At 40.6% G+C, this 89,331-nt stretch carries 87 protein-coding genes, 1 tRNA gene, 1 other RNA gene and 9 pseudogenes; 83 read left to right on the top strand and 15 right to left on the bottom strand.

Annotated elements, in window-relative coordinates; genetic code table 11:
* Window positions 1-81: 81 nt before the first annotated feature.
* Window positions 82-155, top strand: a tRNA-Asn gene (locus tag M1F37_RS06295).
* A 118-nt stretch (window positions 156-273) separates the two neighbouring features.
* On the opposite strand, the pseudogene M1F37_RS06290 reads toward M1F37_RS06295, so the two are convergent.
* From M1F37_RS06290 to M1F37_RS06280, 3 genes and pseudogenes are all read right to left on the bottom strand, one after another.
* Window positions 274-791: pseudogene (locus M1F37_RS06290) on the bottom strand (transposase); the annotation flags it as partial.
* A 172-nt stretch (window positions 792-963) separates the two neighbouring features.
* Window positions 964-2,011 (bottom strand): IS630 family transposase gene (locus M1F37_RS06285; RefSeq protein ID WP_247935157.1). Its coding sequence is split into 2 segments (ribosomal slippage): window positions 964-1,516 and window positions 1,515-2,011, totalling 1,050 coding nucleotides; the frame shifts between segments, so codons are not numbered across the junction.
* A gap of 40 nt (window positions 2,012-2,051) precedes the next feature.
* Window positions 2,052-2,565, bottom strand: a pseudogene (locus M1F37_RS06280) (helix-turn-helix domain-containing protein); the annotation flags it as partial.
* Window positions 2,566-2,947: 382 nt separating this feature from the next.
* Here M1F37_RS06280 and comW point away from each other — a divergent pair.
* The 17 genes and pseudogenes from comW to M1F37_RS10125 all read left to right on the top strand — a co-directional run.
* Window positions 2,948-3,184 (top strand): sigma(X)-activator ComW, encoded by a 237-nt coding sequence (gene comW / locus M1F37_RS06275; protein WP_247935156.1) that lies wholly within the window; start codon window positions 2,948-2,950, stop codon window positions 3,182-3,184.
* 229 nt (window positions 3,185-3,413) lie between these two features.
* Entirely contained in the window at window positions 3,414-4,700 is a 1,287-nt protein-coding gene (locus M1F37_RS06270; protein WP_084886348.1) for an adenylosuccinate synthase, read from the top strand.
* 187 nt (window positions 4,701-4,887) lie between these two features.
* Window positions 4,888-5,013, top strand: a complete 126-nt coding sequence (locus tag M1F37_RS10005; protein ID WP_282184482.1) for a hypothetical protein — start codon at window positions 4,888-4,890, stop codon at window positions 5,011-5,013.
* A gap of 40 nt (window positions 5,014-5,053) precedes the next feature.
* A complete protein-coding gene (gene tadA / locus M1F37_RS06265; protein WP_001110112.1) occupies window positions 5,054-5,521 on the top strand; it encodes a tRNA adenosine(34) deaminase TadA in 468 nt (155 codons plus the stop codon).
* 32 nt (window positions 5,522-5,553) lie between these two features.
* Window positions 5,554-5,651: signal recognition particle sRNA small type (gene ffs / locus M1F37_RS06260), an RNA gene on the top strand.
* A 56-nt stretch (window positions 5,652-5,707) separates the two neighbouring features.
* Window positions 5,708-6,151, top strand: coding sequence for a dUTP diphosphatase (locus tag M1F37_RS06255; RefSeq protein ID WP_000701981.1), 444 nt, complete (start codon window positions 5,708-5,710; stop codon window positions 6,149-6,151).
* Window position 6,152: 1 nt separating this feature from the next.
* The gene (locus M1F37_RS06250; RefSeq protein WP_247935160.1) at window positions 6,153-6,668 is read left to right on the top strand and encodes a histidine phosphatase family protein; all 516 of its coding nucleotides are present in this window, start codon (window positions 6,153-6,155) and stop codon (window positions 6,666-6,668) included.
* Window positions 6,669-6,681: 13 nt separating this feature from the next.
* On the top strand, window positions 6,682-8,043 hold the full coding sequence (gene radA, locus M1F37_RS06245; protein ID WP_247935159.1) for a DNA repair protein RadA: 1,362 nt from the start codon (window positions 6,682-6,684) through the stop codon (window positions 8,041-8,043).
* Window positions 8,044-8,113: 70 nt separating this feature from the next.
* Window positions 8,114-8,809 carry a TIGR00266 family protein gene (locus M1F37_RS06240; RefSeq protein WP_247935155.1) on the top strand — a complete coding sequence of 232 codons (696 nt, stop codon included), beginning with the start codon at window positions 8,114-8,116 and terminating at the stop codon, window positions 8,807-8,809.
* 143 nt (window positions 8,810-8,952) lie between these two features.
* Window positions 8,953-9,450 carry a beta-class carbonic anhydrase gene (locus M1F37_RS06235; RefSeq protein ID WP_004240973.1) on the top strand — a complete coding sequence of 166 codons (498 nt, stop codon included), beginning with the start codon at window positions 8,953-8,955 and terminating at the stop codon, window positions 9,448-9,450.
* Window positions 9,451-9,474: 24 nt separating this feature from the next.
* Window positions 9,475-10,290 carry a PrsW family intramembrane metalloprotease gene (locus M1F37_RS06230; RefSeq protein ID WP_247935154.1) on the top strand — a complete coding sequence of 272 codons (816 nt, stop codon included), beginning with the start codon at window positions 9,475-9,477 and terminating at the stop codon, window positions 10,288-10,290.
* 144 nt (window positions 10,291-10,434) lie between these two features.
* The gene (locus M1F37_RS06225; RefSeq protein ID WP_033682853.1) at window positions 10,435-11,403 is read left to right on the top strand and encodes a ribose-phosphate diphosphokinase; all 969 of its coding nucleotides are present in this window, start codon (window positions 10,435-10,437) and stop codon (window positions 11,401-11,403) included.
* Between the two features lie 115 nt (window positions 11,404-11,518).
* The gene (locus M1F37_RS06220) at window positions 11,519-12,406 is read left to right on the top strand and encodes an Rpn family recombination-promoting nuclease/putative transposase (protein ID WP_247935153.1); all 888 of its coding nucleotides are present in this window, start codon (window positions 11,519-11,521) and stop codon (window positions 12,404-12,406) included.
* Window positions 12,407-12,780: 374 nt separating this feature from the next.
* Entirely contained in the window at window positions 12,781-13,764 is a 984-nt protein-coding gene (locus M1F37_RS10000) for an N-acetylmuramoyl-L-alanine amidase family protein (protein WP_282184481.1), read from the top strand.
* Between the two features lie 143 nt (window positions 13,765-13,907).
* Window positions 13,908-15,233, top strand: a complete 1,326-nt coding sequence (locus tag M1F37_RS06210; protein WP_247935152.1) for a nucleoside triphosphate hydrolase — start codon at window positions 13,908-13,910, stop codon at window positions 15,231-15,233.
* A 410-nt stretch (window positions 15,234-15,643) separates the two neighbouring features.
* Window positions 15,644-16,780: pseudogene (locus M1F37_RS10085) on the top strand (PspC family transcriptional regulator); the annotation flags it as partial.
* 27 nt (window positions 16,781-16,807) lie between these two features.
* A pseudogene (locus M1F37_RS10125) lies at window positions 16,808-16,921 on the top strand (N-acetylmuramoyl-L-alanine amidase family protein); the annotation flags it as partial.
* Between the two features lie 136 nt (window positions 16,922-17,057).
* On the opposite strand, the pseudogene M1F37_RS06195 reads toward M1F37_RS10125, so the two are convergent.
* Window positions 17,058-17,522, bottom strand: a pseudogene (locus M1F37_RS06195) (hypothetical protein); the annotation flags it as partial.
* 1 nt (window position 17,523) lies between these two features.
* Window positions 17,524-18,399, bottom strand: a pseudogene (locus M1F37_RS06190) (Rpn family recombination-promoting nuclease/putative transposase).
* Window positions 18,400-18,546: 147 nt separating this feature from the next.
* Between M1F37_RS06190 and polA the strand changes: the two are divergent.
* Entirely contained in the window at window positions 18,547-21,180 is a 2,634-nt protein-coding gene (polA, locus tag M1F37_RS06185) for a DNA polymerase I (protein ID WP_247935151.1), read from the top strand.
* An 83-nt stretch (window positions 21,181-21,263) separates the two neighbouring features.
* The gene (locus M1F37_RS06180) at window positions 21,264-21,701 is read left to right on the top strand and encodes a CoA-binding protein (RefSeq protein ID WP_247935150.1); all 438 of its coding nucleotides are present in this window, start codon (window positions 21,264-21,266) and stop codon (window positions 21,699-21,701) included.
* A 221-nt stretch (window positions 21,702-21,922) separates the two neighbouring features.
* On the opposite strand, the gene M1F37_RS06175 is transcribed toward M1F37_RS06180, so the two are convergent.
* Window positions 21,923-22,933 (bottom strand): YeiH family protein, encoded by a 1,011-nt coding sequence (locus tag M1F37_RS06175; RefSeq protein WP_247935149.1) that lies wholly within the window; start codon window positions 22,931-22,933, stop codon window positions 21,923-21,925.
* A gap of 570 nt (window positions 22,934-23,503) precedes the next feature.
* Here M1F37_RS06175 and M1F37_RS06170 point away from each other — a divergent pair.
* The 19 genes from M1F37_RS06170 to M1F37_RS06080 all read left to right on the top strand — a co-directional run bounded on the left by M1F37_RS06170 (window position 23,504) and on the right by M1F37_RS06080 (window position 34,194).
* The gene (locus M1F37_RS06170; RefSeq protein ID WP_247935148.1) at window positions 23,504-24,673 is read left to right on the top strand and encodes a pyridoxal phosphate-dependent aminotransferase; all 1,170 of its coding nucleotides are present in this window, start codon (window positions 23,504-23,506) and stop codon (window positions 24,671-24,673) included.
* The gene (gene recO, locus M1F37_RS06165; RefSeq protein ID WP_049531279.1) at window positions 24,670-25,440 is read left to right on the top strand and encodes a DNA repair protein RecO; all 771 of its coding nucleotides are present in this window, start codon (window positions 24,670-24,672) and stop codon (window positions 25,438-25,440) included. Before M1F37_RS06170 ends, recO begins: the two co-directional genes overlap by 4 nt.
* A complete protein-coding gene (plsX, locus tag M1F37_RS06160) occupies window positions 25,437-26,429 on the top strand; it encodes a phosphate acyltransferase PlsX (RefSeq protein WP_247935147.1) in 993 nt (330 codons plus the stop codon). Before recO ends, plsX begins: the two co-directional genes overlap by 4 nt.
* Before the next feature lie 5 nt (window positions 26,430-26,434).
* Window positions 26,435-26,668 (top strand): acyl carrier protein, encoded by a 234-nt coding sequence (locus M1F37_RS06155; RefSeq protein WP_247935146.1) that lies wholly within the window; start codon window positions 26,435-26,437, stop codon window positions 26,666-26,668.
* Window positions 26,669-26,863: 195 nt separating this feature from the next.
* Window positions 26,864-27,691: a C40 family peptidase gene (locus tag M1F37_RS06150; protein WP_247935145.1), complete on the top strand. Its 828-nt coding sequence runs from the start codon at window positions 26,864-26,866 to the stop codon at window positions 27,689-27,691.
* Window positions 27,692-27,803: 112 nt separating this feature from the next.
* The gene (locus M1F37_RS06145) at window positions 27,804-28,973 is read left to right on the top strand and encodes an N-acetylmuramoyl-L-alanine amidase family protein (RefSeq protein ID WP_247935144.1); all 1,170 of its coding nucleotides are present in this window, start codon (window positions 27,804-27,806) and stop codon (window positions 28,971-28,973) included.
* 152 nt (window positions 28,974-29,125) lie between these two features.
* Window positions 29,126-29,287 carry a ComC/BlpC family leader-containing pheromone/bacteriocin gene (locus M1F37_RS06140; RefSeq protein WP_152906133.1) on the top strand — a complete coding sequence of 54 codons (162 nt, stop codon included), beginning with the start codon at window positions 29,126-29,128 and terminating at the stop codon, window positions 29,285-29,287.
* 313 nt (window positions 29,288-29,600) lie between these two features.
* Window positions 29,601-30,623, top strand: coding sequence for a GHKL domain-containing protein (locus M1F37_RS06135; RefSeq protein ID WP_247935143.1), 1,023 nt, complete (start codon window positions 29,601-29,603; stop codon window positions 30,621-30,623).
* Window positions 30,620-31,351, top strand: a complete 732-nt coding sequence (locus tag M1F37_RS06130) for a response regulator transcription factor (protein ID WP_001221869.1) — start codon at window positions 30,620-30,622, stop codon at window positions 31,349-31,351. The genes M1F37_RS06135 and M1F37_RS06130 overlap by 4 nt, the downstream gene beginning before the upstream one ends.
* A gap of 214 nt (window positions 31,352-31,565) precedes the next feature.
* Entirely contained in the window at window positions 31,566-31,745 is a 180-nt protein-coding gene (locus M1F37_RS06125; protein WP_077804535.1) for a class IIb bacteriocin, lactobin A/cerein 7B family, read from the top strand.
* Between the two features lie 16 nt (window positions 31,746-31,761).
* A complete protein-coding gene (locus tag M1F37_RS06120) occupies window positions 31,762-31,959 on the top strand; it encodes a class IIb bacteriocin, lactobin A/cerein 7B family (RefSeq protein WP_247935142.1) in 198 nt (65 codons plus the stop codon).
* A gap of 26 nt (window positions 31,960-31,985) precedes the next feature.
* Window positions 31,986-32,198 carry a hypothetical protein gene (locus M1F37_RS06115; protein ID WP_247935141.1) on the top strand — a complete coding sequence of 71 codons (213 nt, stop codon included), beginning with the start codon at window positions 31,986-31,988 and terminating at the stop codon, window positions 32,196-32,198.
* Window positions 32,199-32,657: 459 nt separating this feature from the next.
* Window positions 32,658-32,786 (top strand): Blp family class II bacteriocin, encoded by a 129-nt coding sequence (locus tag M1F37_RS06110; protein WP_247935140.1) that lies wholly within the window; start codon window positions 32,658-32,660, stop codon window positions 32,784-32,786.
* 11 nt (window positions 32,787-32,797) lie between these two features.
* Window positions 32,798-32,944 carry a hypothetical protein gene (locus tag M1F37_RS06105; protein ID WP_247935139.1) on the top strand — a complete coding sequence of 49 codons (147 nt, stop codon included), beginning with the start codon at window positions 32,798-32,800 and terminating at the stop codon, window positions 32,942-32,944.
* Window positions 32,945-33,117: 173 nt separating this feature from the next.
* Window positions 33,118-33,312 (top strand): class IIb bacteriocin, lactobin A/cerein 7B family, encoded by a 195-nt coding sequence (locus M1F37_RS06100; protein WP_247935138.1) that lies wholly within the window; start codon window positions 33,118-33,120, stop codon window positions 33,310-33,312.
* Window positions 33,313-33,339: 27 nt separating this feature from the next.
* The gene (locus tag M1F37_RS06095) at window positions 33,340-33,540 is read left to right on the top strand and encodes a hypothetical protein (protein ID WP_247935137.1); all 201 of its coding nucleotides are present in this window, start codon (window positions 33,340-33,342) and stop codon (window positions 33,538-33,540) included.
* Window positions 33,541-33,548: 8 nt separating this feature from the next.
* A complete protein-coding gene (locus M1F37_RS06090) occupies window positions 33,549-33,716 on the top strand; it encodes a class IIb bacteriocin, lactobin A/cerein 7B family (protein WP_001047583.1) in 168 nt (55 codons plus the stop codon).
* 3 nt (window positions 33,717-33,719) lie between these two features.
* Complete coding sequence (locus tag M1F37_RS06085; protein ID WP_247935136.1) at window positions 33,720-33,935, top strand: bacteriocin immunity protein; 216 nt, start codon at window positions 33,720-33,722, stop codon at window positions 33,933-33,935.
* Window positions 33,936-34,014: 79 nt separating this feature from the next.
* Window positions 34,015-34,194, top strand: a complete 180-nt coding sequence (locus tag M1F37_RS06080; protein WP_247935135.1) for a hypothetical protein — start codon at window positions 34,015-34,017, stop codon at window positions 34,192-34,194.
* A 49-nt stretch (window positions 34,195-34,243) separates the two neighbouring features.
* Here M1F37_RS06080 and M1F37_RS09995 read toward each other — a convergent pair whose 3' ends face one another.
* On the bottom strand, window positions 34,244-34,366 hold the full coding sequence (locus tag M1F37_RS09995) for a hypothetical protein (protein ID WP_282184483.1): 123 nt from the start codon (window positions 34,364-34,366) through the stop codon (window positions 34,244-34,246).
* A 305-nt stretch (window positions 34,367-34,671) separates the two neighbouring features.
* Here M1F37_RS09995 and M1F37_RS06075 point away from each other — a divergent pair, with 305 nt between their 5' ends.
* The 23 genes from M1F37_RS06075 (at window position 34,672) to purB (ending at window position 58,588) form a co-directional block, all read left to right on the top strand.
* Window positions 34,672-34,845: a class IIb bacteriocin, lactobin A/cerein 7B family gene (locus M1F37_RS06075; RefSeq protein WP_247935134.1), complete on the top strand. Its 174-nt coding sequence runs from the start codon at window positions 34,672-34,674 to the stop codon at window positions 34,843-34,845.
* A 124-nt stretch (window positions 34,846-34,969) separates the two neighbouring features.
* Window positions 34,970-35,122, top strand: a complete 153-nt coding sequence (locus M1F37_RS06070; protein WP_247935133.1) for a class IIb bacteriocin, lactobin A/cerein 7B family — start codon at window positions 34,970-34,972, stop codon at window positions 35,120-35,122.
* A 24-nt stretch (window positions 35,123-35,146) separates the two neighbouring features.
* The gene (locus M1F37_RS06065; RefSeq protein WP_247935132.1) at window positions 35,147-35,290 is read left to right on the top strand and encodes a hypothetical protein; all 144 of its coding nucleotides are present in this window, start codon (window positions 35,147-35,149) and stop codon (window positions 35,288-35,290) included.
* A gap of 445 nt (window positions 35,291-35,735) precedes the next feature.
* Window positions 35,736-35,930 carry a hypothetical protein gene (locus M1F37_RS10080; protein WP_247935158.1) on the top strand — a complete coding sequence of 65 codons (195 nt, stop codon included), beginning with the start codon at window positions 35,736-35,738 and terminating at the stop codon, window positions 35,928-35,930.
* A 20-nt stretch (window positions 35,931-35,950) separates the two neighbouring features.
* A complete protein-coding gene (locus M1F37_RS06055; protein ID WP_247935131.1) occupies window positions 35,951-36,844 on the top strand; it encodes a helix-turn-helix domain-containing protein in 894 nt (297 codons plus the stop codon).
* A 542-nt stretch (window positions 36,845-37,386) separates the two neighbouring features.
* On the top strand, window positions 37,387-37,683 hold the full coding sequence (locus M1F37_RS06050; RefSeq protein WP_247935130.1) for an uberolysin/carnocyclin family circular bacteriocin: 297 nt from the start codon (window positions 37,387-37,389) through the stop codon (window positions 37,681-37,683).
* A 6-nt stretch (window positions 37,684-37,689) separates the two neighbouring features.
* Complete coding sequence (locus M1F37_RS06045; RefSeq protein WP_247935129.1) at window positions 37,690-38,826, top strand: hypothetical protein; 1,137 nt, start codon at window positions 37,690-37,692, stop codon at window positions 38,824-38,826.
* Window positions 38,823-39,305, top strand: coding sequence for a stage II sporulation protein M (locus M1F37_RS06040; RefSeq protein WP_247935128.1), 483 nt, complete (start codon window positions 38,823-38,825; stop codon window positions 39,303-39,305). Before M1F37_RS06045 ends, M1F37_RS06040 begins: the two co-directional genes overlap by 4 nt.
* Window positions 39,302-39,898 carry an ATP-binding cassette domain-containing protein gene (locus M1F37_RS06035; protein WP_247935127.1) on the top strand — a complete coding sequence of 199 codons (597 nt, stop codon included), beginning with the start codon at window positions 39,302-39,304 and terminating at the stop codon, window positions 39,896-39,898. Before M1F37_RS06040 ends, M1F37_RS06035 begins: the two co-directional genes overlap by 4 nt.
* On the top strand, window positions 39,879-40,370 hold the full coding sequence (locus M1F37_RS06030) for a hypothetical protein (RefSeq protein WP_247935126.1): 492 nt from the start codon (window positions 39,879-39,881) through the stop codon (window positions 40,368-40,370). Before M1F37_RS06035 ends, M1F37_RS06030 begins: the two co-directional genes overlap by 20 nt.
* A 228-nt stretch (window positions 40,371-40,598) precedes the next feature.
* Window positions 40,599-42,752: a peptide cleavage/export ABC transporter gene (comA, locus tag M1F37_RS06025; protein WP_247935125.1), complete on the top strand. Its 2,154-nt coding sequence runs from the start codon at window positions 40,599-40,601 to the stop codon at window positions 42,750-42,752.
* 12 nt (window positions 42,753-42,764) lie between these two features.
* A complete protein-coding gene (gene comB / locus M1F37_RS06020; protein WP_247935124.1) occupies window positions 42,765-44,114 on the top strand; it encodes an HlyD family secretion protein in 1,350 nt (449 codons plus the stop codon).
* Window positions 44,115-44,283: 169 nt separating this feature from the next.
* Window positions 44,284-44,991 (top strand): phosphoribosylaminoimidazolesuccinocarboxamide synthase, encoded by a 708-nt coding sequence (purC, locus tag M1F37_RS06015; protein WP_247935123.1) that lies wholly within the window; start codon window positions 44,284-44,286, stop codon window positions 44,989-44,991.
* A gap of 54 nt (window positions 44,992-45,045) precedes the next feature.
* A complete protein-coding gene (locus M1F37_RS06010) occupies window positions 45,046-48,771 on the top strand; it encodes a phosphoribosylformylglycinamidine synthase (RefSeq protein WP_247935122.1) in 3,726 nt (1,241 codons plus the stop codon).
* Window positions 48,772-48,859: 88 nt separating this feature from the next.
* Window positions 48,860-50,302 carry an amidophosphoribosyltransferase gene (gene purF, locus M1F37_RS06005; protein ID WP_247935121.1) on the top strand — a complete coding sequence of 481 codons (1,443 nt, stop codon included), beginning with the start codon at window positions 48,860-48,862 and terminating at the stop codon, window positions 50,300-50,302.
* A gap of 219 nt (window positions 50,303-50,521) precedes the next feature.
* Window positions 50,522-51,544, top strand: a complete 1,023-nt coding sequence (gene purM / locus M1F37_RS06000; protein WP_247935120.1) for a phosphoribosylformylglycinamidine cyclo-ligase — start codon at window positions 50,522-50,524, stop codon at window positions 51,542-51,544.
* Entirely contained in the window at window positions 51,541-52,086 is a 546-nt protein-coding gene (purN, locus tag M1F37_RS05995; RefSeq protein ID WP_247935119.1) for a phosphoribosylglycinamide formyltransferase, read from the top strand. The genes purM and purN overlap by 4 nt, the downstream gene beginning before the upstream one ends.
* A gap of 200 nt (window positions 52,087-52,286) precedes the next feature.
* Window positions 52,287-53,834 carry a bifunctional phosphoribosylaminoimidazolecarboxamide formyltransferase/IMP cyclohydrolase gene (gene purH, locus M1F37_RS05990; RefSeq protein WP_247935118.1) on the top strand — a complete coding sequence of 516 codons (1,548 nt, stop codon included), beginning with the start codon at window positions 52,287-52,289 and terminating at the stop codon, window positions 53,832-53,834.
* A gap of 121 nt (window positions 53,835-53,955) precedes the next feature.
* A complete protein-coding gene (purD, locus tag M1F37_RS05985; protein ID WP_247935117.1) occupies window positions 53,956-55,221 on the top strand; it encodes a phosphoribosylamine--glycine ligase in 1,266 nt (421 codons plus the stop codon).
* A gap of 198 nt (window positions 55,222-55,419) precedes the next feature.
* Window positions 55,420-55,911: a 5-(carboxyamino)imidazole ribonucleotide mutase gene (purE, locus tag M1F37_RS05980; protein ID WP_247935116.1), complete on the top strand. Its 492-nt coding sequence runs from the start codon at window positions 55,420-55,422 to the stop codon at window positions 55,909-55,911.
* The gene (purK, locus tag M1F37_RS05975) at window positions 55,898-56,989 is read left to right on the top strand and encodes a 5-(carboxyamino)imidazole ribonucleotide synthase (protein ID WP_247935115.1); all 1,092 of its coding nucleotides are present in this window, start codon (window positions 55,898-55,900) and stop codon (window positions 56,987-56,989) included. The genes purE and purK overlap by 14 nt, the downstream gene beginning before the upstream one ends.
* Window positions 56,990-56,998: 9 nt before the next feature.
* A complete protein-coding gene (locus tag M1F37_RS05970) occupies window positions 56,999-57,226 on the top strand; it encodes a phosphoribosylaminoimidazole carboxylase (RefSeq protein ID WP_247935114.1) in 228 nt (75 codons plus the stop codon).
* A 63-nt stretch (window positions 57,227-57,289) separates the two neighbouring features.
* A complete protein-coding gene (purB, locus tag M1F37_RS05965) occupies window positions 57,290-58,588 on the top strand; it encodes an adenylosuccinate lyase (RefSeq protein WP_247935113.1) in 1,299 nt (432 codons plus the stop codon).
* 151 nt (window positions 58,589-58,739) lie between these two features.
* Here the strand turns inward: purB and strH are convergent.
* Window positions 58,740-62,707 (bottom strand): annotated as a pseudogene (gene strH / locus M1F37_RS05960) (LPXTG-anchored beta-N-acetylhexosaminidase StrH).
* Window positions 62,708-63,039: 332 nt separating this feature from the next.
* Window positions 63,040-63,756 (bottom strand): GntR family transcriptional regulator, encoded by a 717-nt coding sequence (locus M1F37_RS05955; protein WP_247935112.1) that lies wholly within the window; start codon window positions 63,754-63,756, stop codon window positions 63,040-63,042.
* Between the two features lie 319 nt (window positions 63,757-64,075).
* Here M1F37_RS05955 and M1F37_RS05950 point away from each other — a divergent pair, with 319 nt between their 5' ends.
* The 14 genes and pseudogenes from M1F37_RS05950 to M1F37_RS05885 all read left to right on the top strand — a co-directional run bounded on the left by M1F37_RS05950 (window position 64,076) and on the right by M1F37_RS05885 (window position 77,985).
* On the top strand, window positions 64,076-65,863 hold the full coding sequence (locus M1F37_RS05950) for a glycoside hydrolase family 35 protein (protein WP_247935111.1): 1,788 nt from the start codon (window positions 64,076-64,078) through the stop codon (window positions 65,861-65,863).
* Window positions 65,860-66,336: a PTS sugar transporter subunit IIB gene (locus tag M1F37_RS05945; RefSeq protein WP_000156975.1), complete on the top strand. Its 477-nt coding sequence runs from the start codon at window positions 65,860-65,862 to the stop codon at window positions 66,334-66,336. Before M1F37_RS05950 ends, M1F37_RS05945 begins: the two co-directional genes overlap by 4 nt.
* 26 nt (window positions 66,337-66,362) lie before the next feature.
* Window positions 66,363-67,268 (top strand): PTS mannose/fructose/sorbose/N-acetylgalactosamine transporter subunit IIC, encoded by a 906-nt coding sequence (locus M1F37_RS05940; protein ID WP_247935110.1) that lies wholly within the window; start codon window positions 66,363-66,365, stop codon window positions 67,266-67,268.
* Window positions 67,255-68,076: a PTS system mannose/fructose/sorbose family transporter subunit IID gene (locus tag M1F37_RS05935; RefSeq protein WP_247935109.1), complete on the top strand. Its 822-nt coding sequence runs from the start codon at window positions 67,255-67,257 to the stop codon at window positions 68,074-68,076. Before M1F37_RS05940 ends, M1F37_RS05935 begins: the two co-directional genes overlap by 14 nt.
* A gap of 3 nt (window positions 68,077-68,079) precedes the next feature.
* Window positions 68,080-68,484 (top strand): PTS sugar transporter subunit IIA, encoded by a 405-nt coding sequence (locus M1F37_RS05930; protein WP_020903318.1) that lies wholly within the window; start codon window positions 68,080-68,082, stop codon window positions 68,482-68,484.
* 99 nt (window positions 68,485-68,583) lie between these two features.
* Window positions 68,584-69,750, top strand: coding sequence for an SIS domain-containing protein (locus M1F37_RS05925; protein ID WP_247935108.1), 1,167 nt, complete (start codon window positions 68,584-68,586; stop codon window positions 69,748-69,750).
* 115 nt (window positions 69,751-69,865) lie between these two features.
* Window positions 69,866-70,903: an aldose epimerase family protein gene (locus tag M1F37_RS05920; RefSeq protein ID WP_247935107.1), complete on the top strand. Its 1,038-nt coding sequence runs from the start codon at window positions 69,866-69,868 to the stop codon at window positions 70,901-70,903.
* Between the two features lie 137 nt (window positions 70,904-71,040).
* The gene (locus tag M1F37_RS05915; RefSeq protein WP_247935106.1) at window positions 71,041-72,237 is read left to right on the top strand and encodes a CAP domain-containing protein; all 1,197 of its coding nucleotides are present in this window, start codon (window positions 71,041-71,043) and stop codon (window positions 72,235-72,237) included.
* Window positions 72,238-72,428: 191 nt separating this feature from the next.
* Window positions 72,429-73,282 (top strand): annotated as a pseudogene (locus M1F37_RS05910) (VOC family protein).
* A 106-nt stretch (window positions 73,283-73,388) separates the two neighbouring features.
* Complete coding sequence (locus tag M1F37_RS05905) at window positions 73,389-73,952, top strand: sugar O-acetyltransferase (protein WP_247935105.1); 564 nt, start codon at window positions 73,389-73,391, stop codon at window positions 73,950-73,952.
* 210 nt (window positions 73,953-74,162) lie between these two features.
* The gene (locus M1F37_RS05900; protein ID WP_247935104.1) at window positions 74,163-75,386 is read left to right on the top strand and encodes a carbohydrate-binding domain-containing protein; all 1,224 of its coding nucleotides are present in this window, start codon (window positions 74,163-74,165) and stop codon (window positions 75,384-75,386) included.
* Window positions 75,387-75,521: 135 nt separating this feature from the next.
* On the top strand, window positions 75,522-76,238 hold the full coding sequence (locus M1F37_RS05895; protein WP_021144116.1) for an ABC transporter ATP-binding protein: 717 nt from the start codon (window positions 75,522-75,524) through the stop codon (window positions 76,236-76,238).
* A 1-nt stretch (window position 76,239) separates the two neighbouring features.
* Window positions 76,240-77,322 carry an ABC transporter permease gene (locus tag M1F37_RS05890; protein ID WP_006154045.1) on the top strand — a complete coding sequence of 361 codons (1,083 nt, stop codon included), beginning with the start codon at window positions 76,240-76,242 and terminating at the stop codon, window positions 77,320-77,322.
* Window positions 77,323-77,361: 39 nt separating this feature from the next.
* Window positions 77,362-77,985 (top strand): TetR/AcrR family transcriptional regulator, encoded by a 624-nt coding sequence (locus M1F37_RS05885; RefSeq protein WP_049530157.1) that lies wholly within the window; start codon window positions 77,362-77,364, stop codon window positions 77,983-77,985.
* Between the two features lie 162 nt (window positions 77,986-78,147).
* Here M1F37_RS05885 and M1F37_RS05880 read toward each other — a convergent pair whose 3' ends face one another.
* From M1F37_RS05880 to M1F37_RS05870, 3 genes are all read right to left on the bottom strand, one after another.
* The gene (locus tag M1F37_RS05880; RefSeq protein WP_006153995.1) at window positions 78,148-78,351 is read right to left on the bottom strand and encodes a CsbD family protein; all 204 of its coding nucleotides are present in this window, start codon (window positions 78,349-78,351) and stop codon (window positions 78,148-78,150) included.
* Window positions 78,352-78,467: 116 nt separating this feature from the next.
* A complete protein-coding gene (locus M1F37_RS05875) occupies window positions 78,468-79,100 on the bottom strand; it encodes a DUF421 domain-containing protein (protein ID WP_247935103.1) in 633 nt (210 codons plus the stop codon).
* Entirely contained in the window at window positions 79,097-79,549 is a 453-nt protein-coding gene (locus M1F37_RS05870) for a DUF3290 family protein (RefSeq protein ID WP_060956251.1), read from the bottom strand. The genes M1F37_RS05875 and M1F37_RS05870 overlap by 4 nt, the downstream gene beginning before the upstream one ends.
* A 190-nt stretch (window positions 79,550-79,739) precedes the next feature.
* Here M1F37_RS05870 and M1F37_RS05865 point away from each other — a divergent pair, with 190 nt between their 5' ends.
* The 7 genes from M1F37_RS05865 to rpsD all read left to right on the top strand — a co-directional run bounded on the left by M1F37_RS05865 (window position 79,740) and on the right by rpsD (window position 88,021).
* The gene (locus M1F37_RS05865; protein WP_247935102.1) at window positions 79,740-80,504 is read left to right on the top strand and encodes a nucleoside phosphorylase; all 765 of its coding nucleotides are present in this window, start codon (window positions 79,740-79,742) and stop codon (window positions 80,502-80,504) included.
* 32 nt (window positions 80,505-80,536) lie between these two features.
* Window positions 80,537-81,913, top strand: a complete 1,377-nt coding sequence (locus M1F37_RS05860) for a TrkH family potassium uptake protein (protein ID WP_247935101.1) — start codon at window positions 80,537-80,539, stop codon at window positions 81,911-81,913.
* Window positions 81,914-81,926: 13 nt separating this feature from the next.
* The gene (locus M1F37_RS05855) at window positions 81,927-82,592 is read left to right on the top strand and encodes a potassium channel family protein (protein ID WP_004253989.1); all 666 of its coding nucleotides are present in this window, start codon (window positions 81,927-81,929) and stop codon (window positions 82,590-82,592) included.
* Window positions 82,593-82,750: 158 nt separating this feature from the next.
* Entirely contained in the window at window positions 82,751-85,345 is a 2,595-nt protein-coding gene (locus tag M1F37_RS05850; RefSeq protein ID WP_247935100.1) for an SSURE domain-containing protein, read from the top strand.
* A gap of 123 nt (window positions 85,346-85,468) precedes the next feature.
* Window positions 85,469-86,167, top strand: a complete 699-nt coding sequence (locus M1F37_RS05845) for a response regulator transcription factor (RefSeq protein ID WP_247935099.1) — start codon at window positions 85,469-85,471, stop codon at window positions 86,165-86,167.
* Window positions 86,164-87,216, top strand: a complete 1,053-nt coding sequence (locus M1F37_RS05840; RefSeq protein WP_247935098.1) for a sensor histidine kinase — start codon at window positions 86,164-86,166, stop codon at window positions 87,214-87,216. The genes M1F37_RS05845 and M1F37_RS05840 overlap by 4 nt, the downstream gene beginning before the upstream one ends.
* A 193-nt stretch (window positions 87,217-87,409) precedes the next feature.
* Window positions 87,410-88,021 carry a 30S ribosomal protein S4 gene (gene rpsD, locus M1F37_RS05835; RefSeq protein ID WP_247935097.1) on the top strand — a complete coding sequence of 204 codons (612 nt, stop codon included), beginning with the start codon at window positions 87,410-87,412 and terminating at the stop codon, window positions 88,019-88,021.
* Window positions 88,022-88,153: 132 nt separating this feature from the next.
* Here rpsD and M1F37_RS09990 read toward each other — a convergent pair.
* From M1F37_RS09990 to rpmF, 3 genes and pseudogenes are all read right to left on the bottom strand, one after another.
* Window positions 88,154-88,671 (bottom strand): annotated as a pseudogene (locus tag M1F37_RS09990) (HXXEE domain-containing protein).
* Between the two features lie 78 nt (window positions 88,672-88,749).
* Window positions 88,750-88,899, bottom strand: a complete 150-nt coding sequence (rpmG, locus tag M1F37_RS05825; protein WP_001265622.1) for a 50S ribosomal protein L33 — start codon at window positions 88,897-88,899, stop codon at window positions 88,750-88,752.
* Between the two features lie 15 nt (window positions 88,900-88,914).
* Complete coding sequence (gene rpmF / locus M1F37_RS05820; protein WP_000290416.1) at window positions 88,915-89,097, bottom strand: 50S ribosomal protein L32; 183 nt, start codon at window positions 89,095-89,097, stop codon at window positions 88,915-88,917.
* Between the last annotated feature and the right edge of the window lie 234 nt (window positions 89,098-89,331).

The following is an 89,331-nucleotide window of genomic DNA, read 5'->3' as shown; positions in this document are numbered from 1 at the left end:
CGAACACAGCAGTTAAGCCCTAGAACGCCGGAAGTAGTTGGGGGTTGCCCCCTGTGAGATATGGAAGTCGCTTAGCTTTATTCCGCCATAGCTCAGTTGGTAGTAGCGCATGACTGTTAATCATGATGTCGTAGGTTCGAGTCCTACTGGCGGAGTAATTAATTATAGGAGGTTTAGGCCTCTTTTTTTGTTGTGTAATTTATAATCTATTTAGTGTTATTTTGGGCGAGATATTTTTCGGCTCTTTGTTAACTGTAGTGGGGTGAAGAAAAGCTAAGATCTAGAAAGGACACATTTCGCCCTTTCTTTTTTGATGTTCAGAGCCATACAAATCCGTTTTTTGAAGTTTTCAAAGTTTCGAAATACAAATGCATTTCACTTTTGGCATTGGAATAGGGTAGTTGAAGAGCGTTGACGATTTTCTCTTTCTCCTTTAGAAAGGTTTTAAAAACAGTCTGAAAAAGGGGATGAACCTGCTTTAGATTGTCCTCAATGAGTCCAAAGAATTTCTCCTGTTCCTTATTCTAAAAGTGAAAAATCAAGAGTTGATAGAGCTGATAGTGGTGTTTCAAATCTTCTGAATAGCTCAAAAGCTTGTCTAGAATCTCTTTATTGATCAAGTGCAGACGAAAAGTAGGGGGATAAAAACGTTTGTCGCTGAGTTTCCGACTATCTTGTTGAATGAGTTTCCAGTATCGCTTAATAGCTTTGTATTCATGAGACTTTCGATCCAATTGATTCATTATTTGGACACGAACACGACTCATAGCATGGCTTAAGTGTTGGAGTAAAACAGTCCAGTGCACTGTTTTAGCCTGAGTTTAGAAGTATAATAACGAAGGGTGAGAGCGATCAAGTACAATTTTTGCATTCGGGAGTGAAACAGTCTGGGAGACTGTTTCAGCCTGAGCCTAGAAATTCGAAAGCGAAGCTGTTTATCTAAATCATAATAAGGACTAACACTCAATTGTTTTCAAAAAGCAACCTTGTCCATTGTTTACTGACAGTGGACTTTAAAACGCTTTTTTCCAGTCCTTGAATCATTTCTTGAAGCTTATCAATAACAGCTTCCAATGTTTGGAAAGCCTTATTTTTAAAACCTCGTTTTCGAATTTCTTTCCAGACTTGTTCGATAGGGTTCATTTCTGGTGTGTAAGGTGGGATAAAAGCCAACTCAATATTACTTGGAATCTCTAAGGTACTTGATTTATGCCATATAGCATTATCCATGACAAGTAAAATATAGTCATCTGGATAAGCTTGTGAGACTTGCCGTAGAAATTCATTTGTCCACTCAGTATTGCATCCTCCAGCAATAAGAAAGAAGGAATCTCCTGTCTGAGCATCTACTGCCCCATAACAATAGCGATACTCTCGCATATAATGACTAGGAATACTAGGTCTGATTCCTTGAGGAGCCCAACAAGAACTCATCTTACTGATTCTTCCGAAACCAGCTTCATCTTGGTACATCAAGCGTACTTTGTTATAAACCCCCTCTTCTTTAAAGCGCTTACTTAAGGTCTCGAATGTAGATTTTATTTTTAGACGTCTCAATTGTTTGAGCGTCTGCCTTCTTGGGATGTTCAGGTCGAGGAGTGACCGTTCGCCAACCATGGCGTTTCAGGAGATAGTAGAAACCATCACGTGTGGAAGTGCGACCAATCTCTTTTTGATAGGCTTCAAATAACTGATTGACAGTTACAAATTCCCCAGCTTGAGCAGCTTCTATATAACGTTTTAGAAATGCTTGTTCTTCTTCGTAAGTCATATATTCTCTATGACGTCCACCACAGGTTTCTTGAAGAAGAGCTTCTAAACCAAACTCCTTATATTTTTTCAAATTCCTCCAAACAGTTGTTTTATTGCAATCTAGCAAATCCATGATTTCCTTATAACTCTTTTCTTTTGAGCGAAAATAAATAATCTGTAGACGTTTGTGATATTTGGCGTACGATAAATCTCTTAGGAGTTTTTCAATTTTTTGTATTTCTTCGTTTGTAAGTTTCATAACTACTATTATCAGATGTTTTTTGATTTTAGGCTAGTATAAACATATCCATAGTAATGATTTTCACTTGACAGCGAATAGCTCTATCGTAGCGAAGAAAGTGATTTCGGATAACAGCTTGTGTCCTGTCCTCAAGAACAGTGATGATATTTAGCTTTTCAAAATCTTGAGCAATGAAACTCATATTCGTCTCCCGATTGAAACAGTCATTCCTCCGACTATTTCAACATCCCAGGACATAATCTCAGGAAGACGAGAAAAATCATGCTTAAAACGGAATTCATTGAGCTTGCAAATAACAGTTGAAGTTGAAATGGAAAGCTGATGGGCAATATCAGTCATAGAAGTCTTTTCAATCAGCTTCTGAGCAATCTTTTGGTTGATGATACGAGGGATTTGATGATTTTTCTTGACGAGTGAAGTCTCAGCGACTGCCATTTTTGAGAACTGATAGCACTTAAAACGACGCTTTCTAAGGAGGATTCTAGTAGGCATGCCAGTCGTTTCAAGGTAAGGAATTTTCGACGGTTTTGAAAGTCATACTTCTTCATGATTCTTTCTAATGATGGTTTGGTTGCTTTTCATTATAGATCTTATGGGACTTTTTTTCTACAACAAAATAGGTTCCATAATATCCATAGGGGATTTACCCACTACAAATATTATAGAGCCATCTATCTCGCGTCATTAGACTTCTATTCAATCACTTCATAGTTTAGACTGAGCAATATTCAAAGCTATGGAAATCGTACTGTATGATTTGCAGTGAGGGTAATAGTTTTTGTAAATTGCTTATAGGAAATTTATTTCTATTCTGTCAACTTTTCCTATTTTTTATCTTGTTGAGGTTTGTATTTTGACAATTCAGGAATTGATAGTGAATGTGTAAAATTTTTTGTTAGAATAAGGTCATAAAAAGAAAAGGAGTATATATTTATGCTACAAAAAATTTATGAGCAGATGGCAGATTTTTATAGAAATATTGAAGAAGAGTATGGTACTGTATTTGGTGATAATTTTGATTGGGAACATGTTCATTTTAAATTTTTGATTTATTATTTTGTCCGATATAGTATTAGGTATCGTAGGGATTTTATTGTTTACCATTATCGTGCTGCTTATCGTTTCTATCTGGAAAAGTTGATAATGAAGCAAGGTTTTATTTCTTGTTGAGTTTTTTGAGTAAATTTCCGAACAAATTTACTTTTTTATGGAAAGATAATAATAAATAGGGGGTAATTTTTCTAAATCATTTTTTAATAGTTGGAAATAGCAAATCTTTCTATTGTTTCTTCTTGATAAAAAGGCAATTTTTTCTTATAATAAATTGTAAGATATAATTGCAGGTGAGATTCCTGCCATGTATGTGAGAAAGGAAGAGCCTGAGGGCTCAGACAAGATTATGACTTCAGTTGTTGTTGTAGGTACCCAATGGGGTGATGAAGGTAAAGGGAAGATTACAGACTTTCTTTCAGCGAATGCGGAAGTGATTGCGCGTTACCAAGGTGGTGATAATGCTGGTCACACGATTGTGATTGATGGTAAGAAATTTAAGTTGCACTTGATTCCATCTGGGATTTTCTTCCCTGAAAAAATCTCTGTTATTGGGAATGGTATGGTTGTAAATCCTAAATCTCTTGTAAAAGAGTTGAACTATCTTCATGAGGAAGGCGTTACAACTGATAACTTGCGTATTTCTGATCGCGCGCATGTTATTTTGCCTTATCATATTGAGTTGGATCGTTTGCAAGAAGAAGCTAAGGGCGACAATAAGATTGGTACTACAATTAAGGGAATTGGTCCAGCTTATATGGACAAGGCTGCTCGTGTTGGGATTCGTATCGCAGATCTTTTGGATAAAGATATTTTCCGTGAGCGTTTAGAACGTAACCTTGCTGAGAAGAATCGTCTCTTTGAAAAATTGTATGACAGCAAAGCGATTGCTTTTGATGATATTTTTGAAGAGTATTACGAATATGGTCAACAAATCAAAAAATATGTAACAGATACATCTGTTATCTTGAATGATGCGCTTGATAATGGAAAGCGTGTGCTATTTGAGGGTGCACAAGGTGTCATGCTAGATATCGACCAAGGTACTTATCCATTTGTTACGTCATCAAACCCTGTGGCTGGTGGTGTTACGATTGGTTCTGGTGTTGGTCCAAGTAAGATTGACAAGGTTGTTGGTGTATGTAAAGCCTATACGAGTCGTGTAGGAGACGGTCCTTTCCCAACTGAGTTGTTTGATGAAGTGGGAGAACGTATCCGTGAAGTTGGTCATGAATATGGTACAACAACTGGTCGTCCACGTCGTGTAGGTTGGTTTGACTCAGTTGTGATGCGTCATAGCCGTCGTGTTTCTGGTATTACGAACCTTTCATTGAACTCTATCGATGTTTTGAGTGGTTTAGATACTGTGAAAATCTGTGTGGCCTATGATCTTGATGGTCAACGTATTGACTACTATCCAGCTAGTCTTGAGCAATTGAAACGTTGCAAACCTATCTATGAAGAGTTACCAGGTTGGTCAGAAGACATCACCGGTGTCCGTAATTTGGAAGATCTTCCTGAGAATGCGCGTAACTACGTTCGTCGTGTGAGCGAATTGGTTGGCGTTCGTATTTCTACTTTCTCAGTAGGTCCTGGTCGTGAACAAACAAATATTTTAGAAAGTGTTTGGTCCTAAGAGATTTTTAAGATTTGTTTAAGATAGGTCGGGTATACTATAGACAGTTACAAGAAGACCTCCTAACTTGTTGTAACAAATATCCTAAACTTTTCTTTTTCATAATAATCTCCCTATAGAGTCACCGCATTCGGTGGCTTTTTTTGTGTTGGGAATCATGATATAATAATAAAATCGATAATACTCAATGAAAATCAAAGAGCAAACTAGGAAGCTAGCCGTAGGTTGCTCAAAGAATTGCTTTGAGGTTATAGATAAGACTGACGAAGTCAGTTACATATATCTACGGCAAGGCGAAGCTGACGTGGTTTGAATTTGATTTTCGAAGAGTATAATTAGGAAAAGGGAAATTGATGAACTATACAGTTGAAGAAAAAGAAGTCTTTATGAGGGAAGCTTTGAGAGAGGCTGAGATTGCTCTGGAACACGATGAAATTCCAATTGGTTGTGTGATCGTCAAGGACGGAGAAATCATTGGCCGTGGGCATAATGCGCGTGAGGAGTTGCAAAGAGCGGTTATGCATGCGGAGATTATGGCCATAGAGAATGCGAACCTGAGTGAGGAGAGCTGGCGCTTGCTTGATTGCACGCTTTTTGTGACCATTGAGCCTTGTGTCATGTGTAGTGGGGCGATTGGACTCGCCCGTATTCCAAACGTGGTCTACGGGGCTAAAAACCAGAAATTTGGCGCTGCTGGGAGTTTGTACGATATCTTGACAGATGAGCGTCTTAATCATCGTGTAGAGGTTGAAACGGGAATTTTAGAAGATGAATGCGCAGCTATTATGCAGGACTTTTTTAGAAATAGACGGAAAAAATAATTTTGCTTTTAAAATGAATAGGAATGTGATATAATAAATAGTGGAGCAACAGTTCTGCGTGAAGCGGGTCAGGGGAGGAATCCAGCAGCCCTAAGCGATTTGAATTGTGTGCTCTTTTTTTCGTGCTTTTTCCGAATAAATAAGATAGAATAATCTAGAATAAATGATAATAGAAAAGAGAAGATGATGAAAATTCGTGGTTTTGAATTGGTTTCTAGTTTTACAGATGAAAATTTGCTACCAAAACGTGAGACAGCCCATGCAGCTGGGTACGACTTAAAGGTTGCGGAACGCACGGTGATTGCTCCGGGAGAGATTGTCCTCGTGCCAACAGGAGTTAAGGCTTATATGCAACCGACTGAGGTACTCTATCTTTATGATCGCTCTTCAAATCCTCGTAAGAAGGGTTTAGTCTTAATCAACTCGGTTGGTGTTATTGATGGGGATTACTATGGTAATCCAGGAAATGAAGGACATATCTTTGCTCAGATGAAAAATATTACTGATCAGGAAGTTGTTCTTGAAGTTGGGGAACGTGTAGTTCAGGCTGTCTTTGCACCATTTTTAATCGCTGATGGAGATGAAGCAGATGGAGTTCGTACTGGTGGATTTGGATCGACTGGGCACTAAGATGAAGATTATCTTTGTGCGTCACGGTGAGCCAGATTACCGTGAGTTAGAGGAGCGTTCTTATACGGGATTTGGGATAGATTTGGCACCCTTGTCTGAGAAGGGACGGCAACAAGCTCAGGAACTGAGCAAAAATCCTTTGTTTGACTCAGCTGATATACTGGTGTCTTCTGCAGTTACAAGAGCTTTAGAAACGGCTTCTTATGTGGTTTGTGCTACGGGACTTCCTTTGAGAGTGGAGCCATTATTACATGAATGGCAGGTCTATGAAAGTGGAATAGAAAACTTTGAAACAGCTAGAAGACTGTTTTTAGAAAATAAGGGGGAGTTGCTCCCAAATTCTCCTGTTCAATATGAGACAGCTACAGAGATGAAGACTCGTTTTCTAGAATGCATGACTAAGTATCGAGACCATCAAACTGTGGTAGTTGTAGCCCATCGAATGCTGATACGGCAGTTTGTAGCAAATGAGAAGATTGATTTTTGCCAAGTGATTGAGTGTGAGTTAGAGATATAGAAAGAGGTTTATCATCGCAAAGAAAAAAGCGACATTTGTATGTCAAAATTGTGGGTATAATTCCCCTAAATATCTGGGACGTTGCCCCAACTGTGGGTCTTGGTCTTCTTTTGTAGAAGAGGTTGAGGTTGCCGAGGTCAAGAATGCGCGTGTGTCCTTGACAGGTGAGAAAACCAAGCCCATGAAACTAGCTGAGGTGACTTCAATCAACGTCAATCGAACCAAGACGGAGATGGAGGAATTCAACCGTGTACTTGGAGGAGGAGTGGTACCGGGAAGTCTCGTCCTTATCGGTGGGGATCCTGGGATTGGGAAATCAACTCTTCTCCTACAAGTTTCAACCCAGTTGTCCCAAGTGGGGACGGTTCTCTACGTCAGTGGAGAGGAGTCTGCCCAGCAGATTAAGCTACGAGCAGAGCGCTTGGGTGATATTGATAGCGAGTTTTATCTCTATGCAGAGACCAATATGCAGAGTGTTCGCGCAGAGGTCGAGCGCATCCAACCAGACTTTCTCATTATCGACTCCATCCAGACTATTATGTCTCCTGAGATTTCAGGGGTGCAGGGGTCTGTTTCTCAAGTGCGTGAGGTGACGGCTGAACTTATGCAGCTGGCTAAGACAAATAGCATTGCCATCTTTATCGTGGGCCATGTGACCAAGGAGGGAACCTTGGCTGGTCCTCGGATGTTGGAGCATATGGTTGATACGGTGCTTTATTTTGAAGGGGAGCGTCATCATACCTTCCGTATCTTGAGAGCAGTTAAAAACCGTTTTGGTTCGACCAATGAGATTGGAATTTTTGAGATGCAGTCGGGCGGTTTGGTTGAGGTTCTCAATCCGAGTCAAGTTTTCTTAGAAGAGCGTTTGGATGGGGCGACTGGATCGTCAATCGTTGTGACCATGGAAGGGACGCGTCCAATTTTAGCGGAGGTTCAGGCCTTGGTGACACCGACCATGTTTGGAAATGCCAAGCGTACTACAACAGGACTTGATTTTAATCGTGCGAGTCTGATTATGGCTGTTTTGGAAAAGCGTGCAGGACTTCTCTTGCAAAATCAGGATGCTTATCTCAAATCTGCTGGCGGTGTCAAATTGGATGAACCTGCCATTGACTTGGCCGTGGCAGTTGCTATTGCTTCGAGTTACAAGGACAAGCCTACCAATCCTCAGGAATGTTTTGTGGGAGAACTGGGCTTGACAGGAGAGATTCGGCGCGTGAATCGTATCGAACAACGCATCAACGAAGCCGCTAAACTGGGATTTACTAAGATTTATGTACCTAAGAATTCCTTGACAGGAATCACTCCGCCCAAGGAAATTCAGGTCATTGGAGTGACAACGATTCAGGAAGTTTTGAAGAAGGTATTCTCTTAATAGTTATGGTCAGTTTTAGATGGCTAATTATTTTATTGCTAATATTTATTAAAACAAGGAGGAATTCCTGATGAAATTTTCTATGGATAGCCAAATGCAATTTCCTTTGGTAGAGTTGTCACTCAATCAAGGAGAAACCGTCTATATCCAGCGGGGTAGCATGGTCTACCACACACCCAATGTAAGTCTCAATACCCAGCTCAATGCTAGCGGTTCTGGTTTAGGACGATTTGTCAAAGCCGTGGGACGTTCCATGGTTTCTGGTGAAAGTACTTTTATTACTCAAGCTGTTGCTGAGTCTGACAACGGCAACCTTGCTCTAGCACCAGATACTCCTGGTCAAGTGATTGCTCTTGAGTTAGGTGAAAATCAGTACCGATTGAATGATGGGGCCTTTCTGGCTCTTGATGGTACGGCCTCCTATACGATGGAACATCAGTCTATTGGAAAAGCTCTGTTCGGAGGGCAAGGTGGTCTTTTTGTGATGACTACCCAAGGTCAGGGAACTCTTTTGGCCAATGCTTTTGGTTCTATTAAGAAAATTGAGCTGCAAAACCAAGAAATAACGATCGACAATGCCCATGTGGTGGCTTGGAGCCAGTTTTTGGACTATAACATCCACTTAGAAAATGGCTTCTGGCAGTCAATCGGTACGGGTGAAGGGGTTGTTAATACTTTCCGAGGTACTGGTGAAGTCTATGTACAAAGTCTCAATCTTCAGAGCTTTGCAGGCTCACTCAATAAGTATATCCAAAAAGGATCATAAACCTAAAACTAGGACAGAAGCCCAAGCTAGAAGCTGGATGTCTCTGTCCTAGTTTTTTATATAAATGCTGAAAGCTGACAAACGAGGTAAAAAATGATAAGATAGGAGAAATATTTGACTATCAAATTTTCGAGGAGGGAATCATGTCGTATTTTGAACAGTTTATGCAAGCCAATCAGGCTTATGTTGCCTTACACGGGCAGTTAAATCTGCCACTTAAACCCAAAACCAGAGTAGCCATTGTGACATGTATGGACTCACGTCTGCACGTTGCGCAAGCTCTGGGATTGGCTCTTGGGGATGCTCACATCTTGCGGAATGCAGGTGGTCGAGTGACCGAGGACATGATTCGTTCGCTAGTTATTTCTCAGCAACAAATGGGGACAAGAGAGATTGTGGTATTGCACCATACAGACTGTGGTGCTCAGACTTTTGAAAATGGTCCTTTTCAGGAGTATCTGAAAGAGGAGCTAGGTGTCGATGTGTCAGACCAGGACTTCTTGCCCTTCCAAGATATAGAGGAGAGTGTGCGTGAGGATATGCAACTCCTTATCGACTCCCCCCTAATACCAGATGATGTCATTATCTCTGGTGCCATTTACGATGTGGATACAGGAAGTATGACAGTCGTAGAATTGTAAATACTTCATTTAGAAGGAAAGTGTATGAAGAAGAACAGTATTTTATTTATTTTTATCTTATTGCTATGTATTGGTTTACAGTATGAAACCATCTATTATACGGACGGTTCGATGTCAGGTGCGGAATATGGATTAATGGGAGTTTCTATCTTTCTAGCTCTCTTTTACATGATTCCGGCTCTTTATTTCCTTTTCCGTATTGGGAAAAAATGGGAATTGTCAAAGAAGGCCTTGATTTTGTCTCTATTAGGTGGGATGTTCCTTTCAGGCTGGCTATCTAGCTTTGCTAATACCTATATCCATGATTTACTGGGGGTTCTTTTCCCAGATAGTGCATTTTTAAATGCCTTTGAAAGTGCGATTGTGGCTCCTTTGGTAGAAGAGCCGCTTAAATTATTGCCACTTGCCTTTGTGTTAGCTTTAATTCCTGTGAGAAAATTAAAATCTTTGTTTTTACTAGGAATTGCTTCTGGTTTGGGATTCCAAATGATTGAGGATATTGGTTACATTCGTACGGATTTGCCAGAGGGCTTTGACTTTACTATTTCGAGAATTTTAGAGCGTATTATCTCAGGGATTGCCTCTCACTGGACTTTTTCAGGTCTTGCTGTAGTAGGTGTTTACTTGCTTTACAGAGCCTATAAAGGGCAGAAGATTGGCAAGAAAGAGGGGGGTATTTTCCTAGCTTTAGCCTTGGGAACTCACTTCTTGTTTAATTCTCCTTTTGTAGAATTAGAGACAGAGTTGCCATTAGCGATTCCAGTGGTTACGGCTATTACTCTCTATGGTTTTTATCAGGCTTATCGCTTTGTTGAGAAGCACGATGAGATAATAAACTAGAATATGTTTCAAAAGAATGATGCGGGGCACAAATATGTTGCCCTTCTTTTATTTTTGATTGAAAAATAGTGCAAAAAGCGCTACAATGGTAGATGGAAAAATCTTGTGAAAAGCACAAGCGATACATATATACCGGAGGAAATCATGTCTTTTTCTGATTTAAAGCTGTTTGCCCTTTCTTCTAATCAAGAATTGGCAAAACGTGTGGCGCAGGAGATTGGGATAGAGTTGGGGAAATCAAGTGTTCGTCAATTTTCAGATGGAGAGATTCAGGTCAACATTGAAGAATCAATCCGTGGGAAACACGTCTTTATCCTACAATCAACTAGTTCGCCTGTAAATGACAATCTGCTTGAAATTTTGATTATGGTAGATGCTTTGAAGCGTGCGAGTGCAGAATCTGTCAATGTTGTCATGCCTTACTATGGGTATGCACGTCAGGATAGAAAGGCGCGAGCGCGTGAGCCAATCACTTCAAAACTTGTTGCAAATATGCTTGAAGTAGCTGGAGTGGATCGTTTATTGACCATCGACTTGCATGCTGCGCAGATTCAAGGATTCTTTGATATTCCTGTTGATCACTTGATGGGAGCTCCTCTGATTGCGGATTATTTTGAGCGTCGTGGCATGGTTGGTTCTGACTATGTGGTTGTCAGCCCAGACCATGGAGGGGTAACTCGTGCTCGTAAGTTGGCAGAATTTTTGAAAACATCTATCGCTATTATTGATAAACGTCGTAGCGTTGATAAGATGAATACTAGTGAAGTCATGAACATCATCGGTAAGGTCGAAGGCAAGACTTGTATCTTGATCGATGATATGATTGATACAGCTGGAACGATTTGTCATGCGGCAGATGCCCTTGCGGAAGCTGGTGCTGTTGAAGTCTATGCAAGCTGTACGCACCCAGTTCTATCTGGTCCTGCTATGGACAATATCCAAAAATCAGCTATTAAGAAATTGGTTGTTTTGGATACCATCTATCTGCCAGAAGAGCGTTTGATTGATAAGATTGAGCAGATTTCAATCGCTCATCTCCTAGGGGATGCTATTGTGCGTATCCATGAAAAACGCCCACTTTCTCCACTTTTCAGTATTGAGAAAAAGATTTAATGACCAAGCCTGAGATGATTCTCAGGTTTTTTTCATCTTTTTTCCGAATAAATAGAGCCACAGAATCTAGCAAATCTAGATTTAAAACTGTGGTATAATAAAATGGAGGAAAAGGATGATTCTAAGACATCCGGGCATCAGCCCGACCAATGACTTGGTTGCTAAGAAAATCTTTAGCAATCCAGAAATCACTTGTCAATTTATCCGCGATATGTTGGACTTGCCAACAAAAAATGTGACGATTTTGGAGGGAAGCAATATTCACGTATTACCTTCCCTGCCGTACACGGCACAGGATTTTTACACTAGTATAGATGTTTTGGCGGAGTTGGACAATGGCACTCAAGTAATCATCGAAATACAAGTCCATCATCAGAATTTTTTCATCAATCGTTTGTGGGCTTATTTATGTAGTCAGGTCAATCAAAATCTAGAAAAAATTCGCCAGCAAGAGGGCAATACTCATCAGAGTTACAAACACATCGCACCAGTATACGCAATCGCAATTGTGGATAGTAATTACTTCTCAGATGACCTAGCTTTTCATAGCTTTAGCATGCGCGAGGACACAACAGGTGAGGTCTTAACCATCACAAACAATGTACAGGAAAACCATCTAGTCAAGATGGCGTTCTTGGAATTAAAAAAATATAGAGAAACCAGCAAAGACGAGGTTCGCAAGCCGTGGTTGGAGTTTTTCGGGAACAAGCCCTTTACCCAGCAACCTGAGCGAGCCATCAGTCAGGCAGATCAACTGCTAGACTACAAGAGCTGGTCCGAGGAGGACAGGAAAATGTTTAGTGAACAACGCAGGCGTGAAGAACAAGCATTATTGGCTCATGACTATGCCTTGGAAACTGCTAGGGCAGAAGGTATTGAACAAGGTTTAGAACGTGGGAAACTCTTTGCCTTCCTGGATATGGTTCGCCAAGGTCTTCTGACTTCCGAGGTTGCCAGCCAGCAATTAGGCATGACAGTCGCTGAGTTTGAGGCCTTGCTATAAGGTCACATTTTAATAGTAGAAAGTTGATGAAATGGCAAGTTCTTATCAAAAAACTTGCCATTTTTACTTGACTTTTATGAGGGATTATAAGATAATACCATAGACGTGAGTTCTGTCCAACTATCTATGTGGATTAGATATGAATGATTTTACTCAAGGATGATAAGTTTGTGAGATTTTCACTTGACAAATGCAGTATTTGACGGGTATTTTTTCTCACAAAAATGTTTTTTCACCTTTTTTTCTAAAAATGGGTAAAAACTTTAAAAACTTTAAGAAAACCCTTGACAAATCCTGCAAATATTTATATACTGTATGGTAGTAAGGTAGTCTTACGAAAAAATATTTTAAAGAAAAACAAAGGAGATAAAACGATGAAAAAAGTTTTATTGACAAGCGCAGTCGCTCTTGCAGCATTTGGTGCTGTACAAGCTGTTTCAGCTGATACTAACAACGGTTACACTGAAAGTGGACGAGTAAATCCAAAAACAGGTCTACTTGATGTTAAAAAATACGAAGGTAACAAAGTTGTTTCAGCTCACACTGGTGTAGTTGCAGATGCTGATCAATACAAACCAGCAACTCCAGCTACAAACCCATACGCTGTAAGAAATCGTATCGGTAAAGATGGTAAAGTTTTACCAGATGTATTTGGAAATGGTACTCATGTTCGTGTACATGTTAAAGATATCCAAGGGAACCCTGTAGCAGGTGCTAAAGTAGCTGCTTTGGTATACGCAACAGTAGAAGACTTTGATAACTACAAAAAACCAGCTTTGATTGAAGCAGTTACTGATGCAGCAGGTGATGTTGAGTTTCCTCTTGCAAACGGTGGTTATGTAGTTTACCGTATTGATGAAGCTCCAAAAGGTTACTTTGTTCCTGCTAAACTTACAGTAGGTACTCTACTTGATGCAGAAGAAGTTGTACGTGAAGGTTCAGACATGTTCGTTACTGGTGAATTAGTAATTGAAAAAACTGATACTTACAATGTAGCTAAAGAAGAATGGGTACAAGAAGAAACTGGTTGGAAATACTATGCATCTAACAAAGCTGTAACTGGTTGGAAACAAGTTGACGGTAAATGGTTCTTCTTTAACGCTGAAGGCGTAATGCAAAAATGGTGGGTTAAAGATGGAAACACTTGGTACTACCTAAACGGAAACGGTGAAATGCAAACTGGTTGGTTGCAAGACGGTGGTAAATGGTACTACCTTGAAACATCAGGTGCTATGAAAGCTAGCCAATGGTTTGAAGTTGCTGGTAAATGGTACTACGTTGACGGTTCAGGTGCCCTTGCAGTTAACACTAATGTAGGTGGATACACTGTAAACGGAAACGGTGAATGGGTTAAATAATCTAGTTCAATAAAAAAAGCAGGAGATTCCTTCTGCTTTTTATTTTTTCCATAAAAAGTTCAGTTTTTCTTAGAAATTTTTGTAAAAATAAGATACAATAAAGAGAAGCATAATAGCTAAATTTAAGAATGGAGAATCTTCACATGAAAAATAAAAAAGCTTTAGCTCTAGCTCTTGCTAGTGTCACAATGGCAAGTGCAGCAGTTTTGACAAGTTATTCTGCTACAACTGCTAGTTCAGTAAGTGCGGAAGAAGTTGTTTATAGAACTGAGTGGGTCACAGTGATTAATGGTCGTTCACAAGAACGTAAGACAGTATTTTTTGAAGATGGGAATCAGCCGATCTCTAAACATTCGACAATTGAAGGCTTTGAATTTCAACGTGCCTATGTTGAAGGTGGAAGGAAATACTATTTGTTTGTTGAAAAAGGAACAAAAATTGAAGATCATGCAAATGATCCAGATGCTCCAGTGAGTGAGTTAAATACTCAGGGATATAAAACATCTGACAAGGACGTAAAATGGCGTGAGTCAGCAGGAAACCGTTATCTTTACTATAAAGGTAACCCAGTAAAAGGTTGGGCAAGTGTCGATGGTAAGACTTACTACTTTGATAGTGAAGGTGTTATGGCACGTGGTGTCATTGAAAACACATCTGAACGTTACTACCTAGACGGACAAGGTGTTAAGAAAACTGGTTTCATTAAAGTAGGAGAAAAAACCTATTATTTTGTGTCAGATGGAGCTCGTAAGACAGAGATTATCTCTGAAAATGGAAAAACTTATTTTGTCAAAGATGGTGTTGTGACAACTGGAGCTCATAAGGTAGGTGCTAAATGGTATTTCTTTGCTGAAGACGGTACAACCCAGTCAGGCATTGTAAAAGATAGTGCTGGAAAATGGTATTACATTACTACAGAAGGTGAGCGTAAGACAGGTCTTATCAAGGGTGCTGGAGACAAGTATTACTATGTTACTGAAGAAGGTGAACGTAAGTTTGGGGAAGTTACCGTTGATGGAAAAACTTACTTCTTAACAGATGAATCTAATACAAAAGCTGGCTGGAATAAAGTTGATAGTAACTGGATTTATGTTAATAAAGAAGGTAAACGTCAAACTGGTTGGCTTAAAGACGATGGTAAATGGTACTACTTTAATGCTGAAGGCGTGATGCAAAAATGGTGGATCAAAGATGGTAATAAATGGTACTATCTAAATGGTTCAGGTGAAATGCAAACTGGCTGGTTGCAAGATGGTGGTACTTGGTACTACCTAAATAGCTCAGGTGCTATGGAAACTGGCTGGTTGCAAGATGGTGGTACTTGGTATTACCTTAAAGGCTCAGGTGCTATGGTAACTGGTTGGTTCCAAGTAGGTGGTAAATGGTACTATGCTTATAGTTCAGGTGCCCTTGCAGTAAGCACTACAATTGATGGTTATTACGTAAACGCCAACGGTGAATGGGTATAAAAAGACTAAGAGAGTAGTTTTAGAACTGCTCTCTTTTTTGCATTTAAATATTTCTACACTTTTTATGTTTTTTATTGCATTTATTATAGGAAAAGGATATAATCTAGATAAATTTAACCATTTAATAAAGGAGGGTTTTCCCATGAGAAAAACAGTAACAGGTATCTTGCTAGCCACTTCTGTGCTAGCTATGGCGACAGTTCAACAAGTACAGGCAGCTGATACAGGGGGGGGCAACGACTACAACAACTTCTACGGTTAAAGAAGTCCGCTATGCAACATATAAAAATGGTGGACCTGTCAATATCAAAGATGCACTAACAGGATCTGCTGTGACAGCTGAATCTATTAAGAATCATCCTGAAATTGAAAATTATATCTATACTTCTAGTAGAGAAGAGAATGGTATTATGTATCATATGTATGCTCCAAAAGCTACTGATTCTAATACAAATGCTGGTACTCAAACCAATCCGTACCGTCAAAACAATGGCACTAGTAATGCTAATGGGAACAATAACCAAAATGGTACTGGTTCAAACAATAATAGTGGCTCAACAACCAATTCCAATTCTCCAGTAAAAACAGTTCGTTTTGTCGAATATAAAGCTGGTAGTGATATTCCGATTGATATTAAAGATCCGCGTAAAGGATCTGAAGCATCAGACACAAGCCATCCAACAATTGCTAACTATACATACGTTACTGGTAACTTAAAAGATGGTGTTCTTTATCATGTCTATCGTTCAAACACAGCCACTAATACTAACCAGAATCAATCTACAACAACAAGTGGCGGTCAGTTCAAAACAGAGAACGGAAAAGTCTACTATATCAAGGACGGTAAAAAGGTTAGCGGTTGGCAAAAAATCGATGATAAGACTTACTACTTTGAAGCTGATGGTGCTATGAAGAAAGGTCTATTGACTGCAGGTGATAAGCAATACTATCTAGATGAAAAAGATGGTGTTAAAAAGCTAGGCTTTGTAAAAGTTGTTGACAAGACTTATTATTTTGTAGAAGATGGTGAGAAGAAAACTGGTTTTGTTAAAATCGATGATAAAACTTACTATGTTAAAGAAGGTGTCCGTCTAAAGGGTGATATTACTGTTGATGGGAAACATTATTTCTTGGATGAGGAAGGTGTTCTTAAACAGGGAATTGTTGTGATTGATGGTAAAAAATTCTTCATCGACAGTGAAGGAAATCGTCAGGCTGGCTGGAAGAAGGTTGAGGGTGACTGGTATTATTTCTCTAAAGAAGATGGAATGAAGACTGGTTGGCTGAAAGATGGTGGTAAATGGTATCACTTTAATGCTGCAGGAGTGATGCAAAAATGGTGGTTTAAAGAAGGTGACACTTGGTACTACTTAAATGGTTCAGGCGAGATGCAAACTGGTTGGTTACAAGACGGTGGCACATGGTATTATCTAAATGGTTCAGGTGCCATGGCGACAGGCTGGGCTCAAGTTGGTGGTACTTGGTACTATTTGAACGATTCAGGTGCTATGAAGACTGGTTGGTTGAAACAAGGTGGTAGTTGGTATTATCTTGATGGTTCAGGTGCTATGAAGACTGGTTGGTTCCAAGTAGATGGCAAATGGTACTATGCTTATAGTTCAGGAGTTCTTGCTGTCAGCACTACAATCAATGGTTACACAGTAAATTCCAATGGTGAGTGGGTTTAATTTTAAGTAATTGAATCTGAACGGGAGAGAAATCTCCTGTTTTTGTGATATGGACTATAGTGAGAGTTCTATTGAAAGAAAAAAAGTGAACAAAACGACATTTTAGTCTTGTTCACTTTTATGTTATTCTATAAACTTAGAACAAGGCCTCAAACTCAGCGACAGTCATGCCCAATTGTTCACTTGCAAATTCGGAAGTTAAAACATGTTGACGAACCATGTCTAAGAAGGCAAAAAGTTTTCCACGTTCTAACCCCTGTTCAATACCCTCTGCAAGACCACGTTCAAGACCACGCTCTAAACCTTGTTCGATACCTTCAGCCCTAGCTGTTTCCAAGGCATAGTCCTGTGCTAACAATGCTTGTTCTTCACGTCTGCGTTGTTGACTAAACATTTTCCTGTCCTCCTCGGACCAGCTCTTGTAGTCCAGTAGTTGTTCTGCTTGGTTAATGGCTCGCTCGGGTTCTTGGGTAAAGGGCTTGTTGCCGAAAAACTCCAACCACGGCTTGCGAACGCTATCCTTGCTGGTTTCTCTGTATTTTTTTAGTTCCAAGAATGCCATCTTGATCAGATGGTTTTCTTGACCGTTATTGGTGATAGTCTTACAAGATTGCCTCAAACTCAGCGACGGTCATACCCAATTGCTGGCTAGCAACCTCAGGTGTCAGAAGACCCTGACGGACCATATCCAGGAAGGCAAAGAGTTTCCCACGCTCTAAACCTTTTTCTTCAGCTTGTCCCAAGGCATAGTCCTGTGCTAACAATGCTTGTTCTTCGCGCATACGTAGTTGACTAAACATTTTTTTGCCCTCCTCGGACCAGCTCTTGTAGTCTAGCAGTTGATCTGCCTGACTGATGGCTCGCTCAGGTTCTTGGGTAAAGGGCTTGTTGCCGAAAAACTCCAACCATGGTTTACGAACCTTGTCTTTGCTGGTTTCTCTGTATTTTTTTAATTCCAAGAACGCCATCTTAACTAGATGGTTTTCTTGACCGTTATTGGTGATGGTTAATACTTCACCTGTCGTGTCTTCGCGCATACTGAAACTGTGGAAAGCCAAGTCATCTGAAAAGTAATTGCTGTCCACAATAGCAATAGCATAAACTGGTGCGATGTGTTTGTAACTCTGATGGGTATCACCTTCCCGTTGGCGAATTTTTTCTAGGTTTTGATTGACCTGACTGTACAGATAAGCTCACAGGCGATTGATGAAAAAATTCTGATGATGCACTTGAATCTCAATGATAACTTGAGTACCATTGTCCAACTCCGCCAAAACATCTATACTGGTATAGAAATCCTGCGCCGAATAAGGCATGAAAGGCAAGACATGAATGTTGCTTCCCTCCAAAATGGTCACATTTTTTGCTGGTAAGTCCAGCATATCGCGGATAAATTGACAAGTGATTTCTGGATTGCTAAAGATTTTCTTAGCAACCAAATCATTGGTCGGGCTGATGCCCGGATGACGTAATGTCATATTCTTTCTCCTTTCATTATAGCACATTTTTAAATCTAGGTTTACGGGATTCTTTGGCTCTATCTATTTATTCGGAAAAAGGATGAAAAATACTTGGTCTGGCTCTTCCCAATGGTATTTTTTGGTGCTTTCCTTTATAATGGGTGTATGGATAAGAAAAAATTATTATTGATTGATGGGTCTTCTGTTGCTTTTCGGGCGTTTTTTGCGCTCTATCAGCAGTTGGACCGTTTTAAGAATGCGGCTGGTTTGCATACCAATGCGATTTATGGCTTTCAGTTGATGTTGAGCCATTTGTTGGAGCGGGTTGAGCCGAGTCATATTTTGGTGGCTTTTGATGCGGGAAAGACGACCTTCCGTACAGAGATGTATGCGGACTACAAGGGTGGTCGTGCTAAGACTCCTGATGAGTTTCGTGAGCAATTTCCCTTCATTCGTGAGTTGCTGGATCATATGGGGATTCGTCACTATGAGTTGGCTCAGTATGAGGCGGATGACATCATTGGAACGCTGGATAAACTTGCTGAGCAGGATGGTTTTGATATTACCATTGTCAGTGGGGACAAGGATTTGATTCAGCTGACGGATGAGCATACGGTGGTTGAAATTTCCAAGAAAGGTGTGGCTGAGTTTGAGGCCTTTACGCCAGAATATCTTATGGAAAAGATGGGCATTACACCGACTCAGTTTATCGATCTCAAGGCGCTCATGGGTGATAAGTCGGATAATATCCCTGGGGTGACCAAAATCGGTGAAAAGACGGGTATCAAGCTCTTGCTGGAGCATGGTTCGCTTGAGGGTATTTATGAAAATATCGATGGGATGAAGGCTTCTAAGATGAAGGAAAATCTCATCAATGATAAGGAACAGGCCTTTTTGTCTAAAACATTGGCGACCATTGATACCAAGGCACCAATTGAGATTGGTTTGAAGGATTTGAGCTATAGTGGTCCAGATGTTGAAAATCTTGGGAAATTCTATGATGAGATGGGCTTCAAACAGCTCAAGCAGGCTTTAAATGCATCTTCGGCTGATGTGACTGAGAGTTTGGACTTTACTATTGTTGACCAAGTCCGTCAAGACATGCTGAGTGCGGAGTCTATCTTCCATTTTGAGCTTTTTGGTGAGAATTACCATACGGATGATTTGGTTGGTTTTGCCTGGTCTTGTGGGGAAAAGCTCTATGCTACAGACAAGCTTGACCTTTTGCAAGAGCCGATTTTTAAGGACTTCTTAGAAAAAACACCTCTGAGAGTGTATGACTTTAAGAAGGCTAAAGTTCTCTTACATCGTTTTGGTTTGGATTTGCAGGCTCCTGCCTTTGACAGCCGTTTGGCTAAATATCTCCTTTCAACTGTGGAGGACAATGAAATTGCGACCATCGCTAGTCTTTATGGTCAGACTTACTTGGTCGATGATGAGACTTTCTATGGTAAGGGTGTTAAAAAGGCTCTTCCTGAACGTGAGGAATTCTTGGAACATTTGGCGCGTAAGCTTGCCGTTTTGGTAGAGACTGAGCCTGTTTTACTTGAGAAACTCAGTGAAAATGGGCAATTAGAGCTCCTCTATGATATGGAGCAACCTCTGTCCTTTGTCCTTGCCAAGATGGAAATTGCTGGGATTACGGTCAAGAAAGAGACCTTGCTTGAGATGCAGGCTGAAAATGAGCTTGTCATTGAAAAACTGACTCAGGAGATTTATGAGTTGGCTGGTGAGGAGTTTAATATCAACTCGCCTAAGCAGTTGGGCGTACTTCTCTTTGAAAAATTGGGACTTCCTCTAGAATACACTAAGAAAACCAAGACCGGTTATTCGACTGCGGTGGATGTCTTGGAGCGCCTAGCTCCTATTGCCCCAATCGTCAAGAAAATTTTAGATTATCGTCAGATTGCTAAGATTCAGTCCACTTATGTGATTGGCTTGCAGGACTGGATTTTAGCTGATGGCAAGATTCATACCCGCTATGTGCAGGATTTGACTCAGACAGGGCGTCTGTCTAGTGTCGATCCAAACTTGCAAAATATCCCTGTTCGCTTGGAACAAGGTCGCCTCATTCGTAAGGCTTTCGTGCCAGAGTGGGAGGATAGTGTCCTTCTTAGCTCTGACTATTCACAGATTGAGTTGCGAGTTTTAGCGCATATCTCTAAAGATGAGCACTTGATTAAGGCCTTCCGAGAGGGAGCTGATATCCATACATCGACAGCCATGCGGGTCTTCGGAATTGAACGTCCTGAGGATGTGACTCCAAACGACCGTCGCAATGCCAAGGCTGTCAATTTTGGAGTCGTTTACGGAATTTCAGACTTTGGTTTATCTAATAATCTTGGTATCAGTCGTAAAGAGGCTAAAGCATACATCGACACATACTTTGAACGCTTCCCTGGTATCAAAAATTATATGGACGAAGTCGTTCGTGAGGCGCGTGATAAGGGTTATGTGGAGACTCTCTTCAAACGTCGTCGGGAGTTGCCAGATATCAATTCGCGTAACTTTAACATTCGTGGTTTTGCAGAGCGTACGGCGATCAACTCCCCTATCCAAGGATCGGCTGCAGATATTCTCAAAATCGCCATGATTCAGCTAGATAAGGCTCTGGTAGCAGGTGATTATCAAACTAAGATGCTGTTACAAGTGCATGATGAAATTGTTCTTGAAGTGCCTAAGTCAGAATTGGTAGCCATTAAAAAACTTGTCAAACAAACCATGGAAGAAGCCATTCAACTCAGTGTTCCCCTTATCGCAGATGAAAATGAAGGGGCAACCTGGTACGAGGCTAAATAAAAAGGGGCTAGTCCTCCTTTTTTGTAGTAGAATTCTGCAAGCCTTTTCAAAATATGCTATACTGATGAAAAAGGAGGATTTCTATGAGTCAAGAATTTATCAATCCAAGCGATGGCGTGATTCGTCAGTATCTAGCAACGAGTAAAACCCTTGCTGTGGTGGGCTTGTCTGACCGGGAGGAAACAACTAGCAATCGAGTGACCAAGGAAATGCAAGCTCGGGGTTATAAAATTATTCCAGTCAATCCCAAGGCGGCAGGTGGTGAAATCTTGGGTGAAAAGGCTTATGCCAGCCTAGCAGAGATTCCTTTTCCTGTAGATATTGTCAATGTTTACCGTCGTAGTGAGTTTTTGCCAGATGTGGCGCGTGATTTTCTCAAAGCTGATGCTAAGATTTTTTGGGCACAGCTGGGACTTGAAAGTCTAGAAGCGGAAGAAATCTTGCGTGCTGGTGGATGCGATGACATCGTGATGAATCGCTGTATCAAGAGAGAACATACACGTTTGCTTGAGGAAGCATAAGAAAAAGGTAGCTGATGGGCTACCTTTTGTGTTATACTCAATGAAAATCAAAGAGCAAACTAGCCGCAGGTTGCTCAAAACACTGTTTTTGAGGTTGCAGATAGAACTGACGAAGTCAGCTCAAAACACAGTTTTGAGGTTGTGGATAGAACTGACGAAGTCAGTAACCATACATACGGCAAGGCGACGTTGACGTGGTTTGAAGAGATTTTCGAAGAGTATTAGAAAATGCCGATAAGGGTCTGCATACCGAGACTGGTGAGAATGATGGCTATCCAGCAAATGGCTCCGAGGACAATGGATTTTCCGCTGGATTTGATCATAGCTAGCAGATTGGTTTTGAGACCGATAGCACTCATGGCCATGATAATGAGGAATTTGGAGAGTTGTTTGAGAGGGGTAAAGAAACTACTGGACACACCGAAAGAGGTGAGTAGAGTGGTTAGTAGAGATGCAAGGATAAAGTACAGGATAAAAAGTGGGAAGACTTTTTTCAGTTGCAGACCTTGCTTATTTTTTTGCTCGCGACTTTGCCAGTAGGAGAGAAAGAGAGTGATGGGGATGATAGCTAGGGTCCGCGTAAGTTTGACAATGGTTGCGGATTCGAGGGTATTACTTTGGTAAAGGCTGTCCCAGGCGCTAGCTGTAGCGGTTACAGAGGAAGTATCATTGACGGCTGTTCCTGCAAAGAGGGCGAAGCCGTCATTGGATAGATGAAGCCAGGTGCCGAGGGTTGGAAAGATGAGCGCAGCCAAGACATTGAAGAAAAAGATAACGGAAATGGCTTGGGCGACTTCTTTTTCCTTGGCATGGATAACGGGCGCTGTCGCCGCAATGGCAGAACCCCCACAGATAGAAGAACCTACTCCAATCAAGGTAGCCAGTTTTGTGTCCAGTGCAAAGAAACGTTGGAAAAGATAGGCAACAATCAAGGCTATTGAGATGGTGGACAGGATGACAGGGAGTGAAGATTGCCCAACTGCGAAGACCTGCGAGATATTGAGGCCAAAACCAAGCAAGATGACGGCATACTGGAGTAATTTCTTGGAACTAAAGGTCAATCCAGCATCCAGTTGTTTATAAGGCGATAGAAAGGGATGGAGAAACATGCCCATAAAAATCGCAAAAACGGGTGCGCCAATGACAGGGAGGAATCCGCCTAAGTACCAAGATAGGATGGAAATGAGAAGGCAGGCCAAGATGCCTGCTCCATTTTTTGATAGAAATGACATAAGAACCTCCAAATAGAATTTGTTACCATTATAGACCTGTAAACAGGAAAAGTAAAATAGAAAGTGGAGCCTAATAATTATTTGACAAGTAGTGCTAATTATGTGATAATAATCTTACAAGAACTGTAACGAAGTCTTGGCAAAAACAAAAATACCAGAGCTCCACCTCTGGTATTTCTTTTTGTCCAGTTATATTAAAACTAAACTCAGGTTATATTTTTTGTCGCGCTTATCTAACCACTTTCTGACTATCCACTCAGAAATGACATTACCGATAATAGTAATCAGTAACGGTGCTAGAATAGTTGTAACGAAGATTATCAAAACCTCAATACTCGTCGAAAATCTCATGATACGTTGTCATCTTCGGCTTACCTAACTTTAGTTATGCTTTCACCTCGATTCCTAGTCTCATGAGATTTTCATTGAGTATTCTAAAAACATAGTGTTGTAATGGATTAAAATTAACACACTTCAATTTGTTATGCTAGCGTTATTCTATCATGTATTTTTGCGGTCGGGGGGCTTTTGTAGTATAATAGAGATACGTTTTGAAAGTAGGAGGTATCTATGGACTTAACTAAGCGCTTTAATAAACAGTTAGATAAGATTCAAGTTTCGTTGATTCGTCAGTTTGACCAGGCTATTTCTGAGATTCCTGGGGTCTTGCGTTTGACTTTGGGGGAACCTGATTTTACAACGCCAGATCATGTTAAGGAGGCGGCTAAGCGAGCGATTGATCAGAACCAATCCTACTATACAGGGATGAGTGGCCTGCTGACTTTACGTCAAGCAGCTAGTGACTTTGTTAAGGAAAAGTACCAACTGGACTATGCTCCTGAAAATGAAATTTTGGTTACAATTGGGGCGACAGAGGCCTTATCTGCTACTTTGACGGCTATTTTGGAAGAGGGAGACAAGGTACTCTTGCCAGCCCCTGCCTATCCAGGCTATGAACCGATTGTCAATCTAGTTGGCGCAGAGATTGTCGAGATTGACACAACTGAAAATGGATTTGTTTTGACTCCTGAGATGTTGGAAAAGGCCATTTTGGAGCAGGGTGACAAGCTCAAGGCGGTTATTCTTAATTATCCAGCCAATCCGACAGGAATTACCTATAGTCGGGAGCAGTTGGAGGCTTTGGCAGCTGTTTTACGTAAGTACGAAATTTTCGTGATCTGTGATGAGGTTTACTCAGAATTGACCTACACAGGCGAAGCCCATGTGTCTCTAGGAACCATGTTGAGAGATCAGGCTATTATTATCAATGGTTTGTCTAAATCGCATGCCATGACAGGTTGGCGTTTGGGTCTGATTTTTGCTCATGCGGCCTTCACAGCCCAATTAATCAAGAGTCACCAGTATTTGGTCACTGCTGCAAATACCATGGCGCAACATGCTGCGGTGGAAGCCTTGACGGCTGGTAAAAACGATGCGGAACCTATGAAGAAGGAATACATCCAGCGTCGTGATTATATTATCGAGAAAATGACTGCTCTTGGTTTTGAGATTATTAAACCAGATGGTGCCTTTTATATCTTTGCTAAGATTCCAGCAGGATATAATCAAGATTCTTTTGCTTTTCTGAAAGATTTTGCTCAGAAGAAGGCTGTGGCCTTTATCCCTGGAGCAGCCTTTGGGCGTTACGGAGAAGGCTATGTTCGCCTATCTTATGCAGCTAGCATGGAGACTATCAAGGAAGCCATGAAACGACTTGAGGAGTATATGAGAGAAGCATGATTCAGTCTATCACGAGTCAAGGCTTGGTGCTCTACAATCGCAATTTTCGTGAGGATGACAAGTTAGTCAAGATTTTTACAGAGCAGGCTGGCAAACGCATGTTTTTCGTCAAGCACGCTGGTCAGTCTAAGCTAGCTCCGGTTATTCAGCCCTTGGTCCTGGCACGATTTCTCTTGCGAATCAATGATGACGGGCTTAGCTACATCGAGGACTATCACGAGGTCATGACTTTTCCCAAGATTAATAGCGACCTATTTGTCATGGCCTATGCGACCTACGTAGCGGCTCTTGCTGATGCTAGTTTGCAGGACAATCAGCAGGATGCTCCCTTGTTTGCTTTTTTGCAAAAGACCTTGGAGTTGATGGAAGCTGGCTTGGATTATCAGGTTTTGACCAATATTTTTGAAATTCAAATCTTGACCAGATTTGGAATCAGCCTCAATTTTAATGAGTGTGTCTTTTGTCATCGGGTTGGTCAGGCTTTTGACTTTTCTTTCAAATATGGAGCCTGCCTCTGTCCAGACCATTATCATGAGGATGAGAGACGTTGCCATCTAAATCCCAATATCCCTTATCTGCTCAATCAGTTTCAAGCCATTGATTTTGAAACCTTGGAGACCATTTCGCTCAAGCCCGAAATCAAGCAAGACTTACGCCAATTTATGGATCAACTCTACGAAGAGTACGTTGGGATTCACCTAAAATCAAAGAAATTTATTGATTCCCTAGCAGACTGGGGACAATTATTAAAAGAGGAAAAGAAATGAAAAAAATCGCAGTAGATGCCATGGGGGGCGACTACGCACCTCAGGCCATCGTTGAGGGTGTCAATCAAGCCCTAGCTGACTTTTCAGATATCGAGGTTCAACTCTACGGAGATGAAGCTAAAATCAAGCAATATCTAACAGCAACAGAGCGCGTCAGCATTATCCATACGGATGAGAAGATTGATTCAGACGATGAACCTACGAGAGCTATTCGGAAGAAGAAAAATGCCAGTATGGTATTGGCAGCCAAGGCTGTCAAAGAGGGCGAAGCAGACGCTGTTCTCTCAGCTGGGAATACAGGTGCTTTGTTGGCGGCTGGATTCTTCATCGTGGGTCGTATCAAGAACATCGATCGTCCTGGGCTTATGTCGACTTTGCCAACTATAGATGGGAAAGGTTTTGACATGCTGGACCTCGGTGCTAATGCAGAAAATACAGCCCAGCACCTCCACCAATATGCGGTTCTAGGTTCCTTCTATGCTAAAAATGTCCGTGGCATTGCGCAGCCACGCGTTGGCTTGCTCAATAACGGAACAGAGAGTAGTAAGGGCGACTCGCTTCGTAAGGAAACCTATGAATTACTGGTGGCTGATGAAAGTTTGAACTTTATCGGAAACGTGGAAGCACGTGATTTGATGAATGGCGTTGCAGATGTTGTTGTGGCAGATGGTTTCACGGGAAACGCTGTGCTCAAATCCATTGAAGGGACAGCTATGGGAATCATGGGCTTGCTCAAGACAGCTATTACAGGTGGTGGTCTTCGAGCGAAACTAGGCGCCCTCCTTCTCAAGGACAGCCTCAGAGGTTTGAAAAAACAGCTCAACTACTCAGATGTTGGTGGAGCGGTATTGTTTGGTGTCAAGGCACCTGTTGTCAAGACTCATGGCTCAAGCGATGCCAAGGCTGTTTATAGTACAATCCGCCAGATTCGTACCATGCTAGAAACAGACGTAGTTGCCCAGACTGCGCGTGAATTTTCAGGAGAATAAAAGAGATGACAGAAAAAGAAATTTTTGACCGTATTGTGACCATTATCCAAGAGCGACAGGGAGAGGATTTTGTCGTGACAGAAGCATTGAGTCTGAAAGACGATTTGGATGCGGATTCAGTTGACTTGATGGATTTTATCTTGACACTGGAAGATGAATTTAATATCGAAATCAGTGATGAGGAAATTGACCAACTCCAAAGTGTAGGGGATGTGGTTAAAATCATTCAAGCAAAATAAAGATAAGAAGTTCCAAGGCATTTGCTTTGGAATTTTTCTTTGGTTCAAGTGACCGTTTAGGAACAGATTTAGTCTTTCTAGGGACAGTAGAAATCTGAGGAGACATAAGGGATATAATAGAGTCAGAAAAAATCAATCTCCAAAAAGGAGAAAAAAGAAAGGATTTTCACGATTAAAAAATATCTTTATTCTAGTTTGTTAGTTCTTGCAGGAGGCGTTCTCCTAGCAAATACTACGGTAGCCTATGCTGATTCCCCATCAGCAAGTGAGAAAGAAGCGATTGCTCAATTAGTTAATCAAGGCAAGATAAAAGCTGAAGAAGCTGATCAAGTAAAATTGATTGGTTTTGAAGATAAAGAAACCCAAGCAGAGGGAAATCAAGAGAAGAAAGCTTTCAATCAATATCGTGATCCGAAAGGAACATGGATGCAAACCAATGGTAAATGGTGGTTTAAATACGGTTCAGGTGGTTATGCTAAAAATTGGGAACAATTAGATGGCAAGTGGTACTATTTTGATGACCAAGGATGGATGAAAGAAAATACTTGGATTCAACCTGATGGTAATTATTACTACTTATCTGCTAGTGGTGCTATGGTCACTGGTTATCAACGTGTGAATGGTACACCATACTTCTTTAGAGCCAGTGGTGTATGGGTAGAAAATCGTGGACAGGCACTTGGTGAATATGCCGAGACATTTGTAGGGAAAATCCCATATGTTTGGGGTGGGGCAGATTTGAATAGTGGCGTAGATTGCTCAGGATTTACGATGGCTATTCATGCTAAGTTCGATATTAGTATTCCTAGAGTGACCTATGGTCAAGCAACAGGAGGAAGTTATGTAAGTAATGGTTCTCAACAAGCTGGAGATTTGATTTTGTATAATAGTGAAGAGACAAATGACCATGTAGGTATTTATGTTGGTGGTGGAAAGGTAGTTCATGCTCCATATCCAGGTCAATATGTTTCTTATATGGATCAATATGGCATTACTCAAAATACAATTCGTAGATATTGGTAATATTGTCTAATTTTTCACAATATTATTGACTTTGACAATGAAAAGTATTAGAATATAGCTAAATAAAGAGGGGAAACCCTCCTGTAGCTATTCAATAAAGGAGGAAATGGCTATGAAAAAATCTAAACTACTCACTCTTGGTCTGCTTGTAGGTGCTGGTCTGCTTTTATCTATCAACCAAGCACAGGCTGCAGATACTTGGGTTAAAAATGGTGCTGACTGGAATCTTTCACAAGATGGCAGTCTCGCTAAGGATAAATGGGTACAAAATGCTGGCTCATGGTATCACTTCGATAGCACTGGTAAAATGCAGACAGGCTGGCTCAAAGACGGTGATACATGGTATTCTCTAGCAGATAGTGGTTCTATGCGCACAGGCTGGTACAAGGAAGGCAACACCTGGTACTCACTTGCAAATAGTGGTGCTATGCGTACAGGTTGGTATAAAGAAGGGTCTACATGGTATTACCTCAAAGACAGTGGCGCTATGGCAACAGGATGGGCAGCTGCAAATGGTAAATGGTCTTACTTTGAAAAATCAGGTACTATGGTCGCAGATAGAGCTGTTCCAGCCAGTGATGGGGAAAGTTATGTCATTGGTAAGGATGGCTATCTAGCAAATAGAAAAGATGCTGGATACAATATTCATGATATTGTCAAACTTGGAGATGGGCAAGAATATTTGCTAAATGCTAAAGGTGACGATGTTATTATTGAAAAAAACACTTGGTATATCAAGCCTGAAATCAAGAAGTTTTCCGACAAATATGGGGATGAGGTTGCAAATACTACCTTAGCTTTAGTGGATAATAAAGAAGAAGGACAAGAAATTGATCCTAAGGCAGTTGTACAGAACTTCCAAAACTTACCAAATCGTTACTACTTTGATGAAAATGGACATCGTGTGGTTAATATCCCAGCAATGACAACCTATTCAGAGATTAAAAAAGTTGGCAATGATGTCTATTTAGAAAATCCAGGTGCACGACTTCGTCTTGGGGCTACCAGCTTTACAATCAATAACAATAAACTATACTATTTAGAAAATGAGCAAGGGAAGCTCAAAACAGGTTACTTTGTATTAATTGATGATGGAGCAACCACTAATCACCATCACATTCTAGCCTATGCGGATCAATCAGGTGAGATTCTTAAGATGAAACGCTTGCCATCAGGAGTTTCAGATTATCTGGATAAAGAAATCGATGGTTTATACGGTGAAAAAATTAAGATTGAATCTCCACACTCAAACGAATATTATAAAGTGGTTGTGGTTAAATAAAAATAATATCTTCACAACTAATTGTTAACACTCTAACCAATATACCATTTTCAGGAGGCTTTAGATTTCTTGTATTTTAAAAGGAAACTAAAGCCTTTTGTAGATGGAACAGGGGATAGAGTTATCTATAAAATAATGAAAAGGAGTCAGTCATGGAAATGAAAAATACATTTGTAGAATTAGAACAATTTGAAGAGTTAACCCCAGAGGTATTGAAGGAAGTGAATGGTGGAGGGAATTTCTTTTGTTCTTTGTTTGGGCTTTGCCAACCTCGGTATTGTAGTCCAGCACCAACTAAAACTGTGATTGGATAGTATGGTTTTGACTTTTATTAAGGAAACTCTATTTGCTTTATTGTTGATAGTCTCCATTATAGTTCCTCCAATCTATCTAGGTTACCAAATTACACCGGAATTTCGTAAAAAGAGATACATAGTCTATTTATTAATGATGCAAGCAATAGCTGGTAAAACTTTTTTTGAAATCATGTATTTGGAAGTTTTAATCTTTTTTTACCTTATTTTCTATATGAATAGGAAGAAAAAAGGAGAATCTTTATTTCTTTCTCTCTATCTTTTTAGTTTTTATCAGAGTATTCGCTATTTATTGGTATTGTTCTATATTCGGATGTTAGATATAGATATGCTATCAGAAGTAGGAAATGGGATTGTTAACTCTTCTTTTTCCTTATTAGCTATCGTACTAACAGTAGTTATGATGAAGCGTTGGTCTTTGGATTTGGATTTATTCTTTTCAGATGCTTTCAAAACCCACTATCGTAAGAGTTTTTTCATTATCCTACCTCTGACTGGATTTAGGATATTCTCTTCGTTTATGACCAATAGAAATAGTTCTTTCTATGTTCGTTTTGACACGACCATTTCTCTCTTGATTTTCATTCTCTTTTTCTCTTGGCTCTTTTACATCAAGTATTTGGAGCAGATTTATCGTGATGAGCAGACCATTCAGAGACAGGAAGAAGAAAATCGTTCCTTGCAAGGGATGGTGGACAAGCTAGGTCATCTCTATGATGAAGTGCGAGGTTTCCGTCATGATTTTGCGGGAATTGTCGCTAGCATGGAGCCTGCCATAGCTAATCAAGACATGGCTGAAGTTTCTACCATTTATCAAGATGTCTTTCTAAAGACCAATGAAAAGCTGAGGAAGGCGGATTACACGGCCTTTAATCTTCACAATATCCATGATATAGCCATTCGCAATACCTTGGCAAAAGCCATGATTGTGGCAGATAATCAGGGAATTCATTTTAGTTTGGAGACGGTGGGGGTTGTTGAAGAGCTGGCTTTGCCGATGTTAGAGGCTATTCGTATCCTCTCTATCCTCACGACAAATGCTTTAGAGGCAGCCAGTGAGGCGGAAAATCCGCAGATTCGGGTTGCTTTATTGGCAGGCGATAGGAGTGTCCGTTTTATCATTGAAAACACTCGTAAGAAAGAAGAACTGAATCCCAGCATTCTCAGTCAAAAGGGTTACTCTACCAAGGGAAACCACAGTGGACTGGGCTTAGCAACCTTGGAGGATATGGTTTTTCATTATGATTTGAACTTAGATACCCAACTAGGAGAGACGACCTTTAGACAAGATTTAGAATTGCCATTTAAGTATGAGAAACGAGGGGGAGAGGAATGAGAATTTTAGTTTTGGAAGACGATAGAGTCCAGCAAGGACGGATAGAGCAGACTTTACTAGATATCGGTCGCTCTCGCAATTTGAGATTGGAAATTGATATTGCCAAAAACTATGGAGATGTTGAAAAGTATTCTCAGTATTTTGACCATTATCAGCTCTATTTATTGGATTTAGAGATTGATGGAGAGCGTGAACGGGGCTTTCAGGTTGCTCAACAGGTTCGGGAGCGAGATCCCTTTACAAGTATTGTCTTTGTGTCCACGCACTCGGAGGCCTTGCCTCTAGCTTTTCGTTATCACTTGTCTGCCTTGGATTTTATTTCCAAGGATCAGCCAGAGGAGGATTACCGTCATCAGCTGGAACGCTGTCTGGACTATGTACTGGCAGTGGACAAGAGGGAAAATATGCGTCTCTTCACCTATAGTTTTGAGGGAAGACGTGGCTTTACTCTGCCCTACCATGAGATTTTAGCTTTTGAAACCTCAGTGGAATCCCATCGTATCAAGGTCTATTATGCCAATCACTCTATCAAGACCATTTACGGCAGTCTCAAGGATATCGCTGCAAAGGCTGAAAAAGATTACTTTGTCTATGCCAATCGCAATACTTTAGTCAGTTTACAGGCAATTGAAGAGATGACTGCCACAGAAGTGACCTTGTTAGAAGGCTTGCACTTCCCCGTATCACGAACAGCCAGAAGAACACTTAAAAAACATCTCAATGTCTAATATCTGTTAGACTTGAATCAATTTATCAATAAGAATGTCGGAAAATTTTCTGATATTCTTATTTTTTTGACTTCTTTTTCGAATAGATAAGTGAGAAGAAAAAGAAGGAGATAAGAAATGATTATTTCAGCTATTTATCCAACTTGGCTACTGAAGTGGCTTAGAGGCTAAACATTAAAGATATAACAAAATATAAAAATTGAGTAGAAAAAAGATGACAAATTTTGACAAAATGGAACAGAACTTTGTAGCTCTTACAGAAGAAGAGTTGATGAATGTAGATGGGGGATTCTTTGGTCCTGTATTGTTTACTATTTGGGGGACAAAAGTATTAGTAGGCCATGCTCTATCAGCAGGTGTAGCAGTAGGTTTTGCTGCTCTAGCTACTAATTAATAGATGAAGGGGATAGATGATGAATTATAACTTTGAAAATATGAAATCAGATGAATTGGAAAAAATTTCAGGTGGCTCTGTAGTAGGTGCTTTTGCGTTAGCATGGGGTGTAACCAAGGCGGTTGGAATCATTGGCGGTACAGCTGTTTCTGTTTACGTTGCAGGAAAAAGCGTTAAAGCAATAGGCGATTGGGGACTTTCAAGATTGCGATAATTTTTTAATACTGATGAGGTGGTGCAATGAAAAATGAAATAACTAGAGTAATAAAAATTGTTTTATTGTTTGTCTCTATGGCTATCATGAATTTGATGTTACTTGGAATATTAGCTATGCTTGGGTTTTCTTTGACGGGCAGTGTGACTAGCTACCTCGTGCCACCTTTATTTTCTACTCTTGTGTTGCTTTTTATTAACAAGATAATAACAAGGAAGGACAGACAGAAGGAAAAATAAGAGCTATTTTAGAAAACAGGATACTATTATCGGTAAAATATGAGCTTGCTATGAAAAAATTTTTATTAAGTTTTGCTTTAACAGCTTACAGCATATTATTAATTTATTCTCTACTTAATTTAGAAAAGGTATCGTTGGAAAGCTGTATTTTGTTAGTGGTATTTACATACTATATTAATAAAAAAGAAATATTTAAAGCAAAAGTGCATTAGATTAAGAATATTTTAGAAAATGATAATCAGTTTACAGCAATGACAGAAAAAAACAGGACAAAGAGCCTCGCAAAGGGTATATTGTCGGAGGTTTATCTGCTGTAGGCCTAGCTACATGGGGTTACTTTAAATAAGATAAAACACTTTGGAGAAATCATAAATTTTAAAATAAAGTTTAATTTAGTTGTACATTTTCGAATTGTTTTTCGAATAAATAAGTAAGAGGAACAAAGAAAGGAATAAAATAATGAAAGAACATTATTATGGATTTGTTGAGCTAACTTCGGAAGAATTGACCGATATTCAAGGTGGAGAAAATTGGGCGAAGACCCTTGCAGATTGGTATATTGGGTTTCGTAGAGGTTTCGGTTTTTAGGAGGATAAGCAATGAATGACAAGTATACTATTGAAGTATTAAAGGAAAGCGACTTAGCCTTGCTGGTTGGTGGTAGTAAGGAAAGTTATCAAGGGGGTCTAATTACAGGTCTATTGTTACGTAGTGTATTTATTGGGACCCCATTTTTTAGAAGATAAGATTTAGAAAAGTAGATTATTTTATCTTTTTAAGGAAATATAGGAATGTTGCTACTATAATAATCTTGGATTTTCTTTTCCGAGGAGTATAGTTAGTTATGTTATATGACCTATATCGTTAACACTTATAGGATTATTTATTGATAGAAAAAATAGAACAAGAGGAGAAAAAGATGACAAATTTTGACAAAATGGAACAGAACTTTGTAGCTCTTACAGAAGAAGAGTTGCTGGATGTAGATGGGGGAGCATTGCCTCTTGTACTCGCTGGAGTGTCTATTTGGAAGATAGGTGCAGCAGTAGCAGGTGGAGCAACAGCACTTTTTGCTGGAGGAGCAGCTTTAGGGTATTATGCGAATAGACCATAATTTGATGGTAGTCAGAGAGGTATCTCTATGTCTTTAAAAAAAGAAGTGATATTATTAGTGGTATTGTTATCGCTACGTATTATTTTTACTATCGTTCAAATTTTAATTGACTATAAAATATTATCTGGACAGTATAGTGTAAATTTTATGGATATTTCAGAAGTATTTACCTATCCAATACTCATTTTAATCATTTACATAGCAATAAAATATAATATAAAGGAGTAATGAAGAACATGAACTTAGAACAATTTTATCAATTATCTGACGATGAATTAGTGGGAACGAAAGGTGGTTTTGGTCTTGCGGAAGCAGTTGGGATTGCAGGAGTACTGAATGCTGCTGTACAAATTTTTAATGCTGGTTACAAATTTGGTTCAGATTTGGCTCGTCGTGGGCGTTAGATAATGAACAACCGCAACCTGAATCTCAATACATTGTTACTTAAACTAGCCACTATATGTCCTTTGTTGGGAATAACTCTTAATCTCGCGATTCATGTGATTCGTACAGGTTCGTTAGTATCCTTTAATTGGCAATGGACTTTAGTTGGTTTGCTTCTCTCAGGATATTTTGGTATTTTTCGTAAAGATTTGTCAAAAGATAATCAAAACTATAAATGATGAAAATGAATCAAAAGGATTTTGTGTATGTGAATGGTAGAGTTTTCTGCCATTCTTGTCAGGTAAAAAGGAGTCTACTATGAAACAATTCTTATTAGGATTCGCTGAGGGATATTTTACCGTATCACTCATTATCTACATCGCAACGTATTTGATTTTGAAAAATCCAATCAATACCCTATTTTATCCAGAAATTTACCCCGTTTTATTTGGGCTATTTTATCTAGGTTATAAGTTCAATAAAAAGAAAGTAGAGTGAGAGGTTAAGAATGACTTGTTATACTCTTCGAAAATCTCTTCAAACCACGTCAGCTTCCATCTGCAACCTCAAAGCAGTGCTTTGAGCTGACTTCGTCAGTTCTATCCACAACCTCAAAACACTGTTTTAAGCAACCTGCGGCTAGCTTCCTAGTTTGCTCTTTGATTTTCATTGAGTATAAATTATTTTTCAAATAAAATTTAATTAGTTGTACATTTTCGAATTATTTTTCGAATAAATAAGTGAGACGACAAGGAAGGAGACTACGCGATGTATTTACCAATCTTATTGCCATGGTTTATCAAATGGTATTTAAAATAAATGAAATTTAACTGTTCATTTTAAATCACTTCTCAAATAGATAAGTGAGAAGAACAGGAAGGAAAAAAGATTTCAGTAATTTATCCATTCTGGTTTTTAAAATGGTTTAAGAGCTAGAAGTCGTAAACTAAAAAATAGAAATAAAGGAGAAAAAAGATGACAAATTTTGACAAAGTAGAACAGAACTTTGTAGCTCTTACAGAAGAAGAGTTGATGAATGTAGATGGGGGAATTATTCCTGTAGCAGTAGCAGCCAGTATTATTGCTGGTTCAGCATTTGCAGGTCTAAGTGCAGGTGTTGCAATTGGGCTCAGTCGAAACAAGAGATAAATGGTGATATAAATGAATTTTTCAGAAGAATTTGCGGCTATTATTATATCAGCCTCAGGAATCGTGGGTTTATTAGTAGGAGTAGCTATTGGATTAGCTAGTATTATTTAAAAAGGAGTATATCATGCAAAATTTGAATCAATTTGAAATCGTAGAGCAAACTGAACTAGAACAAGTACAAGGAGGTGTAGGCTTGTTAGTTCTTGTTGGAGGATCTTTATTAGCTGCTGGCGGAGCTGGTGCTGCAGGATACTGGTTAGCCCGCACATTTGGATAATAAATTTAGAGGAGGAAAAGACAAATGAAAAAATTTGACATCATGGCAGAAGAAGATTTGGCTCTTACTGAGGGAGGCATCGTTGTTACTACTTCTACAGCTATCGCTTGGGGTGTTTTAGGAGTCGTTACTTATATGTACGGTCGTCATCTAGGAAGCAGACGTTAAATTTAACAATTTGATACAACGGTGTTATCTGTTCTGACTAGGAATAGATCATACCAGAGGTGGCTTATACTCTTCGAAAATCAAATTCAAACCACGTCAACGTCGCCTTGCCGTACTCAAGTACAGCCTGCGGTTAGTTTCCTAGTTTGCTCTTTGATTTTCATTGAGTATTAGAAATAGCAGGAACATTAGAAATTGTAGTAATAAATAGGATGTCATAAAGGTTACTATCAATGATTTATTTGTTCCCAGCTTGCCTAGGGGGACAGTAAAATATCAATTTCCTTTCATACCATATTTTTAGTAGGTAGGACGTTTGTTCTGCCTATTTTTTGCCAAAAAGTGCAGTTGGGGTATTTATTTATATCGTTTGGAGTTTATTTGGAGTTTTATATGTATTTTTTGATAAAATAGGTGTAGAAATTAGGAAAGTTGAAGAAAAGAAATAAAGAAGATTTTAAGATATTTTTTAGTATTTATTTTTCTATTTTTTATGAATATTTTCATCTGTAAGATATTAGCAACTATGGGATTTCAACTGAAAATGAGTGAGAAGAGTTATATTGTTCCACTGCTGTTTTCGATTATCGTTTTATATATAATTGACAAAAGAATTAGGAAGAAAAAGAAATCTTTGTAATCAACTTAAGGAGTATTACTATGGATGAGTTGAAACGTGAAATTGGTTATAAAATCAAAACTATTAGGCGATCTTGTGGAAAAACTCAGATAGATATTTGTGGAGATGAATCAGAGTTGACGATTCGTCAGTTAGCACGTATTGAAAATGGGCAAGCTTTAGCAACACTTCCTAAATTATTATTGATTGCGGATAAACTTGGAGTATCATTACAGAATATTGTAGATGTTAAGGCTATAGAGATTCCAAAAGCATTCCTAAAACTCAAAGATGAGCTTATTCATTCTCAAACCTACGCTGATAAGGGAAGAATCGAACGAAAAGAAGCTATACTTGAGGAAATATATGAGAACTATTATGAGAATTTGCCTGAGGAAGAACAGTTAATTGTGGATGTGACACAAGCTCGTTTTGATATTTATGGTAGTTCAGATGCGACCTATGGTTTAGGTTTAGTGGAAGAATATTTCCAGCAGTTATTAAAAAAGAAATATTTTTCTGTAAATGATTTATTGATTATTGAATTGTATTTCTTTTGTTGTGCTATGGGATTAGAAGATAAAGAACATTTTGAAGAGTTAGCTCAAAAAGTATTACTATGTTCAGAATATGAAGATAAGGCTAGCCTAGCTCAGATGGAAAAAGTTCTTCTGAGCCTATTTATCCAAATTCAGACAGAAGATAGTCTGATATATATTCAAACATTTGAGAAAATTATTGCTAAAACAAGACATGTTTTTTACCGACCTCATCTATTTTTGCTAAAGGCAAAATATGCTTTATTTGTAGACAAGAATATTTTAGAGGCAGAAAGTTTCTATGAAAAGGCAATTTCTCTAGCAGAATTGCTAGATGATCAGGTATTAGCTCAGAGAATCTTAGCAGAAAAACAAATAGATTTCCCAACAACCTGACTTCTAAGTCATGTTGTTTTTTTCATGTTTTTGTTATACTAAGTTCATAAAGAAAGCGTTTCCAAAAAGAAAGGAGGTTTATTATGGTTGGAACGTTATTTGTCCTTTTAAGTATAGGAATTTGGTTCTATCTATAATATTAGGTAGAGATTAATGAAATAAAGTATTCTTATATTGGATTAAAGGGATGTTTTAAGAGGTTTCCTACATTAGTATAGAGGATGAAACTTAATTTTCAATGATATAAAAGAGTGATTTGGAGATTGTGAGGGTTGAGTATTTTTATTTATGATGTAGGAAGTGTAAACTAAAAAGGAGGTAGTAGTCGTATAAAGGTTAAATAGACATTATCTTTTATTGAACCTTAGTGATATAAAAGTAATTTGATAATCTAGGAAAATGTAGTAGTAATTTATTTATTATAGATATGCTAATAAAAATAGTATAAAATATAGACGAACATTTGAAGAGAGCTAGGAATACAACATGTGCGAACTAACTATCAATAAAACATAAATAATATACAAAAGGAGTATACTAAAATGAAATCTAAAAGAATGGAATTTCATAATAAATTTCTCATTGTTTCAGCAATGTTAGCAGTCATTAGCTGGTTAAGCTTAGGTGTTGTTTCTTTCCCTATGTTGGCAGGGGCATTAGGAATTTCGACAGGCTCTGCTGCTACTGTAGTCAATTTGATTAGTGCTTATAGTACAGTTACAGCAGTAATTTCAATTGTAGGTGCAATCACAGGGGTAGGTTCTATTGGTTCTGGTATTGCAGCAACAGTTCTTTATATATTGAAAAAGAAAGGTGCTGCTAAAGCAGCTCTATGGTAGAACTAGATGAAAATACTTTCTAAAAAAGAATGTGAAAGTATTTTAGGTTATCTTAATTTTATTGGGATAACCCTTTTGTTTTTTGTTATCATAAGTTTGTCAATCTATTTTAAAAGCTATCTTCCTTTTCAAGGGAAATTATTTTTACTTTTTTTGGTAGTAGATTACGCTACTTTGAATCGTTATAATATGAAACTGTCTATCCAAAGTAAAAAAATAAATACTTTCTATATAAGGAAAAGCTATATTTTTCTCTATCTTTTTGCTATTGTCAAGAAATATTATTCTTTCCAAATTTTACAATCATTCATTTATTTATTTGTTTTGTATTTTCTAGACATTATTGGATATTTTTATTTATCCATTACTCTTTGTTTAATAGTTATTCAAATTATTTCTTTAATTCTACCTAGTTTGTTTTCGATTATAAGTAAATTGTTCTTATTTTTATCTATAGGACTATTGTCTATAGAACAAGGACAAGTTGTAATTTATGTCATACTACTCAATTATTTTATTTTAGTCATGGGGATATTAGATAATCATGCGAGTAATTTCTATTTTAAAAGCAGTCGAATGAGTCAAAAAAGATTTCGTAGCAGTCTATTTATATTGCTTCGTTTTTGCTGGTTAAATAAAGGGTTAACTTTTTCTTTTATTTTGATTAGTATTCTTCTTTCCTATCTATTTTGGTATATGATGACGATGTTATCAATTGATGGCACAAAAATACCAATATTGTTTCTTTATACCTCAATATATATTACATTAATGGAGGCAATAATAGGGAATCATAAATCCTCAATTGGGGTAGATCTAGCTTTACTTCAATTATCTGCTCTTAATCATTCTAAAATGAATTTCTTTTTTAAGAATACACAATTAATGATGTTGACGCATTTAATCTCTTTCTTACAATTTTCATTGTTGTTATGTTTGATTCCGGTGACAAGTTATAGTAATGATATAAAAAGTATTTTGTTGAATTTGCTATTGATTCCATTCAATTATTTTATATCCTATGTCTATTATAAGAAAGCTCTATTTTTAATTAAAGGTACAGTTAGTTTATTGAGATGGAGTTTTCTGGTTTTATATTGTTTTCTGATATTATTTGTAACTTTAGTAGGGGGCATTGGATGAGAAAAAGTGGTTTTATGATTTACTATGTCTTATTTTGTATGGTCTGTTTTTCACTAGGTTTACTTTTAAGCTTTATATTAAAAAGTGAGACTTTTGCTACTATACCTCCGAAACTGGAATTACAATTTACATTGACAGTTTTACAGGCAAACTCTACAAATTTTTTGCTATATCTATTCTGTTTTCTGATTTCGCCCTTATTGCAACTTTTTGATTTGCTATCTTTAGGAATACAATTGGGTATATCTAGTCAGATGATTGGAATAGTATCTACAATAAAAGGAATATTACCTCATGGTCTTATTGAAATACCGAATTTTATTTGGTATCAAGGTATGAGTCAGTATCTTTTATACCGATTATTGAAGGATAAGGGAATTAAAAATATACTTATTTATATAAAAAGTAATTTAAAATGGTATATCATTTCTTATCTTTTATTAATTTTAGCAGCGTTGATAGAGGGAATTAAATTATGAAAATTGAAAATGAATCTAAAAGTTATGATAAATGTATACTGAAAAATATATCACTAGAGATTGATAAGGGAATTTACAGAGTTGAAGGAGAGAATGGTTCAGGAAAGAGCACCCTTCTACAACTTTTAGCTGGGCTAGAGACTTTTGATAGTGGTTTAAAGAATTGTGTCTCCAAAGATGTACTATACCTTGATACCAATCAGCTTGGGGTTATTCCATTCACTATAGAAGAAAATTTGCAGTTGTTGTGTGATTCTTTTCAAATCCATCTATCATTTGAGAATAAAGAACAAATTAATACTTTTTTTGATAACAAAATCGGAGATAACTATATGACAGCATCTACTGGAACAAAATTCAAATTAGGCTTATCCTTAATTTTTGCTAAAAATTGGGATTATATTTTTATTGATGAGACCTTATCAACAGTGGATGCAAGAAGCATTGATATGATTGCTAAACGCTTAATTTCTATAAAAGAAAACTCTACTATTATATATGTATCTCATAATTTATTGCATCAAGAATTGATTAGCAAATCTCAAAGAATTTTAATAAAGGAAGGACGGGTTTATGAAATTTCAAACAAATAATAGTTTATACAAGTTAATGAATCTGATTATTTATCTTTTTCTTTTATATCTGTTTATTGATTTACTGATGAAGTCGGGAATTTTAGATGAACAAATTGATAAATTATCTGAACTATCTAATCTTTTTACAATTAAAATAGAAACAATATTGACAGTGATTTCTGTTGTTTTCACATTTATAGCAACTCTTATTGAATATGGATTTTCTCTCTTTCTGATCACATTATTTTTTGATAAGGATAAGAGGAACTTTGGAGATGTTCTTTTATCTAAAAATATAATCTTAAGTTTTAGCATTTTACTTTGTTACTTATTTAATCCATCGGATATAAAGTTTGCCTATTTCAGCGTATTGACAGTATTACTAATTGGGCTAACAAATTATGCGAGATTTAAAAATTTAAGATTGACAGTAGTATTTTCTATACCATTTTTATTTAATGCTATAATGTCTATTATAAATAGTTTTTAGAAATACTAAAATTTCTTTTCTTTACTTAATAATGATACGAAATCATTTCGGTTTTGTTAACTTGGAATTCTTATATTTTCTAGGCAGGACGTTTGTTCTGCCTATTTTCTTTATCCCAAAAGTGCAGTTGGGAGGGAGATAGGCGCATTTGGGGAGGAAGTCCAGTTTTTGTTTGGTGATTGGGGTAAAATAGTTGTTATCAGATGAGTTTAGGAAAAGGAGATGAATATGAAATTTGGGAAACGTCACTATCGTCCGCAGGTGGATCAGATGGACTGCGGTGTAGCTTCATTAGCCATGGTTTTTGGCTACTATGGTAGCTATTATTCCTTGGCTCACTTGCGAGAATTGGCCAAGACGACCATGGATGGAACGACGGCTTTGGGCTTGGTCAAGGTGGCAGAGGAGATTGGTTTTGAGACGCGAGCTATCAAGGCAGATATGACGCTTTTTGACTTGCCAGATTTGACCTTTCCTTTTGTTGCCCATGTGCTTAAGGAAGGGAAATTGCTCCACTACTATGTGGTGACTGGGCAGGATAAGGACAGCATTCATATTGCCGATCCAGATCCTGGGGTAAAATTGACCAAACTGCCACGTGAGCGTTTTGCGGAAGAATGGACAGGAGTGACTCTGTTTATGGCACCTAGTCCAGACTACAAGCCTCATAAGGATCAAAAGAATGGCCTGCTCTCTTTTATCCCTATATTAGTGAAGCAGCGTGGTTTGATTGCCAATATCGTTTTGGCAACACTCTTGGTCACCTTGATTAACATTGTGGGTTCTTATTATTTGCAGTCTATCATTGATACCTATGTGCCAGATCAGATGCGTTCGACGTTGGGGATTATTTCTATTGGGTTGGTTATCGTCTATATTCTCCAGCAGGTCTTGTCTTACGCTCAGGAGTATCTCTTACTTGTTTTGGGGCAACGCCTGTCGATTGATGTGATTTTGTCCTATATCAAGCATGTTTTTCACCTGCCTATGTCCTTCTTTGCGACACGCAGAACAGGGGAAATCGTGTCTCGTTTTACAGATGCTAACAGTATCATCGATGCGCTAGCTTCGACCATTCTTTCGATTTTCCTAGATGTGTCAACGGTCGTTATTATTTCTCTTGTTTTATTTTCACAAAATACCAATCTCTTTTTCATGACTTTATTGGCACTTCCTATCTATACAGTGATTATCTTTGCCTTTATGAAGCCGTTTGAAAAGATGAATCGGGATACCATGGAAGCCAATGCGGTTCTGTCTTCTTCTATCATTGAGGACATCAACGGTATTGAGACAATCAAGTCTTTGACCAGTGAAAGTCAGCGTTATCAAAAGATTGACAAGGAATTTGTGGATTATCTGAAAAAATCCTTTACCTATAGTCGGGCAGAGAGTCAGCAAAAGGCTCTGAAAAAAGTTGCCCATCTCTTGCTCAATGTCGGTATTCTCTGGATGGGGGCTGTTTTGGTCATGGATGGCAAGATGAGTTTGGGGCAGTTGATTACCTATAATACCTTGCTAGTTTACTTTACCAATCCTTTGGAAAATATCATCAACCTGCAAACCAAGCTTCAAACAGCGCAGGTTGCCAATAACCGTCTAAATGAGGTTTATCTAGTAGCTTCTGAGTTTGAGGAGAAGAAAACGGTTGAGGATTTGAGTTTGATGAAGGGAGAGATGTCCTTCAAGCATGTTCATTACAAGTATGGCTATGGTCGAGACGTCTTGTCGGATATCAATTTGACTATTCCCCAAGGTTCTAAAGTGGCTTTTGTGGGGATTTCAGGGTCAGGTAAGACGACTTTGGCCAAGATGATGGTTAATTTTTACGATCCAAGTCAGGGAGAGATTAGTCTGGGTGGTGTCAATCTCAATCAGATTGATAAAAAGGCCTTGCGCCAGTATATCAACTATCTGCCTCAGCAGCCCTATGTATTTAACGGGACGATTTTGGACAATCTTCTTTTGGGAGCCAAGGAGGGGACGACTCAGGAGGATATCTTACGGGCGGTCGAATTGGCAGAGATTCGGGAGGATATCGAGCGTATGCCCCTGAATTATCAGACGGAATTGACTTCGGATGGGGCAGGAATTTCAGGTGGTCAACGGCAGAGAATCGCTTTGGCGCGTGCTCTCTTGACAGATGCGCCTGTCTTGATATTGGATGAGGCGACCAGCAGTTTGGATATTTTGACAGAGAAGCGGATCGTAGATAATCTCATGGCTTTAGACAAGACCTTGATTTTCATCGCCCACCGCTTGACCATTGCTGAGCGGACAGAGAAGGTTGTTGTCTTGGATCAGGGCAAGATTGTTGAAGAAGGAAATCAAGCCGATTTGCTTGCACAGGGTGGTTTTTACGCCCATTTGGTGAATAGCTAGAAAGAGGAGAGGATGAAACCAGAATTTTTAGAAAGTGCGGAGTTTTATAACCGTCGTTATCATAATTTTTCCAGTCGGGTGATTGTCCCCATGTCCCTTCTGCTCGTGTTTTTGCTTGGCTTTGCAATATTTGCAGAGAAGGAGATGAGTTTGTCAACTCGGGCTACTGTTGAGCCTAGTCGTATCCTTGCAAATATCCAGTCAACTAGCAACAATCGTATTCTTATCAATCATTTGGAAGAAAATAAGCTGGTCAAAAAGGGAGAACTGTTGGTTCAATATCAGGAAGGGGCAGAGGGTGTCCAAGCGGAGGCCTATGCTAGTCAGTTGGACATGCTCAAGGATCAAAAAAAGCAATTGGAGTATTTGCAAAAGAGCCTGCAAGAAGGGACGGATTACTTTTCAGAGGAGGATAAATTTGGCTACCAAGCCACCTTTCGCGACTACCTCAGCCAAGCAGGCAGTCTTAGGGCTAGTACATCGCAACAAAACGAGACCATCGCGTCCCAGAATGCAGCAGCTAGCCAAACCCAAGCCGAAATCGGCAACCTCATCAGCCAAACAGAGGCTAAAATTCGCGATTACCAGGCAGCTAAGTCAGCTATTGAAACAGGCGCTTCCTTGGCCAGTCAGAATCTAGCCTACTCTCTCTACCAGTCTTACAAGTCTCAGGGGGAGGAAAATCCGCAAGCTAAGGCTCAGGCAGTGGCGCAGGTTGAGGCGCAGCTTTCTCAGTTAGAATCTAGTCTTGCTACTTACCGTGTCCAGTATGCAGGTTCAGGTCCCCAGCAAGCCTATGCGTCAGGCTTAAGCAGTCAATTGGAATCTCTTAAATCACAACACTTGGCTAAGGTTGGCCAGGAATTGACTCTTTTAGACCAGAAAATCTTGGAGGTGGAGTCAGGTAAGAAGGTACAGGGAAGTCTTCTAGACAAGGGGAAAATTATGGCCAGTGAGGATGGGGTGCTTCATCTTAATCCTGAGACTAGTGATTCTACCATGGTCGCAGAGGGAACCCTGCTAGCCCAACTCTATCCGTCCTTGGAAAAAGAAGGGAGAGCCAAACTCACAGCCTATCTCAGTTCCAAAGATGTAGCAAGAATCAAGATTGGTGATTCTGTTCGCTATACGACGACTCATGATACCAAGAATCAAGTTTTCTTGGATTCTACGATTACAAGTATTGATGCGACAGCTACTAAGACTGAGAAAGGGAATTTCTTTAAAATCGAGGCTGAGACCGATCTGACTGGTGAGCAGGCAGAAAAACTTCGGTACGGGGTGGAAGGTCGTCTGCAGATGATTACGGGCAAGAAAAGCTATCTACGTTATTATTTGGATCAATTTTTGAACAAAGAGTAATGTTCGTGTTTTTAGAGTTAAATGATTTTAAAACTGTAAGAAAGATTCTTCTTGCAGTTTTTTCTTTATGATTTCCGAAGTAAATGCGCTATTTGTTCGCTTAAATTCTTGTAATTTTAGGTTTTTTGTGGTAGAATGTGCTCAAGTAATACGAAAGGCGAACTTTAAAATGTCAAAACAATTGATCTATTCGGGAAAAGCTAAAGATATCTATACAACTGAGGATGAAAATCTTATTATTTCAACTTACAAGGATCAGGCGACTGCTTTTAACGGAGTCAAGAAGGAGCAGATTGCGGGTAAGGGAGTGTTGAATAATCAGATTTCATCTTTTATTTTTGAGAAATTAAATGCGGCTGGTGTAGCGACTCACTTTGTGGAGAAAATTTCGGACACGGAACAGCTCAATAAAAAGGTGGAAATCATTCCTTTAGAAGTCGTGCTCCGCAACTATACTGCTGGTTCTTTTTCAAAACGTTTTGGTGTGGATGAGGGCATTGCATTTGAGACTCCGATTGTCGAATTTTACTACAAAAATGATGACTTGGATGATCCATTTATCAATGACGAGCATGTGAAATTCCTACAGATTGCGGATGACCAGCAGATTGCCTACTTAAAGGAAGAGACGCGTCGTATCAATGAACTTTTGAAAGTCTGGTTTGCTGAGATTGGGCTTAAGTTGATTGACTTTAAGCTAGAGTTCGGTTTTGACAAGGATGGCAAGATTATCTTAGCAGACGAATTTTCACCAGATAACTGCCGTTTGTGGGATGCAGATGGCAACCACATGGATAAGGATGTTTTCCGTAGAGGATTGGGAGAACTAACAGACGTTTACGAGATTGTTTGGGAAAAGTTGCAGGAATTGAAATAACAACCTCAAGGTCGTTGGAACATTGCAAGAGCTGAAATAAAGGAATAAGAATTGATGGATAAACGTATTTTTGTTGAAAAAAAGGCTGATTTTCAAGTCAAATCAGAGAGTTTGGTTAGAGAACTCCAGCATAGCTTGGGACTTTCAAGCTTGAAAAGTATTCGTATTGTGCAAGTGTATGATGTCTTTAACTTGGCTGAGGACTTGTTTGCACCTGCAGAGAAACACATTTTCTCTGAGCAGGTAACAGACCATGTCTTGGACGAAACGGCTGTGCAGGCGGATCTTGCTAACTATGCTTTCTTTGCTATTGAAAGCCTGTCAGGGCAGTTTGACCAGCGTGCGGCATCTTCACAAGAAGCCTTGCTTTTGCTGGGTAGCTCAAATGATGTGACAGTCAATACAGCACAATTGTACTTGGTGAATAAAGATATCGATGCGACTGAGTTGGACGCGGTCAAGAACTACTTGCTCAATCCAGTGGATTCTCGTTTCAAGGATATCACGACAGGGATTGCCAAGCAGGAATTTTCAGAGTCAGATAAGACCATTCCGAAATTGACTTTCTTTGAAAGCTATACAGCAGAAGATTTTGCCCGCTACAAGGCCGAGCAAGGGATGGCCATGGAAGTGGATGATTTGCTCTTTATCCAGGACTACTTTAAGTCAATCGGGCGCGTGCCAACTGAGACGGAACTCAAGGTTTTGGATACTTACTGGTCTGACCACTGCCGTCATACGACTTTTGAGACAGAGTTGAAACACATCGACTTTTCAGCATCTAAGTTCCAAAAACAATTGCAGTCAACCTATGACAAGTATATTGCTATGCGTGATGAGTTGGGGCGTTCTGAAAAACCACAAACCTTGATGGATATGGCGACTATTTTCGGTCGTTATGAGCGTGCCAATGGTCGTTTGGACGACATGGAAGTGTCAGACGAAATCAATGCTTGCTCAGTAGAAATCGAAGTGGATGTCAATGGTGTCAAAGAACCATGGCTCCTTATGTTCAAAAATGAAACCCACAACCATCCAACAGAAATTGAGCCATTTGGTGGGGCTGCTACCTGTATCGGTGGGGCTATTCGTGACCCATTGTCAGGCCGTTCATACGTTTATCAAGCCATGCGAATCTCGGGTGCTGGTGATATTACAGCACCGATTTCGGAAACTCGTGCTGGGAAATTGCCACAACAAGTGATTTCTAAAACAGCAGCTCATGGTTATTCTTCATATGGTAATCAGATTGGGCTTGCGACGACCTACGTTCGTGAGTATTTCCACCCAGGTTTTGTGGCTAAACGTATGGAGCTAGGTGCAGTTGTAGGTGCGGCTCCTAAGGAAAATGTCGTCCGTGAAAAACCAGAAGCGGGGGATGTCATTATCCTTCTTGGAGGTAAGACAGGACGTGATGGTGTCGGTGGTGCGACAGGTTCTTCTAAGGTTCAAACAGTAGAGTCTGTGGAGACTGCTGGTGCCGAGGTTCAAAAAGGGAATGCCATCGAAGAACGTAAGATTCAACGCCTCTTCCGTAATGGCAATGTCACTCGTCTTATCAAGAAATCTAATGACTTTGGAGCAGGTGGTGTCTGTGTAGCTATCGGTGAATTGGCAGACGGTCTTGAAATCGACCTCAACAAGGTTCCTCTTAAATACCAAGGCTTGAATGGAACAGAAATTGCTATCTCTGAATCACAAGAACGGATGGCAGTCGTGGTTCGTCCTGAGGATGTAGATGCCTTCATTGCTGAATGTAACAAAGAGAATATTGATGCTGTTGTTGTTGCGACAGTAACTGAAAAAACAAATCTAGTTATGCACTGGAATGGTGAAACAATCGTGGACTTGGAACGTCGTTTCCTTGATACCAATGGTGTGCGTGTCGTTGTCGATGCTAAGGTTGTGGACAAGGATGTTAAACTCCCAGAAGAACGACAAACAAGTGCTGAAACTCTTGAAGCAGACACCCTTGCGGTTCTATCTGACTTGAACCATGCGAGTCAAAAAGGTTTGCAGACCATCTTTGACTGTTCTGTCGGTCGTTCTACGGTCAACCACCCACTTGGCGGTCGTTACCAACTCACACCGACTGAGGCATCTGTACAAAAATTGCCAGTTCAACATGGTGTGACTCATACTGCGTCAGTCATGGCTCAAGGGTTCAACCCTTATGTAGCAGAATGGTCACCTTACCACGGTGCTGCCTATGCGGTTATCGAAGCAACTGCTCGTCTAGTGGCGACAGGTGCCAACTGGTCTAAGGCTCGCTTCTCTTATCAAGAGTACTTTGAGCGCATGGACAAGCAAGCTGAGCGTTTTGGTCAGCCAGTAGCGGCTCTTCTAGGTTCTATCGAAGCACAAATTCAACTTGGTTTGCCATCTATCGGTGGTAAGGACTCTATGTCTGGTACTTTTGAAGAATTGACGGTGCCCCCAACCTTGGTTGCCTTTGGTGTGACAACAGCAGATAGCCGTAAGGTCCTTTCTCCAGAATTTAAGGCTGCTGGTGAAAATATCTACTACATCCCAGGTCAAGCTTTGGCCCAAGAGATTGATTTTGATCTGATCAAGTCTAATTTTGCTCAATTTGAAGTTATTCAAAAGGCTCACAAAGTGACATCTGCATCAGCTGTCAAATATGGTGGTGTTGTTGAAAGTTTGGCTCTTGCTACCTTTGGAAATCATATCGGTGCAGAGGTAACCTTGTCTGAACTTGAAACAGCTTTAACAGCTCAATTGGACGGATTTATCTTCACATCTCCTGAAGAAATAGCTGGAGTGGAGAAAATCGGTCAAACAAGTGCAGACTTTACCCTGCTTGTTAACGGTGTGAAGCTAGATGGATACAAGCTTGATAGCGCCTTTCAAGGTAAATTGGAAGAAGTTTACCCAACAGAATTTGCCCAAGCCAAGGAACTGGCTGAAGTACCAGCTGTCTCTTCTGACCTAATCATCAAAGCCAAAGAAAAGATTGGAAAACCGGTTGTTTACATCCCAGTATTTCCAGGGACCAACTCAGAATATGACTCAGCAAAAGCCTTTGAAAAAGAAGGTGCAGAGGTCAACTTGGTGCCATTCGTGACCTTGAATGAAGAAGCCATTGTCAAGTCAGTTGAAACAATGGTTGACAACATCGGCAAGGCTAACATCCTCTTCTTTGCAGGTGGTTTCTCAGCTGCGGATGAACCAGATGGTTCAGCCAAGTTTATCGTCAACATCCTCCTCAATGAAAAAGTCCGTGCAGCTATTGATAGCTTTATCGCTCGTGGTGGCTTGATTATCGGTATCTGTAATGGATTCCAGGCCTTAGTCAAATCGGGTCTCCTACCATACGGAAACTTCGGGGATGCCAGCAGTACTAGCCCAACCCTCTTCTATAATGATGCTAACCAGCACGTGGCCAAGATGGTAGAAACTCGTATTGCAAATACTAACTCACCATGGTTGGCTGGGGTGCAAGTGGGCGATATTCATGCTATCCCAGTATCACACGGTGAAGGGAAGTTTGTCGTGACGGCTGAGGAATTTGCAGAGCTCCGTGACAATGGACAAATTTTCAGCCAATACGTAGACTTTGACGGCAAACCAAGCATGGACTCTAAGTACAATCCAAATGGTTCTGTCCATGCTATCGAAGGAATTACTAGCAAGAACGGTCAAATCATCGGTAAGATGGGACACTCAGAACGTTATGAAGACGGTCTTTTCCAAAATATTCCAGGAAATAAAGACCAGCACCTGTTCGCGTCGGCGGTTAAATTTTTCACTGAAAAATAAGACTTGCAGATTTTCGAAGAGTATCAGTAATGTGAAAGTCATGTAGATTGAGCTCTTGATGATTGCAAATGAAAATTAGGTATAAAAAATGACATACGAAGTAAAATCTCTTAATGAAGAATGTGGTGTTTTCGGTATCTGGGGGCATCCAGATGCTGCTAAATTGACCTATTTTGGGCTCCACAGTCTTCAGCACCGTGGTCAGGAGGGGGCAGGAATCCTCTCCAATGATCAGGGGCAATTGAAGCGCCATCGTGATATGGGCCTTCTTTCAGAAGTCTTCAGAAATCCTGCTAATTTGGATAAATTGACAGGAACTGGTGCGATTGGGCATGTGCGTTACGCGACTGCTGGCGAAGCTTCTGTAGATAACATCCAGCCCTTCCTCTTCCGTTTTCACGATATGCAGTTTGGCTTGGCTCATAATGGAAATCTAACCAATGCGGCCTCTCTTAAGAAAGAACTGGAACAAAGAGGAGCGATTTTCAGCGCGACTTCGGACTCGGAAATCTTGGCTCATCTCATTCGTCGCAGTCATAATCCGAACTTGATGGGCAAAATCAAGGAAGCACTCAGTCTTGTCAAAGGTGGCTTTGCTTATATCTTGATGTTTGAAGATAAGTTGATTGCGGCTCTTGACCCCAATGGTTTCCGTCCCCTTTCTATCGGGAAAATGGCTAACGGAGCAGTCGTAGTGTCATCTGAAACCTGTGCTTTTGAGGTTATTGGTGCAGAATGGATTCGCGATTTGAAGCCAGGTGAGATTGTGATTATTGATGACAAGGGCATCCAGTATGACAGCTATACAGATGATACTCAGCTCGCGATTTGTTCTATGGAGTATATCTATTTTGCCCGCCCGGATTCTAATATCCATGGTGTCAATGTCCATACTGCTCGTAAGAGAATGGGAGCGCAACTAGCCCGTGAATTCAAGCATGAAGCGGATATTGTGGTCGGTGTGCCCAACTCTTCACTCAGCGCAGCCATGGGCTTTGCGGAAGAATCCGGTCTGCCAAATGAAATGGGTCTCATCAAGAACCAATATACGCAACGGACATTTATCCAGCCAACTCAAGAATTGCGTGAGCAAGGGGTTCGGATGAAACTTTCTGCCGTTTCTGGCGTCGTGAAGGGCAAGCGTGTGGTTATGATTGATGACTCTATTGTACGTGGAACAACATCTCGTCGTATCGTTCAGCTCTTGAAAGAAGCGGGTGCGACTGAAGTTCACGTTGCCATTGGTAGTCCAGCGCTAGCTTATCCATGTTTCTACGGGATTGATATCCAGACCCGTCAGGAACTGATTGCGGCTAATCATACGGTCGAAGAAACGCGCCAAATCATTGGGGCGGACAGTCTGACTTACCTTTCTGTTGAAGGTTTAATTGATTCGATTGGGATTGAAACAGATGCGCCAAATGGCGGTCTCTGTGTCGCTTACTTTGACGGTGACTACCCAACACCTCTCTATGATTACGAAGAAGACTACCGTAGAAGTTTGGAAGAAAAGACTAGTTTTTACAAATAGACGGATAAAGATTCTCCATTAAAGGAAAGGAAGAGGAGACAAAATGACAAATAAAAATGCTTATGCCTCACGTCTCACTACTGACTAAAAGCTAAAGCATTTGTCAGTAGACGCTTTGCCTTATGGGGCCAAAACTAGAGCCCTGACTAGTATTTTTAGATAAAATAATTATTTATCTAAAAATACGTCGCACTCTTCTCAAAGAAAAGGAATATAAAAATGACAAATAAGAATGCTTATGCTCAATCTGGTGTGGATGTTGAAGCGGGTTATGAAGTTGTTGAACGGATCAAAAAGCATGTAGCTCGTACGGAGCGTGCAGGTGTCATGGGAGCTCTTGGTGGCTTTGGTGGTATGTTTGACCTTTCAAAAACAGGTGTCAAAGAGCCTGTTTTGATCTCAGGTACAGATGGTGTCGGTACTAAACTCATGCTGGCTATCAAGTACGACAAGCATGATACTATCGGTCAAGACTGTGTGGCTATGTGCATCAATGACATCATCGCTGCAGGTGCGGAACCTCTCTACTTCCTAGACTATATCGCAACTGGGAAAAATGAACCGGCTAAACTAGAACAGGTTGTTGCTGGTGTGGCTGAAGGATGTGTTCAAGCTGGTGCAGCTCTCATTGGTGGTGAAACAGCTGAAATGCCTGGTATGTACGGTGAAGACGACTATGACTTGGCTGGTTTTGCGGTAGGAGTAGCTGAAAAATCTCAAATCATTGACGGTTCAAAAGTGGCAGAAGGTGATGTTCTGCTCGGACTTGCTTCAAGTGGGATTCACTCAAATGGTTACTCTCTCGTTCGTCGTGTCTTTGCGAATTACACAGGTGAGGAAGTCCTTCCAGAATTGGAAGGAAAGAAACTCAAAGAAGTGCTGCTTGAGCCGACTCGTATCTATGTCAAGGCTGTCTTGCCCCTTATCAAGGAAGGCTTGGTCAACGGTATTGCCCACATTACAGGTGGTGGCTTTATTGAGAATGTCCCTCGCATGTTTGCAGATGACCTAGCTGCAGAGATTGATGAAAGCAAAGTTCCAGTCTTACCAATCTTCAAAGCCCTTGAAAAATACGGTCAGATCAAGCATGAGGAAATGTTTGAAATCTTCAATATGGGTGTGGGACTCATGCTGGCAGTTAGCCCTGAAAATGTAAGTCGAATCAAGGAATTATTGGATGAACCAGTCTATGAAATTGGTCGCATCGTCAAGAAAGAAAACGAAAGTGTCATCATCAAATGAAAAAAATAGCGGTTTTTGCCTCTGGTAATGGCTCAAATTTTCAGGTGATTGCCGAAGAATTTCCAGTGGAGTTTGTCTTTTCAGATCATCGTGACGCCTATGTGCTAGAACGTGCAGACAAGCTCGGCGTTCTGTCCTATGCCTTTGAACTCAAGGAATTTGAGAGCAAGGTAGACTACGAAGCAGCCCTTGTCGAGCTCTTGGATGAGCACCAGATTGACTTGGTTTGTCTAGCAGGCTACATGAAAATAGTTGGCCCAACCTTGTTAGCAGCCTATGAAGGTCGTATCATCAACATTCACCCAGCCTACCTGCCAGAATTTCCAGGAGCTCATGGGATTGAGGATGCTTGGAATGCTGGGGTGGAGCAGTCGGGAGTGACCATTCACTGGGTGGACTCTGGAGTGGATACTGGAAAGGTCATCAAACAAGTCCGTGTGCCAAGACTAGCTGATGATACCATTGACAGTTTTGAAGCTCGCATTCATGAGGCAGAGTACAAGTTGTATCCAGAGGTCATTAGAGAATTGTTGGACAAGTAAATGAAAAAATGGTTGGAAACACTTGCCTTGATTAGCTTGGCAATCATTCTACGTTTACTGGTAAATTTTTTCTTCCCAGAGATTCCCTATTGGGGGAGATTTTTACTGACAGTAATTTTGGGAGTCGTGGTAATCGTCTCCCTATACTTTATGAATCGAAAAATGCGTAGGTAGAGAGTTTGAAAATGAAAGGAGAAAACATGACTAAACGCGCACTAATTAGTGTCTCAGACAAAGCGGGCATTGTTGAATTTGCCCAAGAACTTAAAAAACTTGGTTGGGATATTATCTCGACGGGTGGGACCAAGGTTGCCCTTGATACTGCAGGGGTGGAGACTATTGCCATCGATGATGTGACTGGTTTCCCGGAAATGATGGATGGTCGTGTCAAAACTCTCCATCCAAATATCCACGGTGGTCTCCTCGCTCGTCGTGATTTGGATAGTCACCTGGAAGCAGCCAAGGACAATCAGATAGAGCTCATTGATCTTGTGGTGGTAAACCTTTACCCATTTAAGGAAACCATCCTCAAACCAGACGTGACTTATGCTGACGCGGTGGAAAACATCGATATCGGTGGTCCATCAATGCTTCGTTCCGCAGCTAAGAATCACGCTAGCGTAACAGTTGTAGTAGACCCTGCTGACTATACGGTTGTACTTGACGAATTGTCAGCAAATGGTGAGACAACTTACGAAACTCGTCAACGTTTGGCAGCAAAAGTATTCCGTCACACAGCTGCTTATGATGCTTTGATTGCGGCATACTTCACAGCTCAAGTGGGTGAAGATAAACCTGAAAAACTCACTTTGACTTATGACCTCAAGCAACCGATGCGTTACGGGGAAAATCCTCAACAAGATGCTGATTTCTACCAAAAGGCCTTGCCGACGGATTACTCGATTGCTTCAGCTAAACAGCTCAACGGTAAAGAATTGTCCTTCAATAATATCCGTGACGCTGATGCTGCGATTCGTATCATCCGTGATTTCAAAGATCGTCCAACCGTTGTGGCTTTGAAACACATGAACCCATGTGGAATTGGTCAGGCTGAAGACATCGAAACGGCTTGGGACTACGCTTATGAATCTGACCCAGTGTCTATCTTTGGTGGTATCGTCGTTCTCAACCGTGAGGTTGACGCTGCAACAGCTACGAAAATGCACAGTGTTTTCCTTGAAATTATCATCGCACCAAGCTATACAGACGAAGCACTTGAAATCTTGACAACAAAGAAGAAAAACTTGCGTATCCTTGCCTTGCCATTCGATGCTCAAGATGCCAGCGAAGCAGAAGCAGAATACACTGGTGTTGTTGGTGGACTTCTCGTTCAAAACCAAGACGTTGTTAAAGAAAGTCCAGCTGACTGGCAAGTGGTTACCAAACGCCAACCAACTGAGACAGAAGCAACAGCTCTTGAATTTGCTTGGAAAGCCATCAAGTACGTCAAATCAAACGGTATTATCGTGACTAACGACCACATGACACTTGGTGTTGGTCCTGGTCAAACTAACCGTGTGGCTTCTGTCCGTATCGCCATTGACCAAGCTAAAGATCGTCTTGACGGCGCTGTTCTTGCTTCAGATGCCTTCTTCCCGTTTGCAGATAACGTGGAAGAAATCGCTAAAGCAGGTATCAAGGCTATCATCCAACCAGGTGGATCAGTCCGTGACCAAGAGTCAATCGAAGCAGCAGACAAATATGGCTTGACCATGGTCTTCACAGGCGTGAGACATTTTAGACATTAAAAAACAAAAGGGAGGAAAACAGTTTCTTTCCCTTTTTTGATTAAAAATGCTTAACGAAACAAGATTAAAACGAACGTTTGTGGTATAATGTTAATAAATAATTCGCAAAAGAGGTTAAGAGATGAAACTGCTTGTTGTCGGTTCAGGTGGTCGTGAACATGCGATTGCTAAGAAGTTGCTGGAATCAAAGGATGTTGAGCAAGTTTTCGTGGCTCCTGGAAATGACGGGATGCGATTAGATGGACTTGATTTGGTAAATATTTCTATTTCCGAACATTCTAAGCTGATTGACTTTGTAAAAGCCAACGATGTTGCTTGGGCCTTTATCGGTCCAGACGATGCCCTTGCGGCTGGTATCGTGGATGATTTCAATGCGGCAGGACTAAAGGCTTTTGGTCCGACCAAGGCTGCGGCTGAGCTGGAATGGTCTAAGGATTTTGCCAAGGAAATCATGGTCAAATACGGCGTTCCGACAGCAGCCTATGGAACATTCTCAGATTTTGAGGAAGCTAAGGCATATATCGAAAAGCATGGGGCACCTATCGTGGTCAAGGCGGATGGTTTGGCCCTTGGGAAAGGTGTCGTCGTTGCTGAGACAGTCGAGCAAGCGGTCGAAGCCGCTCACGAGATGCTATTGGACAATAAATTCGGTGACTCAGGTGCGCGTGTGGTCATCGAGGAATTCCTTGAAGGAGAGGAATTTTCACTCTTTGCTTTTGTTAATGGCGACAAGTTTTATATCATGCCGACAGCACAAGACCACAAACGTGCCTACGATGGCGATAAGGGGCCTAACACGGGTGGTATGGGTGCCTATGCGCCAGTTCCTCACTTGCCACAGAGCGTGGTTGACACGGCGGTTGACACCATTGTCAAGCCAGTTCTCGAAGGCATGATCAAAGAAGGTTGTCCTTATCTGGGTGTTCTTTACGCAGGGCTTATCTTGACAGCTAATGGGCCGAAGGTCATCGAGTTCAACGCTCGTTTCGGAGATCCTGAAACTCAGATTATCTTGCCTCGTTTGACATCTGATTTTGCACAAAATATCACGGATATCCTCGATGGTAAGGAGCCAACCATCACCTGGACAGACAAGGGTGTGACTCTGGGTGTGGTTGTAGCTTCAAACGGCTACCCGCTAGATTATGAAAAGGGTGTTGCATTGCCAGCTAAGACAGAAGGCGATATCATCACTTACTATGCAGGGGCCAAGTTTGCGGAAAATAGCAGAGCACTGCTATCGAATGGCGGCCGAGTTTACATGCTAGTCACCACAGCAGACACCGTCAAAGACGGCCAAAACACCATCTACCAAGAACTCGCCCAACAAAAAACAGAAGGACTCTTTTACCGAAAAGATATCGGAAGCAAGGCCATAAAAGATTAACAGACATATTTGCCATGGCGAGCGAAAGCGAGCCAAAGTAAGATAACGGTCGCCGTGGTGAAAAGACCAGAACAATTTCTGTTCTGGTCGGGGGAAGCTTTGAGACCCTAGGTTCAAAGTTTAGGAATGAAACCGAAGGTTTGCTTCCGTCCCCACTACCTAAGACCATTATCAAAAAAGAAGAAAAAAGGAAAAATTATGACTAAACCAATTATTTCCATCATCATGGGCTCAAAATCCGACTGGGCAACCATGCAAAAAACAGCAGAAGTCCTAGACCGCTTCGGCGTTGCTTACGAAAAGAAGGTTGTCTCTGCCCACCGTACGCCAGACCTCATGTTCAAGCATGCAGAAGAAGCACGTAGCCGTGGCATCAAGGTCATCATCGCAGGAGCAGGTGGCGCAGCCCATTTGCCAGGTATGGTTGCGGCTAAAACTACTCTTCCAGTCATCGGGGTTCCAGTCAAATCACGTGCCCTTAGCGGTGTGGATTCACTTTATTCTATCGTTCAGATGCCAGGTGGAGTACCAGTTGCGACCATGGCTATCGGTGAAGCGGGTGCGACTAACGCTGCCCTCTTTGCCCTCCGTCTCCTGTCGGTAGAGGATCAGGATATCGCGACAGCTTTGGCAGATTTCGCAGAAGAACAAGGAAAAATCGCAGAGGAGTCGACAAATGAGCTCATCTAAAACAATCGGAATTATCGGTGGCGGTCAGCTTGGTCAGATGATGGTCATTTCTGCTATCTACATGGGGCACAAGGTTATCGCGCTGGATCCTGCGGCGGATTGTCCAGCCTCTCGAGTGGCGGAAATCATCGTGGCGCCTTATAACGATGTAGATGCCCTCCGTCAGTTGGCTGAGCGTTGCGATGTCCTGACCTATGAGTTTGAAAATGTCGATGCTGACGGTCTGGATGCTGTCATCAAGGATGGACAACTTCCACAAGGAACAGACCTACTCCGCATCTCCCAAAATCGGATTTTTGAAAAAGACTTTTTGTCAAATAAGGCTCAAGTAACGGTGGCTCCTTACAAGGTTGTGACCTCAAGCCAAGATTTGGCAGATATCGACTTGTCAAAAAACTATGTCCTCAAGACTGCGACAGGTGGTTACGATGGCCATGGTCAAAAGGTCATTCGCTCAGAAGCAGATTTGGCAGAAGCCTATGCGCTAGCAGATTCAGCAGACTGCGTTTTGGAAGAATTTGTCAATTTTGACCTTGAAATTTCTGTCATAGTATCTGGTAATGGCAAATATGTGACGGTTTTCCCAGTTCAGGAAAATATCCACCGAAACAACATTCTTTCAAAAACCATTGTGCCTGCTAGCATTTCAGAAAGTTTAGCTGAAAAAGCCAAAGCCATGGCAGTGCGAATTGCAGAACAGCTGAACCTATCTGGAACCCTTTGCGTGGAAATGTTTGCGACAGCTGATGACATCATTGTCAATGAGATTGCCCCACGTCCACACAACTCAGGTCACTATTCAATTGAAGCTTGTGACTTTTCACAGTTTGACACCCATATCTTGGGTGTTCTCGGAGCACCATTACCTACTATCAAACTACATGCGCCAGCCGTCATGCTCAATGTTCTCGGTCAGCATGTCGAGGACGCTGAAAAATATGTCACAGAAAATCCAAGCGCCCACCTCCACATGTATGGTAAAATAGAAGCGAAGCACAACCGCAAGATGGGACATGTGACTTTATTTAGTGATGTGCCGGATAGTGTGGTTGAGCTCGGGAAAGGGATAGATTTTTAGGAGAAACCTATGATTCAAATCATCGTAAATGCATTTGTCGAAAAAGAGAAGACTGGGGCAGTCGTCGAAGTCTTGTATGCTAGTAGCGATCATGAAAAAGTGAAAGCTAAGTATGAAGAGTTGATTGCTCAGTATCCTGATAACTATTTAGCTATCTATGATCTACCGCTTGATACGGATTTGAATACACTAGATCACTATCCGTCTGTATGGATTGGGAAAGAAGAGTTTGAATAGGGAACTTCATTCACTTAGCTAGCTAATGCCCAAAAGGTTAAGAAGAAAGGAAAATAAAATTACATGATTGATAGATATAGTCGCCCTGAGATGGCGAACATTTGGAGTGAAGAAAATAAATACCGTGCTTGGCTTGAGGTGGAAATCTTGGCTGATGAGGCATGGGCTGAGTTGGGGGAAATCCCTAAGGAAGATGTGGCTTTGATTCGCGAGAAAGCGGACTTTGACATCGACCGTATTTTGGAGATTGAGCAGGAGACTCGCCACGATGTGGTGGCCTTCACGCGTGCGGTTTCTGAGACTCTTGGTGAGGAGCGCAAGTGGGTTCACTATGGCTTGACCTCTACTGACGTGGTGGATACGGCCTACGGTTACCTCTACAAGCAGGCTAACGACATCATCCGTCGTGACCTTGAAAACTTCACCAATATCATCGCTGATAAGGCGAAAGAGCACAAATTCACCATCATGATGGGTCGTACCCACGGGGTGCACGCTGAGCCGACGACTTTTGGTCTTAAATTAGCCACTTGGTACAGCGAAATGAAGCGCAATATCGAGCGTTTCGAGCATGCGGCTGCTGGTGTAGAAGCTGGTAAGATCTCTGGTGCGGTTGGGAACTTTGCCAACATCCCACCATTTGTGGAGCAATACGTCTGCGATAAGCTTGGCATCCGTGCTCAAGAAATCTCTACACAGGTCCTTCCTCGTGACCTTCACGCTGAGTATTTTGCAGTTCTTGCTAGCATCGCAACTTCTATCGAGCGTATGGCAACGGAGATCCGTGGATTGCAAAAATCTGAACAACGCGAAGTGGAAGAATTCTTTGCTAAAGGTCAAAAAGGTTCATCTGCAATGCCTCACAAACGCAACCCAATCGGTTCTGAAAACATGACAGGTCTTGCGCGTGTTATCCGTGGTCACATGGTAACAGCTTATGAGAACGTAGCCCTTTGGCACGAACGTGATATCTCTCACTCATCAGCTGAGCGTATCATCACACCAGACACGACTATTTTGATCGACTACATGCTCAACCGTTTTGGAAACATCGTCAAGAACTTGACAGTCTTTCCAGAAAACATGATTCGCAACATGAACTCAACCTTTGGTCTTATCTTTAGCCAACGTGCTATGTTGACTTTGATTGAGAAAGGGATGACCCGTGAGCAAGCCTATGATTTGGTGCAACCAAAAACAGCCCACTCTTGGGACAATCAAGTAGACTTTAAACCCCTTCTCGAAGCAGATCCAGAGGTGACATCACGCCTCACTCAAGAGGAAATAGACGAAATCTTTAACCCTCTTTACTACACTAAACGAGTGGATGATATCTTTGACCGTCTAGGACTTGGTGATTAATTAAAAAATAAACAGCGAGGTTCACAATCTCGCTGTTTTTTATCACTCTGAACATCAAAAAAGAAAGGACGAAATTTGTCCTTTCTCGAGATTAGCTTTTTTTCAACCCACTACAGTTGACAAAGAGCTGTTTATTGTTTATCGAAAAGACTTAGTCTTCTTTTCTTTTAGTTAGTCCATAGGCTGCTAATGTGGCCATGAGTCCTGCTACGACCAAGCCTGCAGAATCGTGACTTCCTGTTTCAGGAAGTTTTTTCTCTGTTGCCACAGAAGCTGGACCTTGAGGAAGAGCTTTGTTTTCCTCAGCAGGAACAGTTGTTGGAGCTGGTTTACTTGGAATTTCTAATTTTGGTTTTTCTTCTGCCGCAGGAGTTGGCACACTTGGGATTTCTTGTGCTGGTTTTTCTTCTTTGACAGCCGCTTGTCCATATTCACCACCTACATGTGTTACAAGGGTTCCGACTTCGACTATTTGTGTAACGGCTTCCTGTGCTACGACACTTGTAACCAATGTTCTAACTTCAGTTCCGTCTGCAGCCGTAGTTACAGAATAGAAATGACTTATACGACCGTTTACACCTTCTGTTACGACACGGGATTGTCCTTTAGGCAATTGATCAGTTTCACGAGTCACTGTGGTAAACGGAATTTCTTCCTCTTGGATATCTAGTCTAGGTTTTGCCTCAGTAGTTGCTGCAAGACCACTTTCATCACCCTTGTGGGTTACAGGAGCACCGACTTCGACAACTTGGTCCATAGATTCTTTGGTTATTTGACTATCTAGAACGGTTTCTGTTGATTTCCCATTTTCTGTAAGAACAGAGATGTAAGAAGTGCGTTCACCTAGAACTCCAGTTTTGACAACTTTTTCTTGACCTGCTGGGAGGTTCGGATTTTCTTTTCGAATGACTTTAAATGGAATGCTTTCTGTCTTCACAACTAGTTCAGGTTTGTTTTCAACGCTAGCAGCCACTTCGTTTTCATCTAGGCTTCCTGAGTGAGTTGCAGCTGGTTTGAGACCTTGAAGAGCGACCTTGAGCTTACCTACTAGTGCGTCTAATTCAGCTTGTTTGCTACGGTTGAGGTTAAGATTCAGTCCATCTTTTGCAGCCTTGAGTGCTACTAGGCTTTATGTGCTGTATCCGTCTAAGTTTGTAGAAATTTTAGCTAATTCTTCGCGGAGAGCATTATAATTAGCACGGAAGTAGTCTTTGTTGTGGTCTGCAAAGGCAGTCATGAGTTCAAAGATTTCTTCCTCCTTATACTCAGCGCTTGGTTTATCTGCCCAGATAGCAAGCATACTTCCAACTGTTGGAAGGTCTACTTCAGGATATTTGGTAGAAGCAAGCTGGTTAAATGGCACTTTACCAGAGTTTTCAATCGCCTTTGATAGTGGGTAGGCTTCGTCTGCTTTGTGATTACCTAAAACATAGTACCAATCTCCGTTGGTATTGAGAAGTTTGTAGCCTTTACTTGCAAGATACTGAGGAGTTGCAAGGTTGTAGCCCCACCAGCCTTTAGACCAGTAAGAAATCAAGACATCTTTGTCAAACTGAACATCGTCCTTGTCTTCATAGTAGAAGCCATCGTTGAAGGCCATTGGTTGAAGCCCTCTTTCCTTAGCCATAGCAGCTAGGCTGTTAGAATAATCTGCGAACTTGTTATAGAGGCCATACCATTTAAGGTAGTACCAACCTTGGGCATTCGTTGCATCATTGGCATATTCATCTGTACCATAGTTAAAAATCTTTGATTTATCAGCAAAGTAATCCATGTACTTGCCGATAAGGGCTTTGGTAAATCCAACTGCTTCTTGATTTTCAAGATCCATGGTTGTTTTTGAAACCTTATCAAAGTTGGCTTGAGGATTCTTGATGCCCAATTTTTCCATGGCAACCAGCATAGCATCTATGTGACCTGGGCTGTTGATAGCTGGGATGAGACCAATCCCTTTAGATTTAGAGTATTCAATTAATTCTGTTACTTCTGCTTGTGTCAGTGAAGTTCCATTCGGATCATCGTAGTAAGCTTTTGTTCCTTGGATGATGGCATTTTTTACGTCATCACTAGCATAGGTTTTTCCGTTGGCAGTAATGGTCATATCATCGAGTAGGAAACGAAGGCCATCATTTCCTAGAAGGAGATGGGCATCAGAATAGCCGAGCTCGCTGGCCTTGTCTACGATGCGTTTGAGTTGATCTAAAGAGAAGTATTTGCGACCTGCATCGATGGAAATGACTTTATTCTTATTAAGTTTTTCAAGTTCACGTTTAGCATCTTCTTCTTTTTGAGCTTCTGGTGTGAAGGTCAAATTGCTGACTGCTTCTTGAAGTTTTGCGATTGCTTGGTCAATCGTGTCTTGTTGAGCACGGCTGAGATTGCTATCAAGTGAACGGATGGTTTTTTCTGCCTCTTTGACTGCAGTAACGCTTTCTGTTGTGTAGCGCTTGAGGTCTGCTGGAATTTCTTTTAGTGCTTGTTCAGCAGACTGGTAGTCTGCAGCGAAGTATTCAGCATTGGCATTTGCAAAATGACGCATGAGTTTGAAGAGGTGAGATGGGGAATAACGTGCAGATGGTGTATCAGCCCAAGCAGCTACCATACCACCGATGAATGGAATAGTTGCTCCGTCGGATTTTGGCACAGCAGTGATTGGTGTATTTTTAATACCATTGAGACCCTGATCAAGATTGTACCAACCTTGGCCATCAGCATTTCTCCCAAGAACATAGTACCAAGCATCGTTAGTGTTTAGGATTTGGTGACCTTTTTCTACTAGAAGTTTAGAAGAAGCGACGTCGTAACCTCCCCAGCCACCAGTCAACATTGAAACGATGATGTCTTTGTCAAAACTACCAAAGCTTGTATCGCTATTATAGTAGATACCATCGTTGAAGGCCATTGGTTTGAGACCGCGTGATTTCACGATTTGGGCTAGATCATTGGCGTAAGAGATGAATTTTTCATATCCTTTTCAGGGTAACCTTCGTTTGGATAGTATTTATCAGCTTGAAGAACGCTCCAACCTTTAGCGTTTGTTGCGTCATTGGCATATTCATCAAGTCCGATGTTGAATATTTCAGACTTGCCAGCAAAGTAGGCTGCGTATTTGTCAATCAGAGCTTTTGTAAAATCGACTGCTTGTTTATTATTTAAGTCAACAGTTCGTTCAGATTTTTTACCAAAATAATCAAAGTTAGGATTTTCAATGCCAAGTTCTTTCATAGCATGAAGAATAGCATCCATATGTCCAGGGCTATTGACAGTTGGAATCACACCAATTCCCTTATCTTTGGCATAATTAATTAAATCTGTCATCTGACTTTCAGTGAGATGGTTCCCATTTGGATCATTGTAATAAGCATTTGTTCCATGTTCAATAGCGCGTTTGACATCATCGCTAGAGTAGGTTTTATCGCCCACTTTCATAGACATATCATCTAGCATGAAACGGAGGCCATCGTTACCTACCAAGAGATGAAGATCTGTGTAACCATATTCTTTCGCTTTGTCAATGATTTCTTTGAGTTGTTCAGGTGAAAAATATTTACGTCCGGCATCAATTGAAACGATTTTTCGTTTAGCTAATTTTTCATTTTGAGTTGCAGCGCGTTCCTTTCCTGCCTCTGTTGCTGGTTTATCAGCCTCTGCTTTCGTTTCATCTTTTTTAGCATCTTTTTCAGCTGGTTTATCCTTGCCAGCTTCTGACTTATCAGTCTTATCTATGTTAGACTCTTTAGAATCAGCCTCTTTCAGCTCTTCCTTTTTAGGGCTAACTTCCTCCGCCTTTTTATCAGCAGTAGCAGAAGTTAGCACTTTTTCTTTATCACTAGGAGTAAAGCCTTCTTCCTCCTGCGGTTTCTCCTCTGTTTTTGAAAGACTAGCTAGCTTATCAGTAGCTGAAGTTTCTGCTTCTACAGTTTTTGGAGCTTCTGATTGAAGCTCTGCTTTAGGTTTTTCCTCAGTAGTCAGATTTTCAGATGCTTGAGGGGAATCGGAAACCGTATGGATGGTTGGTTGGTTTTCCGTAGTAGGAGTCATTCCATCGGCTGCAACAGCTTGTGCTTGGAAAGTAAATCCTATTAGAACAGAAGCTGCTCCTACCGCGTATTTACGAATGGAAAAACGCTGTTGTTTTTCTTATTTCATTGCAAAACCTCCTGATTGCATTTTGATATTAATAACGTTTACACAATTCAACAATTTTGTTTTATTTATTATGTTAACAGGAGTCAAGTAGGATTGCTTTAAAGCTATAATAAGTATAAAAACTAATCAAAATTAAACAAAGAATTCTATTAATTGATATATGCATATATAGTGTAATTCAATCCTATTTCTATAAAATATTCTACAAAATATAGAAGGTTATACAAAAAAGTAAGCGCTTTCCTTTTATTGTGGTATAATGTGTATAGAAGAAAGCCTAAGCAGTGCTCAGGCTTTTCTTCTTAGTGATCACGGTCACATGAAATGAATTTGATTTTGTAGTAATCCGCTCGTTTATATGTTTCGCTGTATGCGAGAACTTGACCAGTAGACTCTAGTTTAGTAGTCTTGGTTTGTAAAACGGTTGGGAATTGTTCATCGACTCCGAGGACCGAAGCCACATGTTCTGGAGTTGGAAATGCTATTTCATTGATTTCTTCAAAATGTTCATCATTCATGTGAATGTGGTAATCCAATTTGAAACGGTTATAGATAGAGCTATAATATTCAAGATTTGGATAATTTGCGTTGATGTATTGTTCTGGAATGTAAGATGTATGGTAGATGTACACAACACCACCTGTTTCGCGAACGCGTTCAATCTTGTAGTAGAACTGATCTCCGCGTAGTCCAAGTTTTTCTAAGTAGCTTAGTTTGTTTCCACGCTCAATAGAAAGGACGGTAACTTTATCATCTTTAGTTTCAAAAACTTCTACATCTGAAAACTCTACGAGTTTGTGTTTGCGTGCGCGTGAAACGAATGTACCTTTTCCTTGTTGGCGGACAATATAGCCATCCTTGGCAAGGTCGTTTAAGGCACGAACAACTGTGATAGAACTTACATCATACATTGCAATCAATTCAGCTTCAGTGTAGAATTTATCTCCACTAGCAAATTGACCAGAAATGATTTTGTTCTTTAACTCATCTTTAATATATTGATACTTTGGAATTGCCATATTTTCACCTCGATTTTCCTTCTCCGTTAAAGATTTTACCATAAAACTGGAAAGAATAGTAGCCTTTTGAATAAAAAAATTAGAATAATAGGCTATAAGGTTAATTTACATAGGAATAAATAGAAAAATCTACATTTTTATACATGGTGCTAAAATGTTGTTATGACTATAGATTACGAGATTTTTATAAGTTTTTTGTGTAAAATTTAGTGAAAAATGAAAAAAATCGTGAAAACCTATTGACAAATGCAAGATATTGAGATATATTTACTATATCAACAAATGAAAGCGTAAACTTTAATTGTCAGAAGGTAAGAATATGACACGATTTGAGATACGGGATGATTTTTATCTCGATGGAAAATCATTTAAGATTTTATCTGGCGCCATTCATTATTTTAGGGTTCCTCCAGAAGATTGGTATCATTCGCTCTATAACTTGAAGGCTCTTGGTTTTAATACAGTAGAGACTTATGTGGCTTGGAATTTACACGAGCCTCGTGAGGGTGAATTTCACTTTGAAGGGGCTCTGGATTTGGAGCGATTTCTTCAGACAGCACAAGATTTAGGTCTCTATGCGATTGTTCGTCCGTCACCCTTCATCTGTGCGGAGTGGGAATTCGGTGGTTTACCAGCTTGGCTTTTAACCAAAGATATGAGGCTTCGTTCCTCAGATCCTGCTTATATTGAAGCTGTCGGTCGCTATTATGACCAGCTCTTGTCACGGTTGGTTCCACATTTGTTGGACAATGGTGGCAACATCCTCATGATGCAGGTTGAAAATGAGTATGGTTCTTATGGAGAAGATAAGGCTTATCTAAGAGCCATTCGACAGTTGATGGAAGAGCGTGGCGTAACCTGTCCCCTCTTTACATCAGATGGTCCATGGCGAGCTACTCTGAAAGCTGGAACCTTAATCGAAGATGACCTCTTTGTGACAGGGAACTTTGGTTCTAAGGCACCTTATAACTTTTCACAGATGCAGGAATTCTTTGATGAGCATGGTAAGAAATGGCCACTCATGTGTATGGAGTTCTGGGATGGCTGGTTCAATCGTTGGAAAGAACCGATTATCACACGGGATCCGAAAGAATTGGCAGAAGCTGTTCGAGAGGTATTGGAGCAAGGCTCTATTAACCTTTACATGTTCCACGGTGGTACAAACTTCGGATTCATGAATGGTTGCTCGGCTCGAGGAACTTTGGACCTACCACAAGTTACATCTTATGATTACGATGCCCTTCTGGATGAAGAAGGAAATCCAACTGCCAAATATCTGGCAGTCAAGAAGATGATGGCAACACATTTCCCAGAGTATCCGCAGTTAGAACCGCTCTACAAAGAGAGTATGGAGTTGGATGCTATTCCACTAGTTGAAAAAGTTTCCTTGTTTGAAACCTTGGATAGCTTGTCAAGTCCAGTAGAAAGCCTCTATCCTAAAAAGATGGAGGAGTTGGGACAAAGTTATGGCTACCTACTCTACCGAACAGAAACAAACTGGGATGCAGAAGAAGAAAGACTTCGTATCATTGACGGTCGAGATAGGGCTCAGCTTTATGTCGATGGTCAGTGGGTCGAAACCCAATATCAGACAGAGATTGGGGAAGATATTTTTTATCAAGGTGAAAAGAAAGCGCTGTCTAGATTGGATATCTTGGTAGAAAATATGGGGCGTGTCAACTATGGACACAAGTTCTTAGCAGATACGCAACGTAAGGGAATTCGGACAGGGGTTTGTAAGGATTTGCACTTCTTACTAAACTGGAAACACTATCCACTTCCTCTAGACAATCCTGAGAAAATTGATTTTTCAAAAGGATGGGCAGAAGGACAACCAGCCTTTTACGCTTATGACTTTACAGTCCAAGAGCCAAAAGATACTTACCTAGACTTGTCTGAGTTTGGTAAGGGAGTTGCCTTTGTCAATGGGCAGAACCTAGGACGTTTTTGGAACGTCGGCCCAACCCTCTCGCTTTATATTCCTCATAGCTATCTAAAGGAAGGTGCTAACCGCATCATTATCTTTGAAACAGAAGGTGAATATAAAGAAGAGATTCATTTAACTCGTAAACCTACACTAAAACACATAAAGGGGGAAAACTTATGACAATTGTAGGATGCCGTATCGATGGACGTTTGATCCACGGACAAGTAGCCAATCTATGGGCTGGAAAACTAAATGTTTCACGTATTATGGTTGTGGATGACGAAGTTGTCAACAACGACGTTGAAAAGAGTGGTTTGAAACTCGCGACACCACCAGGTGTGAAATTGAGTATTTTGCCAATTGAAAAAGCGGCAGCCAATATTCTTGCTGGTAAATATGATAGCCAACGTCTCTTTATCGTGGCTCGTAAACCAGACCGCTTCCTTGGTTTGGTCGAAGCAGGTGTACCACTTGAAACCCTTAATGTTGGGAATATGTCTCAAACACCAGAAACTCGTTCTATTACACGTTCTATTAACGTAGTAGACAAGGATGTGGAAGATTTCCGCAAACTAGCAGAAAAAGGTGTTAAATTAACTGCTCAAATGGTTCCAAATGATCCAGTTTCAGACTTTTTGAGTTTATTAAAATAGGAAAAAATTTTTAGGAGGTCATTGTTATGATACAATGGTGGCAAATTTTACTTCTCACTTTGTACTCAGCTTATCAAATCTGTGATGAGTTGACGATCGTTTCATCTGCAGGTTCCCCTGTATTTGCTGGTTTTATTACTGGTTTAATCATGGGAGATGTGACTACTGGTCTACTTATCGGTGGTAACTTGCAGCTATTCGTTCTTGGGGTTGGTACCTTCGGTGGTGCTTCTCGTATCGACGCAACTTCTGGTGCGGTTCTTGCGACAGCCTTCTCTGTTTCACAAGGAATTGATACAGCACTTGCGATCACAACAATCGCTGTGCCAGTAGCAGCTCTCTTGACTTACTTCGACGTTCTTGGTCGTATGACTACTACCTTCTTTGCTCACCGTGTGGATGCGGCAATCGAACGCTTTGATTACAAAGGTATTGAACGTAACTACCTACTTGGTGCGATTCCTTGGGCTTTATCTCGTGCCCTTCCAGTCTTCTTCGCGCTTGCATTTGGTGGTGAATTTGTACAACACGTAGTAGACTTCGTTACAAAATACCAGTGGGTTGCAGATGGTTTGACACTTGCAGGACGTATGCTTCCAGGTCTTGGATTTGCAATCTTGCTTCGTTACCTTCCAGTTAAACGTAACCTTCACTACCTTGCAATGGGATTTGGTTTGACAGCTATGTTGACTGTTCTTTACTCATATGTAACAGGTCTTGGTGGCGCTGTTGCAGGTATTATCGGTACTCTACCTAAAGATGTTGCTGAAAAAATTGGTTTCGTGAACAACTTCAAAGGTTTGTCTATGATTGGTATCTCTATCGTAGGTATCTTCCTTGCAGTGCTTCACTTCAAAAATAGCCAAAAAGTAGCTGTAGCAGAACCTTCTACACCATCAGAAAGTGGGGAAATCGAAGATGACGAATTCTAATTACAAACTTACAAAAGAAGATTTTAATCAAATCAACAAACGTAGCTTGTTTACTTTCCAATTGGGTTGGAACTACGAACGTATGCAAGCTTCTGGTTACCTTTACATGATTTTGCCTCAATTGCGTAAAATGTATGGGGATGGAACTCCTGAATTGAAGGAAATGATGAAAGTTCATACTCAATTCTTCAATACTTCTCCATTCTTCCATACCATTATCGCTGGTTTTGACCTTGCCATGGAAGAAAAAGATGGTGTAGGTTCAAAAGATGCCGTTAACGGTATCAAGACAGGTTTGATGGGACCCTTTGCTCCTCTTGGAGATACAATCTTTGGTTCGCTTGTACCTGCTATCATGGGATCTATCGCAGCAACTATGGCTATCGCTGGACAACCTTGGGGAATCTTCCTTTGGATTGCAGTTGCGGTTGCTTATGACATCTTCCGTTGGAAACAGTTGGAATTTGCATATAAAGAAGGGGTTAACCTCATCAATAACATGCAAAGTACTTTGACAGCTTTGATTGACGCTGCATCTGTACTTGGTGTCTTCATGATGGGTGCTCTTGTAGCAACAATGATTAACTTTGAAATTTCTTACAAGTTGCCAATCGGTGAAAAGATGATTGATTTCCAAGACATCTTGAACCAAATCTTCCCACGTTTGCTTCCAGCAATCTTTACTGCCTTTATCTTCTGGTTGCTTGGTAAGAAAGGTATGACCTCTACTAAAGCTATCGGTATCATTATCGCTTTTGCAGTAGGTCTTTCTGCCTTTGGTAAATTTGTACTTGGAATGGGCGCATAATTTATGGCTAAATCATTAATTTTGGTGAGTCATGGTCGCTTCTGTGAAGAACTTAAAGGTAGCACTGAAATGATCATGGGTCCACAAGACAATATTCATGCAGTGGCTCTTCTTCCAGAAGATGGTCCAGAAGAATTTACTGCGAAATTTGAAGCTGCTATTGAAGGATTGGATGATTTCCTAGTCTTTGCGGATCTTCTCGGTGGAACACCATGTAACGTGGTCAGTCGTTTGATCATGGAAGGTCGTGACATCGAACTTTATGCAGGAATGAATCTTCCAATGGTGATTGAATTTATCAATGCGAGCCTTACAGGTGCAGATGCGGACTATAAGAACCGTGCTGCAGAAAGCATTGTGAAAGTTAATGACCTGTTAGCTGGCTTCGATGATGACGAAGATGAATAAGATGTGACAACGTGAAAATCGTTAGAGCATTTTATATAGAATATACATGGGAATGGGGCTTACTCCCATTCCCATATTTAATAGAAAAAGAGGAACTCAATGCTACATTATACAAAAGAAGACTTGCTCGAATTGGGTGCAGAAATCACTACACGTGAAATCTACCAACAGCCTGATGTATGGAAAGAAGCTTTTGAATCTTATCAAGCAAAACGTGAAGAAATTGCAGCCTTCCTGCAAGGGATTGCGGATAAACATGACTATATCAAGGTTATCTTGACAGGTGCTGGGACTTCTGCTTATGTGGGAGATACCTTGGTACCTTACTTTAAGGAAGTCTATGACGAACGCAAATGGAATTTCAATGCCATTGCGACAACAGATATCGTTGCCAATCCAGAAACTTATTTGAAAAAAGATGTGGCGACTGTCCTTGTATCTTTTGCTCGTAGTGGGAACTCGCCTGAAAGTGTGGCGACTGTTGATTTGGCCAAAGCCTTGGTAGATGAGCTTTACCAAGTGACGATTACTTGTGCAGCGGACGGTAAATTGGCTCTCCAAGCTCACGGGGATGACCGTAATCTCTTGCTCTTGCAACCAGCTGCTTCTAATGACGCTGGATTTGCCATGACTTCTAGCTTTACGTCAATGATGTTGACAGCTCTCTTGGTCTTTGATCCTACAGAATTTGCTGTGAAATCTGAACGTTTTGAAGTTGTTTCTAGTCTTGCCCGTAAAGTTCTAGATAATGCAGAAGATGTCAAAGAGCTTGTTGACCTAGACTTTAACCGAGTCATCTATCTAGGCGCCGGTCCTTTCTTTGGACTTGCTCATGAAGCTCAGCTCAAGATTTTGGAACTAACAGCTGGTCAAGTGGCGACCATGTATGAAAGCCCAGTCGGCTTCCGTCACGGTCCAAAATCTCTTATTAACGAAGATACAGTTGTCTTGGTCTTTGGTACAACGAAAGACTACACTCGCAAGTACGACTTGGACTTGGTTCGTGAAGTTGCTGGTGATCATATTGCTCGTCGTGTCGTGCTTTTGAGTGATCAAGCCTTTGGTCTTGAAAATGTCAAAGAAGTGGCCCTTGGTTGTGGCGGTGTCTTGAATGATATTTACCGTGTCTTCCCTTACATCGTTTATGCCCAACTCTTTGCCCTATTGACTTCACTCAAGGTAGAAAATAAACCAGACACACCATCACCTACTGGTACAGTAAACCGTGTGGTACAAGGTGTTATCATCCACGAATACCAAAAGTAATACAGTATTTATGAATTCTTGACAAGAGGATTTGTAAATTATCAGATAAACCATAGATTGTCAGTCGGCTTTCTATGGTTTGTTTGCTTGAGAGAAATAGTAAAAGGAGAACAGAATGAAAGCATACACAGAGCGTGTATTTGGAAATGTTGAGGGACAAGATGTCTTAGCCTATCGTTTTGAGACGGACGGTGGTTACCAGCTTGAGGTCATGACTTATGGTGCGACCATCTTGCGCTATGTCACACCTGACAAGGCTGGAAATTTTGCCAATGTTATCTTGGGTTTTGATGATTTTGATAGCTATGTAGGCAATAGCCCCAAACATGGAGCTAGCGTAGGTCCTGTAGCAGGACGTATTGCAGGTGCGACTTTTGAGCTTAATGGTAAGACTTATGATCTTGAAGTCAACAATGCAAGCAATTGCAATCACAGTGGTTCAACAGGTTGGGATGCAAGTTTGTTTGAACTAATTGAAGTGAGCGACCATGGCTTGACCCTCTACACAGAACGTACAGATGGAACAGGAGGATTTCCTGGCAATCTCAAAATCTGGATCAGTTACCACTTGGAAGAAACTGGAGCCTATGAAATCAGCTATAAAGTAACAACCGATCAGGATACGCTGGTCAATCCAACCAACCACAGCTATTTCAACTTGTCTGGTGATTTCACACAGACAATTGACCGCCATGTCTTCCAACTAAACACAGAGGGAATTTATCCAATTGCGCCCGATGGTGTTCCTGCCAAAACTCCAGATGCCAATCGTGATGTAGTGAAACACATTTATAATGGTGTCTTGTTGAAGGATATCTTTGCAGAAGAAGACGAACAAATCCAGCTAGTATCTGGTTTGGATCACCCATTTGCCCTTCCTGCAGGTCATGACAATGCTGGTTTCCTTTATGACCAAAATTCAGGTCGCTTCCTGCTTTTCAAGACAGAAGCTCCTTGCTTTGTAGTCTACACAGCAAACTTTGTGGATGAAAGTGTCATCATAGGAGGTCAGCCAATGGTACAGCACAATGGGATTGCCCTTGAAGCGCAAGCTTTACCAGATGCTATTCACAGTGACCTCAAAGACCAAGTCATTCTTAAAGCCGGTAAAACCTTCACCAGTACGACACGTTATGAGCTTGTTGTGAAATAAGAGGATAGGAATTTCTACTTTTGGGGTGAATAGTATTTGTCTTATAACATTAGTAGAAATGGGCAAAGAATAGGAAAATATGATATAATTTAATATTGAAAATACCTGTCCTATCTAAAGGATAAAAGGAGAAAAAAATGAAGAAAATTGTATTTGCTAGCGCCTTGGCTTTGACTTTAGCTGGAGCAGTTTTGACAAATGATGTTTTTGCCAATGACAGACTTGTGGCAACACAATCTGCAGATGGTAGAAATGAAAATGTCTTGAGTTCAGAAGTGCTTAACCCTGCTAGTGGCAATGTTTTGGTTGGATTAAAGGGAGAATTTTTGACTCCAGATAAACAAGCTATTTTGGATGCTATTAATAAGATTCGTAAGGAAGCAGCTGATGAAGGTTTGGTAGATAAGTATGTCCCTATTAAATGGTCTACTGATCTTGAGAAAACTGCTTTTGTACGAGCTACTGAGGTGTCAGTAGCTTTAAAACCTGAGCGTCTTTCTACGAAAGAAATCTGGACTGCTTTTCCATCTAGTAATAGTATAAGAGGAGAAGCTTTAGATGTGAACTATGAAGGTTTTCTAAAAGCAATTGAAAACTGGCATGCTGAGAAGGCGAATTATGTAGCGAAAAAGAAGGGTGGAACATCTAAAGAATTTACAGGTTATTATGAGGTTCTGATCAATTCTAAATTTACCTATGTGGGGCTTGCGGCTTTTAGAAATGAAGCTAGTTCTCAGAAAGTGGCAACGATTTCTATAGCTTTAGGTGATGATGCTTCTTCAGAGGAATTGGCTGGTGGATATGGTTCTGCTATTCAGTATACAGAAGTGACTGCATCAAACCTTTCAACAGTTAAAAGTAAAGCTATAGTTGTAGAAAAATCGTTGAAAGATTTTAGAACATCTACATCTAGTCAGTCTGGCTGGGTGCAATCTAATGGAAAATGGTATTTTTATGAGTCTGGTGATGTGAAGACAGGCTGGGTAAAAACAGGTGGTAAATGGTACTATCTGAATGGTTTAGGTGTCATGCAGACTGGATTTGTAGAAGTTGATGGAGCATGGTATTTCCTTGATAGTTCTGGCGCGATGTTTACAGGCTGGGGAACAGATGGTAGCAGATGGTTCTACTTTGACGGTTCAGGAGCTATGAAGACAGGCTGGTACAAGGAAAATGGTGCTTGGTATTATCTTGATCAATCAGGTGTCATGAAGACAGGTTGGTTTAAAGTAGGCAAGTACTGGTACTATGCATATGGTTCAGGAGCTTTGGCAGTCAGCACAACAACACCAGATGGTTACCGTGTAAATGGCAATGGTGAATGGGTAAACTAGGCTGAAAATAGCAAGTCATAGGAAAAGTATTCATCTTACTTAGCAGAAAGAATGAATGATAGGAAAGAGGTTGATGACGAACATTGACCTCTTTTTGTTAGAATATAGGCTTCAAGTTGTCTGACTTGACTTTCTTGATAGAAGTTACATAATAGTTGTAATAATTAAAATTACAACAAAGGAGACATCCTATGACCTATGAATATAAGAGCCACATTTATTTGGCAGAGGCAGTTTTAAATGTAAAGGATTTGGCCAGTCAAACAGCCTTTTATCAGCAAGTGCTTGGTTTAGAAATCTTATCTCAAACTGAGATAGAGGCCGTTCTAGGTCTTGATGGAAAAGCCTTGGTACAGCTGATTCAAGCACAAGAGAGCGGTGAAGTAAGGAAACATTATGGCCTTTACCATCTAGCTATTCTCTTGCCGACACGAAAGGCCTTGGCTGATGTCTTGAAACATCTGACAGATTTACAGATTCCTCTTATTGGCGGTGCAGACCATGGTTACAGTGAAGCTCTTTACTTGGAGGATTTGGAGGGAAATGGCATTGAACTCTATCGAGATAAGCCGGTTTCCACATGGGATATTCGAGAAGATGGACGTATTATCGGAGTTACTGAGGCTCTTGCGGCGCAGGACATCTATGAGTTGGGGGAAAGAGTAGAGCCTTTTATCCTAGCAGATGGTACGAGAATGGGACATATCCATCTTTCTGTTAAAGATAGTCGAAAGTCCAGCCAGTTTTATCAAAAGGTGTTGGGACTAGAGGATAAATTCAGTGTGCCTAGCGCCAGTTGGATTGCAGCTGGGGACTACCATCATCATTTAGCAGTCAATGAATGGGGGGAAAAAATCTGGCTCCGCGTAAGCAAGGCTTGCCAGGTTTAGCCTACTATGTCATTGAAGTCGCACATAAAGAAGAACTGTTAGCGATTGCGCAACGAGCACAAGAAGTTGATGCTCCAATCAAATGGCTGACATCTAGCCAGCTGGAAATCACAGACCCAGACGGAATCGTGACCCGTATTCGTTTAGCAAGATAGGCAAGATGTGATGAAAATCAGAGTATAAACTGTAGAAAGTACTCCTTATCCTAGTCAGATAGGTAGAAAATTTGATATGATAGTAGGGAATAAGGAGAAGAGTACAATGACCAGTGAATACCAGAAAATGATAGCGGGAGAACCCTATCATCCATTTGATCCCGAGTTGCGGGCCTTGGCTCAGGCTTCTCGCCAAAAACAGACTGCCTTTAACAAGGAAGAAGATCCCTTGAAAGGGACGGAAATTATCAAGACTTGGTTTGGGTCAACTGGGGAAAATCTCTATGTCAATCCACGACTGGTAGTCGATTATGGGGTCAATATCCATCTAGGGGAAAATTTTTATTCTAATTGGAACTTGACTATGCTGGATGTTTGTCCGATTCGCATCGGGGACAATGCCATGATTGGTCCCAACTGTCAGTTCTTGACTCCACTCCATCCACTGGACCCGCAGGATCGTAATTCAGGTGTTGAATACGGCAAGCCCATCACCATCGGTGATAATTTCTGGGCTGGTGGTGGTGTCATTGTCCTTCCTGGAGTGACACTGGGAGATAACGTTGTTGCAGGAGCAGGGGCCGTGATTACAAAGTCCTTTGGAGACAATGTTGTTTTGGGTGGCAATCCTGCGCGTGTGATTAAGGAAATCCCTGTAAAAGAAAATTAAAAAGAAAGAACAGCTGGGGCTGTTCTTTCAGAACGTAGACAAATGTCATTTTTGGCGTTTGTCTTTTTTGCTTTTCAAAAATATTTTGTCTTATCACCTACTAATCTATCTCAGCATCTAAATTTAAGAAAACTTTCAGAAAAAGTTTAGATTTTTTTCAGACTTCCCCTGTAAACTAAGCTCAAGCTATATGAAGGATAGGAAAAAAGTATGAAATCAAAAAAATGGACCCTACTTGCAACGAGTCTAACAGCAATGGTGCTGGTGGTAGCATGTGCGCAGTCAACAACTACATCCAATACCAATGCAACTACAAATAATGCAACAACAACAAACCAAACTTCCTATTTCACAGAGAAGGACTACGACGCTTCTTATGATGAAAGCACAGCCTCTAAGATTGAGCTATCTGGCTCATCTGCAAGTGTTTCTGGAGATGGTGTGACAGTTTCTGGTTCAACAGTGACTATCTCAAAAGCAGGTACCAATGTCATTTCTGGTCAATCTGACGGTGTTCAAATCAAGATTGAAGCCGAAAAGACTGATGATGTACATATTGTTCTAAAGGGTGTGACCATGACCAATACCAATGCAGCCATTTTTGCCACATCAGCAGGTCATGTATATCTAACTCTAGCAGATGGGACAACCAATAGCCTGTCAGATTCAGCTTCTAATAGTGATGAAAAGGCAGACGCAGCCCTCTTCTCTAAAGTGGACTTGACCATCAATGGTAAAGGAACTCTCAATGTGGATGGTAAGAAAAACAACGGTATCAAAGCTAACGATACACTTCACATCACAGGTGGAACCTTTAACATCACATCGGTAGGAGATGCCTTTAATGTCAATGATGAACTTAATATCACTGGTACAACCATGACTATCGATGCCAAGGAAGACGGCGTCAAGGTCGACAATGATGAAGATACTTCTGTTGGAACCATGTATCTATCTGACAATACCATCACTGTTACTGCTGGTGATGATGGGATCCATGCATCAGGTGATTTGGTCATCGATAGTGGTACTTACACCGTCAAGAACTCTACAGAAGGGCTTGAAGGTAAGTCAATTACTATCAACGGTGGAGATATCGCCATCTATTCAACGGATGATGGTGTCAATGCAGCCAACAAAAATGCTCAACAAAGTGAAATTTTCTTCACTATGAATGGTGGGAACTTGACGGTTGAAGTTGGTCAAGGGGACACGGATCCAATTGACTCAAATGGTAATATTACAGTTAATGGAGGAACCATCAAAATGACTGGTCAAACTGGTTTTGACTTTGATGGAACAGCGACCTACACAGGCGGAGATATCTATCTCAATGGTGAAAAACAAACTGAGATTGTCAGTTCTATGCCTGGAGGCGGAGGGGCACCTGGCGGTGGCCCTCAAGGAAATGGAGGCCCTGGTGGACGACCATAAAATAAAAATCTCCTTTCTCGAAAGAGAAGGGAGATTTTTTTCAACTATCAACTTTCAACTTGACAAGTGAGTGGATACTCACTATAATAGTTTTATATTTCAAAAGTGAGTAAATACTCACCTAGGAGGATTCAAATGAAAAAATTGTTACATTTAAAAGATTTAGAAAAATCTTTTGGTCGTCAAATGGTCTTAGATCACGTTGGTTTTGATTTACAGCCTGGAGAAATCATTGGTCTAATCGGTCCATCAGGTGCTGGTAAATCAACTATGATTAAAACCATGCTAGGAATGGAAAAGGCGGATAGCGGTATCGCTTTAGTCTTGGACCATACTATGCCAAATCGTCATATTTTAGGTGATATTGGCTATATGGCTCAGTCTGATGCTCTTTATGAGGCCTTGTCAGGTCAAGAAAATCTAGAATTTTTTGGTCAGCTAAAAGGGCTATCCAAAAGAGATCTGACAGCTGAAATTGCCCATGTGGCTCAAGTTGTGGATCTGACAGAGCATTTGAATAAAACGGTATCCGGTTATTCTGGAGGAATGAAGCGACGCTTGTCTTTAGCCGTCGCGCTTCTGGGGAATCCTCAGCTCTTGATTTTGGACGAACCGACAGTTGGAATCGACCCTTCTCTTCGAAAGAAAATCTGGAAAGAATTATTCGCGCTTAGAGACAATGGGGTAGGGATATTAGTTACTACCCATGTTATGGATGAAGCAGAGTTAACGGATAAGGTCGGCTTATTATTAGGTGGAAAAATCATTGCTTTTGATACACCGCAACACTTAAAAGATAGTTATCAAGTTTCAAGTATTGAAGAAGTCTTTTTGAAAGCAGAAGGAGAGTAAGATGAGAACCATTGCTATTGCTAAAAAAGTTATCAAAGAATTGCTTCGTGACAAACGAACCTTGGCTATGATGTTTGTAGCGCCGGTATTTATTATGTGGCTGATGAACCTCATGTTTTCAGCTAGTACAACCGTGAATGTCAAGTTAGCGACACAAGATCTACCAACTGGTTTGGTAACAAAAATGGATGAGCTCGATCATGTGGACGTCGAGACTTATCAAGACTTAGATCAGGCTAAAAAAGCTCTAGCTGACGAGAAAGTAGATGCAGTCATATCGTATAAAGATGGTGAGTATCAGGTCGACTACGCAAATACGGATGCTTCTAAAACAACTATGACACGACAAGTGTTACGAACAAGTATCGTCAATGAAGGCACCGATCAGTTATTATCTCGTGTCAAACAAGCTCTTCCACAATTGAAATTAGATGAAAAGGCGCCTGAAATCAAAGAATCTTACCAATATGGAGATAAAAATACTGGATTCTTTGCACGTATGATTCCAATTTTAATTGGCTTTGTGGTCTTCTTCTTTGTCTTTTTGATTTCTGGTATGGCACTGTTGAAAGAGCGAACAAGTGGAACCTTGGATCGCTTGTTAGCAACCCCAGTGAAACGTTCTGAAATCGTCTATGGCTATATGTTGTCTTACGGTATTATTGCGATTTTTCAAACGGCAGTTGTCGTTTTAGCAGCAATTTGGCTACTAGATGTAGAAGTTGTAGGAAATATTTTAAATGTTATAATAGTTAATGTGGTACTGGCTCTTGTAGCACTAGCTTTTGGAATTCTCTTGTCTACTCTAGCAAAATCAGAATTCCAAATGATGCAATTTATTCCTCTCGTGATTATGCCCCAACTTTTTTTCTCAGGAATTATTCCATTGTCATCCATGGGAGAATGGGCTCCAACTGTGGGGAAATTTTTGCCATTAACCTATTCTGGTGATGCAATAAGCCAGATTATTCTTTACGGACACAATCTTGGTGATATTTTGTCAAATCTTGGTGTTTTAATGATTTTCTTGATCATTTTAACAATTCTCAATATTGTTGGATTGCGTCGTTATCGTAAAGTTTAGAAATCAACATAAATAATGCTAAAAAGGTGTGAAGATTGGATGGATAAGACTGTTTTTGAATCGTTTGAAGATTACTTAGAAGAAGCGAATTACCCTCAAGGAAAGAAAAAAATCATGCAGGCAGCAGTGGATCTCATATCAACCAGGAGTTACCATGGGACCTCAACTCTTCACATAGCTGAGCGTGCTGGACTAAGCCAGGCAACTTTGTTTAAGTATTTTAAGACGAAGGATGATTTACTGACGGCTATTTTACATCCTGTAGTCCCAGGCATTCTCGGTAGTTTTTTTGAGGAACTCTTAGCTTTTGAAACGACAGAAGAGAGGGTTCGTTATCTCGTCCATAATCGTATGAGCTATCTCAAAAAAAATCGTGCCTTGATGAAAATCATTCTACAAGAGAGTTTTTCAAATAAAAAACTAAAAAATGAACAGATTTTTATCTGGAATGCTATTCAAGATAAACTTCGAGTGCTTCATAAGGAATTGCTAGCAGATCCACGTGTAAATCCAGAGATAACGATTCCTCAAATGGTTCGCATCTGTATAGGTCCATTGTTAGCTTACTTCTCTCAACTATATATCATTGGTGACAATGTCGAAATTAGTGAAGAGGACTTAGGCTTATTGGAAAAACAAATCTTAGGTGGTTTGTGGAAATAGGAGGAGTATAGGAATTAGTTCTTTTTGCTTTAGGTTGAGCAACACATCATAAGAAGTATTTTCTAATATTAAAAAACATAATAATTTAAAGAAAAAACTCTTATCCCTAGCATATTAACAGCTTGGAATAAGAGTTTCTTATGTTATTAGGACGAGAAAGAATTATTCTCCGTCTTTTTTAAAGATGTTTTTTACGCCAGATACTGCACCTTCGACAGCTTCTTTTGCATCTTCAGCAACTTCTTTAGCTTTTGAAGCTACCTTTTCTGCAGCTCCTTCTGTTTGAGTTTTTGTATCGCCAGTTAGTTTACCAAAGCCTTCTTTAACAGAACCTTTAGCTTGGTTGAATTTTTCTTCGATTGACATGGGGGATACCTCCGTTAATTTTTTGTATTATCTAAATTACATCAGATATTGGTTTAAGTATATACCCTTTTATGCTAAAAAGCAAAAAACTGATACGAAAAGCATCAGTTTATTTTTTAATAGGTTACAATATTCAATTGACCTTTATCATATTCAGCGATAAAGATATTTGAGACTTCTTCGAAACCTTCTTCTTTCAATTTCTCAGTTAGCCACTCCTCGGATTTGCCAATGGTTTCTAAGATTTCAACTTGGACAACACCATCTGTGATGATTGGGTACTTAGGATTCTCGTCACCCATTCTTACGACAATCAGCTGTCCGTTTTGCTCAATCACACCTCTCTTGACATCCTTCAATTGGAAGATTCCTTGAGCGCGCAATTTAAGAGCTACATCTGCAGCTGCAAGACCTTTTGTGCGACAGGCTTCAGGATCTAACTTACCATTTTTGATGATAATAGTTGGTTTCCCGTCAATTAAGTGTTTGAAAAAGGAAATATTGGTATTCAACCATTTAAGGAGCAGGATGAGAATAGTCCAGATGATTAAGATTGTTACGTATTGGATGATGGTAATCGAGCTATTGTAGATAACCCCACCGATAATACCCCCGAGAACAAAGTTCTGGATTTGATCTACTGCAGAACTTGGTGCTAAATTTCCTTTACCTGTTACGTTAATAACAAAAACAAGAGAAAGTAGCCCCAAGGCCAATTTAATTGCAATCGTAGCAAAAAAGCTTATCATTTTTCAACCTCCACGAGTTCAACATCTGATTTATAGAGTTCCATCTTTTCTAACAAATAGCTATCTTGGTCAGTCCCGCTAATGGCACGATAAAAATTGTCGCCAACCTTAATAATAGCTCCATCAGTAGTAGCTGAAGTATTGACATAAATATCTTTTTTATCAACACCTAACTCTTTTGATACAATCTCGATGAAGTGTAAGGAACTACGAAATTGATTATCATTGGATTGGCTGTTTTGAAAATTCGTAATGCTAATCAATACAAAAGCAATTAAGGTCAAAATAGAAATGAGCGATAATTCACGGAACTTACTCCCTCTTTTATCTTTGAAAGCCTTAAATGCAAAGAATCCAGTCACAATCACTAAGAATGTCGACACAATAATCATGGTCCAATTCTGTTGACTAATCTGACTGAGAACATAGTCATATGAATAGAATTTCATAAGATTTCTCCCTTTTTTAAATTCAATCTATTATAAACTAATTCCTAAGCTATAGCAATTTTATTATGACGAAAAAAGCATTTAATTGTTGTTTCCTACTTAAGGTAGGTTTTTCTGATTTGACTTAGCCTCCCGTCTTGACTTTCGTTTAGCTTTTGTTATAATAGTACAAATTTAGAGGAGGTGCTTTATGATTCAAAAACATGCCATTCCTATTTTAGAATTTGATGACAATCCTCAGGCAGTCATCATGCCAAATCACGAAGGATTAGATTTACAATTGCCAAAGAAGTGTATCTATGCATTTTTGGAGGAGGAGATTGACCGCTACGCCCAGGAAATAGGAGCAGAGTGCGTTGGCGAGTTCATTTCTGCCACCAAGACTTATCCAGTCTATGTCATCAACTACAAGGGCGAGGAGATTTGTCTTGCCCAGGCTCCCGTTGGCTCTGCTCCAGCGGCCCAGTTTATGGATTGGTTGATTGGCTACGGTGTGGAACAAATCATTTCCACTGGAACCTGTGGCGTCCTAGCCGATATAGAGGAAAATGCCTTTCTGGTTCCAGTCCGAGCCCTGCGAGATGAGGGGACCAGCTACCACTATGTAGCGCCTTCTCGTTATATGGATGTACATGTCGAAGCGATTTCTGCCATCGAGCAAGTCTTGGAACAACTAGGCATTCCTTATGAAGAGGTTATGACTTGGTCGACAGATGGTTTTTACCGAGAAACAGCTGAAAAAGTTGCCTATCGTAAGGAAGAAGGCTGTGCAGTTGTGGAGATGGAGTGTGCAGCTCTTGCGGCAGTAGCCCAACTACGTGGGGTTGTCTGGGGAGAGCTGCTCTTTACCGCAGATTCCTTGGCAGATCTAGATAACTACGACAGTCGTGACTGGGGGGCAGAAGCTTTTGGCAAGGCCTTAGAACTCTGTCTTGAAATCGTTAGTCATATGTGACTGCTTTAACTATTTTATGGTACAATGTAGCTATGTTATTCAAATCATTTTCGGAAAAAATAAACACGACCTTGGGGCGTTTATCACCTGCTCGTCGAATTTTTTTGAGTTTTGCTTTGGTTATTTTCGCAGGCTCTCTTCTTTTGAGTCTGCCATTTGTGCAAGCAACAAGCTCCCAAGCGACCTATTTCGACCATCTCTTTACAGCAGTATCCATGGTCTGTGTGACAGGACTCTTTACTCAACCAGTAGCTACCACATATAACATCTGGGGTCAGTTAATCTGTATGTTTTTGATCCAGATTGGTGGTTTGGGTCTCATGACCTTTATAGGGATCTTTTATATTCAAAGTAAGCAAAAGCTAAGTCTTCGTAGCCGTGAAACAATTTTGGAGAGCTTTAGTTATGGAGAAACTCAGTCTTTAATGGTTTTCATACGTTCGATTTTCTTGACGACTTTTATCGTTGAAGGACTCGGAGCCTTCCTGTTAAGTTTTCGTTTTGTTCCAGAATTTGGTTGGGGTCGGGGGATTTTTACCTCTATCTTCGTAGCTATTTCAGCTTTCTGTAATGCTGGTTTTGATAATTTTGGCAGTACAAGTTTAGTAGCTTTTCAAACTGATCCTTTGATTAATCTAGTGCTTGCTGCTTTGATCATCACAGGTGGTCTAGGGTTTATGGTTTGGTTTGACCTGGCCACGCAGTTGAGCAAGAAAAAACGGCGGCTTCGCTTCCATACCAAGTTGGTTCTCTTCTTGACAGCTGGAATTTTATTTACTGGAACAGTTTCAACCCTCTTGATAGAGTGGAACAATCCGGGAACGATTGGAAATCTCAGCATCCCTGATAAATTGCTAGTCAGTTTTTTCCAAACAGTTAGCATGAGAACGGCAGGTTTTGCTTCTATTGATTACACCCAGGCTCGGCCTGTTACACTACTGATTTATATTTTACAAATGTTTCTCGGTGGGGCGCCTGGTGGAACAGCAGGGGGACTTAAAATCACAACCTTCTTTGTCTTATTAGTATTTGCACGCAGTGAACTTTTAGGATTACCCCATGCCAATGTAGCTCGGAGAACAATTTTACCTCGGACAGTCCAAAAATCATTCAGTGTCTTTATTATCTTCTTGCTAACTTTCTTGCTGGGATTGATCCTGTTAGGGGTAACCGCAGAAGGGAATCCGCGCTTTATCTACATCATGTTCGAGACAATTTCAGCGCTTGCCACGGTCGGAGTGACTGCCAATCTGACACCAGAGTTAGGTAGATTAGCTCTTAGCATTATCATGCTACTGATGTTTATCGGACGAATTGGGCCGCTGACGCTATTAGTTAGTTTGGCTGAGTATCAACCAGATAAGAAAGATATGATCCACTATATGAAAGCAGATATTACCATAGGATAAGAAAGGATAAACTATGTCAGATCGGACAATTGGAATTTTAGGTTTGGGAATTTTTGGGAGCAGTGTTCTCGCGGCTCTTGCTAAGCATGATGTAAATATAATCGCCATTGATGACCATGAGGAGCGAATCAATCAGTTCGAACCAGTCTTGGTACGTGGAGTTGTTGGAGATATTACCGATGAAGAGCTCTTGCTCTCAGCAGGAATTGATACCTGCGATACAGTTGTGGTGGCAACTGGGGAAAATTTAGAATCTAGTGTGCTTGCAGTCATGCATTGCAAGAGTCTAGGAGTATCAACTGTTATTGCTAAGGTTAAAAGCCATACAGCAAAAAAAGTCCTTGAAAAAATTGGCGCAGATTCAGTCATCTCACCAGAGTTTGAAATGGGGCGCTCATTGGCACAGACTATTTTATTTAATAACAGCGTTGATGTTTTTCAGTTGGACAAAAATGTCTCTATTGTTGAGATGAAAATTCCACAATCGTGGGCAGGTAAGAGTCTAAGTGAACTTGACCTTCGAGGACAATACAATCTCAATATTCTTGGTTTTCGTGACTATGAAAATGCTCCTCTAGACGTTCAGTTTGGTCCAGATGATCAATTGAAAGCTGATGGCTATATGATGGCAGTAATCAATAACCAATATTTGGATAATCTAGCACACCTCAATGATTAAAAGAGAAATAACCATTCTTTTTTCTAGTGACTATTGGGTCAATATAAGTATTTTATAAGAAGGATTTAAGAAAAATTTTAACTTTTTCTTAATCCTTTTTAATTTTAGGAGATTATACTAGAGCTATCAAAAAAAAAGAAAACTCTAAGGAGAATCCTATGAAATCCAATCCAAATCAGAGATATACTCGTTGGTCTATTCGCCGCCTCAGTGTAGGTGTTGCTTCAGTTGTTGTGGCTAGTGGCTTCTTTGCCCTAGTCGGTCAACCAAGTTCTGCACGTGCTGATGTCGTCAATCCGACTCCTGCCCAAGTCGTGCCAGACGCTACTTCGGTGAGTGAAAAGAGCGACTTACCAGCAGAGGTTCTCAAAAAAGCAGTCGATGTAGATCTTTCTTCAGAACAGTCTGTTCCAACACCTCAAGCAAGTGTGGATACGACAAGTTCTTCAGAAAAAGCGGACGAAACTGCTAAAGAGCCAGTAGTAGCACCAAAAGAAGAAGTGCAAGCACAACCTGACTCTAAGAAACCAACAGAAGATGCAGTTAAACCTGTGGAAGATCCTATGTCTACAGCTTCTGGACAAGACCGCGAAGCCAGTGAAGCGCAACCAGCGACCACTCCAGCTGAAGTGCAAAAAGGTGTGGCCGACAACACCAAAGACACAGTAGAAGTCCCAGCTTCTTACTTGGATAGAGCTAATTTCCCAGGTCCATTTACAGCTGGTGTCAACCAAGTCATTCCATACGAATTCTTCGCTGGTGACGGTATGTTGACTCGCCTTATCTTGAAATCCTCTGATAAGGCTCCATGGTCAGATAATGGAACGGCTAAAAATCCTGCTCTCCCACCGGTAGAGAAATTGAGCAAAGGTCTTTACTTCTATGAAGTAGACTTGGCAGGTACTCAAGGTAAATCTGACAAAGAGCTACTTGACCTCTTGAAACAAAATGGAACGCAAAGTTATAAAGCTACTATTAAAGTGTACGGTGCGAAGGATGGCAAGGCCGATTTGAGTAACCTCGTAGCGACTAAGGATTTGGATATCAACTTGAACGGCTTGGCTACCCCAGCTGAAGTGCAAAAAGGTGTGACCGACAATACCAAAGACACAGTAAATGTCCCAGCTACTTACTTGGACAAGGCCAATTACCCAGGTCCATTCACAGCCGGTGTTAACCAAGTTATTCCATATGAATTCTTCGCTGGCGACGGTATGTTGACTCGCCTTATCTTGAAAGCTTCTGACAAGGCCCCATGGTCAGACAACGGTTCGGCTAAAAATTCTGCCCTCCCACCAGTTGAGAAATTGGGCAAAGGCCTTTACTTCTATGAAGTAGATTTGGCAGGTACCCAAGGTAAATCAGATAAAGAGTTGCTTGACCTCTTAAAACAAAACGGCACTCAAAGTTATAAAGCTACTATTAAAGTGTACGGTGCGAAAGACGGCAAAGCTGACTTAACAAATCTCGTAGCGACTAAAGATTTGGATATCAACTTGAATGGGTTGACTACTCCAGCTGAAGTTCAAAAAGGTGTGGCTGATAACACCAAAGATACAGTAGACGTCCCAGCTACTTACTTGGACAAGGCCAACTTCCCTGGTCCATTCACAGCCGGAGTCAACCAAGTCATTCCATATGAATTCTTCGCAGGTGACGGTATGTTGACTCGTCTTATCTTGAAAGCTTCTGATAAGGCTCCATGGTCAGACAATGGCTCAGCTAAAAATCCCGCTCTCCCGCCAGTAGAAAAATTGGGCAAAGGTCTCTACTTCTACGAAGTGGATTTGGCAGGTACTCAAGGAAAATCAGATAAAGAGCTGCTTGACCTCTTAAAACAAAACGGCACTCAAAGCTATAAAGCTACTATCAAAGTGTATGGTGCGAAAGATGGCAAGGCTGATTTGAGCAATCTTGTAGCGACTAAGGACTTGACAGTAAACTTGAATGGCTTAACTACCCCAGCCGAAGTTCAAAAAGGAGTGGCTGACAATACAAAAGACACAGTAGATGTCCCAGCCACTTATTTGGACAAAGCCAACTTCCCAGGCCCATTCACAGCCGGAGTCAACCAAGTCATTCCATACGAATTCTTCGCTGGTGACGGTATGTTGACTCGCCTTATCTTGAAAGCATCAGACAAGGCCCCATGGTCCGATAACGGCTCAGCCAAAAATCCTGCTCTCCCACCAGTAGAGAAATTGGGCAAAGGCCTTTACTTCTATGAAGTAGACTTGGCAGGTACTCAAGGTAAATCAGATAAAGAGCTGCTTGACCTCTTAAAACAAAACGGCACTCAAAGCTATAAAGCTACTATTAAAGTGTACGGCGCTAAAGATGGCAAAGCAGATTTGAGTAATCTTGTAGCGACTAAGGATTTGACAGTAAACTTGAATGGGTATAAGTCTCTCAATCCGATGAAATCTCAAATGCCAGCTGCTAGCCAGGATAAGATGGTGCATAGCAAGGAGCAGGACAAAACTATGAATGCTAGCCAGCCAATGGCAACACCAAGCATGAAACAAGACCAAGCTCCAGCAGCCTCAAGCAAAATGTCTGATGAAAGCAAGATGGCATCTAATAACAAGACGTCAAGTCCAATGATGGCTAATCAAAAGAAAGAGCAAAAAGACATGCTTCCATATACTGGTGAAGGCCAAACATCAATGACTACTCTTGGATTCGTTGGACTCGTCTTGGCCGGACTGCTAGGTGGCCTCGGTTTGAAAGCTAAAAAAGAGGAAAATGACTAGTCTAGCTACAGACTTTCTATCTAGGATTTAAAAAATCCAGATAGCGATTAGAATGTTCGTAAAGAGATTAAAATAGTGTTATACTATTGTGGTATAGCACTGTTTTTTTCAAAGGAGAGACAGATGGGAAAGACTATTTTACTCGTTGACGACGAGGTAGAAATCACAGATATTCATCAACGCTATCTGGTTCAGGCAGGGTATCAGGTTTTGGTGGCTCATGATGGAGTAGAGGCCTTGGAAATCTTCAAGCGAAAAGTGATTGATTTGATTATTACAGATATCATGATGCCTCGGATGGATGGTTATGATTTGATTAGTGAGGTTCAGTATCAATCTCCAGATCAGCCTTTTCTCTTTATCACGGCTAAGACTAGCGAGCAGGACAAGATTTATGGCTTGAGCCTAGGGGCAGATGACTTTATTGCCAAGCCCTTTAGCCCTCGTGAGCTGGTTTTGCGTGTCCACAATATCATGCGTCGCCTTCATCGTGGAGGTGATACAGAAGTCGTCAGTCTCGGGGATTTACGGATGAATCACGGTAGTCATGAGGTCCAAGTCGGAGATGTGGCGCTTGATTTGACAGTCAAATCCTTCGAACTTCTATGGCTTTTAGCTAGTAATCCAGAGCGAGTTTTTTCTAAGACAGACCTCTATGAAAAAGTCTGGCAAGAAGACTATGTAGATGATACTAATACCTTGAATGTTCATATTCATGCTCTTCGACAGGAGTTGGCTAAACATTCTAGTGCAGAAACACCGACCATCAAAACCGTCTGGGGCTTGGGCTACAAAATTGAGAAAGCACGAGGTAGACAATGAAACTAAAAAGTTATATTTTAGTGGGGTATGTCATTTCAACACTTCTAACGATTATCGTTGTCTTTTGGGCCATCCAGCGAATGCTAATTGACGAAAGAGAAATTTATTTCTTGGTGGGAATGACTCTCATGGCTAGTTTTGTCGGTGCTGGGATTAGTCTCTTTCTCCTGTCGCCAGTCTTTACTTCATTGGGTAAACTGAAGGAACATGCCAAGCGAGTAGCAGACAAGGACTTTTCATCAAATCTGGAGGTTCAAGGCCCTGTAGAATTTCAGCAATTAGGCCAAGCTTTTAATGAAATGTCCCATGATTTGCAGGAGACCTTTGATTCCTTGGAAGAAAGCGAACGAGAAAAGGGCTTGATGATTGCCCAGCTGTCGCATGATATCAAGACCCCCATCACTTCGATCCAAGCGACGGTAGAAGGGATTTTGGATGGGGTTATCAAGGAAGGAGAACAGGCCCATTATCTAGCAACCATTGGACGCCAGACTGAAAGACTCAATAAACTGGTTGAGGAGTTGAATTTTTTGACCCTAAACACAGCTAGAAATCAGGTGGAAACGACTAGCAAAGACAGTATTTTTCTGGACCAGCTCTTGATTGAGTGCATGAGTGAATTTCAGTTCTTGATTGAGCAGGAGGAGCGAGATGTCCATTTGCAAGTAATCCCAGAGTCTGCTCGGATTGAGGGAGATTATGCCAAGCTTTCTCGAATCTTGGTGAATCTGGTCAATAACGCTTTTAAATACTCCGCTCCAGGAACCAAGCTGGAGGTGGTGGCTAAGCTGGAGAAGAACCAGCTTTCAATCAGTGTGACGGACGAGGGACAGGGTATTGCCCCAGAGGATTTGGAGAATATTTTCAAACGCCTTTATCGTGTAGAAACTTCGCGTAACATGAAAACAGGTGGTCATGGCTTAGGACTTGCGATTGCGCGTGAATTGGCTCATCAATTGGGTGGGGAAATCACAGTCAGCAGTCAGTACGGTTTAGGAAGCACCTTTACCCTCGTTCTCAATCTCTCTGGCAGTGAAAATAAAGCCTAAAACCCCTTTACAAATCCAGCCATTCATGGTAGAATGGATTTTGTGTGAAATATCAGCAGGAAAGCATGAAGCTCGTCAACAGGTGTCTTATGATAAGTAACCTTGGCTGTTTAGGCGAAGGGCATCTGCACGAATCAGGGCTTTCTAAGTGACTATTTCCACCGAATATTATTTATATCAGGAGGACATTCACATGTCACGTTATACAGGACCATCTTGGAAACAAGCTCGTCGCCTTGGCCTTTCACTTACAGGTACAGGTAAAGAATTGGCACGTCGTAACTACGTACCAGGACAACACGGACCAAACAACCGTTCTAAATTGTCAGAATACGGTTTGCAATTGGCTGAAAAACAAAAACTTCGTTTCACTTACAGTGTAGGTGAAAAACAATTCCGTAACTTGTTCGTACAAGCTACAAAAATCAAAGGTGGAATCCTAGGTTTCAACTTTATGCTTCTTTTGGAACGTCGTTTGGATAACGTTGTTTACCGTCTTGGTCTTGCGACTACTCGTCGTCAAGCTCGTCAATTCGTAAACCACGGTCACATCCTTGTTGACGGAAAACGCGTTGATATCCCATCATACCGCGTAACTCCAGGTCAAGTGATCTCAGTTCGTGAAAAATCATTGAAAGTTCCAGCTATCCTTGAAGCAGTAGAAGCTACTCTTGGACGTCCAGCATTCGTATCATTCGACGCTGAAAAATTGGAAGGTTCATTGACTCGCTTGCCAGAGCGCGACGAAATCAACCCAGAAATCAACGAAGCACTTGTCGTTGAATTCTACAACAAAATGCTTTAATTTTAAGAAATATCTTACAGAAAGCCTACAACAGTGGGCTTTTTGTTTTGTCTTAAAAAAACTATAGAACACGTCATAACTGTGAAGGGGGATAAAAAATTCCCTGCAAATTGAAATTGCAAGGAACTCTTGTTAATGGTAATGAACAATCCAGGTGGAATACTTTCTCCCAAGCCAGAGAGCAAAGAGGAGATTGATGACGACAGTGCCTGAACCGACCAGTGAAAATAGGAAAAATTCGCTAGACGAAACCTGCCAAAAATGTACGATGTCTGTAATCAAATAAGCACTGACAGGAAAACAAATGGTAGAAGTAATCAGAGCAGGGATATACTTGCGAAGAAGGATTGATTGTTCGATATGGAGCAAGAGATGAAGCGCAAAGGCTACAAATCCCCTAACCAAACTAATTCGAACGTTCTAGATTGAGTAACATATGCTAAGAAAGTGATGGATAAGACAAGGATGAATTCCTCAAAAACAGCGAGGGCAAATCCCTCTGTTGTCATTTCTTTGTGGATTTTGAGAATAGTTGGAGCCTTTTGGGCCAGCAAGATTTCGTTGAAATGAATCCAAGGGACAAGACCGATAATTTCTTCCATATCGTGAAAGATAAAAAGTAGAGGAAACATCCAAAGATAAAATGCCATAAATCTCTCCTGAAAAGCTATAGACTGCCAGCAAATAAAGCAAAAAACGCCCAGTAAGGCGTTTTGAGTTAGGTATGCTTACTTAACCTCTGTAAACACAACGTGTTTGCGAAGTTTTGGTGAGTATTTCTTCAATTGAAGACGGTCTGGAGTGTTACGTTTGTTTTTAGAAGTAAGGTACAAGCGTTCACCAGATTCTTTGTGTTCAAGTGTAATATTTACGCGCATGGTATCTCCCTTCTATTATTCAGCTGCTGCAGCTTTAGCGATTTTACGTCCTTTGTAGTATCCTTTAAGTGATACACGGTGAGAACGTGAGTAATCTCCAGTAGTTTCGTCAAAGTTTACAGATGGAGCTGTTACTTTGTAGTGTGTACGACGTTTGTTTTTCTTCGCTTTTGAAGTGCGACGTGCAGGTACTGCCATTTTGATTTCTCCTTTAGGTATTTATATTCGATTCAATCTACTGATTTTCATCAACCATACTAGGATAACACATTTTTTTTGTAAAGTAAAGTTACTTGACAAAAAAAGATGAAAAAATTCTCCTGGGTAACTTCTCAAAGTAACTTCCACTTGTCTAACCAAAGTGGAAGTTAGTCTAAAACGGATTTTTATGGTGGAATTAAGTATGAGACGTTTGAGTTAGAAATGAGGTCT

Source organism: Streptococcus mitis, from assembly GCF_023109105.1.
GTDB lineage: Bacteria > Bacillota > Bacilli > Lactobacillales > Streptococcaceae > Streptococcus > Streptococcus mitis_BW.
The sequence above is the reverse complement of the archived record's forward strand: the minus strand, read 5'-3'. Positions and strand labels throughout refer to the sequence as shown.

What these genes read in the sequence shown, in the direction of transcription:
- M1F37_RS06225 (WP_033682853.1), top strand. Translation starts at nt 10,435, where the DNA reads ATGTCTTTTTCTGATTTAAAGCTGTTTGCCCTTTCTTCTAATCAAGAA.
- M1F37_RS05915 (WP_247935106.1), top strand. Translation starts at nt 71,041, where the DNA reads ATGAAGAAAATTGTATTTGCTAGCGCCTTGGCTTTGACTTTAGCTGGA.
- comA (WP_247935125.1), top strand. Translation starts at nt 40,599, where the DNA reads ATGAAATTTGGGAAACGTCACTATCGTCCGCAGGTGGATCAGATGGAC.
- purM (WP_247935120.1), top strand. Translation starts at nt 50,522, where the DNA reads ATGACAAATAAGAATGCTTATGCTCAATCTGGTGTGGATGTTGAAGCG.
- M1F37_RS05955 (WP_247935112.1), bottom strand. Translation starts at nt 63,756, where the DNA reads ATGGCAATTCCAAAGTATCAATATATTAAAGATGAGTTAAAGAACAAA.
- M1F37_RS06040 (WP_247935128.1), top strand. Translation starts at nt 38,823, where the DNA reads ATGAGAAAAAGTGGTTTTATGATTTACTATGTCTTATTTTGTATGGTC.
- purF (WP_247935121.1), top strand. Translation starts at nt 48,860, where the DNA reads ATGACATACGAAGTAAAATCTCTTAATGAAGAATGTGGTGTTTTCGGT.
- M1F37_RS06230 (WP_247935154.1), top strand. Translation starts at nt 9,475, where the DNA reads ATGAAGAAGAACAGTATTTTATTTATTTTTATCTTATTGCTATGTATT.
- M1F37_RS05905 (WP_247935105.1), top strand. Translation starts at nt 73,389, where the DNA reads ATGACCAGTGAATACCAGAAAATGATAGCGGGAGAACCCTATCATCCA.
- rpmG (WP_001265622.1), bottom strand. Translation starts at nt 88,899, where the DNA reads ATGCGCGTAAATATTACACTTGAACACAAAGAATCTGGTGAACGCTTG.
- M1F37_RS06050 (WP_247935130.1), top strand. Translation starts at nt 37,387, where the DNA reads ATGAAATCTAAAAGAATGGAATTTCATAATAAATTTCTCATTGTTTCA.
- M1F37_RS06075 (WP_247935134.1), top strand. Translation starts at nt 34,672, where the DNA reads ATGACAAATTTTGACAAAGTAGAACAGAACTTTGTAGCTCTTACAGAA.
- M1F37_RS05885 (WP_049530157.1), top strand. Translation starts at nt 77,362, where the DNA reads ATGGATAAGACTGTTTTTGAATCGTTTGAAGATTACTTAGAAGAAGCG.
- M1F37_RS06035 (WP_247935127.1), top strand. Translation starts at nt 39,302, where the DNA reads ATGAAAATTGAAAATGAATCTAAAAGTTATGATAAATGTATACTGAAA.
- M1F37_RS06170 (WP_247935148.1), top strand. Translation starts at nt 23,504, where the DNA reads ATGGACTTAACTAAGCGCTTTAATAAACAGTTAGATAAGATTCAAGTT.
- M1F37_RS05950 (WP_247935111.1), top strand. Translation starts at nt 64,076, where the DNA reads ATGACACGATTTGAGATACGGGATGATTTTTATCTCGATGGAAAATCA.
- M1F37_RS05930 (WP_020903318.1), top strand. Translation starts at nt 68,080, where the DNA reads ATGGCTAAATCATTAATTTTGGTGAGTCATGGTCGCTTCTGTGAAGAA.
- plsX (WP_247935147.1), top strand. Translation starts at nt 25,437, where the DNA reads ATGAAAAAAATCGCAGTAGATGCCATGGGGGGCGACTACGCACCTCAG.
- M1F37_RS06120 (WP_247935142.1), top strand. Translation starts at nt 31,762, where the DNA reads ATGATGAATTATAACTTTGAAAATATGAAATCAGATGAATTGGAAAAA.
- M1F37_RS06045 (WP_247935129.1), top strand. Translation starts at nt 37,690, where the DNA reads ATGAAAATACTTTCTAAAAAAGAATGTGAAAGTATTTTAGGTTATCTT.
- M1F37_RS05840 (WP_247935098.1), top strand. Translation starts at nt 86,164, where the DNA reads ATGAAACTAAAAAGTTATATTTTAGTGGGGTATGTCATTTCAACACTT.
- M1F37_RS05850 (WP_247935100.1), top strand. Translation starts at nt 82,751, where the DNA reads ATGAAATCCAATCCAAATCAGAGATATACTCGTTGGTCTATTCGCCGC.
- M1F37_RS06070 (WP_247935133.1), top strand. Translation starts at nt 34,970, where the DNA reads ATGCAAAATTTGAATCAATTTGAAATCGTAGAGCAAACTGAACTAGAA.
- M1F37_RS06090 (WP_001047583.1), top strand. Translation starts at nt 33,549, where the DNA reads ATGAACTTAGAACAATTTTATCAATTATCTGACGATGAATTAGTGGGA.
- M1F37_RS06125 (WP_077804535.1), top strand. Translation starts at nt 31,566, where the DNA reads ATGACAAATTTTGACAAAATGGAACAGAACTTTGTAGCTCTTACAGAA.
- purK (WP_247935115.1), top strand. Translation starts at nt 55,898, where the DNA reads ATGAGCTCATCTAAAACAATCGGAATTATCGGTGGCGGTCAGCTTGGT.
- purB (WP_247935113.1), top strand. Translation starts at nt 57,290, where the DNA reads ATGATTGATAGATATAGTCGCCCTGAGATGGCGAACATTTGGAGTGAA.
- purN (WP_247935119.1), top strand. Translation starts at nt 51,541, where the DNA reads ATGAAAAAAATAGCGGTTTTTGCCTCTGGTAATGGCTCAAATTTTCAG.
- M1F37_RS05890 (WP_006154045.1), top strand. Translation starts at nt 76,240, where the DNA reads ATGAGAACCATTGCTATTGCTAAAAAAGTTATCAAAGAATTGCTTCGT.
- polA (WP_247935151.1), top strand. Translation starts at nt 18,547, where the DNA reads ATGGATAAGAAAAAATTATTATTGATTGATGGGTCTTCTGTTGCTTTT.
- M1F37_RS06255 (WP_000701981.1), top strand. Translation starts at nt 5,708, where the DNA reads ATGAAAATTCGTGGTTTTGAATTGGTTTCTAGTTTTACAGATGAAAAT.
- purD (WP_247935117.1), top strand. Translation starts at nt 53,956, where the DNA reads ATGAAACTGCTTGTTGTCGGTTCAGGTGGTCGTGAACATGCGATTGCT.
- M1F37_RS06270 (WP_084886348.1), top strand. Translation starts at nt 3,414, where the DNA reads ATGACTTCAGTTGTTGTTGTAGGTACCCAATGGGGTGATGAAGGTAAA.
- M1F37_RS06235 (WP_004240973.1), top strand. Translation starts at nt 8,953, where the DNA reads ATGTCGTATTTTGAACAGTTTATGCAAGCCAATCAGGCTTATGTTGCC.
- M1F37_RS06240 (WP_247935155.1), top strand. Translation starts at nt 8,114, where the DNA reads ATGAAATTTTCTATGGATAGCCAAATGCAATTTCCTTTGGTAGAGTTG.
- M1F37_RS06130 (WP_001221869.1), top strand. Translation starts at nt 30,620, where the DNA reads ATGAGAATTTTAGTTTTGGAAGACGATAGAGTCCAGCAAGGACGGATA.
- M1F37_RS05845 (WP_247935099.1), top strand. Translation starts at nt 85,469, where the DNA reads ATGGGAAAGACTATTTTACTCGTTGACGACGAGGTAGAAATCACAGAT.
- M1F37_RS10000 (WP_282184481.1), top strand. Translation starts at nt 12,781, where the DNA reads ATGAAAAAAGTTTTATTGACAAGCGCAGTCGCTCTTGCAGCATTTGGT.
- M1F37_RS06100 (WP_247935138.1), top strand. Translation starts at nt 33,118, where the DNA reads ATGACAAATTTTGACAAAATGGAACAGAACTTTGTAGCTCTTACAGAA.
- M1F37_RS06250 (WP_247935160.1), top strand. Translation starts at nt 6,153, where the DNA reads ATGAAGATTATCTTTGTGCGTCACGGTGAGCCAGATTACCGTGAGTTA.
- M1F37_RS05855 (WP_004253989.1), top strand. Translation starts at nt 81,927, where the DNA reads ATGTCAGATCGGACAATTGGAATTTTAGGTTTGGGAATTTTTGGGAGC.
- M1F37_RS05875 (WP_247935103.1), bottom strand. Translation starts at nt 79,100, where the DNA reads ATGATAAGCTTTTTTGCTACGATTGCAATTAAATTGGCCTTGGGGCTA.
- M1F37_RS06110 (WP_247935140.1), top strand. Translation starts at nt 32,658, where the DNA reads ATGAAAGAACATTATTATGGATTTGTTGAGCTAACTTCGGAAGAATTG.
- M1F37_RS06180 (WP_247935150.1), top strand. Translation starts at nt 21,264, where the DNA reads ATGAGTCAAGAATTTATCAATCCAAGCGATGGCGTGATTCGTCAGTAT.
- tadA (WP_001110112.1), top strand. Translation starts at nt 5,054, where the DNA reads ATGAACTATACAGTTGAAGAAAAAGAAGTCTTTATGAGGGAAGCTTTG.
- M1F37_RS06155 (WP_247935146.1), top strand. Translation starts at nt 26,435, where the DNA reads ATGACAGAAAAAGAAATTTTTGACCGTATTGTGACCATTATCCAAGAG.
- M1F37_RS05865 (WP_247935102.1), top strand. Translation starts at nt 79,740, where the DNA reads ATGATTCAAAAACATGCCATTCCTATTTTAGAATTTGATGACAATCCT.
- M1F37_RS06030 (WP_247935126.1), top strand. Translation starts at nt 39,879, where the DNA reads ATGAAATTTCAAACAAATAATAGTTTATACAAGTTAATGAATCTGATT.
- M1F37_RS06105 (WP_247935139.1), top strand. Translation starts at nt 32,798, where the DNA reads ATGAATGACAAGTATACTATTGAAGTATTAAAGGAAAGCGACTTAGCC.
- M1F37_RS06055 (WP_247935131.1), top strand. Translation starts at nt 35,951, where the DNA reads ATGGATGAGTTGAAACGTGAAATTGGTTATAAAATCAAAACTATTAGG.
- M1F37_RS06135 (WP_247935143.1), top strand. Translation starts at nt 29,601, where the DNA reads ATGTTAGATATAGATATGCTATCAGAAGTAGGAAATGGGATTGTTAAC.
- M1F37_RS05945 (WP_000156975.1), top strand. Translation starts at nt 65,860, where the DNA reads ATGACAATTGTAGGATGCCGTATCGATGGACGTTTGATCCACGGACAA.
- M1F37_RS06080 (WP_247935135.1), top strand. Translation starts at nt 34,015, where the DNA reads ATGAAACAATTCTTATTAGGATTCGCTGAGGGATATTTTACCGTATCA.
- M1F37_RS10005 (WP_282184482.1), top strand. Translation starts at nt 4,888, where the DNA reads ATGAAAATCAAAGAGCAAACTAGGAAGCTAGCCGTAGGTTGCTCAAAG.
- M1F37_RS05925 (WP_247935108.1), top strand. Translation starts at nt 68,584, where the DNA reads ATGCTACATTATACAAAAGAAGACTTGCTCGAATTGGGTGCAGAAATC.
- M1F37_RS05895 (WP_021144116.1), top strand. Translation starts at nt 75,522, where the DNA reads ATGAAAAAATTGTTACATTTAAAAGATTTAGAAAAATCTTTTGGTCGT.
- M1F37_RS05900 (WP_247935104.1), top strand. Translation starts at nt 74,163, where the DNA reads ATGAAATCAAAAAAATGGACCCTACTTGCAACGAGTCTAACAGCAATG.
- rpsD (WP_247935097.1), top strand. Translation starts at nt 87,410, where the DNA reads ATGTCACGTTATACAGGACCATCTTGGAAACAAGCTCGTCGCCTTGGC.
- M1F37_RS06010 (WP_247935122.1), top strand. Translation starts at nt 45,046, where the DNA reads ATGGATAAACGTATTTTTGTTGAAAAAAAGGCTGATTTTCAAGTCAAA.
- M1F37_RS05970 (WP_247935114.1), top strand. Translation starts at nt 56,999, where the DNA reads ATGATTCAAATCATCGTAAATGCATTTGTCGAAAAAGAGAAGACTGGG.
- comB (WP_247935124.1), top strand. Translation starts at nt 42,765, where the DNA reads ATGAAACCAGAATTTTTAGAAAGTGCGGAGTTTTATAACCGTCGTTAT.
- M1F37_RS05880 (WP_006153995.1), bottom strand. Translation starts at nt 78,351, where the DNA reads ATGTCAATCGAAGAAAAATTCAACCAAGCTAAAGGTTCTGTTAAAGAA.
- M1F37_RS06065 (WP_247935132.1), top strand. Translation starts at nt 35,147, where the DNA reads ATGAAAAAATTTGACATCATGGCAGAAGAAGATTTGGCTCTTACTGAG.
- purC (WP_247935123.1), top strand. Translation starts at nt 44,284, where the DNA reads ATGTCAAAACAATTGATCTATTCGGGAAAAGCTAAAGATATCTATACA.
- M1F37_RS05935 (WP_247935109.1), top strand. Translation starts at nt 67,255, where the DNA reads ATGACGAATTCTAATTACAAACTTACAAAAGAAGATTTTAATCAAATC.
- M1F37_RS06145 (WP_247935144.1), top strand. Translation starts at nt 27,804, where the DNA reads ATGAAAAAATCTAAACTACTCACTCTTGGTCTGCTTGTAGGTGCTGGT.
- M1F37_RS06115 (WP_247935141.1), top strand. Translation starts at nt 31,986, where the DNA reads ATGAAAAATGAAATAACTAGAGTAATAAAAATTGTTTTATTGTTTGTC.
- M1F37_RS06095 (WP_247935137.1), top strand. Translation starts at nt 33,340, where the DNA reads ATGTCTTTAAAAAAAGAAGTGATATTATTAGTGGTATTGTTATCGCTA.
- rpmF (WP_000290416.1), bottom strand. Translation starts at nt 89,097, where the DNA reads ATGGCAGTACCTGCACGTCGCACTTCAAAAGCGAAGAAAAACAAACGT.
- comW (WP_247935156.1), top strand. Translation starts at nt 2,948, where the DNA reads ATGCTACAAAAAATTTATGAGCAGATGGCAGATTTTTATAGAAATATT.
- M1F37_RS06175 (WP_247935149.1), bottom strand. Translation starts at nt 22,933, where the DNA reads ATGTCATTTCTATCAAAAAATGGAGCAGGCATCTTGGCCTGCCTTCTC.
- M1F37_RS06085 (WP_247935136.1), top strand. Translation starts at nt 33,720, where the DNA reads ATGAACAACCGCAACCTGAATCTCAATACATTGTTACTTAAACTAGCC.
- recO (WP_049531279.1), top strand. Translation starts at nt 24,670, where the DNA reads ATGATTCAGTCTATCACGAGTCAAGGCTTGGTGCTCTACAATCGCAAT.
- M1F37_RS05860 (WP_247935101.1), top strand. Translation starts at nt 80,537, where the DNA reads ATGTTATTCAAATCATTTTCGGAAAAAATAAACACGACCTTGGGGCGT.
- M1F37_RS05870 (WP_060956251.1), bottom strand. Translation starts at nt 79,549, where the DNA reads ATGAAATTCTATTCATATGACTATGTTCTCAGTCAGATTAGTCAACAG.
- M1F37_RS06140 (WP_152906133.1), top strand. Translation starts at nt 29,126, where the DNA reads ATGGAAATGAAAAATACATTTGTAGAATTAGAACAATTTGAAGAGTTA.
- M1F37_RS05940 (WP_247935110.1), top strand. Translation starts at nt 66,363, where the DNA reads ATGATACAATGGTGGCAAATTTTACTTCTCACTTTGTACTCAGCTTAT.
- purH (WP_247935118.1), top strand. Translation starts at nt 52,287, where the DNA reads ATGACTAAACGCGCACTAATTAGTGTCTCAGACAAAGCGGGCATTGTT.
- M1F37_RS05920 (WP_247935107.1), top strand. Translation starts at nt 69,866, where the DNA reads ATGAAAGCATACACAGAGCGTGTATTTGGAAATGTTGAGGGACAAGAT.
- M1F37_RS09995 (WP_282184483.1), bottom strand. Translation starts at nt 34,366, where the DNA reads ATGAAAATCAAAGAGCAAACTAGGAAGCTAGCCGCAGGTTGCTTAAAA.
- M1F37_RS06210 (WP_247935152.1), top strand. Translation starts at nt 13,908, where the DNA reads ATGAAAAATAAAAAAGCTTTAGCTCTAGCTCTTGCTAGTGTCACAATG.
- M1F37_RS06220 (WP_247935153.1), top strand. Translation starts at nt 11,519, where the DNA reads ATGATTCTAAGACATCCGGGCATCAGCCCGACCAATGACTTGGTTGCT.
- purE (WP_247935116.1), top strand. Translation starts at nt 55,420, where the DNA reads ATGACTAAACCAATTATTTCCATCATCATGGGCTCAAAATCCGACTGG.